This window comes from Vibrio sp. HS-50-1, assembly GCF_024747315.1.
Classification (GTDB): domain Bacteria; phylum Pseudomonadota; class Gammaproteobacteria; order Enterobacterales; family Vibrionaceae; genus Vibrio; species Vibrio diabolicus.
The window spans coordinates 115343-230685 of the sequence record NZ_JAMPZF010000024.1 but is presented as its reverse complement, the minus strand read 5'-3'; the positions used below and the strand labels follow the sequence as shown (position 1 = coordinate 230685).

General features: G+C 45.1%; 100 protein-coding genes, 3 tRNA genes, 1 other RNA gene and 1 pseudogene (2 of these 105 running past the window's edge). 44 read left to right on the top strand and 61 right to left on the bottom strand.

The window, feature by feature from the left end; all coding sequences use genetic code 11:
- Both NDJ01_RS10725 and NDJ01_RS10720 read left to right on the top strand, forming a co-directional pair.
- Nucleotides 1-546, top strand: the end of a protein-coding gene (locus NDJ01_RS10725; protein ID WP_256898884.1) for a methyl-accepting chemotaxis protein. 1446 nt of this gene lie to the left of the window's left edge; 546 of the gene's 1992 nt are visible here — the last part of the coding sequence; the start codon falls outside the window, past its left edge; its stop codon occupies nucleotides 544-546.
- 163 nt (nucleotides 547-709) lie between these two features.
- A complete protein-coding gene (locus NDJ01_RS10720) occupies nucleotides 710-1870 on the top strand; it encodes a DUF1887 family protein (RefSeq protein WP_005390608.1) in 1161 nt (386 codons plus the stop codon).
- A 156-nt stretch (nucleotides 1871-2026) separates the two neighbouring features.
- On the opposite strand, the gene udp is transcribed toward NDJ01_RS10720, so the two are convergent.
- The 7 genes from udp to NDJ01_RS10685 form a co-directional block, all read right to left on the bottom strand.
- Nucleotides 2027-2785: a uridine phosphorylase gene (udp, locus tag NDJ01_RS10715; protein ID WP_012842006.1), complete on the bottom strand. Its 759-nt coding sequence runs from the start codon at nucleotides 2783-2785 to the stop codon at nucleotides 2027-2029.
- A gap of 306 nt (nucleotides 2786-3091) precedes the next feature.
- Nucleotides 3092-5398 carry a zinc/cadmium/mercury/lead-transporting ATPase gene (locus tag NDJ01_RS10710; protein ID WP_258586683.1) on the bottom strand — a complete coding sequence of 769 codons (2307 nt, stop codon included), beginning with the start codon at nucleotides 5396-5398 and terminating at the stop codon, nucleotides 3092-3094.
- A 178-nt stretch (nucleotides 5399-5576) separates the two neighbouring features.
- Nucleotides 5577-5996, bottom strand: a complete 420-nt coding sequence (locus NDJ01_RS10705; protein WP_005390603.1) for a CBS domain-containing protein — start codon at nucleotides 5994-5996, stop codon at nucleotides 5577-5579.
- A 248-nt stretch (nucleotides 5997-6244) separates the two neighbouring features.
- A complete protein-coding gene (locus tag NDJ01_RS10700) occupies nucleotides 6245-6979 on the bottom strand; it encodes an RNA methyltransferase (protein ID WP_114322538.1) in 735 nt (244 codons plus the stop codon).
- 208 nt (nucleotides 6980-7187) lie between these two features.
- Nucleotides 7188-7284: signal recognition particle sRNA small type (gene ffs, locus NDJ01_RS10695), an RNA gene on the bottom strand.
- A 137-nt stretch (nucleotides 7285-7421) separates the two neighbouring features.
- Nucleotides 7422-9425, bottom strand: coding sequence for a GGDEF domain-containing protein (locus NDJ01_RS10690; RefSeq protein ID WP_256898881.1), 2004 nt, complete (start codon nucleotides 9423-9425; stop codon nucleotides 7422-7424).
- Between the two features lie 152 nt (nucleotides 9426-9577).
- Nucleotides 9578-10321 (bottom strand): hypothetical protein, encoded by a 744-nt coding sequence (locus tag NDJ01_RS10685; protein WP_046874702.1) that lies wholly within the window; start codon nucleotides 10319-10321, stop codon nucleotides 9578-9580.
- 257 nt (nucleotides 10322-10578) lie between these two features.
- On the opposite strand from NDJ01_RS10685, the gene NDJ01_RS10680 reads away from it, so the two are divergent.
- Entirely contained in the window at nucleotides 10579-10881 is a 303-nt protein-coding gene (locus NDJ01_RS10680) for a DNA base-flipping protein (protein WP_005390592.1), read from the top strand.
- Between the two features lie 30 nt (nucleotides 10882-10911).
- Here the strand turns inward: NDJ01_RS10680 and NDJ01_RS10675 are convergent, their stop codons facing one another.
- Entirely contained in the window at nucleotides 10912-11346 is a 435-nt protein-coding gene (locus NDJ01_RS10675; RefSeq protein WP_012842007.1) for a YbaY family lipoprotein, read from the bottom strand.
- A gap of 240 nt (nucleotides 11347-11586) precedes the next feature.
- On the opposite strand from NDJ01_RS10675, the gene tesB reads away from it, so the two are divergent.
- Nucleotides 11587-12447, top strand: a complete 861-nt coding sequence (gene tesB / locus NDJ01_RS10670; RefSeq protein WP_005390581.1) for an acyl-CoA thioesterase II — start codon at nucleotides 11587-11589, stop codon at nucleotides 12445-12447.
- A 64-nt stretch (nucleotides 12448-12511) separates the two neighbouring features.
- Here tesB and NDJ01_RS10665 read toward each other — a convergent pair whose 3' ends face one another.
- Nucleotides 12512-15547 carry a cadherin repeat domain-containing protein gene (locus NDJ01_RS10665; RefSeq protein WP_257082210.1) on the bottom strand — a complete coding sequence of 1012 codons (3036 nt, stop codon included), beginning with the start codon at nucleotides 15545-15547 and terminating at the stop codon, nucleotides 12512-12514.
- Nucleotides 15548-16009: 462 nt separating this feature from the next.
- Nucleotides 16010-16474: an Lrp/AsnC family transcriptional regulator gene (locus NDJ01_RS10660; protein ID WP_053807138.1), complete on the bottom strand. Its 465-nt coding sequence runs from the start codon at nucleotides 16472-16474 to the stop codon at nucleotides 16010-16012.
- A gap of 138 nt (nucleotides 16475-16612) precedes the next feature.
- Between NDJ01_RS10660 and NDJ01_RS10655 the strand changes: the two genes are divergently transcribed.
- Nucleotides 16613-17707, top strand: coding sequence for a PLP-dependent cysteine synthase family protein (locus NDJ01_RS10655; RefSeq protein WP_258586682.1), 1095 nt, complete (start codon nucleotides 16613-16615; stop codon nucleotides 17705-17707).
- 64 nt (nucleotides 17708-17771) lie between these two features.
- Here the strand turns inward: NDJ01_RS10655 and NDJ01_RS10650 are convergent, their stop codons facing one another.
- Nucleotides 17772-18089, bottom strand: coding sequence for a DUF1244 domain-containing protein (locus NDJ01_RS10650; protein WP_258586681.1), 318 nt, complete (start codon nucleotides 18087-18089; stop codon nucleotides 17772-17774).
- A gap of 213 nt (nucleotides 18090-18302) precedes the next feature.
- On the opposite strand from NDJ01_RS10650, the gene NDJ01_RS10645 reads away from it, so the two are divergent.
- The gene (locus NDJ01_RS10645; RefSeq protein WP_065645054.1) at nucleotides 18303-18878 is read left to right on the top strand and encodes a porin family protein; all 576 of its coding nucleotides are present in this window, start codon (nucleotides 18303-18305) and stop codon (nucleotides 18876-18878) included.
- A 90-nt stretch (nucleotides 18879-18968) separates the two neighbouring features.
- On the opposite strand, the gene NDJ01_RS10640 is transcribed toward NDJ01_RS10645, so the two are convergent.
- The 3 genes from NDJ01_RS10640 to NDJ01_RS10630 all read right to left on the bottom strand — a co-directional run bounded on the left by NDJ01_RS10640 (nucleotide 18969) and on the right by NDJ01_RS10630 (nucleotide 23611).
- Nucleotides 18969-19166 carry a type II secretion system protein gene (locus NDJ01_RS10640; protein ID WP_005390570.1) on the bottom strand — a complete coding sequence of 66 codons (198 nt, stop codon included), beginning with the start codon at nucleotides 19164-19166 and terminating at the stop codon, nucleotides 18969-18971.
- A 222-nt stretch (nucleotides 19167-19388) separates the two neighbouring features.
- Nucleotides 19389-22502: a multidrug efflux RND transporter permease subunit VmeF gene (gene vmeF / locus NDJ01_RS10635; protein WP_258586680.1), complete on the bottom strand. Its 3114-nt coding sequence runs from the start codon at nucleotides 22500-22502 to the stop codon at nucleotides 19389-19391.
- Complete coding sequence (locus NDJ01_RS10630) at nucleotides 22502-23611, bottom strand: efflux RND transporter periplasmic adaptor subunit (protein ID WP_258586679.1); 1110 nt, start codon at nucleotides 23609-23611, stop codon at nucleotides 22502-22504. Before NDJ01_RS10630 ends, vmeF begins: the two co-directional genes overlap by 1 nt.
- Nucleotides 23612-23895: 284 nt before the next feature.
- Between NDJ01_RS10630 and NDJ01_RS10625 the strand changes: the two genes are divergently transcribed.
- Together NDJ01_RS10625 and NDJ01_RS10620 are read left to right on the top strand one after the other, a co-directional pair.
- Nucleotides 23896-23980, top strand: a tRNA-Tyr gene (locus tag NDJ01_RS10625).
- Between the two features lie 84 nt (nucleotides 23981-24064).
- Nucleotides 24065-24149: transfer RNA gene (locus tag NDJ01_RS10620), tRNA-Tyr, on the top strand.
- Nucleotides 24150-24581: 432 nt separating this feature from the next.
- Here the strand turns inward: NDJ01_RS10620 and NDJ01_RS10615 are convergent.
- Complete coding sequence (locus NDJ01_RS10615) at nucleotides 24582-25454, bottom strand: Tim44 domain-containing protein (RefSeq protein WP_046874203.1); 873 nt, start codon at nucleotides 25452-25454, stop codon at nucleotides 24582-24584.
- Between the two features lie 378 nt (nucleotides 25455-25832).
- Between NDJ01_RS10615 and NDJ01_RS10610 the strand changes: the two genes are divergently transcribed.
- From NDJ01_RS10610 to NDJ01_RS10600, 3 genes are all read left to right on the top strand, one after another.
- Nucleotides 25833-26423 carry a TetR/AcrR family transcriptional regulator gene (locus tag NDJ01_RS10610; RefSeq protein WP_006743255.1) on the top strand — a complete coding sequence of 197 codons (591 nt, stop codon included), beginning with the start codon at nucleotides 25833-25835 and terminating at the stop codon, nucleotides 26421-26423.
- A 13-nt stretch (nucleotides 26424-26436) separates the two neighbouring features.
- Nucleotides 26437-28311, top strand: a complete 1875-nt coding sequence (locus tag NDJ01_RS10605) for an MFS transporter (RefSeq protein WP_046874204.1) — start codon at nucleotides 26437-26439, stop codon at nucleotides 28309-28311.
- A gap of 116 nt (nucleotides 28312-28427) precedes the next feature.
- On the top strand, nucleotides 28428-29363 hold the full coding sequence (locus tag NDJ01_RS10600; protein ID WP_258586678.1) for a YeiH family protein: 936 nt from the start codon (nucleotides 28428-28430) through the stop codon (nucleotides 29361-29363).
- On the opposite strand, the gene NDJ01_RS10595 is transcribed toward NDJ01_RS10600, so the two are convergent.
- From NDJ01_RS10595 to NDJ01_RS10565, 7 genes are all read right to left on the bottom strand, one after another.
- On the bottom strand, nucleotides 29353-29541 hold the full coding sequence (locus NDJ01_RS10595) for a hypothetical protein (protein WP_012842016.1): 189 nt from the start codon (nucleotides 29539-29541) through the stop codon (nucleotides 29353-29355). The two genes, NDJ01_RS10600 and NDJ01_RS10595, sit on opposite strands and share 11 nt — an antisense overlap.
- 100 nt (nucleotides 29542-29641) lie before the next feature.
- On the bottom strand, nucleotides 29642-31069 hold the full coding sequence (menE, locus tag NDJ01_RS10590) for an o-succinylbenzoate--CoA ligase (protein ID WP_258586677.1): 1428 nt from the start codon (nucleotides 31067-31069) through the stop codon (nucleotides 29642-29644).
- Nucleotides 31054-32043 carry an o-succinylbenzoate synthase gene (gene menC / locus NDJ01_RS10585; RefSeq protein WP_258586676.1) on the bottom strand — a complete coding sequence of 330 codons (990 nt, stop codon included), beginning with the start codon at nucleotides 32041-32043 and terminating at the stop codon, nucleotides 31054-31056. The genes menE and menC overlap by 16 nt, the downstream gene beginning before the upstream one ends.
- A gap of 126 nt (nucleotides 32044-32169) precedes the next feature.
- A complete protein-coding gene (gene menB / locus NDJ01_RS10580) occupies nucleotides 32170-33036 on the bottom strand; it encodes a 1,4-dihydroxy-2-naphthoyl-CoA synthase (RefSeq protein WP_012842018.1) in 867 nt (288 codons plus the stop codon).
- The gene (menH, locus tag NDJ01_RS10575) at nucleotides 33029-33856 is read right to left on the bottom strand and encodes a 2-succinyl-6-hydroxy-2,4-cyclohexadiene-1-carboxylate synthase (protein WP_258586675.1); all 828 of its coding nucleotides are present in this window, start codon (nucleotides 33854-33856) and stop codon (nucleotides 33029-33031) included. Before menH ends, menB begins: the two co-directional genes overlap by 8 nt.
- Nucleotides 33843-35561, bottom strand: coding sequence for a 2-succinyl-5-enolpyruvyl-6-hydroxy-3-cyclohexene-1-carboxylic-acid synthase (menD, locus tag NDJ01_RS10570; RefSeq protein WP_258586674.1), 1719 nt, complete (start codon nucleotides 35559-35561; stop codon nucleotides 33843-33845). The genes menH and menD overlap by 14 nt, the downstream gene beginning before the upstream one ends.
- A complete protein-coding gene (locus NDJ01_RS10565; RefSeq protein ID WP_258586673.1) occupies nucleotides 35558-36865 on the bottom strand; it encodes an isochorismate synthase MenF in 1308 nt (435 codons plus the stop codon). Before NDJ01_RS10565 ends, menD begins: the two co-directional genes overlap by 4 nt.
- 217 nt (nucleotides 36866-37082) lie before the next feature.
- Between NDJ01_RS10565 and NDJ01_RS10560 the strand changes: the two genes are divergently transcribed.
- From NDJ01_RS10560 to NDJ01_RS10550, 3 genes are all read left to right on the top strand, one after another.
- Nucleotides 37083-38297 carry a pyridoxal phosphate-dependent aminotransferase gene (locus NDJ01_RS10560; RefSeq protein WP_005390543.1) on the top strand — a complete coding sequence of 405 codons (1215 nt, stop codon included), beginning with the start codon at nucleotides 37083-37085 and terminating at the stop codon, nucleotides 38295-38297.
- 90 nt (nucleotides 38298-38387) lie between these two features.
- On the top strand, nucleotides 38388-38972 hold the full coding sequence (gene yfbR, locus NDJ01_RS10555; RefSeq protein ID WP_258586870.1) for a 5'-deoxynucleotidase: 585 nt from the start codon (nucleotides 38388-38390) through the stop codon (nucleotides 38970-38972).
- Between the two features lie 15 nt (nucleotides 38973-38987).
- The gene (locus NDJ01_RS10550) at nucleotides 38988-40310 is read left to right on the top strand and encodes an anti-phage deoxyguanosine triphosphatase (protein ID WP_258586672.1); all 1323 of its coding nucleotides are present in this window, start codon (nucleotides 38988-38990) and stop codon (nucleotides 40308-40310) included.
- Nucleotides 40311-40316: 6 nt separating this feature from the next.
- Here NDJ01_RS10550 and NDJ01_RS10545 read toward each other — a convergent pair whose 3' ends face one another.
- Nucleotides 40317-40931, bottom strand: coding sequence for a tRNA-uridine aminocarboxypropyltransferase (locus tag NDJ01_RS10545; protein ID WP_145474305.1), 615 nt, complete (start codon nucleotides 40929-40931; stop codon nucleotides 40317-40319).
- Nucleotides 40932-40934: 3 nt separating this feature from the next.
- Between NDJ01_RS10545 and rrtA the strand changes: the two genes are divergently transcribed.
- Nucleotides 40935-41486 (top strand): rhombosortase, encoded by a 552-nt coding sequence (rrtA, locus tag NDJ01_RS10540; RefSeq protein ID WP_047009480.1) that lies wholly within the window; start codon nucleotides 40935-40937, stop codon nucleotides 41484-41486.
- 98 nt (nucleotides 41487-41584) lie between these two features.
- On the opposite strand, the gene NDJ01_RS10535 is transcribed toward rrtA, so the two are convergent.
- The 7 genes from NDJ01_RS10535 to tig all read right to left on the bottom strand — a co-directional run bounded on the left by NDJ01_RS10535 (nucleotide 41585) and on the right by tig (nucleotide 50518).
- Complete coding sequence (locus NDJ01_RS10535) at nucleotides 41585-41869, bottom strand: ComEA family DNA-binding protein (protein ID WP_031780151.1); 285 nt, start codon at nucleotides 41867-41869, stop codon at nucleotides 41585-41587.
- Between the two features lie 252 nt (nucleotides 41870-42121).
- Nucleotides 42122-43981 carry a peptidylprolyl isomerase gene (gene ppiD, locus NDJ01_RS10530; protein WP_258586671.1) on the bottom strand — a complete coding sequence of 620 codons (1860 nt, stop codon included), beginning with the start codon at nucleotides 43979-43981 and terminating at the stop codon, nucleotides 42122-42124.
- Nucleotides 43982-44182: 201 nt separating this feature from the next.
- On the bottom strand, nucleotides 44183-44455 hold the full coding sequence (locus NDJ01_RS10525; protein WP_005382341.1) for an HU family DNA-binding protein: 273 nt from the start codon (nucleotides 44453-44455) through the stop codon (nucleotides 44183-44185).
- 191 nt (nucleotides 44456-44646) lie between these two features.
- Entirely contained in the window at nucleotides 44647-46998 is a 2352-nt protein-coding gene (lon, locus tag NDJ01_RS10520; protein ID WP_005390529.1) for an endopeptidase La, read from the bottom strand.
- A gap of 129 nt (nucleotides 46999-47127) precedes the next feature.
- Nucleotides 47128-48408: an ATP-dependent protease ATP-binding subunit ClpX gene (gene clpX / locus NDJ01_RS10515; protein ID WP_005390528.1), complete on the bottom strand. Its 1281-nt coding sequence runs from the start codon at nucleotides 48406-48408 to the stop codon at nucleotides 47128-47130.
- A gap of 70 nt (nucleotides 48409-48478) precedes the next feature.
- Nucleotides 48479-49105, bottom strand: a complete 627-nt coding sequence (gene clpP, locus NDJ01_RS10510) for an ATP-dependent Clp endopeptidase proteolytic subunit ClpP (protein ID WP_005382347.1) — start codon at nucleotides 49103-49105, stop codon at nucleotides 48479-48481.
- A gap of 105 nt (nucleotides 49106-49210) precedes the next feature.
- Nucleotides 49211-50518, bottom strand: a complete 1308-nt coding sequence (gene tig / locus NDJ01_RS10505; protein WP_047009482.1) for a trigger factor — start codon at nucleotides 50516-50518, stop codon at nucleotides 49211-49213.
- Between the two features lie 526 nt (nucleotides 50519-51044).
- Here tig and NDJ01_RS10495 point away from each other — a divergent pair.
- From NDJ01_RS10495 to NDJ01_RS10485, 3 genes are all read left to right on the top strand, one after another.
- On the top strand, nucleotides 51045-52868 hold the full coding sequence (locus NDJ01_RS10495; RefSeq protein WP_258586670.1) for an ATP-binding protein: 1824 nt from the start codon (nucleotides 51045-51047) through the stop codon (nucleotides 52866-52868).
- A 4-nt stretch (nucleotides 52869-52872) separates the two neighbouring features.
- The gene (locus NDJ01_RS10490; RefSeq protein ID WP_005390512.1) at nucleotides 52873-54210 is read left to right on the top strand and encodes a sigma-54 dependent transcriptional regulator; all 1338 of its coding nucleotides are present in this window, start codon (nucleotides 52873-52875) and stop codon (nucleotides 54208-54210) included.
- 78 nt (nucleotides 54211-54288) lie between these two features.
- Nucleotides 54289-54471 (top strand): hypothetical protein, encoded by a 183-nt coding sequence (locus tag NDJ01_RS10485; RefSeq protein WP_041853050.1) that lies wholly within the window; start codon nucleotides 54289-54291, stop codon nucleotides 54469-54471.
- A 42-nt stretch (nucleotides 54472-54513) separates the two neighbouring features.
- Here the strand turns inward: NDJ01_RS10485 and NDJ01_RS10480 are convergent, their stop codons facing one another.
- The 9 genes from NDJ01_RS10480 to NDJ01_RS10440 all read right to left on the bottom strand — a co-directional run bounded on the left by NDJ01_RS10480 (nucleotide 54514) and on the right by NDJ01_RS10440 (nucleotide 67295).
- The gene (locus NDJ01_RS10480; protein ID WP_047009484.1) at nucleotides 54514-55875 is read right to left on the bottom strand and encodes a TRAP transporter large permease; all 1362 of its coding nucleotides are present in this window, start codon (nucleotides 55873-55875) and stop codon (nucleotides 54514-54516) included.
- A gap of 3 nt (nucleotides 55876-55878) precedes the next feature.
- Complete coding sequence (locus NDJ01_RS10475; protein WP_005390505.1) at nucleotides 55879-56553, bottom strand: TRAP transporter small permease; 675 nt, start codon at nucleotides 56551-56553, stop codon at nucleotides 55879-55881.
- 70 nt (nucleotides 56554-56623) lie between these two features.
- Entirely contained in the window at nucleotides 56624-57622 is a 999-nt protein-coding gene (locus tag NDJ01_RS10470) for a TRAP transporter substrate-binding protein (protein WP_012842023.1), read from the bottom strand.
- A 211-nt stretch (nucleotides 57623-57833) separates the two neighbouring features.
- The gene (locus NDJ01_RS10465; RefSeq protein WP_258586669.1) at nucleotides 57834-59303 is read right to left on the bottom strand and encodes a protein adenylyltransferase SelO; all 1470 of its coding nucleotides are present in this window, start codon (nucleotides 59301-59303) and stop codon (nucleotides 57834-57836) included.
- 176 nt (nucleotides 59304-59479) lie between these two features.
- Nucleotides 59480-60292, bottom strand: coding sequence for a hypothetical protein (locus NDJ01_RS10460; RefSeq protein WP_005390499.1), 813 nt, complete (start codon nucleotides 60290-60292; stop codon nucleotides 59480-59482).
- Nucleotides 60293-60465: 173 nt separating this feature from the next.
- The gene (locus NDJ01_RS10455) at nucleotides 60466-63450 is read right to left on the bottom strand and encodes a M6 family metalloprotease domain-containing protein (protein WP_258586668.1); all 2985 of its coding nucleotides are present in this window, start codon (nucleotides 63448-63450) and stop codon (nucleotides 60466-60468) included.
- 356 nt (nucleotides 63451-63806) lie between these two features.
- Nucleotides 63807-65174, bottom strand: coding sequence for a TrkH family potassium uptake protein (locus NDJ01_RS10450; RefSeq protein ID WP_258586667.1), 1368 nt, complete (start codon nucleotides 65172-65174; stop codon nucleotides 63807-63809).
- Nucleotides 65171-65833 (bottom strand): TrkA family potassium uptake protein, encoded by a 663-nt coding sequence (locus tag NDJ01_RS10445; protein WP_006742864.1) that lies wholly within the window; start codon nucleotides 65831-65833, stop codon nucleotides 65171-65173. The genes NDJ01_RS10450 and NDJ01_RS10445 overlap by 4 nt, the downstream gene beginning before the upstream one ends.
- Before the next feature lie 253 nt (nucleotides 65834-66086).
- On the bottom strand, nucleotides 66087-67295 hold the full coding sequence (locus tag NDJ01_RS10440; RefSeq protein WP_258586666.1) for a DEAD/DEAH box helicase: 1209 nt from the start codon (nucleotides 67293-67295) through the stop codon (nucleotides 66087-66089).
- Between the two features lie 176 nt (nucleotides 67296-67471).
- On the opposite strand from NDJ01_RS10440, the gene NDJ01_RS10435 reads away from it, so the two are divergent.
- Complete coding sequence (locus NDJ01_RS10435; protein ID WP_012842026.1) at nucleotides 67472-68776, top strand: hemolysin family protein; 1305 nt, start codon at nucleotides 67472-67474, stop codon at nucleotides 68774-68776.
- A 9-nt stretch (nucleotides 68777-68785) separates the two neighbouring features.
- Here NDJ01_RS10435 and NDJ01_RS10430 read toward each other — a convergent pair whose 3' ends face one another.
- The 4 genes from NDJ01_RS10430 to NDJ01_RS10415 all read right to left on the bottom strand — a co-directional run bounded on the left by NDJ01_RS10430 (nucleotide 68786) and on the right by NDJ01_RS10415 (nucleotide 72492).
- Entirely contained in the window at nucleotides 68786-69526 is a 741-nt protein-coding gene (locus NDJ01_RS10430; protein ID WP_104971420.1) for a transglycosylase SLT domain-containing protein, read from the bottom strand.
- A gap of 220 nt (nucleotides 69527-69746) precedes the next feature.
- Nucleotides 69747-70991 (bottom strand): NAD(P)/FAD-dependent oxidoreductase, encoded by a 1245-nt coding sequence (locus NDJ01_RS10425; protein WP_258586665.1) that lies wholly within the window; start codon nucleotides 70989-70991, stop codon nucleotides 69747-69749.
- A gap of 7 nt (nucleotides 70992-70998) precedes the next feature.
- A complete protein-coding gene (locus NDJ01_RS10420) occupies nucleotides 70999-72066 on the bottom strand; it encodes a methyltransferase (RefSeq protein ID WP_258586664.1) in 1068 nt (355 codons plus the stop codon).
- A gap of 27 nt (nucleotides 72067-72093) precedes the next feature.
- The gene (locus NDJ01_RS10415; RefSeq protein ID WP_005390458.1) at nucleotides 72094-72492 is read right to left on the bottom strand and encodes a hypothetical protein; all 399 of its coding nucleotides are present in this window, start codon (nucleotides 72490-72492) and stop codon (nucleotides 72094-72096) included.
- A 77-nt stretch (nucleotides 72493-72569) separates the two neighbouring features.
- Between NDJ01_RS10415 and NDJ01_RS10410 the strand changes: the two genes are divergently transcribed.
- Genes NDJ01_RS10410 through NDJ01_RS10330 form a run of 17 tightly spaced genes read left to right on the top strand, consistent with a single transcriptional unit; the run spans nucleotide 72570 to nucleotide 87784 of the window.
- The gene (locus NDJ01_RS10410) at nucleotides 72570-73298 is read left to right on the top strand and encodes a beta-ketoacyl synthase chain length factor (protein ID WP_182019047.1); all 729 of its coding nucleotides are present in this window, start codon (nucleotides 72570-72572) and stop codon (nucleotides 73296-73298) included.
- The gene (locus tag NDJ01_RS10405) at nucleotides 73295-74062 is read left to right on the top strand and encodes a 1-acyl-sn-glycerol-3-phosphate acyltransferase (RefSeq protein WP_047009495.1); all 768 of its coding nucleotides are present in this window, start codon (nucleotides 73295-73297) and stop codon (nucleotides 74060-74062) included. The genes NDJ01_RS10410 and NDJ01_RS10405 overlap by 4 nt, the downstream gene beginning before the upstream one ends.
- Before the next feature lie 13 nt (nucleotides 74063-74075).
- Nucleotides 74076-74336, top strand: a complete 261-nt coding sequence (locus NDJ01_RS10400) for a phosphopantetheine-binding protein (RefSeq protein ID WP_005382278.1) — start codon at nucleotides 74076-74078, stop codon at nucleotides 74334-74336.
- A 15-nt stretch (nucleotides 74337-74351) separates the two neighbouring features.
- The gene (locus tag NDJ01_RS10395; protein ID WP_005382279.1) at nucleotides 74352-74609 is read left to right on the top strand and encodes an acyl carrier protein; all 258 of its coding nucleotides are present in this window, start codon (nucleotides 74352-74354) and stop codon (nucleotides 74607-74609) included.
- Entirely contained in the window at nucleotides 74609-75169 is a 561-nt protein-coding gene (locus NDJ01_RS10390; RefSeq protein WP_228070055.1) for a hypothetical protein, read from the top strand. The genes NDJ01_RS10395 and NDJ01_RS10390 overlap by 1 nt, the downstream gene beginning before the upstream one ends.
- 4 nt (nucleotides 75170-75173) lie before the next feature.
- Complete coding sequence (locus NDJ01_RS10385; protein WP_258586663.1) at nucleotides 75174-76574, top strand: AMP-binding protein; 1401 nt, start codon at nucleotides 75174-75176, stop codon at nucleotides 76572-76574.
- Between the two features lie 10 nt (nucleotides 76575-76584).
- Nucleotides 76585-76953, top strand: coding sequence for a 3-hydroxyacyl-ACP dehydratase (locus NDJ01_RS10380; RefSeq protein WP_025504203.1), 369 nt, complete (start codon nucleotides 76585-76587; stop codon nucleotides 76951-76953).
- Nucleotides 76946-78652: a glycosyltransferase gene (locus NDJ01_RS10375; protein ID WP_258586662.1), complete on the top strand. Its 1707-nt coding sequence runs from the start codon at nucleotides 76946-76948 to the stop codon at nucleotides 78650-78652. The genes NDJ01_RS10380 and NDJ01_RS10375 overlap by 8 nt, the downstream gene beginning before the upstream one ends.
- Complete coding sequence (gene hutH / locus NDJ01_RS10370; protein WP_258586661.1) at nucleotides 78636-80189, top strand: histidine ammonia-lyase; 1554 nt, start codon at nucleotides 78636-78638, stop codon at nucleotides 80187-80189. The genes NDJ01_RS10375 and hutH overlap by 17 nt, the downstream gene beginning before the upstream one ends.
- On the top strand, nucleotides 80189-80635 hold the full coding sequence (locus NDJ01_RS10365; protein WP_005388315.1) for a thioesterase family protein: 447 nt from the start codon (nucleotides 80189-80191) through the stop codon (nucleotides 80633-80635). The genes hutH and NDJ01_RS10365 overlap by 1 nt, the downstream gene beginning before the upstream one ends.
- Nucleotides 80635-81255: an outer membrane lipoprotein carrier protein LolA gene (locus tag NDJ01_RS10360; RefSeq protein ID WP_258586869.1), complete on the top strand. Its 621-nt coding sequence runs from the start codon at nucleotides 80635-80637 to the stop codon at nucleotides 81253-81255. Before NDJ01_RS10365 ends, NDJ01_RS10360 begins: the two co-directional genes overlap by 1 nt.
- Entirely contained in the window at nucleotides 81227-83569 is a 2343-nt protein-coding gene (locus NDJ01_RS10355) for an MMPL family transporter (protein ID WP_258586660.1), read from the top strand. The genes NDJ01_RS10360 and NDJ01_RS10355 overlap by 29 nt, the downstream gene beginning before the upstream one ends.
- Nucleotides 83566-84177: a DUF3261 domain-containing protein gene (locus tag NDJ01_RS10350; protein WP_258586659.1), complete on the top strand. Its 612-nt coding sequence runs from the start codon at nucleotides 83566-83568 to the stop codon at nucleotides 84175-84177. Before NDJ01_RS10355 ends, NDJ01_RS10350 begins: the two co-directional genes overlap by 4 nt.
- Nucleotides 84178-84197: 20 nt before the next feature.
- Nucleotides 84198-85385, top strand: coding sequence for a beta-ketoacyl-[acyl-carrier-protein] synthase family protein (locus tag NDJ01_RS10345; RefSeq protein WP_258586658.1), 1188 nt, complete (start codon nucleotides 84198-84200; stop codon nucleotides 85383-85385).
- Nucleotides 85378-85842 (top strand): hotdog family protein, encoded by a 465-nt coding sequence (locus NDJ01_RS10340; protein WP_017634799.1) that lies wholly within the window; start codon nucleotides 85378-85380, stop codon nucleotides 85840-85842. The genes NDJ01_RS10345 and NDJ01_RS10340 overlap by 8 nt, the downstream gene beginning before the upstream one ends.
- The gene (gene fabG, locus NDJ01_RS10335; RefSeq protein WP_029837311.1) at nucleotides 85839-86564 is read left to right on the top strand and encodes a 3-oxoacyl-ACP reductase FabG; all 726 of its coding nucleotides are present in this window, start codon (nucleotides 85839-85841) and stop codon (nucleotides 86562-86564) included. The genes NDJ01_RS10340 and fabG overlap by 4 nt, the downstream gene beginning before the upstream one ends.
- Entirely contained in the window at nucleotides 86561-87784 is a 1224-nt protein-coding gene (locus tag NDJ01_RS10330) for a beta-ketoacyl-ACP synthase (protein ID WP_025508283.1), read from the top strand. The genes fabG and NDJ01_RS10330 overlap by 4 nt, the downstream gene beginning before the upstream one ends.
- A gap of 95 nt (nucleotides 87785-87879) precedes the next feature.
- Here NDJ01_RS10330 and NDJ01_RS10325 read toward each other — a convergent pair whose 3' ends face one another.
- Both NDJ01_RS10325 and NDJ01_RS10320 read right to left on the bottom strand, forming a co-directional pair.
- The gene (locus NDJ01_RS10325; protein ID WP_258586657.1) at nucleotides 87880-89571 is read right to left on the bottom strand and encodes a class I SAM-dependent methyltransferase; all 1692 of its coding nucleotides are present in this window, start codon (nucleotides 89569-89571) and stop codon (nucleotides 87880-87882) included.
- Nucleotides 89572-89737: 166 nt separating this feature from the next.
- A tRNA-Arg gene (locus NDJ01_RS10320) sits at nucleotides 89738-89814 on the bottom strand.
- Between the two features lie 203 nt (nucleotides 89815-90017).
- On the opposite strand from NDJ01_RS10320, the gene folD reads away from it, so the two are divergent.
- Nucleotides 90018-90878, top strand: coding sequence for a bifunctional methylenetetrahydrofolate dehydrogenase/methenyltetrahydrofolate cyclohydrolase FolD (gene folD, locus NDJ01_RS10315; RefSeq protein WP_005396027.1), 861 nt, complete (start codon nucleotides 90018-90020; stop codon nucleotides 90876-90878).
- A 68-nt stretch (nucleotides 90879-90946) separates the two neighbouring features.
- Here the strand turns inward: folD and NDJ01_RS10310 are convergent, their stop codons facing one another.
- From NDJ01_RS10310 to NDJ01_RS10295, 4 genes are all read right to left on the bottom strand, one after another.
- On the bottom strand, nucleotides 90947-92146 hold the full coding sequence (locus NDJ01_RS10310; protein WP_104971407.1) for a NupC/NupG family nucleoside CNT transporter: 1200 nt from the start codon (nucleotides 92144-92146) through the stop codon (nucleotides 90947-90949).
- A gap of 257 nt (nucleotides 92147-92403) precedes the next feature.
- A complete protein-coding gene (locus tag NDJ01_RS10305; RefSeq protein WP_005396032.1) occupies nucleotides 92404-93348 on the bottom strand; it encodes a LysR family transcriptional regulator in 945 nt (314 codons plus the stop codon).
- A gap of 84 nt (nucleotides 93349-93432) precedes the next feature.
- The gene (locus tag NDJ01_RS10300; protein WP_109168607.1) at nucleotides 93433-94404 is read right to left on the bottom strand and encodes a lytic transglycosylase domain-containing protein; all 972 of its coding nucleotides are present in this window, start codon (nucleotides 94402-94404) and stop codon (nucleotides 93433-93435) included.
- 48 nt (nucleotides 94405-94452) lie between these two features.
- Entirely contained in the window at nucleotides 94453-94734 is a 282-nt protein-coding gene (locus NDJ01_RS10295) for a YcgL domain-containing protein (protein ID WP_005382303.1), read from the bottom strand.
- A gap of 197 nt (nucleotides 94735-94931) precedes the next feature.
- Between NDJ01_RS10295 and minC the strand changes: the two genes are divergently transcribed.
- Genes minC through minE form a run of 3 tightly spaced genes read left to right on the top strand, consistent with a single transcriptional unit; the run spans nucleotide 94932 to nucleotide 96690 of the window.
- Nucleotides 94932-95594 (top strand): septum site-determining protein MinC, encoded by a 663-nt coding sequence (gene minC, locus NDJ01_RS10290; protein ID WP_005382304.1) that lies wholly within the window; start codon nucleotides 94932-94934, stop codon nucleotides 95592-95594.
- Between the two features lie 17 nt (nucleotides 95595-95611).
- Nucleotides 95612-96424: a septum site-determining protein MinD gene (minD, locus tag NDJ01_RS10285; protein WP_005388331.1), complete on the top strand. Its 813-nt coding sequence runs from the start codon at nucleotides 95612-95614 to the stop codon at nucleotides 96422-96424.
- Nucleotides 96425-96426: 2 nt separating this feature from the next.
- Entirely contained in the window at nucleotides 96427-96690 is a 264-nt protein-coding gene (gene minE, locus NDJ01_RS10280; RefSeq protein ID WP_005396037.1) for a cell division topological specificity factor MinE, read from the top strand.
- Nucleotides 96691-96765: 75 nt separating this feature from the next.
- Here the strand turns inward: minE and rnd are convergent, their stop codons facing one another.
- The 7 genes from rnd to NDJ01_RS10245 all read right to left on the bottom strand — a co-directional run bounded on the left by rnd (nucleotide 96766) and on the right by NDJ01_RS10245 (nucleotide 104264).
- Nucleotides 96766-97887: a ribonuclease D gene (gene rnd, locus NDJ01_RS10275; RefSeq protein ID WP_258586656.1), complete on the bottom strand. Its 1122-nt coding sequence runs from the start codon at nucleotides 97885-97887 to the stop codon at nucleotides 96766-96768.
- A gap of 79 nt (nucleotides 97888-97966) precedes the next feature.
- Nucleotides 97967-99658 (bottom strand): long-chain-fatty-acid--CoA ligase FadD, encoded by a 1692-nt coding sequence (fadD, locus tag NDJ01_RS10270; RefSeq protein WP_006743343.1) that lies wholly within the window; start codon nucleotides 99656-99658, stop codon nucleotides 97967-97969.
- 106 nt (nucleotides 99659-99764) lie between these two features.
- Complete coding sequence (locus tag NDJ01_RS10265; RefSeq protein WP_258586655.1) at nucleotides 99765-100619, bottom strand: alpha/beta fold hydrolase; 855 nt, start codon at nucleotides 100617-100619, stop codon at nucleotides 99765-99767.
- Between the two features lie 6 nt (nucleotides 100620-100625).
- The gene (locus tag NDJ01_RS10260) at nucleotides 100626-101183 is read right to left on the bottom strand and encodes a Slp family lipoprotein (RefSeq protein ID WP_145532347.1); all 558 of its coding nucleotides are present in this window, start codon (nucleotides 101181-101183) and stop codon (nucleotides 100626-100628) included.
- 43 nt (nucleotides 101184-101226) lie between these two features.
- Complete coding sequence (locus NDJ01_RS10255) at nucleotides 101227-101532, bottom strand: hypothetical protein (protein ID WP_012842040.1); 306 nt, start codon at nucleotides 101530-101532, stop codon at nucleotides 101227-101229.
- Between the two features lie 60 nt (nucleotides 101533-101592).
- Nucleotides 101593-102294 carry a tRNA (adenosine(37)-N6)-threonylcarbamoyltransferase complex dimerization subunit type 1 TsaB gene (gene tsaB / locus NDJ01_RS10250; protein ID WP_226421909.1) on the bottom strand — a complete coding sequence of 234 codons (702 nt, stop codon included), beginning with the start codon at nucleotides 102292-102294 and terminating at the stop codon, nucleotides 101593-101595.
- Between the two features lie 29 nt (nucleotides 102295-102323).
- Nucleotides 102324-104264 carry an ATP-dependent DNA helicase gene (locus NDJ01_RS10245; RefSeq protein WP_005382210.1) on the bottom strand — a complete coding sequence of 647 codons (1941 nt, stop codon included), beginning with the start codon at nucleotides 104262-104264 and terminating at the stop codon, nucleotides 102324-102326.
- Nucleotides 104265-104482: 218 nt separating this feature from the next.
- On the opposite strand from NDJ01_RS10245, the gene purU reads away from it, so the two are divergent.
- Entirely contained in the window at nucleotides 104483-105316 is an 834-nt protein-coding gene (gene purU, locus NDJ01_RS10240) for a formyltetrahydrofolate deformylase (protein ID WP_258586654.1), read from the top strand.
- A 204-nt stretch (nucleotides 105317-105520) separates the two neighbouring features.
- Nucleotides 105521-107128 (top strand): annotated as a pseudogene (locus NDJ01_RS10235) (trypsin-like serine protease); the annotation flags it as partial.
- A 450-nt stretch (nucleotides 107129-107578) separates the two neighbouring features.
- On the opposite strand, the gene NDJ01_RS10230 reads toward NDJ01_RS10235, so the two are convergent.
- Nucleotides 107579-108175, bottom strand: coding sequence for a VOC family protein (locus NDJ01_RS10230; RefSeq protein WP_145532351.1), 597 nt, complete (start codon nucleotides 108173-108175; stop codon nucleotides 107579-107581).
- A gap of 220 nt (nucleotides 108176-108395) precedes the next feature.
- On the opposite strand from NDJ01_RS10230, the gene argS reads away from it, so the two are divergent.
- On the top strand, nucleotides 108396-110129 hold the full coding sequence (gene argS / locus NDJ01_RS10225; protein ID WP_012842044.1) for an arginine--tRNA ligase: 1734 nt from the start codon (nucleotides 108396-108398) through the stop codon (nucleotides 110127-110129).
- Between the two features lie 126 nt (nucleotides 110130-110255).
- A complete protein-coding gene (locus NDJ01_RS10220; protein ID WP_012842045.1) occupies nucleotides 110256-110684 on the top strand; it encodes an HIT domain-containing protein in 429 nt (142 codons plus the stop codon).
- 93 nt (nucleotides 110685-110777) lie between these two features.
- On the opposite strand, the gene NDJ01_RS10215 is transcribed toward NDJ01_RS10220, so the two are convergent.
- The 4 genes from NDJ01_RS10215 to NDJ01_RS10200 all read right to left on the bottom strand — a co-directional run.
- Nucleotides 110778-111008, bottom strand: coding sequence for a FeoC-like transcriptional regulator (locus NDJ01_RS10215; RefSeq protein WP_005396058.1), 231 nt, complete (start codon nucleotides 111006-111008; stop codon nucleotides 110778-110780).
- Entirely contained in the window at nucleotides 111005-113281 is a 2277-nt protein-coding gene (gene feoB, locus NDJ01_RS10210) for a Fe(2+) transporter permease subunit FeoB (protein WP_258586653.1), read from the bottom strand. Before feoB ends, NDJ01_RS10215 begins: the two co-directional genes overlap by 4 nt.
- The gene (locus NDJ01_RS10205; protein WP_005382190.1) at nucleotides 113281-113508 is read right to left on the bottom strand and encodes a FeoA family protein; all 228 of its coding nucleotides are present in this window, start codon (nucleotides 113506-113508) and stop codon (nucleotides 113281-113283) included. The genes feoB and NDJ01_RS10205 overlap by 1 nt, the downstream gene beginning before the upstream one ends.
- An 828-nt stretch (nucleotides 113509-114336) precedes the next feature.
- A protein-coding gene (locus tag NDJ01_RS10200) for an AraC family transcriptional regulator (RefSeq protein ID WP_258586652.1) crosses the window boundary here: on the bottom strand, nucleotides 114337-115343 show its end. Its footprint extends 2371 nt past the window's final position; only the last 1007 of its 3378 coding nucleotides appear in the window; its start codon lies off the right edge, out of view — the gene reads right to left on this strand; its stop codon occupies nucleotides 114337-114339.

Genomic DNA, 115343 nt, shown 5'->3' with positions numbered 1-115343 from the left:
GTCTCTGAACTGCAAAAAATGAGTGGTCAAATTGGTTCTATCCTCGATGTGATTCGCAACATTGCTGAACAAACTAACCTACTGGCATTGAATGCAGCAATTGAAGCGGCTCGCGCTGGCGAGCAAGGTCGCGGCTTTGCGGTAGTGGCCGATGAGGTGCGTGTGCTTGCATCCAGAACCACTCAGTCCACCACTGAAATTGAATCGATGATCAGTAATCTGCAATCCAGCTCTCAGTCAGCAAATCAAGTAATACAAAGCTGTATGAGCGATATGGAGATGTCTGTTGAGCAAGCATCAAAAGCGAACAGCTCAATGGAAGAGATTCAAGCGCTAATCATCGAAATCAGCCAAATGAGTACGCATATTTCGCAAGCGGCAGCAGAGCAAAGTGAAACCTCAGCAGACATTGCACGCAGTATTGAAGATATCAATAGTATCGCCGATGAAAGCTTCCAAGCTATGTCGAGCATCGCACAGACCAGTGAATCCCTGACTCACTTGGCTCATCAACAGAGTGAATTGGTTCACCGCTTTAAGTTATAAATAATTTATAAATTTGAGCATTAATCAGTGCAATCAACTGTATAAGGGCGACTTTTTGTTAAGTCGCCCTTGTTTTTTATCAGCCATGTCTACATATGATTAATATGGCCAGCTCATCCCCTTGCACATCTCTTTTCGAGCGGCCTCATAAAAAGGAAAATCTATGGCTGTTCATGTTGGTATTATCGACCAAGACCCAGTGAGATTGGTCACTCCTCTATTAGATAATCGTACGCTAAGCACACATATCGTCTTCATCGGAGACAAGAGCCAGTTAGATATATTTGACCGACTGAGTGCCGTTTTAGAGCAACGAGACATTACTTCCGAATTTTTTGAAATCCCATCCGCCGTCAATACTTCGCTGATCAAACAAGCGATTCAAAAACTGGCAAAAGATCTCCATGAACGCGGCGAAGATGTGAAATTGAACGCCAGTTGCGGTCTTCGTCATCGCTTATTGTCTGTGTACGAGGTTTTCCGTACCTATCGCTGGCCAATTTTTGTGGTTGAGCCAAGTAGCGATAAGCTTTGCTGGTTATACCCAGATGGCAAAGAAGATACTCAAGTCGAAGACCACATTACGATTGCTGACTACCTCACCATCTTCGGCGCACGCGGCGAGTTCCACCACGTTGATTTACCTCCTCTTCTTGATAAAAAACTGTATGAACTTGGTGAACGCTGGGCCTCAAATGCGCTTGAGCTTGGTCCAGGCTTAGCGACTCTTAACTACCTTGCAACCACATGCCGCAAAGAGCAAAAACTTGATGTGGAGCTTTCTGAAAAGCAACAAGGCTACCGTGAGCTCAACATGCTGCTTTCGGACTTAGTGGAAGCGCAAATCGCCACTTATGAGAATGGCGTTCTAACGTTTGCAGATGAAGATGCACGCCGCTTTTCAAACGGTGAATGGTTAGAGACTCTGGTACACAGTACGGTCAAGCAAATTCAAGATACGATGCCGACGATTCAAGATCGCTCTTTGAATGTTCAGGTTTATCGCAAACTTGGTGAAAGTGAAGTACGCAATGAGTTGGATGTTGCAACAGTGGTAAACAACAAGCTCCACATCATTGAGTGTAAAACCAAAGGCATGCGAGATGACGGCGATGACACCTTGTACAAGCTAGAGTCCCTCAGAGATCTGCTAGGTGGTTTACAAGCACGTGCAATGCTGGTGAGCTTCCGACCGCTTCGTCACAATGACATTACTCGTGCAGAAGATTTGGGGCTAGCTCTGATTGGCCCTGATGAGCTTAAAGACTTAAGAACGCACCTAACGGCTTGGTTTAAAGACGCAGGTGGCTCGGACGAGATCTAGTATCAGCGATAAAAGCTAGAATTCAAAATGATCAAAAGCAGCGTTACAGGCTGCTTTTTTCATACCTAATTTTTAAGTGTGGGTTTAGATAGGTAGAAAAAAACCAGAGGCGTGCCTCTGGTTTTTCCGTTTGTTTAAAATGCCAATTATCGCGGCTTACAGCATTTTACGCGCTGCTTCTACTACCACCTTAATTGAACGAGCTTCCGTCTCTTTCAGAGTTGAATGATCTGGAATCTCTTTTTGTGTACGGTTGATGATTACACCCGCCACACAACCTGCTTTTAGACCAGAGCTCGCACACATTGTTAGCAATGTTGCAGACTCCATCTCAAAGTTAAGTACGCCCATGTCTTGCCATTCTTGCATAGAACCTTGGAAACGCTTAACAACGCGACCAGAGAACGTGTCGTAGCGCTCTTGACCTGGGTAGAAAGTATCACTTGAAGCCGTCACACCCATGTGAACCGCAGCGCCAGACTCTTCTACTGCCGCTTTCATTGCAGTTGCTACTTCAAAGTCAGCAACTGCTGGGAATTCCATTGGCGCAAAGTGCAGGCTCGCACCGTCAAGGCGAACTGACCCCGTCGTTACGATCATGTCACCTACGTTTACATGCGGTTGAATTGCGCCAGTTGTACCAACACGTAGGAAAGTACGAACACCAAGTTGCGCGAGTTCCTCAACTGCGATAGAGGTAGAAGGGCCACCAATACCTGTAGAACAAACCACAACAGGTTTACCGTCTAATTCGGCACGGTATAGCGTGTATTCACGGTGACTTGCTAGAAATACTGGGTTTTCCATTTGTTCTGCGATTTTTTGAACGCGCGCTGGATCACCAGGAATGATGGCTAGAGTCGCACCATTAAGATCAGCTTCAGTAACACCTAAATGAAATACAGCTTGAGACATAAGTCGCTCCTTATTGTGGCTTATTTTATGAACAATAAGCTCATTAATCAGTTATTGGGTACAAATGCACTGTAGCGAACCTTTCACCAACATAGAGTGATCACAATCACAATGAGAAAATGTAATGAAACTATAATTTCACCCAAAACAAGCAATGATCACACTTTTGGGAGGTTTGGCTCATTTTGTTGCATAGCGATGCGTGATTTCAAAAACAAACTAAAACATATTATTAGATTTCGTCGATACGGTTAAAAAAGCCCGAGACACGAATGCCTCGGGCTTTTTATTAGCTAGTTAGGTAGGTCACTTGGCCTGCTTGGACTCAAAACGGAGCAATCTCAACGCATTTAACGTAACCAGTGCAGTTGCGCCGCTGTCGGCTAATACTGCCACCCATAGACCCGTAATGCCCAGTAAACTTGTCACCAAGAAAACACCTTTCAAACCAAGCGCTAACGCAACATTCTGACGAATATTACTTAACGTCGCACGCGATAGTTCTATCATGGCAGGTAACTCAATCAGACGATTGTGCGTTAATGCCGCGTCGGCCGTTTCCAGAGCAACATCCGTACCGCCTCCCATCGCAATACCGATACTCGAAGCTTTCATCGCTGGCGCATCATTAATACCGTCTCCCACCATTGCAACGGTGTGTTGCTGTGATAGTTTCTCGACGTAATGCACTTTATCTGCTGGTAATAAGCTTGCTTTATAATCCAAGCCTATTCTGGTCGCCATTGCTTCAGCACTTCTCGGGTTGTCACCGGTTAGCATCACCGACGTTATCCCAAGCTCCTTCAACGTAGCGATAGCTTCTTGGGCATCTGGGCGCAATGTATCTTGCCATGCGATCACGCCAATGACCTCGTAATCGTAACGCACAATAACAACCGTTTTACCTTGTTGTTCCAACGTCACCACTCGCTCTTCGGTTTCTTGAGAAAGTGGGAAATCGGCCTTAGAAGGCGTGACTACTTGGACTATTTTCCCATCGACGTAACCTGTGACACCAGAGCCCACTTGCGCGGTTTTATCTAGCGCTTCAGGAATAGTAAGCCCCTGCTGTTGCACTTTATTAACTAAAGAAACCGCGAGAGGATGGCTTGAGCCAACTTCGATTGAGGCTGTCAGGCTAAGTAACTTGTCTTCATCTACATCAAAAGCAAAGACGTCGGTCACCTGCGGCTTACCTTGCGTCAATGTACCGGTTTTATCAAATGCGACGGACTCCACCTTACCAAGCAACTCAAGCGCCGCACCACCTTTGATTAATGCCCCCCGCTTCGCCGCAGCCGCCAAGCCAGAAGTAATCGCTGCAGGCGTTGAAATAACCAACGCACACGGACAGGCGATCAGTAACAGGGCAAGTCCTCGATAAATCCACGTTTCCCATGGTTGAGCAAACAACAGTGGTGGCGTGACGATAACCATCAAGGACACCAACATCATCAGCGGCGTATACCAACGGCTGAACTTATCCAGAAAACGTTCTAATGGTGCCTTACGAGATTCTGCTTCTTCAATCAAATGGAGAATTCGGTCAATCGCATTCTCGCCTTGACGAGAGGTCACCTGTAAACGAACGACTTTATCGACAACCACAGCCCCGGCCATCACTTTGCCACCCGTTTGGTGCTCAACGGGAACGGATTCTCCCGTTAACGCACTTTCGTCAAAACTCGCAAGCGCATCTTGCAACACACCATCCGCTGGCAAACGACCACCGGGGGCAACTTCTATAATATCCCCCGGCTTAAGCTGAGCTGCAGGCACCTCTTTACGCTCACCATCAATAATTAAAATTGAATTTTCTGGGACTAAGTCCATTAGCGCTTGGACACCACTTCGAGCGCGGGATGATGCATATGCTTCTAACTTTTCACCAATAAGGAAAAGCAATAACACCATTGCCGCTTCAGCGGTTTCACCTAAATATAAAGCGCCGAGCGCTGCCACACTCATTAACGTTTCAATCGCAAAAGGCGTACCGCTACGCGCCAACTTGAACGCTTTGAGCGCAATTGGGTATAAACCCAGTAAACAGGTCAACGTGAATAACCAAGTGCTTATTTGAGGGTCGATCTTAGAAATTATTGCCGCGACAACCATCGCACTAGCAATAGAGAGAATTTGAATGTTGTCTTTTACTACCCCACGCCAGCCCTTCGTTGCGGTATTTGGTTTTGGAGCATCGAGTGAAGAAAGCGGAAAACCTGTTTGTTGGGCTGTATGCTCTATCGTAGAGGTCAGCTCGCGATCGTCAAAATCGACAACCAGTTTTTCTGTTGCAAACAAGACTTTTGCTTGGCTAACACCTTCCAAAGACGTAATAGCCTTCTCAAGCTTTTGTGCACATGAAGGGCAATCCATACCTGACACAAGCCACGAGTTTCGAATTGAGGAATCATTCTCCCTTGAGGGCTCTTCTTCCTCACCTGGGTCGGCGCTACAACTCCCTCCGCTGCAACATGAACTTTCAGACACTTCTACGCCAGCTTGAGAAATGTTGAGTGAAGATTTTACTGGTGCGCAGCACGACTCGCTCGCGCCAAGCGGCACCGCAGTTTTGATTTTGCTAGATTGGCAACCTTGATGTTTCGTACACATAATTTATTTTCCTTATTGGTGTAGGCTCTTTGCCTATGACTAAGGATAAACCTTAGAGCTAGCTCCAAGGTCAAGGTGATTTTTTAAAAACTCGTCGATTGAAAATAAAAAAGACGCCGAAGCGTCTTTCCAAATGACTTATTTAAAATCAAGCACCTATGATATTTGATCAAAAAGGTTAAACTGGATGCTTAAAACACTCATTTAAAGTCATCCCGATGGCGCGCAGCACATCTCGCCTAGTGATAACGCCAACCAATTTACCTTTACCGTCAACCACTGGATACATTTTTGGCTTACCAATCTTCATCATGTCAGCCAACTCAATCACTGACATGTCTGGAGAAACAGATAAAACATCGTCATGCATACACTCTTGAACGGTATGCGTATCTTGGCAGTGATAACTCGCTTTCACCAATTTATCTAACAAGTCTTGCTCTGATAAGAATCCAACTACCTTTTCATTCTCATCAATGACGGGCCCACCTAATGTGACGCTTTGCATGACTTTATTCAAAGCAGCCGAAAGTGACATATCTTTAGTGAAGGTCACCGCTTGCAACGTCATGTAATCTTTTACTTTTAATGAATGCATTCTTATCTCCTTAAGGGCATTTTATTGCGGCCTTTAGATAAGTGTCGCCTAATTTCCTGAATTTACTAAATGGAAATGAGTAATTTTATTTATAGGTGCAGCCTATTGATCTGAATCAAAATTAAGTCATCCTCGGCATTCACTGTTGTTTAATTGAGTACAACTTGCAAATGGGCTCACTTTTGACAGGTGGTAAATACAACAAAGCCAGTCAAATTGACTGGCTTCATTATTGGCGCATAGTTACATTAACAATGATGTCGACGCATATTGTCTAAAATAATACCGGTTGCCATTGCGACATTCAGCGACTCAGCACCACCAAATGCCGGAATCGTGATCTTATTTGTCACGAGCTTCGCAGCGTCTTCACGTACGCCGTGGGACTCGCTGCCCATCAACAAAATACCTTCAGCAGCGAATTCCGTTTTATGAACGCTCTCCCCTTCCAGAAACGCGCCATAAACTGGCAAGTTGGCTTCTTCTAAGTAACTTGGCAAATCCACCAGACTCACTTGTACGCGGCCAAAACTGCCCATGGTCGCGCTGATCGTCTTAGGATTATACGGATCAGCACAATCTGTACTCGCAATAATGTGCTTGATGCCATACCAGTCTGCGACACGAATAATCGTTCCTAGATTACCTGGGTCAGATACGCCATCTAGCGCAATCATCAAGCCTTTTGCTTGAGGCACTTTTACACTCGGGATTTCAACCACTGCAATGGCCGCGTTATTGCTCACGAGAGTGCTCGCTTTGGTCAGGTCGTCAAGCGATGCTTCAATGCAATCAAAACTACATAGCGCACTAGCGTTTTGTTCGAGAAATGCCTCGGTTGCGAAGACATGCTTCACCTTTAATGAACTACTTGCCAGCTCTAAAACGTTCTTTTCACCCTGAACTAGGAATAAGCCATGCGCTTTACGCTGTTTCTTTTGACCTAAAGCACGAAGCAGTTTTAATTGGTTTTTTGAAATCATTAAAGTATCCCAGGTGAAAATGGTTATTCGGCGAATGTACTCGAAATAATCTTCACGACAGTTCGGTATCAAGCGCGTGAGATTATAAATTATACCTAAATAACCTCAAGAAACTTGATTCATCAGAAGACTTTGAAGAGCAAACGCAGTAAAAGAGGGTTCAAAAACGAAAAAAGCCCTGCGATATACGCAGGGCTTTTAAAGGGTGGGACCCCAGCCACATCCCGGCACACAAGTCACCCGCTGCGGCTGCTTCCTTCCGGACCTGACCGAGTTCACGAGCTATTGTTGCGAGAGGACCAGAGCCCCATAATTCTTTTCGAGAGGACTTGCCTCAATCGATGGGGCGATTATTCAGTATCAGCCCTCATAATGCAAGAGCAAAAACCTTGAATTTCGTCATTTCATTACCGTTTGGACAAAACTCGATCAATTCATTCCTCTATGATTGAGCCACGTAACGATGAGAAGAAGAATAGCGGCGTGTTGACTGCTTACTTGAATACATATCTTCATCAGCTAAATGCATGGCTTGCTCTAAGCTCATGTGCTGTTCTCTTTTTGCAGAGACACCGATAGAGATACCCACAGACTCTAACTCACTACACAGTTTGCCTTTTACATCAATTCTGCTGAGCTCTTTCATTGCCCTATTTAATTCTGCTTGAGTCGGGTAGCCCAACAAGATGAACTCATCTCCCCCTATCCGGTAACTTTTCCCTGACCATACATAATGAATTTTTAGCGCCAATAATTGCAACACCTCATCACCAGCACGGTGACCGTACGTATCATTGATTCGTTTGAAGTGGTTAATATCCAAGTAAAGTATGGATAGATCTTTGTTTACGCCTTTTCGATGTTTTACTTGCAACGCGCGGCGATTTCTTAACCCCGTTAAATTGTCGGTATTCGATTGACGGTAAAGATAAAGCGAAACGCAAATCGCAAACAACAATACAAAGACAAACACAGCCTGTGTTTGCGTCGCCAGCCGAACCTCATATTCAAGCGCGGTACGCCAATCTGGGCGCAGGTCGTACTGGGCAATGATCTTATCAACTTCCAACATCGCTATCGCTCGACTGAAAAAAGGAGCAAGCATGGCACCTTTCTCGTTCGCCACCAATCCAACAGAAAGTTGTGACTGGTAAAACTCACCAATCGCCGTGTCCTGCTCTATCGGAACCAACTCGCTCAGACGTAAAAAGTGGTTGAGCATCGCGGTATCCATCGGAATGTAATCGACCTCTTCATTCAATAAACCCTGAATGAGTTCTTGTTGGGTACGATAACGTTTCAGCTCTTTTAGCGGTAAAAGTTGCGTCATCATTTGATCGAAAAAGTCGTCCTCAACCACACCAATCCGCTCAGAGATCAACTGTGACACATGAGAGTAAGTGTTCGGCTTGTAACCTAAACGCTTGACCATAACGGATGCTGGTGAGTAATGGGGCTTGGGAAAGTAACTAAATTCATGTCGCTCGCGACTGACCGTTAACGGAGCTAAAATTTCAAAACTCCCCTGCATAAACTCATGATACATGGAACCCCAGCTTTCATTTGGCTCACTAATGATCACGCAGTTTAATGCCAAGATCTCACAGCTTCTCAGGACGACATCTGCCGTCATCCCTTCGATACTGCCGTCTTCGTTGTAAACAACATATGGAAAGATAGATTCGAGCTTGATCCGTATAGGCTCACTAAAATCGAGAGGTAATAAGCGAATAGATTCTCGCAATGCCGCTCGCCTTAATTCAAATTGATACTGGGAGATCTCTTCACGAAGTTGCTTTTGCACTCCTTCCCCATGAATAAACGTAGCGAACGTATCCAACTCTTCGAGATGATGATCTTTTTTACTGATGATCGATACTGGCTTTATCGAAATCTGATCATTCAACATCTTAGCGTCAAAGCCCTCCAGCAGCATCGGCTTAAGCTGATTGATGGCATCAACTACGCCTTCAACAACGCCTGATCTCAGTAACGTTACCGCTTGCTCATGACCTTGATAAGAGACCTGTTTTAGCTCCGGGTAGTATTGTTTAAGTAATTCGGCATAAACCGTATCTTTAGGGACGCCAACTCGTGAAATGTCACTCAGAGTCGAGTCTTTTAATCCAAAAAGGTAGGTATATTCGATATTAGTTGGACGGGAGTAACTAAAGCGTTGAGCACGCTCTTCTGTGTAAGTGATATTAGCAGCAAAGTCCGCTTCTCCATTCGCGACGGAATTTAGAATGGCATCAAAGCTGGAATAGTTCACATATTGAACGGTAAAGCCGAACTCTTTCGATGCAGCATTAAAAAGAACACGGGTGACGACATCATCCGCTTCTGTCGCAACTTTATAATGAGCAATTAAAGGTGATTCAGCTTTTACATTCAAACTCAGTAGGCAACAAGTAAAAAGCAACAGTGTTCGAGCAAAGGTAGTCATGACAAACTTATCTTAAATCAACCACTTATAATGTGGTTATTATTATTGGAAGTTTAGTAAATATGAAATGAAGAACATATACTAATCTTCATTTTGTTCCACAACCAATTCGATAGTCTGCCGCACGTGTCACTTTTTACCTGACGAAATACTCATAATTCTGCCTGTTCATCGCTGCTACGTAAGATATAGTCCGTCATCCAAGCCGTTCCTAACAAACAGATCCAAACAACAAAAACAGGGTTTGGTACATCTGTAGTCGGACTTACCACTAAGGCAGCAAAGCCAACGGTCGGTAATGTCCAGCACAATAGTTTACTCCAACGAATGGAGTGTTTAAGCTTCGCGAGGGTTTCCATTGAAGCCAGCATTCCTGTCACGCTCAGTGCCACAAGAACGGCATATGGCAAGCCAGCAATCCATAATGGGAACAACAACAGCATCGGCCACCAGCTGTGCTTATTGGATGGGGTCCAATGTACAGCAGACCACCACATCGCCATGACAGCGACAGTTTGAACCACTGTAACCCAAGCGGAGCCATCTAGCTTCCCACCTTGTTGCGTGACCATAATACCGACTTGTAGAGTAAGTACGATTAGGCCTGCGGTGAGCAGAACGCCCAACGAACTTCTACGAGAGAACACTACCATTAAAAGTGGGAAAAGGATCAAAATACCAATCGATAGCGCGATTGGCTGCATTGAGAGCGTAGCGCCAAAAGCCATCATTGCGCCCAGCAACACCAAACCAGCAAACCCGCCTTGTGGCAAGATCCACAACGCCGGGATCATGAGTGCAAGAACGGGAATATCTCCCTCGCTCAAACTCATCGCTCGAACGCACACCACTGCGAGTAAAGTCGTAATGAAAAATTGAAGTGTCGATAAAATCATAGCGCCTCCTGGCTTCCCCACCTACTTGGTAACTCAACGGCAAAAACTGGGATTAAAAGTCGTTGAGAGGGTCTAGATTCAAGCTTAGCTTGTGTTTGTTTTATGCTTTTTAACGCTCATTAACATACGGCACGACTGAAGAGAAAATATGATCAACAAAAGTCAATCGCGGGCAATATAAACGTTAAGAACCGTTAGCAATATACAAGTCCGATGGTTTACCATTCCTTAGTAATCCACAATAGACACTTTTGAGTATGGACCAATTTTTAGCGCAAATCTTTGCTGTAATTCACCAAATTCCAAAAGGAAAAGTCTCCACCTACGGGGAAATCGCAAAAATGGCAGGTTACCCGGGCTACGCAAGACATGTTGGTAAGGCGCTTGGTAATTTGCCAGAGGACAGTAAACTCCCGTGGTTTAGAGTGATAAATAGTCAAGGAAAAATATCCTTAAAAGGCAGTAATTTAGAACGACAAACAAAGAAATTAGAAGCCGAAGGAATTGAAGTATCTGAGATTGGAAAAATTTCGCTAAGAAAATACAAATGGCAGCCTTAGGCTGCCATTTTTTGTTCGCTGAGTTTGATATTAACGCGTACCAACTAGACGAATATCCAACTGGTGAGTTTGTGCTTCATCTGTGATTACACCGTTATGCGTATCGCTGATAAAACGCAATTTACCATCCACTTCAATACGCGCACGGACGCTGTAACGATGGTTTGGTTTGATTTCATTGTTATCGTAGTTCAGCTCAAAAGAAAGAGGAACTTGTTTGCCTTCCGTTTCGAATGTCTGCTTTGCTAGTACTTTTGCTGGCGCGTCAGCCAAAGACACATCTTCTAACGCGACGGTAACCACTGCGTTTGGCGGCAGAGCAATACGCTCACGGTAAGCCACTGTACCTGTAATCGTCTTCATTGACGCCTCTGCAGATTCCATTTCTGTATTTTGAGAAGTTTGGCAACCCACTAACGCAGCCCCAAAGAGTAAAGAAGTAACAAGCAGTAGTGTTTTTTTCATATCTTCCTCGAAAAGAGTATTAAACCGGAGCAATTATAGGTGTGGAATATAAAACTGTCTGCTTCCTGTCGGTTTATTTGACAATAGTTTGACTGAGTTAGAATTTATCAAACAATTGATTTTGTTTCATAATCGGAACAATACTATTTCTAAGTTACTCAATAGTTCTTAACTATTGCACTTCACAAGAGTGAGACTGTTGAGGTAAGTTGGAGTGAAAGACAACGGTGAGGAGACACAATGAGTAAACCATTACGAGAATTGCTCAGCCTACTACAACTCGAAAAATTAGAAGAAGGCTTGTTTCGTGGCCAAAGTGAAAACCTAGGTTTGCCTCAAGTGTATGGTGGCCAAGTGATTGGGCAAGCGCTTTCTGCTGCGCGCTACACCGTTGAAGAAACACGCGCGGTGCACTCCTTCCATAGTTATTTTTTGTACCCTGGCGATCCAGAAAAGCCCATCATTTATGATGTAGAAAACCTAAGGGATGGCCGTAGCTTCAGCACCAGACGCGTTAAGGCGATTCAAAATGGACGCCCTATTTTCTACCTAACGGCGTCTTACCATGGCGATCAACCTGGGTTTGATCATCAAAAGGAGATGCCAGACATTCCTGGCCCAGAAAACTTCGCCTCTGAGAGTGAGCTTGCTAGCCATATAGCAGAATTCCTGCCAGAGCGACTACGCAAAACATTTTGTGGTGAAAAGCCAATTGAAACCCGTCCTGTTACGGTCATCAACCCCCTAAAACCCAAAAAAGCAGAGCCTAAACAGTATCTTTGGATTCGTGCCAATGGTGAAATGCCAGAGAACCTGCTTATTCATCAGTACCTGTTGGCCTACGCATCAGATTGGGGATTCCTCGTGACAGCAATGCACCCACATGAAGTGTCATTAATGACGCCAAACTTCCAAGTTGCCACCATTGACCATTCAATCTGGTTCCATCGTCCCTTCAAGATGGATGAGTGGCTTTTGTACGCAATAGAAAGCCCAACGGCGAGTAATACTCGAGGCTTAGTGCGTGGCGAAATTTATAACCAGCAAGGTCATTTGGTAGCGACTGCCGTACAAGAAGGAGTCATGCGCTACACGAAGTAACCCGTGCGCATAAGACGCAAAAAGGAGTGCTCAGCACTCCTTTTTAATGGGTATCAAACGATGATTAATTCGGTTGATACTTCATAGTAATTACCGACCATTCGTAAAGTGATTTCGGGTAACCGTATTCGCCTTTCCCGTAAACGCCATTTGGGTCAGCATAGAATCCACCTTTATCCGTTGCTAAAAATTCACGCACCCCACGACGGTAAGTAATGATTGGTGCAGCCAACTCATACTCTATGTCTTCCAAATTAGAATCATCAATCACTAAGAACCGAGTCATACGGATAGTGCTACCGCTGGTGCAATACCCTGGATCATCATAACCAATTGCATTAAAAGGCTTAAGGTCATCAGCAAATAGCTCTGATGTACATCCATCGAATCGAGCAACATGCACCCACGCTGCCTTTTCTTGTCTTCGGTCATCGCTACCAACTGGCTTAAACATAAATAGCACAACCTTACCTTTACCGTGTTTTTGCAGCTCGTCATCCGTCGGTTCACGTACCGAACGCGAACCCAAGATACCAAATTCACTCTCTTCTAAATTGGCAAACTGTGGGGCACTAAGCGTGCTCACAATGACGGTTTGTTCGCTATTAAGTTGTGTGTATTTATCTGCAACACTCGACTCTGCCAAATCGACACTAACCGTGACTTTTGTTCTTGGTAACGCTTTGTAATCTCGCGATTCACTCTCAGAGATGTCTAGCGCAATAGAATGGTATTGAGAATAATTGGTTAGCGTCAACTCAGCATTCGCATTGTCTAACGTAGCAAGATCTTTGCTCACAGTATCGCCAAATGAGTAAGTGCGAGTACCGACCGTTCTACCGAAATCTAAGTCAATTGCCTTGAAAGGCGTAAACTCAACGGTTTGAAGTTTCGTGGTAAGACCAGGATGATCCGCTTTATTAATGGTGCCGTTAACTAATACGGTTTTAGTTGTGTAGTTACGTGCAGTTAGCGTCACTTCTAATTGGTACTCGCCTGCGTGCAAAATCTTCAAACGCCCCGTCTCAGAAGAGACTAACTCAACCACAGGATCTTTTTGGTTAATAAGACGATAGCTGGCTTTCGCCTCTCCTCCACTCATCACTGGTGAGATAATAGTACCCGCTGAAAAGTCTACCGTTGGATAAGCAATCGATACAGGGTTTGTGCCTTGTTTAATCGTGACCGAGAAACTACTTTCACCCGGATCCACTTTGTCGTCCCCCGCATCCGAAACAATAATTTTTGTGCTACCCGCGTTGAGAATTTGCATGGCACCCGTTTGGCTGTTTAAGGAAACCACATCCGTTGCTGCGTTGTCTTCAAATCGGTAAGTAACTTCCCCAACCGTACCAGAGATTTTCGGCGCAACAAATGTTTGACCAACCTTCCAAACCTCTTCCACATCGGATTGAACTTCAATTCGACTCGGAGCACTCAGAATTGTAACGTCGACTTTTTGATCAGGACCAACGGTGTAATTCGCGCTCTCCTGTCTACGCACCGTTAACGTCGCTTTACCCGCTTTATACACATGGAGACGCCCTTCACTGAAACCACCGACAACATCTGGTGCGGTGTTATCTACAATCTCAATTTGCTCGTTAGCGCTCAAACCAAAATCACGGTGAAGATTAAAACTGTATTTATTGCTGTATACAACGTCATAATCGTGCGTTGCCATCGGTTGACCTTCAGCCTTTGCAACTTTGATGACAACATTAAATTGAATAGGTTGGTAGAACTCCCCACCGTCGTCTTCAAACTTAAGGTGGTATTCACCCGCCGTCTCTACCTCCAAATTGTCATCAGTCATTCGTAAGCCATTAGGTAAGCTGCTAACTAGAGTTACGTTACCTTTTTGCCCTTTAAACGCCAAAGGGATTGAAAGATTTGGTTGATAGGTAAGCGGCATTTCAATGTCGTTCATCACTGGGTGAGGCGCGCGATTGACTTCAACATTAAAGCGAGCTTTGCTTGCAGGATAATTACGCATTTCATGCTCGTAGATTTCAACTTCAGCGGTACCTACACCTTTGATCAGCAATGCTTCACTGCTCACAGATTTAGCAACAACGTCTTCACCACTAATAATTTTCAACTCATAGTCGCCGCGAGCATTCGTCACCTTAGGGAAAATTCGGCCACCTTCCTCATAAGTTTTCACAACGTCCGCTACGCTGATAGCTTCGCGTTGACCTTGTTTTACATCCACAACAAATTGCGCCGTTTGCTGCTTATCTAAAAAGGCATCGCTGTAAGTTGCTGTCGCTTCAACGGTTAGCTGCCCGACATTATGAACAAGGAGCACACCTGACTCCGGGTTGAGTAACTCGGCAACTTTGTTGTCTGGCTCGCTGCGAATGATTTTGTATGTGATGCTTTGCGTTTGAGCTTTATCTAAACGTGCGGGTTCTAACGTCAGCCCTTCTCTATATTCTTCTTCAAGCAAAGCGAATTGAAGTTGCCCGGATGCTACTCCATGAAGCTTCACCGTCGCGCGAACTTGCTTCGGCAGATAAAGCTCGTTACCTGAGTCAGTAATCAGTACCGACGCCTGACCAATTGAGCCTAATGAATATACCGAACCGTTCTCATCAACCCGAATCAAGTTATGACCACTTTCTACTTCATAACTCAGTTCACCTTTTTGGCCACGAACGGTCAGCGCTTTCCCTTCAGATTCGATTGCATTGAAGTTTAGATCACTAACCGAAAGGTCTGTGTTAATACCTCGTTCCACAGTGATAGAAAATCGTGCTTCAGAGGATTCATAAGCAGAACTGTTATCCGTTGCCAGAATTGTTGCCGTTCCTGGACGCAAAATTTGTAGCATTCCAGAGTCATTAATTTTCACAACATTTAGCGGATTAGAGTCAATAACTTGATAAGACACCGAACCATGTACATTGCTCAATTTTGCCGCAGTAACGGTTCCCACGCCCTCAAACTTCAATACCGTGTCTTCAGCTTTTAACTGTGGACGGCTCTGCTTTGTTATCGTAGTTGGTGTCTTTGTATTGTTCGTTTTAGAGTCACCTCCACCACCACAACCAGCGAGTAAAGCCGCGAGAAAAAGCAAATAATATTTTCTGTTCATTTTTAGAAACACTTTGTCACAAATAAGTGCTAGCGATAATAATACGATGTTTTATTAATCACCATATCCATTTTTGAGTACTTTGTTACTTAAGTATTTGCTACTGTATTACGCATAAAAATAAATGTTCAGAAGTGGTGACTAAAATACACAAAACAACACAAAGCAAACGTTTAAATTAAACCAATTAATTAATTTAGTAAGAATGAATATTCAACAAAAATAAAACACGAAAAATAAAGAGAAAAAATTGCGTTATTTTTTCATGCGTTTTGCTGTATGAGCGCTTAATAAAGGATAAAAAAACAAACAGTTAATGCGGAAATAGAAGAGAAAATAAATATCGTTTATATTTATTCCAATCCAGTAAAAAGTAACCTAGTTAGAATAACCCTGCTACCAGTTAACACTTAAAATGCTAACAGGTAGAGTAACCATTAAATAAAATTCGTATAAAGCTATTTAGTTGAGAAGTGGTAACTCAGTCGTATATTTAATGGATTCCATAGCAAATGTTGAAGTCACATTAGACAATCCCTTTACACTATTAACTAAGCGCTTATAAAACTCGTCAAAACACTTCATATCTTTCACCAGCACTTTCATCATGTAGTCGTACTCGCCGGCCATACGATAAAACTCCATCACCTCAGGGAAATCACTCACTGTTGTGACAAAGTGGTGATACCAATCTTCGGAGTGATCGATGGTTTTTAGCTGAACAAAAGCGATAAAAGACAGGTCGAGTTTTTCTGCACTCAGTAACGCCACGCGCTTTTCGATGTAGCCTTCTTCTTCCAACCTTTTCAAACGCTTCCAACATGGCGTCGTTGTCAGATTTACCTGCTCTGCTAACTCATTTAATGACAAGGTGCTGTCGGTTTGTAACAACGCAAGCAGCTGCTTATCGACTCGATCCAAAATCATCCTATAAAACCCACAAAGTGTAGAAAAGTTTTCTATCAAAACATCTATTACCAGCAACTATAGCAAAGTTTTTCTCTCATATTATAGGTAAATTATTCCCATCTAATGCTTATCTATCGATTTCCAAGGAGAGACGCCATGTGTACTGACCACAACTGGATCAACAATGCAGTGCGTAAAATTGAAGCAGACTTTCAACGTTCTGCTGATACTCATTTATTTAAACTCGAACTGCCTTCTCTTGATGGTATCGATATCTACCTAAAAGATGAGAGCACGCATCCAACAGGCTCTCTGAAACACCGATTGGCACGCTCGTTGTTTCTTTATGCGATTTGTAACGGATGGATTGGTCCTGAAACCACAGTGATTGAAGCGTCCTCAGGCAGCACTGCCGTTTCAGAAGCGTATTTTGCTCGCTTGCTTGGCTTACCGTTCATTGCTGTTATGCCGAAAACCACCGCACGTAAAAAGATTGAACAAATTGAGTTTTACGGTGGTAAAGCGCATCTTGTAGAGCGCTCAGATCAGATTTATGACGAGTCTCGACGCTTGGCTCAAGAGTTAAATGGTCACTACATGGATCAGTTTACTTATGCTGAACGTGCGACTGACTGGCGCGGCAACAACAACATTGCGAACTCTATCTTTAGCCAAATGGAACTAGAAGATCACCCAATTCCTAATTGGGTAGTAATGAGCCCAGGAACTGGTGGCACGTCTGCAACCATTGGCCGTTTTATTCGTTACCAAAAATACGACACCAAACTTTGTGTCGTAGACCCTGAAAACTCGGTGTTTTACGACGCTTTCCAGTCAGGTAATCACTCATTAAAAGGTGAGGCCGGCAGCAAAATTGAAGGCATCGGTCGACCACGTGTCGAGCCAAGCTTCATTGCAGGTGTTATTGACGAGATGCGCAAAATTCCAGACGCTGCCAGTGTGGCAACTGCACATTGGGTTTCTCAACTGATTGGGCGTAAAGTCGGTGCATCAACGGGGACTAACCTCTACGGTGTGCTTCAACTGGCCTGCGAAATGAAACAACGCGGTGAAACAGGCTCTATCGTGACACTTTTATGTGACTCTGGTGAGCGTTACTTAGATACGTATTACGACTTAACATGGGTAAAAGAGAACATCGGTGATATTCAACCTTACCTCGCGCAACTTGAAGTCATTCAAGCGAAAGGCTGTGTCGAACCTGCATGTTGCGGTCCAATTACCGCTTAATATGTAAATTCGAATGTAAAAAAACAGCCCGCTGATGTGCGGGCTGTTTTTTTGGAAATGAGTATTACTTTTTCTGACGCGCTTCAAACGCCGCCAGTTGTTCTGGCGTTGCCGCTGGCTGATGATTTTGTTTCCATTCACCGTAAGTCATGCCGTAAACACGTTCGCGAGCGTCATCAATATCTAAATCCACACCGAGATTTTCCACTTCAGCTTTGTACCATTTGCTAAAGCAGTTGCGACAAAAGCCCGCAAGAATCATGAGGTCGATGTTCTGCACGTCTTTATTCGCGTCTAAATGCGCCAATAAACGACGAAATGTCGCCGCGTCTAACTTATCTTGTTCTTCTTGAGTCAGATTTTTATATTTGAATTCAGCCACTTTCCTTTCCTTCTCTCTTATTTGATTGACGTTAGTCACCATACCGAATAGTAAGTTCTCCAGCCTAGGAAGTCTGCTTTAGCGCAACAATTCCCAGTCTAAATGACTACCTTTGCGTAAAAGCTGATATGATAAACGCCATCTATCTTATTGATTAAATTAATATTAACACAACTCATTACAACGGTCTTTTACAAAGGTTATCGTCAAGTTATGAAAAACGCCATTCTATTATTGTCTGCCTTGACCATCAGTGTGCCGACTTTTGCTGCTCAAGAACAAACTCATCAATCTTATTTTTATCTGGGTACTGGTAACGTCGGTTTTGATACGCCCTATTTTGGCTCAGACAGAGACAATGAGTGGTCCACACCACATATCACTGTTGGTTGGGGCTATCATGTCAATCAATATCTTGCGTTTGAAGGTGTGCTTCGCTATTCCCAAAATGAACTTAAGAACGACAAACTGAAAACAGATTTGGATTTGCACTATTACCAAGCGGGTATGTCGGCAGTATTGACCAGTGATAACCTTGGCGACACGCCACTTTCTTTGTTTGGCCGCGTGACCGCGTTAGGGACTCAGGCAGAAATGTACGTTCCAAACGAACAAAAAGTCACAGATGATTCAGGAGCACTATTCAATATCGGTGCTGGTGTCCATTGGGATATGAGCAAAGACATCTGGTTGCGCGCAGAGTACATCTATAATGTCGCAGATATGGGCTTTGAAGATTTTTACGACAGCTACGAAGGTGTACAAGTTAGCTTAGGGAAACGCTTCTAACATTAGGTAGCACCAAGTTACCAGAATTGAAATACAAACAAGCCGAGGTTTTTACCTCGGCTTGTTTTACAATCTACGGTGTGTCATCAGTTACTGAGCGGAGAACTTTTCTGTTGTCTCTTGATTCACATGGCTACTTGGTTGACCGGCATCGAGAGAGTGTAAAATGCCATCTTGACGATCTTTTAGTGCATTCGTTAACGTCGGAAGTGCAGTGGTCGCTAACAACGCCATAACACCCGCAACTAAAACCATTTCTACCATGTAACTACCACGTACTTTTTTCAAGAGAACACCTCAAATAATAATAGGTATATGCTGCTTTCCCGGCATGACACCTAACAAGACCCGACATTCAGTCAATACGATGAGCGAGTCCTGTGCCCCTCGAAGAAGTGGCGAAATAATAAACAAAAATAATCATTAGATCTATAAGTAATCACTCTCAATATAAAAAAACACCGAACAAAAGTTGTTCGGTGTTTTCAATCAAAGCTTTACGTACAGCGGCTAAGGATGAGCAATACGGCCTTTTGTATCGTGGCTGAGTGCTTTGTTCAATTCTGCTTCTACATGACCTGGCGCCTGTGTTTTCGCCGAAATCAATCGATACATAGCCGGGATGACAAATAAGGTCACCAATGTTGCAAATCCCATCCCGAAAAAGATCACGGTACCCACAGCAATACGACTCTCATAACCTGCCCCTGTCGATACAATCAACGGGATGGCACCAGCAAGCGTGGTAAATGCTGTCATCAAGATCGGGCGTAGACGTCGCGCAGCTGCATCAATAACCGCTTTTTCGAATTCAACACCGCGGTCTCGCAACTGGTTGGCAAACTCGACAATCAAAATGCCGTTTTTCGTCACCATGCCGATCAACATGATCATGCCAATCTGGCTGTAAATGTTCATGCCTTGCCCCATCACAACCAAGCCAAGGAAGCCACCAAATACGCCCATCGGTACCGTAAACATCACCACTAACGGGTTCACGAAGCTTTCAAACTGAGCCGCCAACACGAGATACGCCACAAGCAATGCCAACGCAAATACGACAGCAACACTCGCTTGGTTCTCTTTAAAGTCTTTTGACTCGCCAGAATAACTCACCGAGATGTCACCTGGTAAGTTGTCTATCGCTTGTTGATCAAGGTAATTCAGCGCGTCTCCTAATGTGTAGCCTTCTGACAGATTAGCCGTAATAGTGATGGATTTCTGTTTGTTGTAGTGAGATAGACGAATAGAAGCTGCCACTTCTTCAATTTTAGTGACCGCGTCTAACGTCACTAACTGCCCACTATTGGTTCGCAGATAAATCTGGCTTAAATCCGCAGCATTATTAAAGCTGTTTTCATCACCACGAAGATACACATCATACTCTTCGCCACGCTCAACATAAGTCGTCTCACTTTTACCACCAAGCATGATTTCTAGCGTATCAGAGATGTCTTTGACACTGACCCCTAGTTCTGCGGCACGCTGTCTGTCGACCGTAACCAATAGCTCTGGCGTTTTCTCTGAGTAATCGATCTCAGCGCCTTCCATCATTGGCGATTCTTCTGCTTTGTTTTTCAACATTTCAGCCCAGACGAGAAGTTCATCGTAATCAGAGCCACCTAATACAAACTGAACAGGCTCACTCGAACCACCTTGGAAACCAGGCATGAATGGGAACACTCGAATATCAGGTATGCCAGCCAGTGCACCACGCACTTTGTTAAGCGCTTCCTGAGCTGTTACATCTCGCTCGTTCCAGTCTTCTAGAATCATGATAACAAAGCCGGTTTGATCGCCTGCCTGGCCACCAAATGCAGGCGTTTGGATACTAAACGACTTCAGATACCCTTGCCCGAGTAATGGCATCAACCGGTCTTCAACAATGTCCATATTGGCTGACATACGATTGTATGACGTGGCATCAGCCCCGCGTACAAACGCAAACATCACGCCGCGATCTTCTTGAGGGGTCAACTGGGCTGGCACTTGGTTCATCAAGAAGTAACTGCCGCCCAAACACGCCAGAATCACCAGCGGTGCAGCCCAACGTATTTTCAATGCGCCTTTCAATAATGAGCGGTAACCACTCTCCAGTTTACTAAATAGGCGATCGACCACTTGATTAAATCGATTTGGTTTTACATTCGCCTTCAAAATCTGACTACCCAATACAGGAGTTAATGTTAGGGCGATCAAAGACGAGAAAATCACAGACATCGCCAACAAGACAGAAAACTCAGTAAATAGCAGACCTACCATGCCATCCATAAAGGAAATCGGCAGGAATACCATCACCAGCACTAGCGTTGTCGCGATAACGGCAAAACCTACTTCCCGCGTGCCTTTATAGGCCGCAAGTAAAGGTGATTCACCACGTTCTATATGGTGGAAGATGTTTTCAACAACCACAATCGCGTCATCCACTACCAATCCGATAGACAGGATCAACGCCATCAAGGTGATTAAATTGATAGAAAAGCCAAAGTAATAAGCGGCAATGAATGAGGAAATCAGCGATACCGGAACCGTAACAGCTGGGATCAAGGTTGCACGAGCTTGACCAATGAAGATGTACAACACCAAAATAACCAAACCGCCCGTAATAAACAGCGTGCTATATACCTCTTCTATCGAACGCTCGATAAACACCGTCGCATCGTAGTCGATAGCAAGCCGCGTTCCTTCCGGCAAGAACTTCTGGATGTTATCAACTTCAGCTCGAACTAATTTTGCTACTTCTAACGGGTTCGCATCAGACTGAGGAACTACCCCCAAACTAACATTGACGACGCCATCGCTTTTAAAGGTCGAGTTTTCGTTTTCTGCACCGATAAAAACATCAGCGACATCTTTCAAATAGATAGGCGTGTTGTCGCTTGCCCTTTTAATCACGAGGTACTGAAAATCTTCCGGCGTGTTATAGCTGCGCGCTGTCCGTACCGACATGACTGTCGAGTCATTACGAACTTCACCACCCGGACTTTCTAAGTTTTCACTTCGCAGTGCCGATGTAATGTCCGAAGCCGTGACTGAGCGCCCCGCCATCAGCTCTGGCTTAAGCTTCACGTACATCACCTTGTACAAACCACCAGAGAGATCAATGGAGCTCACCCCAGAGATCAAGCTAAAGCGATCCATCAATACACGTTCGGCATAATCCGTCAATTGAGTGCGGTCCATCTCTGCAGAGCTGAGGTTAATATAGAGGGAGGCCTGACCTGAACCGTTATTCTTGTAGACAATTGGATCGTCCGCTTCATCAGGTAGCGAACGTTGAGCGCGAGCCACCGCGTCGCGAACATCACTAACACCCGTATTGAGATCGTAACCTAGCTCAAAAGTGATCGTGATACGCGAACTGCTGTTTCGCGTCGTCGAACTGATCTCATCGATTCCGCTGATACCTGAAAGCTGATCTTCTAATACAGAAGTAATTTGACTCTCGATGATCGTCGCGGAAGCGCCCTCGTAACGCGTACTAATGGAAACGACCGGACTTTCAATGTCCGGCATTTCTCGCACCGCTAGTTTCGTAAAGGATACAAAACCAAATACACACAGCAGCATACTCAATACCAACGCTGCGACTGGGCGTTTTACAGAAACGTCAGAAAGTAACATTAGTTTGCTTCCTTAGCCGCTTCGTCTTGCGTGCTTTGAACACCTTGATTACCCGTTGCGTTAGCTGTTTCTGACTTTCCTGGTGCGACAATTTCCTTAACTTCAACACCATCTCGCATATTAACGATGCCCTGTACAACAATTTTGTCGCCAACTTCAACGCCTGATTCAATAACGACTTCGTTATCGACACGAGCACCGAGAATGACTTCTTGTCGAGTCGCTTTATTGTTGTCATCGATGACGTATACGTAACGCTTGGTGCCAGAGTATTCTAGTGCTTGAACCGGGATAATTGGCGCTTCAATCGCAGGGAAGGCCAATGATGCATTCATTAACATGCCCGGCTTTAAGCGGTTTTCAGGGTTCTCAAACTCAATACGCACACGCAGGTTCAGAGTTTCTGAGCTGATCCGCGTATCAATGCCTGTAACCTGACCAGTAAACGTCTGTTCACCCCATGCACTGGTTTTGGCAATGACTTCCATACCAATAGAAAGTATCGATAAATAGCGCTCCGGTACTTGTAAGTCCAGCTCCATGACGGAAAGGTCATCCAAGGTCAACAGCTCTGTACCCGCGCTAACCATTTTACCGCGACTAAAGTCAATGAAACCAACAGTGCCAGAGAATGGAGCCGTAATATGAAGATCGGCCAAATTTGCTTGAGCAGCGTCCAGCCTTGCTTGTGCGATTTCAACACTTGCTTTTTGTGCGTCGATCTCAGTTTGGGTGATAGCATTTCGCTTAACCAAACGTTGAAACTCTTTTAGCTTACGTTGTTCATCTTTAAGGTACGCCTTTGCCTCAATCAAAGCGGCTTGAGCCTTATCATCATCCAACTTGATTAACAGCTGACCTTGTTGGACATTTTGATTCGCTTTAACAGCGATTTGATTCACTTTGCCGGCGACTTCCGATGCAACAACCACAGACTCCGCCGCTTCTAATTTACCGATAAGCGATAAGGATTGATTGATCTCGTGCGTTTCTACTTGTTCAGTTACGACGGTAACTGCTGAGCCTCGCATAGCTGCGAAAGCTGATGGAGAACTCATTAATATAGAAAGCGTTAAAACAGATAACGATAACGTGGCTTTCATGCTCATGATATTGACTTCTAAACGAATAAACTTATGTCATTAAACTGCTTACATTTTATCAGTAGATACGTGGTTTAACGTCAAGTAGTGTAAATTCAAGTAAAAAGAGCGTTTCTCTTCTGTTCAAAGGACACACAAAACGCTGACTTTCTACCATCTTTGCCCAAAAAGACAGCATTCAACGTAAAAACGCAAGAAAAACGCTTTACAGCCTGAGCGAGTTTGCTATGATTCGCTCCGCACTTGGGAGATGAGTTGGGAAAACATCTTGCTAAGTATAAAAATCCTCTGGAGGGGTTCCCGAGTGGCCAAAGGGAGCAGACTGTAAATCTGCCGGCACTGCCTTCGATGGTTCGAATCCGTCCCCCTCCACCATATTCTTTCTTGTGTTTTTCCTTTAAACATAAGAACAACTTGGAAGCTAGGTTGGGAAACTATCTTTTAAGTATAAAACACCCTGGAGGGGTTCCCGAGTGGCCAAAGGGAGCAGACTGTAAATCTGCCGGCACTGCCTTCGATGGTTCGAATCCGTCCCCCTCCACCATATTGAAAAAGCCAGCTCATTGAGCTGGATTTTTTCGTTTCGGACTCTTGATAAAGTAAAGTAACAAGCCCTTCCTTATTTAACCCAACTTCTTCGCTATTCTACCTCTGTTTGGATCCTACTTTAACAACTGGGCCGAAGCGAATCTCCGATGGCCAAAGTTCGGATCTGGTCGTTGTAATACAAACAATGAACTAGCACTTTGTCCTTGTTTTATCGCAATGACCATAATGTGAATGCTAAAAACATTCAGTAAAACACTTGAGGACTGACTAGCAAAAAGATATTCGGCAGAGTTAAGCGCGAGCCATGATGAAGTCTCCATCTGGCAGGTTTTATAAAAACACCTTTCGTAAATACAAACGACAGATACAAAAAATCCCGCAGGGGGGTGCGGGATTTTTATTAGTGACTAAATTGGTTTAAAGGTGACTAGCCTTGAATACCAACGATTAACCATGGTGCATTAGGCACAGTCAGGTCACGCTCTAGGTGCCAGATATCTTCGATTTCTTCTTCAACACCTTCTACTGTGTCACGGTAACGACCGCTAAACTGCAGGCTAAGCTGTGCTTTATTTGCATCGTAATCGGCACGGACGATCTCTGCATCAACGTACATTACATCAGTATGCTGCTCACCGTCGAGCTTCGCGCGCTCTGCTTTCAGATCTTCAAACAAGCTTGGAGAAACATATTCTTCAATGGTTTCCAGTTGATTGTGATTCCACGCACCTTGCAGGATTCGGTAGTGTTCACGAGAGCCGTTAATAAACGCTGCTTGGTCAAAGCCCGGTGGGTAGTTATGTGGTACGTCCGTTTGAGCGCCGAAACCACCAAAGCCACCATTATTTGTGTTTGGCTGTTGCTCAAAGTTTTGCATGTTTGGTTGCTCAAACTTAGATGCGTTACCACCAAATGCAGGTTGCTGACGATGCTGGTTCATACTGCCCTGCTTCGCACCTAGCATACCGCGCATTAATTTAAAGATGACAAAGGCAATCAAACCAATAATTAGGATATCCATAAATTGGATACCTTCAAAAGCACCGCCAAAGAATGCAGCAAGTAGACCACCAGCAAGAAGTCCGCCTAGCAGACCACCCATTAAGCCTTTTTTACTTGAAGACTTCGCCGTCTGATCTTTGCCTACCGTATTGGTGTTTTGTTGCTGTTGTTTTGGTGCTGGCGCTGTTTTGTAGCTCTTACCGAAAGACTTACTGCCACCAAACTTCTTCGCTTCCGCGATAGGTGTTACAGCAACGGTAAACATCAACAGAGCAACAATAGAAAATAAACGTTTCATCGTTATCCTTAAAGTTAGCTATCTAAGATTGTGCTCTATCAGACGAAACAACGATTGTTTCAAACAGTAGCACGCCAAAGATGATTGTTACGTCATCATACTCTGTATGCCTGTTGATGAAAACAGCTTACAGAAGCTGACATGTATCAGAATATTGCCAAAGATACAGACTGCTCTCGGTTAACTTCGAGATACTTGGTTCGTTTGGAAATGCTTGGAATGAACTCACTGCTACTTAGGGATGTTTTACTTGAATTAGAATCAGTGACACAGCTCAGAATCCTGCACCTTGACGTCACTTGAGTATATTGCCTTGTTGACGGTTAATAGGTAGCTGACTATCATATTGAACGATGTTCAATAAAGCAGTTTGAGAGTATGGCGCGCAGAAACGATCACACCAGAGAAGAGTTAGTGAATTTGACGTTAACAACAGTCAAAAACTTTTTAGATGAGAATTCTTACCACGAACTCAGTCTTCGTAAAATCGCTAACATGATTGGTTACGTGCCAAGCACATTAGTCAACATTTTTGGCAACTATAACCTGTTACTTTTACACGTAGTCGCGCAAACTTTAGACGAACTCTCCCAAGAAGCACTGAAGGCGACCAATAGCAGTAAAGACGCTCATCAAGCTCTATTTGAACTGGCTTATTGCTACCACGATTTCGCTCAAAAGCACCCTTACCGTTGGCAGTTAGTGTTCGAGCACAACATGAATGGTGCAGAACTTCCAGAATGGCATGCCAAACGTATCGACGGGATGACAGGAATGCTGGAGTCACTATTGGCTCAAATCGCACCACATCGTACCGAGTCCGAAGTGATTCAAGCAAGTCGAGTGCTTTGGTCTGGCGTACACGGTATTACTTTACTCAGTGTTGATGATAAATTTTTCTCTAGTGAACCCATTGATGGTAAAGAATTAATCAGTAACCTGCTTTCTAACTACCTCACAAACTGGTAACAAAGGATTATTCATGTCGTCCGACAGACAGCCGTCCTTACTTACGCAAAGAAAGTTCCTACCCTATTTCATCACTCAGTTTTTTGGCGCTTTCAACGACAATATTTTTAAAAACGTTTTGCTGCTGTTTGTCGCCTTCGCGGGATCCAGCGCACTACCTATTTCGAGCAACTTGTTCATCAATTTAGCGGCTGGCTTGTTCATTCTACCGTTCTTTCTATTCTCCGCTTCAGCTGGCGTATTAGCCGATAAATATGAAAAATCATGGTTTATTCGCAAGGTAAAGCTGTTTGAAATCGCCATCATGCTTTTGGGCGCCATTGGTTTTATAACCGAAAGTTATGGTGTGCTTTTGCTGCTACTGTTCTTAATGGGCACACAGTCAGCATTCTTTGGACCGGTTAAATATGCCCTTTTGCCCCAAAAATTAAACGCGAAAGAGTTAGTGCCAGGCAACGCCCTTGTTGAAGCTGGTACCTTTATCGCCATCCTTATTGGTACCCTAGGTGCTGGAATTATCGCCTCAGCAGACAACGCAAAATACCTTGCCGCATTTTGTGTCGTACTCTTTGCATTGTTGGGATATTTGTCGAGCCGATCAATACCCTTTGCAGCCGCCAGCGCACCTAATCTTTCTTTTCGTTGGCAACCGTACAAACAAACTAAACACACGCTATCCATCGCAAAATCAGATCGTGTTGTTTTTCAATGTATTATGGCGATAAGCTGGTTCTGGTTTTTAGGCGCCGCCTATCTAACCCAGTTCCCGAATTTCACCAAGATTTACTTAAATGGCACCGAGAGTGCGGTGTCTTTCTTGCTTGCTCTGTTTTCCATTGGTATCGCGCTAGGGTCGCTACTTTGCAATTGGATCTCGAATCATCGTATCGAAGTCGGTATTGTGCCTATTGGCGCACTTGGCATTACGGTATTTGGGTACTTGATGGCAACCTCCATTCCAAGTGACCTACCTATCTTCCATAACTTTGTAGACTTCTTTAGATATGAGCCTTTTTGGCCATTATTTTTCTACCTATTGATGATTGGTGCTTCGGGTGGGTTATTTATCGTGCCGCTTTACGCATTAATGCAACATAGAGCAAAGGAAACCGAACGTGCACAAGTCATCGCAGGGCTCAACATCTTTAACTCTCTGTTTATGGTCGGCAGCGCTGTCTTAGGTATTGTGTGCCTGAGTGTAATCAAGATGACAATTCCTCAGTTGTTTGCACTGTTAGCCATTTTGAATTTCTTGGTCGCCGCTTACATTTTTTTGCAAATACCGATATTCGTTGTCCGTTTTGTGGTTTGGATGCTAACTCATACTATTTATCGAGTGAAACATAAAAACCTACATAACTTGCCAGAACAAGGCGGTGCGTTGATCGTATGTAATCACGTGAGCTATATGGACGCCTTGTTACTTAGCGCTGTATGCCCAAGGTTGATTCGTTTTGTGATGGAGGAAGATTACGCCAACCTACCTCCACTAAGACGCTTTTTACGCAGAACTGGGGTAATTCCGATTTCAGCGAGTAACAGAAACTCCATCAGGCGTGCATTTAATGATGTAGAAACCGCATTAAGCGAAGGACATATCGTCTGTATTTTCCCAGAGGGGAAATTAACCTCAGACGGTGAAATGAATGAATTCATGCGTGGCATTGATATTATTCTGCGTCGCAGCCCAGTACCTGTCATACCCGTGGCACTCAAAGGCTTATGGGGAAGCTATTTCAGCCGCGCGAAAGGCCGCGCATGTTGTGGCTTACCGACTCGATTTTGGTCAAAGCTAGAAATTGAGGCCGGACAGCCGGTTCCACCAAATGAAGCAACGGCAAAAACGATGTTCGATAGAGTGCATCAACTTAGAGGCGACTGGCGATAAAAATACATTTGAACACATGTTTAGAATAACTGAACATGTGTTCAAATCATTAAGACAAACTGACCACACTCAGTGCGATATACTCGCGCTTTCATTCACAACAGCGAATAAAAACCTTGAATAGAAACTACCTCTTGTTTGGATTGGCGTTACTCTTTTGCTTAACCCCTTTTGTCTCCTCTCCTATTGCCCTAGTTATTGGTTTTCTACTCGCAAGTTTTGGTTTTGTGCCTTCAGAACTGCCCATTGCTTCTTTTACTAAAAAGCTGTTGTCCTACTCGATTATTGGTTTAGGCTTTGGCATCAACTTTGAGCAAGCACTCTCTGTTACATCGGATGGTATCGGTCTGATTATCGCCACGATTACGGGCACACTGATCATAGGCACTATCATTGCCAGAATAATTAAGTTGGAGCGAGCAACCGCATACTTAATCTCGTCAGGTACAGCAATTTGTGGTGGTAGTGCAATTGCCGCGGTGGCACCAGCGATTAAAGCAAAAGACGAACAGATTGGATTAGCACTGGCAACGGTATTTGTCCTAAACTCCATCGCACTATTCGTGTTTCCTGTGGTTGGGCATGCTTTAGGGCTAGATCAACACACATTTGGTACATGGGCCGCGATTGCTATTCATGACACTTCTTCTGTTGTTGGGGCTGCCTCAGCGTACGGTGAAGAAGCACTAACTACAGCAACAACGTTAAAACTCGCACGAGCTTTGTGGATCATCCCTGTTGCACTGATCAGTGCCGTGATCTTTTCGAGAGACCAGAAAGAGAATGGAACGAAAAAGTTAGTTATTCCTTATTTCATTTTTTGGTACTGTGCAGCCATCGCGTTTAGCGACTTCTTCCCTCAATTTGAAATGGTCTATCACGGTATTTTCGTTGGAGCGAAACAAGCTTTGGTGGTGTGTCTGTTCCTGATTGGTTGCAGCATTTCAATTTCGAAGCTGAGGTCTGCTGGCGCTAAGCCACTGTTGTTTGGTGTAACTCTGTGGGTGTTAATTTCAACCACTTCTCTAATTTGGTTATTGTTTAGATATTAGTGGTCTTCTCATCGTGTTGAGATGACGACGGCTCAAGTTTGCTGTTTTTGTATGTAACAACCAATGCGATAGCGATCAAAAAGGCCGTCAGCTCTGCAAGAGAGCGGGCGAGCCCTTCACTGCTTATTGCAATACCAATTTGTAGTGCTACCGCCGTAATTAATACTAGCTTTACCATCCTGAACCTTATGCCTTTTCTCTCTTCGAAGAAGCATAATTATGATTCAGAGTTATAAGGATACGAAATTCCCTTTCTGACTAATACATAGCAAAATTGACTAATGCTGAATTGATGGCAATAGCCACTCCTTCACTGCCTTCCGAGAAACTTTGATCCCACTTTCTAGTAGCACTTGTGGCATTAAATGGTATTCCACTGGCCATTTAAACTTCTCTAATTTGGATTGCAAATGCAGGTCATATTCCGCTTTGCTGCGCAAATCATTGGTCTGAATCACAGCAACAGGGCGATGACCAAATTCCGCATCTTCGACTGGAACCACTATGCTCTGCACCACGCCATAAATTTGGTTCAATGCTGCCTCAATCTCTTCACAATGAATGTTCTCACCACCAGAGATAAATTGATTATCGGCACGGCCGATGACCTTTAACTCGTCACCTTGCCACTCACCGAGATCCTTGCTATCGAACCAGCCTTTCTCATCCAGAAACGGAGTAACATGACCTTGATGAAAATACCCTGCCGCTAATGTTTTACCACCGACAAAAATGCGTTGGTCAACCAACTTTATCTTACGATGATTCAATACATGTCCAGCATTACTGGTACTGTCAATTCTCTTTGCAGTAACGGTAGAGGCTGCTTCCGTCATCCCATAACCTAACCACGCCTCAATCCCTCGTCCTGTTGCTCGCAACGCCAACTCGTGAGCAACGTGGCTGCCGCCCAATAGAACATGCGTCAATGACAAGTGAGCATCATCATCCAATAGCCGTTTGAGCTGCGTTGCAACCAAAGAGGCGTGTGACACGCCCTGAATATCTTCGACAAGTTTTCCTGTACCGATTTTCAATGTCGCTCCGACATATAGCCAACGATATACAATCGCCAATCCAGAGACGTGATAAAGCGGAAGCGACAATAACCAAGAATCTTGCTGAGTGAAAATGAACTCTTGCAGCAAGCCTTCTGCGGATGCAAGGTGTTGTCGATGTGTATGAACCACAGCTTTAGGCTCTCCTGTCGAGCCAGAGGTAAATACCACTGAAGCGAGCCTGTCATGGTGATAGGCATCTTCAATCACCGCATCACGCTCTTGTTGTGAAACTAAGGGCGGTGAAAGCAATGTTGCCTTGAGTTTTTGTATATCATGTTCAGAAAAGGTCGAAGCGCACTCCTGAGCAAACCAGATAAACCGAGTTTGTTCAGGTTTATAAAGGGTCGCAAGTTTACTCTGTAGCGTATCGAGTGGTTGTACCATGGTCAGCGCGGCAAGTGCGCCTAACTGCTTGGAAGCAAGATAAAACAGCAGAGTTTCGACTTGGTTTTTACCTACCAAAGTCAGCACATCTCCCCGCGTTACGCCCAAGTCATTCAAATAGTGAGCGTATTGGTCAATACGTACTGAGAGTTGTTGCCAGTTTAATGTTTCTGTTGGTGTCTTGAGTGCAATAGAAAAAGGGCTCGTTTGAGCCCAATATTTCCACGGTGCCTTCGCAACATTGTCTATGCAGAATGCCACACAATCTCCTGATCTTTAAGAGGAAGAACGGGAAGTTCACACTTAGGCCAGCCTTGCTCTAACTGAGCTTTGAATAGGCCAATCGTATCCAAACCTAGAACTTCATCAGGCAGCTGCCATTGGGCAAAGCGCGCTAATTGCGTTAAACCGAGACTGGATTCAATGCTCGAGCTAATAACCGCTTTCATCCCCAGTGACTTCGCCTTCTCTATCAGTGTAATACAAAAATCCACCGAACCAATGAGTGTGGGTTTGATGATGATCGTTTTCACACCAGTTAGATCTTCAAGACGGAAATCCTCTCGACGAACCGCATCTTGCAACGTTTCATCCCAAGCAATCGCAATACCAGTATTGATAGCAAAAGAGAGACTATCGCCAGGAGAGCGGCACGGCTCTTCCAAAAAGGTAATGCGCTGACGCAGAGACGGAGTAATGTATTTAGCAAACTGTTGCGCTTTTTCTGGTGTCCAAGCGCGGTTTGCATCAAGTCGAAGCGTTAATTGAGGGATAGATTCAAGGAAAAGATTCACAAGCATGCCATCGCGAATTGGCTCATAAAGCCCGACTTTTACTTTCGCGACTTTCTCGCCTTCCATTTCGTTCAGCTTTGGAATGAGCTCGTCTGGGTCACCAGTACACAGCGGCGCTGTTTGATACTTACCTTGTTGGGGTAAGCCACCAGCTAACTCTAACTGTGCCATCGATAAACCAAACGCGACCGATGGATACATGTTGGCGTAATCCACATCCAATCCTGCTACCCAACGCTCCGCTTGTTCTTGTAGCTGAATACCAGCATCTTCGGTGTTCTCTAAACTAAAACCAGGAAGAGGAGCGACTTCTCCAAGCCCTATTTGGTCACCTTCAGAAAGCACAACAACATAACCAACACGTTCTGTTAGCTTATTGTCTCGCAGGATGACACCACTATCCATGGGCAAGCTATAACGATAAATTTTCGCTTCACGCATAATTCGAGTCCTATGTAATGCCGTATATTTGAGCGTTCTGGCGAGCAATCCCACCAGCCTCCCAGAGGGCGAGGCGCTCAGGAAAAATGGAACAGAGGAGCTAAAACACTCCTCTTTTTATACGGATTATGGGTTACGAGGGAATTTGTCGAAGTCTGGGCGACGTTTCTCGTTGAATGCGTTACGACCTTCTTGTCCTTCATCGGTCATGTAGAACATCATCGTTGCGTTACCCGCAAGCTCTTGAAGACCTGCTTGACCATCACAGTCCGCATTCAATGCAGCTTTCAGGCAGCGTAGCGCCATTGGACTATGCTGAAGAACTTCACGACACCAACGAACGGTTTCTTTCTCTAGCTCTTCTAGCGGCACAACCGTGTTGACCAAGCCCATGTCTAACGCTTCTTGCGCGTTATAGAAACGACATAGGAACCAGATTTCGCGAGCTTTCTTCTGGCCTACGATACGAGCCATGTAAGACGCGCCCCAACCACCATCAAATGAACCCACTTTAGGGCCCGTTTGACCAAACTGCGCGTTGTCTGCTGCAATTGTTAGATCACACATCATGTGCAGTACATGACCACCGCCAACAGCCCAACCCGCAACTGAAGCAATAACAGGTTTTGGACAAGTACGGATATCACGTTGGAAATCCAATACATTTAGGTGATGCGTACCTTGGTCATCTTTGTAACCGCCGTAGTCGCCACGAATCTTCTGGTCACCACCAGAACAGAATGCGTCTTCACCTAGACCTGTCAGAATGATCACGCCAACACCAGAGTCGTAACGCGCATCTGCCAACGCATCAATCATCTCTTTTACTGTTTGAGGGCGGAATGCATTACGCACTTGTGGGCGTGCAATGGTAATTTTCGCGATACCATCTTCAGATTTATGGTAGTGAATATCCTCGTATTTCTCGCTGCAATCTTTCCATTGAACCGGAGCGTAAAGTTCTTCTTCAGAAATGCCTACTGTTTTAGCCATGGTGATTCCCATTGTTCTCGTTACTCTCACCAAAGTGAGATTGAATTATTTGCTTAATATGCATCGCAAATTGTTGGGGCTGCTCTTGATGAACGTTATGTCCTGCGCCTTCAACTTGTCGATACGCCAACCCGCTACGTTGTGCCAGTTGGCTAAATTTTTGGTCTTTCGCGCCACACAAGTAATACATCGGTATATTCTGCTTTTTCAGTGTGGGCAACAAATACGCCTGCTTGGCTAACGATGTTGCCATCAGCATGCTCGCGACCGCCGAGCCAAGATTATCACTTCGCTTCGCAATTAATGTTTGTCTTTGCTCATGGTTTAGTGAAGAAAACACCGCTTGCTGATACCAATCGTTCAAAACACGTTCAAGTGGTTCAGTTTTGAAACGCTTTGCCCAGCGAGCATCATTCTCCAATCTCACCTGTTTCTCTGGCTCAGTTTGAAGCCCGAAGTTTCCCCCTTCAACAATTGCGCCCACAATATTGAGATCTGAGAAGCATTGATTGGCAATACCATGCATCGCAATACGACCGCCCATCGAGTAACCAATCAAAATAAGTGGTTGTTGTGATGGAAATAATAAAGATAGTGTGGAATTAAGAAGTTTGCAGCAATCATCGAGATCGCTGCACTTTGTAAACTGACTGCAACCATGACCAGGAAGGTCTATAACGACTCGTTCAAACTGAGTCAGCTCATCCAAACAAGCTTGCCAATCAGCACCACTTCCTAAAAAGCCATGCAAAAACACCAGAGTGGGAAGGTCGCCACTTTGGTGTTTTTCAGTTGAAGAGAGACGCTCAGAGTGAAGCATGCAGGCTCTTATTAAATGCCTTTATCAACTCTGCGGCTTGGCTTGGTGGGGTTTGAACTTCCACCAGCAGTGTGCCTTGACCGCTCGACAGGTGCTCGGCAACCATTGCTTGATACATTTCTAACGTAGTTGGCTTCTCATACTTTAAACCAAACTGTTTGGCTGCATGTTCAAACTGATAACCGTGGGGCATTTGGTAGTACGCAGTGCGATGCTCCTGAGGCACCGGTAACATATCGAAAATTGCGCCACCATCATTGTTTGTGACCACAAGTACCGTCGGCAATTTATTGTGAGAAAACAGCGCTAGTGAATTGAGATCATACAGTGCTGATGTGTCACCAATATACATCAGTAACGGATTACCTCTTGCTCGCTGCACACCTGATGCGGTAGCAAACAAACCGTCAATTCCTGACGCGCCTCGGTTAGTGAACACTTCTACATCATCAAGTTTGCCGTACATATCGACAAGTCGAACAAACAAACTGTTACCCAAAAAGACATCAGCGTTTTTAGTGCGCTCGTTGATGTCTGCTGCCAACGCAATTTCGTCAATGGCAGAAGCTGAATCAGATAGGAAAGCGTCTTCGATACGTTGATGAACTCGCTTAACTCCATTCGCTAACCTATCAGCCCAACCAGCAAATATTGGCTTCTCAAAGCTAATGCGAGAAACCCAAGTTTGAGGAAACTCAACCCAGTGCATTTGCGCCAGATGATTTTGGTTATTACGGTCCATACGCGGCGAGATATACCAGTATTGAACGTCTTTATTTTGTTGATTTCGCGAAACTTGTTTATCAATCCACTGGTTCAAACGTTTGGAGATGATTCGGCTACCAAATTGGATAATAAGTTCACAAGACTCAAGCTCGTTTACGAACTCGAGAAGTTGAAGCCATACATCGTAATGCACCCAATCCGAACTGAGACCACTTTGCGGGTCTGCAAGTACTGGCCATCCCATCTTTTGTGCAAATGCCTGCGCCGACCGCGCTTGTTCAAGCGGTAAGCTGCCAATCACAACCAAGCCTTTTTTATCCGCACAAGACGGAATTTGCGCCTGTGATAAGTGGCTAAAACGCTGGGTATAACTACCACTTCCTTTTCGCCATCCGGCTACCGAGTCTAAGTAGGTTTGATAATCCGCTTTTGCACCGTTGGAATACAAAGGCTCTGGAAATGCACAGTTAATATGAACAGCACTGCCTTGCAGTTGCTGAGTAAACATCACTTCGTCAACAGAGGTCAGCAACCAATTAAGCGATGTTGTTAAAGTTGGGCTTGGTAAATTCAAGCTGGCCGAGACATGATGTGAAAAAATACCCAACTGGTTAATCGCTTGGTTTGCGCCACAGCCAACGAGCTCCACCGGACGATCCGCAGTGAGCAGCACCAGCTTTTCACCAGTAAGCCTAGCCTCCGCAACGGCTGGTAATAAATTCGCCACTGCCGTACCAGAAGTAACGATGATTGCCACTGGCTCTTGAGTAGCTTTCGCTAAACCAAGAGCCATAAAGCCGAGACCACGCTCATCAAAGTGAGTATGAATAGAAAAATTGGACTGTTCTGCCGCCTCTAAAGTTAAAGGAGTAGAACGAGAGCCAGGAGCGATACAAACATGCTTAACGCCAAATCGCTGAAGCTCAATCAATATGGTTTCTGACCAAATTCGATTGAGCACCGCTTGGTCATGATTCATGATGCGACTCCCAACGGAGGGTGATCAGAAATCAGCGTAAGTAACGTCGACATTTTCTTATCAAGTTCCGCCCACTCATGCTCTGCCACAGAGCCTGGCACAATACCTGCGCCCGCAAACAGTTGTACTTGGTCACCGAGCACAAGAGCGCTTCTGATCGCGACACAAAACTCTGCTCGTTCATGGCTTATGTACCCCATTGACCCCGCGTACCAGCCGCGTGCAAAGGGCTCATTATCAAGAATAAACTGCATGGATTCTTGTCGAGGTAAGCCAGCAACCGCCGCCGTCGGCTGAAGCGCCGATAACAACTGAACACCGTTTATGCCCGTCTTTAGGCTCGCGTGAATATTTCGCTTGAGGTGTTGCACTTTTCGTAGCCTAACCAAACTTGCCTCGGCCTCCACTTCAACCGCTTCGGAATGCGGTGATAGGCGATCAATAATGTCATCAACCACATATTGGTTTTCGTTGAGGTTCTTTTCATCTTGGGATAACCAATTCGCCAACTCCATATCGTGAGTGGCATTGTCCCCTCGACCAATCGTGCCTGCTAACGCTTCGGTATGAAGTTCGTGCCCTACGCGAGAATACAAACGTTCTGGCGTAGAGCCCATAAAGCTGTGTTTGCTGTCTAAGCTCAGCATGAAATGGAAGCTATGATGGTTATTTAAGTAACTCGCTTTCAGCAACTGTGCAGCACTTAATGTGTTATCAAGCTGCACGGTAGAGCGACGCGCCAATACTACTTTCTTAAAATCATCATTCTTTATACCAGTCAGAACTTTATGAACTAACTCATTCCATTGAGGCTGACTTGGCATATGAACAATAGAGCGGATGTGAGAAGAAATCGGAGCTAAGGTCACGACCTCACAAACCAGTTTATTCAGTCCTGCTAGGGTTCGCGCTTTGTCTTCTGAAATATTAACAGCAAGAGACCATTGTTGGTCAAAACGAATTAACTCAATTTGAGGCAAAAAGAAGAAAGAAGGCATACAGCGACGATTCTTCTCATGCTGGCCGTCAAAAGAGCGTCCGCCCCAGACTCGTTGCCCTTCACCTAGAATGGTATAAGCAGGGCCTGGCTCAACAAAAGCGTGTAATTGCCCTAGTGCAACGACCTCTTCACGAGTATCGCGGGACTGCCAGTAGAATTTAGGGAAAAGTGGTTGTGCATCAAGCCAATCAATAAATGAGAAATTAGGTTTCTCGCTCAGGGGCTCGACCAGACGTGTTTGATTGCCTTCCGCTTGCTGAACTCGCTCGATAATTCTCTTTACGGCTTGATGGAACTGTGACAAATCAACCTCGTAGTATGTGAGGATAAATGGTAACTGACGGCTACTCTAAGTTTAGACCCAAAGCAAATCAAGGTCGTATGCGATCTTTTGCAAAATCCTGTGATAGCAAACGAGCAAAACTTAACCAGCAAACAGATAATTTACAGATATATATTCTAATAAAAAACAAATTATTGTATTTTAATAAAGAAATTAACGAATTTTTAGGAATTGTACAATGCAAAATATCGGGATGTCGTCAAAACTCGATAATGTCTGCTACGACATTAGGGGTCCTGTACTCAAACATGCTAAGCGCATGGAGGAAGAAGGGCATAAAATCCTAAAGCTAAACATTGGTAACCCTGCCCCATTTGGTTTTGACGCCCCTGATGAGATTTTAGTCGACGTGATTCGTAATCTGCCGACTTCTCAAGGCTATTGTGATTCCAAAGGCATTTACTCTGCTCGTAAAGCCGTGGTCCAACACTATCAACGTAAAGGTATCCGCTCGCTAGATGTCGAAGATGTGTATGTGGGTAACGGCGTGTCTGAGCTGATCGTGATGGCCATGCAAGCGCTATTAAACAATGGCGACGAAATGCTGATCCCAGCACCTGATTACCCGTTGTGGACAGCTTCAGTTGCACTATCAGGCGGTAAGCCGGTTCATTACCTATGTGATGAAGGTGCAGACTGGTACCCTGACCTTGAAGACATCAAAAAGAAAATCACACCGAAGACACGTGGCATTGTTCTGATCAACCCGAACAACCCGACAGGTGCGGTATACAGCCGTGACTTCCTACTTGAAGTGATTGAGATAGCACGCCAGCACAAACTGATCATTTTCGCAGATGAGATCTACGACAAAGTATTGTACGACGGTGCAACACATACCTCAGTCGCAACACTCACTGAAGACGTGCTAGTCATGACATTCAATGGCCTTTCAAAAGCCTACCGTGTTTGCGGTTTCCGTGGTGGCTGGATGTTCCTAACGGGGCCTAAACATCTGGCTCAAGGGTACGTGAATGGCTTGGAGCTGCTTTCATCGATGCGTTTATGTGCAAACGTACCAATGCAACATGCGATTCAAACCGCGTTAGGTGGATACCAAAGTATTAATGAACTGATTTTACCTGGCGGACGCTTATTAGAGCAGCGCAACCGAGCGTATGAACTGATCAATCAGATTCCTGGTGTTTCTTGTGTCAAACCTAAGGGTGCGATGTACCTCTTCCCGAAAATCGACACAAAAATGTACAACATCAAGAACGATCAGCAGATGGTTTTAGATTTCTTAAAACAAGAGAAGGTCTTACTGGTGCAAGGTTCCGGCTTCAACTGGCCGAAACCAGACCATTTCCGCATCGTGACACTGCCGCACGTTGAAGATCTAGAAATCGCCATTGGACGTTTTGAGCGATTCCTATCAACCTACAGCCAGTAATGAATCACTGGTAGTAATTAGTGCTGATCTCTCATATGCTTAGAGGAACTCCTAGTGAGTTCCTTTTTTACACCAGAAACGGAGAAAGCCATGAAAGAAAGCCATTTTTTCGCCCACCTGGCTCGAATGAAGCTGATCCAACGCTGGCCTTTAATGCGGTCCGTCTCACCAGAAAACGTTTCAGAGCATAGCTTACAAGTTGCTTTTGTCGCTCATGCCCTTGCCCTGATTAAAAACAAAAAGTTCGGCGGTAACCTTAATCCAGAACGCATCGCGATTCTTGCCATGTACCATGACTCCAGTGAAGTATTAACGGGTGATCTTCCAACCCCAGTGAAGTATTACAACCCTGAAATTGCCAAAGAATATAAGAAGATAGAATCGGCAGCGGAACAAAAATTACTCTCAATGTTACCGGAAGAGTTCCAAGATGATTTTGCCCCCTACCTTCTTTCCAACTCTGCACACGAAGAGGACGCAAAAATCGTCAAGCAAGCCGACTCCATCTGTGCCTATTTAAAATGTCTCGAAGAACTAAGCGCTGGCAACCATGAGTTCGCTCTGGCAAAAAAACGCTTAGACGTCACTTTGCAAGAACGCAGAACGCCTGAAATGGATTACTTCCTCAATACCTTTGCCCCAAGTTTCGAATTATCGTTAGATGAAATCAGTTAGCTTACGGAGATAATCGTGTCGTTTGAATTACACCCGCAATGGCAAGAGCGCCATGATGATGAGCATAAAATACGTCGTGACGACCATCGAAGCCCGTACCAAAGAGACCGAGCGCGCATTCTTCACTCGGCTGCATTTCGACGCTTACAAGCAAAAACCCAAGTACACGGCAATAGCTTGGAAGACTTTCACCGCAGTCGGTTAACACACTCCTTAGAAGCGTCGCAACTCGGGACCGGTATCGTCGCCCAGTTAAAGAAAAAACAACCAGAGTTCCGTGATCTATTGCCATCAGACAGCTTAATTGATTCATTATGTTTGGCGCACGACATCGGGCATCCTCCATACGGTCATGGGGGAGAAGTCGCTCTAAACTACGTAATGCGCGAACATGGCGGTTTCGAGGGAAACGCCCAAACCTTTCGTATCGTCACTAAGTTAGAGCCTTATACTGAGCATTTCGGAATGAATTTATCACGCCGCACACTGCTTGGTTTGATCAAGTACCCTGCCCTTATTAGTCAAACACGCTCCGTCAAGTTGCCTCAACCAGCCGAGCATCAACGCAAACTAAAAGCCAAAGATTGGAGCCCAGCGAAGGGCATTTATGATTGTGATAAAGACTTATTTGATTGGGTAATTGCGCCGCTTTCTGACAACGACAAGGCATTGCTTAGCTTAATGCGCTCAAAACCAGAATCGGAGTTTGAACACAGTAAAACGCGTTTTAAATCACTCGATTGCTCAATCATGGAGCTAGCGGACGATATCGCCTACGGAGTTCATGATTTAGAAGATGCAATCGTACTTGGTATGGTGACACGTCAGCAATGGCAAGAAGGCGCAGCAAGTCAATTAGCGGACTGTGGCGACCCGTGGTTTGAAGCACATATCGATTCCATCGGACAGATGCTATTTAGTGGTAAGCATCATGAACGGAAAGATGCCATCGGTGGTATGGTTAACGCCCTCCTGACCAGCATTTCAATCAAGGCGGTGGATGAGCCTTTCAATAATCCATTACTGTCTTGGAATGCGTGTTTAGAGCCACAAATGGCACGTGCACTTGACGTACTCAAGCACTTTGTCAGCACCTTCGTTATCCAAGTCCCGCAGGTCCAGATCGTTGAATATAAGGGTCAGCAAATTATTATGGACATTTTTGAAGCGTTAACAGCGGACCCAGAGCGCTTGCTGCCCGTTCATACAAAAGATCTGTGGTGTCAGGCGAAGAGCGAGAGCAATAAGATGAGAGTCATCGCCGATTACATTTCTGCAATGACCGATGGTCATGCGCAAAAGCTTCACCGTCAGCTATTCTCTTCCATCGTTCTTTAGTCACACTCAACCTTTCAAGTAATTCTTTTCAAATACGCCCGGCGGCATCTGGGCGATTTGGAATTCGATCATCTTTTCAAAGGCATGCATAAGCGGTGTAAAGTCTCTCTCGGGTTCAAGCAAACGAAGCGAATGATAACCCGCCTCGACTGTCGATAAGCTATTCTCAGAGGGCGCCTTACGAATGGTGTAATGCCCTTGCAATTGCTTCGGTAATTGCACGGTTGGGAGTGGATGTAAATTGCTAGAAAGCTGCCACATTTTGTACGCTTTTTTCCACGTCCCATCGAGCAAAACCAAACGTATTTTCTTAGATACACTACGGCTCGCTTGATTGATTTCAGAGATGCATCGTGACTGTTCCGATGGGTAAAGAACAAAATGTTGATATGATTCATCCGCCAACAAGTGATTTAAGACATCATCACCAGAAAAGTCCTCTCCTATCAGACAAATACAGTTATCTAAACTCAAATTGAGAATCCGTGCCGTACCAAGCGGACGATGTTCTTCACTCGTGTGCTGAAGAATGATAAGTTCTACCTCGCTTGCCAACGGTACAATCCATTGGCAAATACACGCTTTTTGCGACTTTCCACAACGAGAACAATAACGAGACATAGAGTGAACCTTTATACCTTGCTGAGTATTATCAGCGTGATCTGTTTGATACTTCAATTCGAACCAATGGCAAGCCTAACCGAGTGGCACAGCTACAATATACGCCATGGCGAATGGTGGCGAATCGTAACAGGAAATCTCACACATACCAACTTTGCGCACTTAGGTATGAACCTGGCAGGATTGTGGATCATTACTTTTATTTTTCGTCCAAGCACTCGCAACTTCCTTATCGTTTTCTCACTCTTGTGTGCATTTGTTGGCGCAATGAATTTGTTTACCAATATGTCGGTGTACGTGGGATTATCTGGCGTACTACACGGTCTATTTGGATTCTGGGCACTCAGAGAAGTCTTTGAAAGCAGAAGAAGCAGCCTGTTGTTGGTCGGAGGGCTTATTGCCAAAGTAGCATGGGAGCAGATCTATGGTCCATCCAGCAGCACTGCTGCGCTTATCGGCGCAAACGTTGCTATTGATGCTCATTTATTTGGTGCGTTCGGTGGGTTAACAATGGCTCTAATGGAAAAAGGTTTTCGCCGTCGTTTATTCGGATAAAAAATCCCGAACCACGAAAGAGGGGTTGGTTCGGGAAAGCAGTAATAGGGAAACAGATATTGTTCTGAATTCAGACTCAATATCTGAAATACATCAAGCTACAGTAAAATGCGGTCTTCGTTTTTCTTAACTGTCGCTTCACCAATGCCTTTTACGCTCTTCAAATCTGCTGCCGTTTTAAAAGGGCCATGCTCCTCGCGGTAGTCCACGATACTCTGCGCTTTCTTCTCACCTATACCTTTCAACATGGTCGCTATTTCTTCAGCAGAGGCCGTGTTGATATTTACGGTAATTTCAATTCCTTCATATTTGTCAGTGGCTGAATCCGCAGCCATGCTAAAAGGCGCAAAAACAAATAAGCACAATGTCAAAATCCATTTCATATTGAACATACAATCTCCAAAATAGTAGGCTAAAACCAGTCATCGGGAGCAAGTAAGTACCAAGTTTGTTAAAAGCAACGTGATTATGCATTTAACAAACTTAGATGACCCGATATTCGCAATGACTGGTATCACTTAAACGCGCACTAATTTAAGTAATGCTTATTGATGATTGAAGTTAATAAAGACAAAAATAAAACGGACCGCTTATGCGGTCCGTTTTAGTTAACATGCAAATTACACTAATTGTGCTTAGTTGCTCACAATAAAGTACTCAATGTCAGTGTTTGCGCGCAGTACAGCTAGCACAGAGGATAGGTCTTGCTGAGAAGATGCTCGCTGCATTTGCATCGCAACTTGCTCTTCTAAATCACTATCTAGCTCAGCATTTACAGCATCAAGCTCGATGATAACAATGTTACCTTCAAGATCTTTAGACTGGCCATATACTGGCTTACCATCGACTGGTTTTGCCATCGCGAATACCGTTGTTGCCAACGGAGAACGGCGATCTACTGTCTCTTGTTCACCAAATGCAAGGTTGTTTTCAGTAAGCACATCTGTCTTACCTTCTTTCAATGCAGCAACAACCTGTGTACCAAGTTCCATCGCATCTTGCTCACCCTTAACGCGAGAAAGCTCTGCAATAACCTGATCTTTCACTTCTTCTAGTGGAAGAACCGTCTCATCACGTGCGTCTTCAACACGAACAACAATAATATGTTCAGGTGCAACTTCGATAGCTTCAGAGTTTAAGCCATCTTCTTTTACTTCTGGGCTAAGGATAGCTTGCATTACCGCAGGGTTACGAAGCACTTCAGGTGCGTCAACTTGAGAAATAAAGTCCGTTGTCTTCACTTCTTGGTTAACCGCTTGAGAAGCGTCATACAATGAGTCTGGGTATTCAAACGCTACGCGCTCAAGCTCGCTTTGTAGCTCGTAGAATTGATCAACTGCTTGTTGGTCAACCATTTCTTGTTTTATTTCAGCGGCTACTTCTTCAAATGGCTTCGCCACAGAGTCTTTTAGCTCTTCAAGCTTGATAATATGGTAACCAAAGTCCGACTTTACTAGACCCGACGTATCGCCTGGATTCTTCAACGCGAATGCCGCTTCTTCAAAAGCAGGGTCCATCACATCACGCTCAATCCAACCTAAGTCACCGCCGTTTTCAGCACTGCCAAAATCGTCAGATTTCTCTTGAGCAAGCGTTGCAAAATCTGCTCCCGCATTTAGCTCATCTAAGATAACCTGCGCTTTTGCTTCATCGTCCCCTTCTACAAGAATATGAGCGACACGGCGCTGCTCTTCTGAAGAATATTTGTTTAAGTGCTCATCGTAGTACTTTTTCACCTCAGCCTCAGAAACATTAACTTGTTCCTTTAGCGCTTCAGCAGACAGTTCGATATAAGCGACTTTAACCTGCTCTGGGCGAGTAAAGTTATCAGGGTTTGCTTTGTAGTACTGTTGAATTTCTTCGTCAGTCAATTCAATGTTTTTCGCAAACTCTGCTAAGTCGATTTTAATCGTGCGAATATCACGAGTTTGAGTGAACAGCTTACCTTCTGCCTGTACTTCACCTGGCAGAATAAATTCACTGTTTTGTAGTGCATTCAGCAGTTGTTCACGAACCAATTCACGACGCATGTACTCAGCAAAAGAGTCTGGCGAAAAGCCTGCACGACGCAGAGAAGCTTGATAGATCTCTTGATCGAACTGACCATTAGATTGGAATTGAGGCATGTCTAGAATCATGCTACGAACTTGGGTGTCGCTGATTCGCAGACCTAAAGCTTCTGCTTGTTGGTCAAGCAACACGTCATTGATCATTCGATCTAAAACGGATTTGCGGAAAGATTCAACATATGCAGGGTCAGCCAGCATTTGAGAGAAGTAGTCACCCAACTGAGCTTGCATACGGTTACGCTCATTTTGGTATGCCATCTCGAACTCACCACGAGGAATCTCAGTGTTACCGACTTTCGCTGCAGAGTTGTTGTTACCACTAACGATGTAGCTACCTACACCTGCAAATACGAAAGACAGGATGATAAGCCCAAGGATAATTTTGACCGCGATGCTATTCACGCCTTCGCGTAGTCGATCCATCATAATTTAACTGCTCTCCACAATTGAAGCCTACTGCTTCTATCTAATAGAAATAATGGCGCAATAATATCAGAAAAAGAAATGCGCATCAGTATGATGCGCATAATTTAAGAAAGTTCGGCTCGAAGTTTGTAAATTTTTGTTCGAAACTTATTGTTTGAGCAAAAGTTAAGCAAATGGCCGGTTACAGAATTAACGCTGTGATTAGTTACAAGCGTCTTTCAGTGCTTTACCAGCTTTAAAAGCTGGTACTTTTGCTTCTGCGATTTGGATTTCTTCACCAGTTTTTGGGTTACGACCAGTACGTGCAGCACGAGTACGAACGCTAAATGTACCAAAGCCAACTAGAGCAACTTGATCACCAGACTGAAGAGTACCGCTTACTGCTTCGATGAATGCATCTAGAGCACGACCCGCTGACGCTTTAGAAATGTCTGCATTTTCTGCGATTTGTTCTACTAACTGAGTTTTATTCACTGTAATTTCCCCTTTGTGTCATCTGTGATTATTTTTGTGATGACTTTCGTTCCATTGTTAAGAAAATATGCTCCATCCCTTATTCGTCAAGGGCTGGCAGCTATCGAAACTAACTTAGCGCCCAAAAAAAACGCTGACAAGCCTTTTTAGACTTATCAGCGTAAACTTTTACTTATTTTTGCTGCACATCACTATTTTTGAGACTCAAACTCAACGCCCGTCGGGTCTCGCTCTAGTGCGACTTTCAGTACTTCATCAATCCACTGTACAGGGATGACTTCCAGATCAGCGATAACATTATCAGGAATCTCTTCCAAATCACGTTCGTTGTCTTTTGGAATTAGCACAGTCTTAATGCCGCCACGGTGTGCCGCAAGTAACTTCTCTTTTAGGCCACCGATAGGCAGGACTTCACCACGCAGTGTGATTTCACCCGTCATCGCTACCTCTGCTTTCACAGGGTTACCTGTCAGAGCTGAAACCAAAGCAGTACACATTGCAGTACCCGCACTTGGGCCATCTTTTGGCGTCGCGCCTTCCGGTACGTGCACGTGAATATCTTTCTTCTCGTAGAAGTCAGTATTGATACCCAGTTTTTCTGCACGAGAGCGAACTACTGTCATTGCGGCTTGGATAGACTCTTGCATCACGTCACCAAGAGAGCCCGTTTGCGTCAGCTTACCTTTACCTGGCATAGATTGAGTTTCAATCGTTAGCAGATCACCACCCACTTCTGTCCAAGCTAGACCTGTCACTTGACCAATTCGGTTACTTTCATCCGCTTTACCGTAATCGAAACGTTGAACACCCAAGTACTCTTTTAGGTTGTCCATCGTTACCGTTACTGACTTGATGTCTTTATCCAGCAAGATGTTCTTCACGGCTTTACGGCAGATCTTAGAGATCTCACGTTCTAAGTTACGGACACCCGCTTCACGAGTGTAATAACGGATGATGCCAATAATCGCAGAGTCTTCAATGATGATCTCATCCGGTTTTAGACCATTGCGCTTCACTTGCTTATCAACAAGGTGACGTTTTGCAATGTTCAGCTTCTCGTCTTCGGTGTAACCAGATAAACGAATAACTTCCATACGGTCTAACAATGGACCTGGAATGTTCATCGAGTTCGAGGTTGCAACGAACATAACGTCAGAAAGGTCGTAATCCACTTCTAAGTAGTGATCGTTGAACGAGTTATTCTGTTCAGGATCAAGTACTTCTAGTAGCGCTGATGCCGGATCGCCGCGCATATCTGAAGACATTTTGTCGATTTCGTCCAATAAGAACAATGGGTTCTTCACGCCAACTTTCGACATCTTCTGGATTAATTTACCTGGCAATGAGCCAATGTAAGTACGGCGGTGACCGCGGATTTCTGCTTCATCACGTACACCACCCAGCGCCATACGAACGTACTTACGACCTGTAGCAGAAGCAATTGAACGACCAAGAGACGTTTTACCCACACCTGGAGGACCAACAAGACAAAGGATTGGACCTTTTAACTTATTGATTCGGTTTTGAACCGCCAAGTATTCAAGAATACGCTCTTTTACGCGCTCTAGACCGTAGTGGTCTTCATTAAGAATCTCTTCTGCTTTCGCTAAATTTTTCTTAACTTTTGAGCGTTTAGCCCAAGGCACGCTGACCATCCAATCGATGTAGCTACGAACCACTGTTGCTTCGGCAGACATTGGAGACATCATCTTAAGCTTTTGCAGCTCTTGCTCAGTCTTTTCACGTGCCTCTTGAGGCATTTTTGATTCGTCAATCTTCTTCTGCAGCGTTTCGAACTCGTCTGGTGCGTCTTCCATCTCACCAAGTTCTTTCTGAATCGCTTTCATTTGCTCATTCAGATAGTACTCACGCTGAGATTTTTCCATTTGCTTTTTAACGCGACCACGAATGCGTTTTTCAACTTGCAGCAAATCGATCTCTGATTCCATCTGGCCCATTAGGAATTCCAGACGCTCAGTGACATCAACAATTTCAAGTACTTGCTGCTTATCCACCAGCTTCAACGGCATATGGGCTGCAATAGTATCCGCTAAGCGAGCCGCTTCGTCGATACCGTTGAGTGAGGTGAGAACTTCTGGTGGAATCTTCTTGTTTAGCTTAATAAAGCCTTCAAACTGATTGATCGCACTGCGAACAATCACTTCTTGCTCACGCTCATCCAATTCTGGCGTAACCACAAATTCCGCTTCCGCTAGGAAGAAGTCACTCTCTTTAAAGTGATTGATTTTCGCACGTTGCTGGCCTTCAACCAGTACTTTTACTGTGCCATCCGGAAGCTTCAGTAGCTGGAGAATGGTGGCTACCGTACCTACTTCAAATAGGTCGTCAACCGTAGGCTCATCAGTATCAGCTTGCTTTTGTGCCACAAGAAGAACTTGTTTGTTGGTTTCCATCGCCGTTTCTAAACAGCTAATCGATTTCTCACGACCAACAAACAATGGAATAACCATGTGCGGGTAGACCACTACGTCACGTAGAGGTAGTACCGGGATCTCGATACGCTCGGAACGTTCCAAGTTCATATAATTCTCTCTTCCGCTTTCACGTTTACGTATTACTTATCGATTTATATGGGGGCTAATTGTTTGGATTCAATAAGAGAAATAAAAAAAGGAGGTAATTACTTACCTCCTTTTTCATTACGGCTGAATTTATTCTGCTCCAGCGGCCTGATTGTCTGAGTTGCTATAAATAAGCAATGGCTCTGACTCACCATTGATGACGGACTCATCAATCACGACCTTACTTACGTCTGTCGCAGATGGCAGTTCGTACATGGTTTCCAGTAATACGCCTTCAAGGATCGAGCGTAAACCACGAGCACCTGTCTTACGCTCCATTGCTTTCTTAGCGATAGCGCGCAGCGCATCTTCTCGGAACTCAAGTTCGGCGTTTTCAAGCTCAAACAATGCTGCGTATTGCTTGGTTAATGCGTTCTTCGGTTCACATAGGATCTGAATCAACGCTTCTTCATCAAGCTCAGTCAGGGTTGTTGTCACAGGAAGACGACCAATGAATTCTGGAATGAGTCCGTACTTCACTAGATCCTCAGGCTCAACCTGAGTAAATAACTCACCCACGGTCTTCGATTCGTTTTTAGAACGAACTTCAGCACCGAAGCCAATACCTGTACCTGTTGCAACACGCTGCTCAATCACCTTATCTAGGCCAGCAAATGCACCACCACAGATGAACAGGATCTTCGACGTGTCCACTTGTAGGAATTCTTGCTGAGGGTGCTTACGACCACCTTGAGGTGGAACCGATGCAACCGTACCTTCGATAAGTTTTAGTAGCGCCTGCTGAACACCTTCACCAGATACGTCACGCGTAATAGATGGGTTTTCAGCTTTGCGTGAAATTTTATCAATTTCATCAATGTAAACGATGCCGCGTTCAGCTTTAGCTACATCGTAATCACATTTTTGCAGAAGCTTTTGGATGATGTTTTCAACGTCTTCACCCACATAACCAGCCTCGGTTAGTGTGGTTGCGTCTGCCATTGTAAATGGCACATCCAAGAATCGAGCTAATGTCTCAGCAAGTAGTGTTTTACCGCTACCTGTTGGGCCAATTAGAAGGATGTTACTTTTACCAAGCTCTACACCTTCACTCGTTGTATCACCATTGCGTAAACGCTTGTAGTGGTTATATACCGCAACTGCGAGCACTTTTTTCGCGTAATCTTGCCCGATCACATAGTCATCAAGGTGTTCACGGATCTGTTTTGGCGTTGGTAACGCTTCAGATTCTTTCTTAGGGAGAACATCCTTGATTTCTTCGCGAATAATATCGTTACATAAGTCGACACACTCGTCGCAAATGTACACTGACGGACCTGCGATTAGCTTGCGAACTTCGTGCTGACTTTTGCCGCAGAAAGAACAGTACAGCAATTTACCGCTGCCACTTTCTTTGCTTTTATCTGTCATTCGCTAACCTCTTAGCCTTTACTCTTCATGAATGAGTGTATATCAATTTTTGCCAAAATGCGCTGGCTAATTACTCGCCGCGGTGGCTTAACACTGCATCCACGATACCGTATTCCACAGCCTGCTCTGATGACATGAAGTTATCACGATCAGTATCGCGCTCAATGACTTCAAGAGGTTGGCCAGTATGTTCTGCTAACAACTTGTTTAGCTTCTGCTTAATGGTCAGGATTTCCTGAGCATGGATTTGGATATCAGAAGCTTGACCCTGGAAACCACCCAATGGTTGGTGGATCATTACACGAGAGTTAGGCAGTACGTAACGCTTACCTGGCGCACCACCTGCAAGCAGGAAGGCACCCATTGAACATGCTTGACCCATACATACAGTGCTAACATTTGGCTTAATAAACTGCATGGTATCGTAGATAGACATACCAGCTGTTACGCTGCCGCCTGGCGAGTTGATGTATAGGAAAATATCTTTATCTGGATTTTCAGATTCTAGGAAAAGTAGCTGAGCCACGACAAGGTTTGCCATGTGGTCTTCCACTTGACCCGTTAAAAAAATCACGCGCTCTTTCAGCAGACGTGAGTATATGTCGTAAGAGCGCTCGCCTCGGGAAGTTTGTTCAACCACCATTGGTACTAGCGCGTCCATAATTGGCGACATTGCATTTTTTTCTTGGTAGCTCATATTCTTATGTCCCTAAAATAAATGGCCCGGATGATGACTATCATACGGACCATTGTTAGCAGAATAGTTAACGTTAAGTCAACCTTCTACGCAAGATATTGCTTATTAAGCAGCAGGTTGTTGTTGGTTAAGTAGCTCGTTGAAGCCTACTTCTTTCTCAGAAACCTGTGCTTTAGCGATGATCGCGTCGATTGCTTGCTCTTCTAGAGCTACATTGCGCATGTTGTTCATCATTTCTTCGTTTTGCTCGTAGTAAGCAATAACTTCTGATGGATCTTCGTATGCAGTAGCCATTTCTTCAATTAGAGCTTTAACTTTCTCGTCGTCCGCTTTTAGCTCTTCAGACTTGATTACTTCACCTAGTAGAAGACCAACTACTACGCGACGTTTAGCTTGCTCTTCGAACAACTCACGTGGAAGCTGAGCAGCAGCTTCTGGGTTACCACCGAAGCGTTGTGCAGCTTGTTGACGTAGAACTTGGATTTCTTGCTCGATAAGCGCTGATGGTACGTTGATGTCGTTTTGCTCAACTAGACCGTCAATCGCTTGCTCTTTGATGCGGTTCTTAACAGCTTGCTTAAGCTCGCGTTCCATGTTTTTACGAACTTCAGCTTTAAGTGCTTCAACACCGCCTTCAACAACACCGAACTTAGCAACGAACTCGTCGTTTAGTTCTGGTAGTTCACGAGCTTCAACTTTGTTCACTTTGATTGCGAACTTAGCTGCTTTACCTTTTAGGTTTTCAGCGTGGTAATCTTCTGGGAAAGTCACATCGATGTCGAATTCCATACCTGCAGTTTTACCTGCGATACCGTCTTCGAAACCAGGAATCATGCGACCAGCGCCCATTTCTAGTGGGAAGTTCTCAGCTTTACCGCCCTCGAATTCTTCACCGTCGATAGAACCAACGAAGTCAATGCTTACGCGTTTGCCATCTTCTGCTGCTTCTTCAACTTCAACCCAAGTAGCTTGTTGCTTACGTAGAGTATCGATCATCTCTTCTACGTCTGCGTCTTTAACTTCAGTTAGCGGTTTTTCAACAGTGATGTTTTCTAGGCCTTGAAGCTCAACTTCTGGGTAAACTTCAAAAGTTGCAGTGAAAACTAGGTCTGAACCTTCTTTGTTTTCTACAGGAGCGAAAGTTGGAGCGCCAGCTGGGTTGATTTTCTCTTTAACGATAGCTTCGATGAAGTGGCGTTGCATAACTTCACCAAGAACGTCTTGACGTACTGCTTTGCCGTACATCTTAGCAACCATTTTTAGAGGCACTTTACCCTTACGGAAACCATCGAAACGACGGTTTTTAGCGATGTTGCGTAGTTCAGCTGTTACAGCGTCTTCGATGTTTGCAGCTGGAACAGTAATGTTTAGACGGCGCTCTAGGCCCTCTAGCGTTTCAACAGTAACTTGCATTATATATAAACCTCTAAAGTGGCTCGGTTTTCCGAGCGTATGAGCGAAACTCAGCGGAGCTTACGCTTCATCCTTGTGTAGTGTTCTGTCCGAACACCTAATTTAAATCGAGTATCGATACTGTTTGTCAGTACCGGACTAATCAGTGATATCTTCGATAAAATTACCAAAGGTATCTCCTATTAGCCTCAGGACAGAATTTTTAGACGCGACATTCTAGCGATCTGTCGCAACCCTGTCGAGCCAATAGCCACTATGTGGACATTGTCTGCGCTAAATTCTCGAATGCTGACCCATTTTTTCTTCAAAAATGCGATTCAAACACCGTCTAAGTATCGTCAGCATATCTAGAATGGGGACAATAGCGACTTTTTCAAGAGAATCGACCGGTTTTTTTATCGAAAAGCCTAAAAAGAGATCTTGCTCTTGTTTTACTCCACAGAGTTGAAAACTAAATCCCTAATCCTCCCTACAAACTATTAACATTTTCTTACGTGACCAAAGGAAAGGTTTAAGGAGTGTAAGGATGTCGCAAAAAAACCGGATTCTGCTGACTTTTTTTGCCTTCTATTTCCTTTGCGCAATCATAGGTGGTCATTGGGTTTGGCAGACTAGTTATCAATCATTGCTTGATAAACACCAGTCCCAACTTGAGCAATTTTCTAGTCATATTAAAAACAAACTCGATAAATACGCCCATATCCCTAACCTTCTGGCTAAAGATGACCCTCTCCATCAAGCGTTACTGCATCCAAATAACAGTGCCCAACTGGAACTCACCAATCGGTATTTAGAATCCGTTAATGACGTGATTGAAGCGGCAGATACCTATTTAATCGATCAATGGGGTACAACGATCGCGGCCAGCAACTGGCGTAAAGAGCGATCTTTTATTGGACGAAATTTTGCGTTCCGCCCTTATTTCAAACAAGCAATCGTTGGGGAACGAAGCCAATACTACGCGCTGGGTTCGACTTCGGGTAAGCGTGGCTACTACTATTCTTATCCGATCATATACGCGGGCGGCGTACTTGGTGTGGTCGTGGTTAAGATGGACTTGAGTAAGATAGAAGACAACTGGCAGCAGCCAAATAGTGTGTTCGTCGCGAGCGATCCGCACGGGATTGTTTTCATGAGTAGCCGAAGTGATTGGCTACTCAAAAGCTTACAACCGCTGACTGAGAATGAAAAAAAGCAAGTTTGGGCAAGCCGACAATATCTTGATGAGCCAATTGAAACCCTAGGACTGGTGGGCAATGTGGAGGAAACGCATTCTGAGCTAAAACAAGGTTACCCATATAACAAAGGGACCTTGGTGGTCTCTTCGTTGCCCCTACCAGAGCTCAAGCTGACCATCCGTGTACTATCTCCTAAGCAGTCTATCGTCTGGCTCACAATGGGTTACATTTTTGTACTTACTCTTGCATTCACCGTGTTGTTTTTAATTGGCCAGCTCATCTATCACCGTCAACAACGCCACTTACAACTTGAGAGAATTCAGCAAGAGGCAAATCAAAAACTTGAATATCAAGTCATGGCTCGCACCGCAGAATTGCAAGCAGAAATCGCCCAGAGAATTGAAACGGAACAAACACTTCGCCTAACGCAAGACGAACTCGTTCAAGCTGCGAAACTAGCAGTATTGGGGCAAATGTCAGCCAGTATCAGTCATGAACTGAATAATCCACTTGCGGCCATTCGTAGCTTTGCTGAAAACGGCAAGCTGTTCCTCCAAAAAGAAAAATATGAGCGAGTGGAAGATAATCTAACTCGCATCTCAGCCCTCACTGATCGTATGGCAAACATCAGTCAGCAGCTTCGTTCTTTCGCTAAAAAAACCAGTGGAAACGAGCTGGCTCAATCTCGTTTTTTTCCAGTAATTGCCTCAGTCAAAGAGCTGATGAAACCCGCACTTAAATCTGCACGTGTCACGCTAGAAACGCAGGTACCAGAGCACGATGTTGAAGTTCAGATCAATATCATTCAACTTGAACAAGTGTTGGTTAATTTACTGACCAATGCGATAGAGGCTCTCAAAGAGAAACAAGACAAACAAGACAAACAAGACAAACAAGTACAATTATCCATAGAGCAAGACGAACATGTCGGTTTGGTTTGGATTCATGTAGATGACAATGGTCCAGGGCTTGGAGATTTCTCACTTTCGGACTTATGTGAGCCTTTCCTAACTACCAAACAAAATGGGTTAGGTTTAGGACTCTCTATCTCGCAACAAATCTTAGCCAGTATGAACGGAAGATTATGTGCCCAAAATCGAGAACAAGGCGGAGCTCGATTTTCATTGTGTTTACCTATCGCTCCTAACAACACAGAACAATCAAAAGGATGAGATCATGTGTCAGGTGTTTTTTATTGATGATGAAGCCGATCTTAGACTGGCAATAGAACAAACGTTTGAATTGGCAGATATCGATGCCACATTCTTTCCAGACGCTGAATCTGCCTTACTCGCCATTAAGCAGGGAGCCGAGCCAGGTGTGGTGATTACCGATATTTGCTTACCCGGTATTTCAGGGATGGATTTACTGAATACCCTTGTGCGCAAAGACACCCATCTTCCCGTGATTATGATTACTGGTCATGGCGATATCTCAATGGCGGTTAATGCGTTACACCAAGGAGCGTATGATTTTATCGAAAAGCCATTCCCACCTGAGCACCTAGTTGAAACCGTCAAGCGCGCCATTGAGAAGCGCCAATTAACGGTTGAAAACGAGAAGTTACGCCTGTCTCTCAAGGCAAGTAAAACGCTCGGACCTCGTGTTATCGGAGAAACGTCTAGCATTCAAATGTTACGCGAAACCATTGCTCACATCGCCGATACTGATGCAGATATCTTATTGTTTGGCGAAACTGGTACAGGTAAAGAGTTAATCGCCCGTTCTTTGCATGAGCAAAGCTCTCGACGGAACCAAAACTTTGTCGCAGTAAATTGTGGTGCAGTACCAGAGAATTTGATTGAGAGCGAACTCTACGGGCATGAAAAAGGCGCATTTACTGGCGCAGAAAGCCGCCGTATCGGTAAGTTTGAATTTGCTCAAGGCGGTACACTTTTCTTGGATGAAATCGAGTCAATGCCAATCCAAGCCCAAATCCGTTTACTGAGAGTACTGCAAGAGCGTGTGATTGAGCGTGTCGGCTCGAATGAACTCTTGCCCTTAGATATTCGAGTAATTGCCGCAACCAAAGTCGATTTGAAACGCGCTGCTGAAGAGGGAACCTTTCGCCAAGATCTTTACTATCGACTGAATGTGGTTACCTTAGATCTCCCACCACTGCGTGAACGGAAAGAAGACATCCCTGCCCTCTTCCATCACTTCCTATTGGTAGCGGCTTCACGTTACGGTAAAAGCTCTCCTAGCTTGTCATCCCACGACCTCGCCCAACTGATGAACCATGACTGGCCAGGCAATGTTCGCGAGCTAAGAAATGCAGCAGAGCGTTTCGTGCTATTGGGTAAATTAATTCAGTTAGGAGAATCGACTCCGGTTGCCAAGCCTTCTTCAAGTCTTGCAGAACAAGTAGCAGAGTTCGAGAGAGCTGCCATTGAAGGCGCATTACTGGAAAATAACGGCAGCATTAAACAAACAATGGCGCAACTGAATGTGCCTCGAAAAACTCTGTATGACAAAATGCAACGCTATCAAATAGATAAAGAGCTCTATAAATAAAACGATTCTCAAGGATTGGTATTATATCCAACTTGAATCATAATTTTTAATAATTGATTCATCATGGTTGTTACGGATATGAACGAGAAAGTGAGAATACCGATCATTACAGATACCGTGATGGTAGACGGGCAATATCAAGAAGAGAGACGTTCAGGCGAGGAGCGGCGCAAGAATAAAAAGAAGTGGCGAAGCTACGAGCGGCGAGTCCACCCAGACCCTCGTAGGCCTAGCTACAAACCCATAGACGAAGAGGTGTGAATCATCACACCTCTTTTGTTTTTCTTCAAATATCTGGTGCCATTACTTAGTAATGATTTCTGGCCCCATCAAGGTGGTTGGTAACCAAGTCGACACCCATGGCACGTACGTTACAATAATGAGGAATAGGAACATCACCGCCACCCATGGCAGTGCGGCTTTTACTACATTCATCATCGACATTTTGGCAACACCTGCAGTAACAAACAAGTTAAGCCCAACAGGTGGTGTTATCATACCTATCTCCATATTCACCACCATCATAATACCTAAGTGAATTGGGTCGATCCCCAGTGCTATCGCAATTGGGAACACCAGTGGTGCAACAATGATCAATAAGCCTGATGGCTCCATAAACTGACCACCAATCAACAGCAATACGTTCACCACAATCAAGAAGGTGATTGGTCCTAGACCAGCTGACATCATCGACTCTGTGATCATTTGCGGGATGCGTTCTTCCGTGAGAACGTGCTTCAAAATTAACGCATTGGCAATAATGAAAAGCAGCATGATGGTGAGTTTACCCGCTTCATAAAGCGTGTGTTTGGTGTCTTTATGAACGAAGGTTTGGAAGATTTTAACGAGCGCAGGTTTAGTGTTTTTCTTGTCTGCAAATGGCCCCATGTCTTTGTATACAAAGTTGGCAATAAAGAACGAGTACACAGCAGCAACTGCAGCGGCTTCTGTTGGGGTGAAAATACCGCCATAAATACCACCGAGAATGATCACCACCAGCAACAAGCCCCAGCTTGCATCCTTAGCTGCATCAAACGTCTCTTTCCAACCGACAAATGGTTGTTTTGGCAGGTTCTTAATACGGGCAGCAATATAGATCGCTATCATCAACATGACACCCGCTAGCAAACCGGGAATCACACCACCGAGAAACATGCGTCCAACTGACACATCGGTCGCGGCAGCGTAAACTACCATAACGATAGACGGCGGAATCAAAATCCCTAGCGTACCTGCGTTACAAATTACGCCGGCCGCAAACTCTTTTGAGTAACCGTTTTTGATCATACCTGCGATAACGATGCTACCTATGGCAACAACCGTTGCTGGAGATGAACCTGACAGCGCGGCAAACATCATACAAGCGACAACCGAAGCCATCGCTAAACCACCACGGAACCAGCCTACAATCGCAATCGCGAAACGAATGATCCGTTTCGCTACACCACCTGTCGACATAAAGCTTGAAGCTAAAATGAAGAATGGAATTGCTAGCAGAGTGTAGTGTCCAGCAAATGCATTAAACAACGTTTGAGCAACAGACGCCAAAGACGCATCCGAATGAATCAAAAGGAAAAGAATACTGGAAAGACCAAGAGAAACTGCGATTGGCACGCCGACGAGCATGAAGCCAATCACCATCAAAAATAGAAATAAGATATCCATGGCTTATTGCTCCTTGCTCTTAGAATTGTCTGAGGCCTTTGGAGCCATAAGATCACCGGCATCACTCATCTCTTCTTGAAGCGCCTCTAGCTCTTCTTCTGCTTCATGCCCTGCAATCAGTCGGTCGAGCTTTCCGGTAGCAATTTGCCATGTTGCCTGAGCAAATCTCAGCGTTAGCAACGCCATACCAAGCGGCAAAGCGAAATAAGGAATAAAACGTGGCAGCTTTTCGTAACGCTCTCCCTCGTTTAACCAATCCGCCATAAACTGAAGCATTTCCGGCATTGGAATATCATCCGTTTCATACCACGCTCGGTCTGTGGCGAACGGATACCAGTAGTTCCAAGAGCCAATTAAAAGCAAAATAGAGAAGGCTAAACAGCATATTGCAGCAAATAACGCCAAGGCTTTTCGTTTGCCCTCTGGCACTATGTTGATGATCACATCAACACCAATATGAAAGTGTTTTTTCACACCGTAAGAAGCGCCGACCAACACCATCCATGCGAACATAAAGACGGTGAGCTCAAGCGCCCAAAGAATATTGTCGTTAAAGACATAACGAAAGATGACATTGGCAAAGGTTAACAAGGTCATGGCACCTAGGAAGAAAGCAATCAAAGTCTCTTCAATGGCATCGGTGATTCGTCCAGCCTTGGCAAAAAAAGTCTGTTCCATAATTACATCACGTCGTCTGTAGGGGAAAAGAGCCCCCTCTAATCGAGAGGGCTAAGCGTGCTAGGCGTTATTATTTTTGGTTAGAAGCCAAAGCGGCTTCGATTAGGTCAGAACCAATGTCTTTTTCAAACTTCTTCCATACTGGCTGAAGTGCAGTGACCCATTCTTGGCGCTGTTCTGGCGTTAACGTGCGAACCACACCACCAGCTTCGATGATGTTGTTTTTGTTCGCCAGGTTCACTTTGGTCGACTCAGCATTACGCTGCGCTGTCACCTCTTGGATGATTGTGTTTAGCTGCTCGCGCTGCTCGTCTGGTAAGTTTTTCCAGAAGTCGTTTGACGTCACTACTAGGTAATCCAGAATCCCGTGGTTCGTTTCCGTAATGCCATCTTGAACTTCGAAGAACTTTTTGCCGTAGATGTTTGACCAAGTATTTTCTTGACCATCAATAACCTTAGTTTGCAGGCCACCGTACACTTCTTTGAATGACATTTTTTGCGGGTTTGCGCCTAGCTGTTCAAACTGAGCAACGAGAACGTCAGAAGCTTGAACACGGAACTTAAGCCCTTCAGCATCGGCTGGAGAAATGAGCGGCTTGTTGGCTGACATTTGCTTCATGCCATTATGCCAAAACGCAATACCTTGTAGGCCACGTCGTTTCATTGAGTTTTTCAGCTTTTCACCGGCTTCAGAGTTTTGGAAGCGGTCAACAGCGTCGACATCGTCGAATAAGAAAGGCAGATCGAAAAGGCGGTACTTTTTGGTGAATTTCTCAAACTTAGAAAGAGAAGGTGCAGCGAGTTGAACATCACCATTTAGTAGTGCTTCCAACACCTTATCATCATCGTAAAGCGTTGAGTTCGGAAACACCTGCATACAGACTTTACCGTTCATCTCTTCGTTAACGCGTTTTTCAAGTAACGAAGCCGCAATACCTTTTGGGTGTTTGTCCGCGTTCGTTACATGGCTGAACTTGATGACCGTTTCACCTGGGTCACAATTCGCGGCAGCGTTAAAGCTCGTTACAGCAAGCGCAGAGACAGATAGTAGAGTTAGAGGCTTAAACATTATTATTCTCCTTGTTGAATCACATCCCATCCCGTCCATGAATAACTAGGTATTAGGCGATGGGTACGGATGTTCAACAAAGAGCAATTAATGGACCATGTTAAAATTCATATGCATTTCAATAAATTAACAAAGCCCATTAACATGAACACAGAGTATAACGAGTGAATTCCACCCAAGAAAAAGATTCAAATGGGTGGGAAATGACCCATTATGAAGAACAGCTTATCTCCATTTTCTTCCCCCATTCCGGTGGCAATTTCGCGTAATCATCAAACTCGGGTTGCTCATCAAATGGGCGCTTTAACAGTTCGGCCAATCGGTGTAATTCACTAAAGTCCCCTTCTTCCGCTTTATCAATGGCCAACTGAGCCAAGTAGTTACGCAAGATGTATTTGGGATTGGCTTGACGCATCTGTTCGCAACGCTGTTCGGCTGAAATCAGCTCCCCTAGTTCATCAACCTCTAGCTCACATCGAGCTAAGTACAGATCAAGCCAAGCTCGCGCAGCTTCTCGGTCGAGAAACAAGTCGATTACGGCTTGAGAAGAATCAGTATCAAGATTTGAAAGCGTTCTAAAGAAGCGAGTGTAATCCGTGTTATTTTGGTGAAGGAGCTCAAACATTGCTTCAAATAAACGTCCATCTTCCGCGATCTTGGTTTTTAAACCCAACTTCTCACGCATTAGGCGGCTGAACTGCTGACTCAACCGGACTTCAAATTGGCTCAACGACGCTTCTAAATCTTCTCGCTCAACGAGTGGCGATAGCGCATGCGCGAGTGCTGAGAGGTTCCAAAGCGCAATTCTTGGCTGTTGGTCAAATGCATAACGGCCTTGGTAGTCGGAATGATTACAAATATATCCCGGCTCATAATCATCAAGAAAACCAAACGGGCCGTAATCAAACGTTTGACCAAGGATCGACATATTGTCGGTGTTCATTACCCCATGAGCAAACCCATACGCTTGCCAATAAGCAATCATGTCCGCTGTTTTCTGAACAATTTCACCAAACATTGCAGCGTATGGCTTCTCTGCCGATGCACAATCAGCAAAGTGCCACTCGATCACTTTGTCCGCCAGCAACTTCTGCTCTGCCAATTGATTGGTATAGAAAAAATGCTCGAAATGGCCAAAACGCACGTGGGTCTCCGCCATACGAATCAACATTGCGCCGAATTCTGTTTTCTCGCGATAAACCGGCGTGTCACTGACCATCATGCCAAGAGCACGGGTCGTCGGGATCCCAAGCCCTGCCATGGCTTCACTACATAGATACTCACGAACGGTTGAGCGCAACACCGCCCTGCCGTCCCCCGTTCGCGAGTAGGGGGTTAGCCCCGCGCCTTTAAGGTGAATATCAAACCAAGTGCCATCTTGATGCTCAATTTCCGCCAACAGCAATCCACGTCCATCGCCCAAGTCTGGGTTGTAAACGCCAAACTGATGTCCTGCGTATTTCATCGCCAAAGGACGAAACGGTTCGAATTCGCTTTGCCCAGAAAAAACAGCCAATAGCTCATCGTTTTGCTCTGCTGGTAAACCAAACTGCTGCGCCAACTCACCATTCCAAGCGACCCAACGAGTATTATCCAAGGGTTGCGGCTCGACCAAAGTATAGAAAGCTGACGGTAATTGACTAAAGCGATGGGTGAAACTGACCCGTTGCCAAATGGACATGTGGGGTTCCTTAATAAAAAGAAGTACTGCTGTCAGTATACGTGTGAACGTCACTGTCATTCAGCCATGAAATGGGCATGGGTATTTTGCGTGAATAACGCGAAGGCGGTAGGAAGGTATTAACCCGCTGCATACCACCTCACAAACGGAAGTGGTATGTAAAAGCGATCAAATGATTAAGCGGAAAACTCTTCACCCGTTTTTGGTGGCTCTGATGGTGTATCAAAACGAGCGCGTTCAATATCCACGACCGTTTTATAGCTCAACGATAACAAAGCCAACTGGTACGCACCGAAAATACCATAGGCAACACCCACAAGACTCAGCATGAAGAGGTTAGTAAAGTGACTAAAGATAAGCTGACTGAGCAATCCCGCGCCCAATGGAATTAAGCCCATCAAAATGAATACTTGTTTGTTGTATGGTCTGCTTTGGTTCCACGAACGACGCAAGCTGCGCGGCTGATGATCCATTGCGGTCGCTGGCAACACGAACGACCAGCGCGCCATCACCCAATATCCCGGAATGCTTGCAACCGTTGTGATAAATGCCATGGCGACAAAATCAGGTTCACCACTTTCTGCAATATAGAGAAACGACAACACAAAGATTGGGATACCAATGACGAGCATCATCATCAACCCAAATAATATCCACCAGCCAATGAAACGGAATTCTCTGGCTGACAAGCGAAATACATCCAACGCTGAGTGCATGTAATCGCCAACCAAATAAATTCGGTGTACACGCACAGCCGCCATCGCGGCAACAAGTGGGTATAAAATGATTGTGACGAAATAAAATCCCGCGATGTTTCCTTCTTGAGCGTTCGCTTGATCTTGCCCCGTCATTTCAGGATACATAAACACAAAAATTGAGTGCACGATGATCAATGGAATACAAGCAATGACAATTGCGAGTAGGTTCCTTCTGACCATAACTGCTGCTTCTCGGCATATTGCCGAAACAGAAAAGTCCTCGGTTGACATACAACATCCTTAATTTATAAAAATCTGCCCATAGGGTACCCGCTGAATAGAAAAATCGCTTTAAAAATAATGAGAAACACATCTCATAAGATAATGAGAGGTACTAGGAAGCAAAACGGGTACAAAAATAAGCCACTCAATGTGAGTGGCTTATACGGTAATTCGATATCGTTTTAGACGCGGCGTCGCCAGCCCAATGCAACAAGTAACATCAGAGCCCAATAAGAAACACTGCCACTACCTTCAGAGTTCTTGAATGTCGTTGTTTTCAAAGAAGCGACAACCGTCACGGTCACTTCACCTATTGCGGTAGCACCGTTGCCATCTGAAACCGTATATTGCAGCTTGATGTTATCAACCGCACTATCCGGAGCTTGAAAACGAATTTTGCCATTTTCTACACTCGCACTTCCCACGCCCGTTAGGTTCTGTACGCTTTCTACAACCAGTTTATCGCCATTCACATCCGAATCATTGCCAGCAGCATCAATCACAATGCTTTCACCAACGGCAACGGTCGCCGTATCTGCTAACGTGACTGGCGCTGCGTTTTGCATGGTTAAATTGACGGTAGCACTGGAGGTTTCATTACTTGGATCAGTAACGGTTAGACGGAATGTCAGAACCTCACCCGCTTTTATACCTTGAGGCACTGTAAAGCTTGCCGTAGCACTGGTCGAATTTCCGATAGAAACTGAAGTACCAGCCAATTGCTCCCATCGGTAGTTCAACACATCGCCATCCGCATCTGTGCTGTTTGCCGCCGACAATGTTACTTTCTGTCCAGCAGTAATCTTTTGGCTATCCACATCGATGAGCGCTTTTGGTGCTTCATTACTACCAAGTACTTCGACCTGCACGCTCACAACCGAAGACGAATACACGCCATCCGTAGACAGCAAACGATATTGGAAGCTGTCCAAACCAACGAAGTTAGCTTCAGGTTGGTATTGGTTGCCAGAAATGGTGCCGTGCTCAGGCTTCTGCACAATGTCCACATTGAACTGATATCCTATGGCCATGAAATCATTGTCCATCAAGTTCAGATCGATTGGCGTATTCTTATCGGTTTGCAGTGAGTCAGCTTTCGCTTCAACAATGTTGTTCGCCTCCACATTCAAGAGTGCTGCAAACGGAACATAAGAGAACCCGGCTTGCTCTAAACCAAACGTACCTATCTCATTGTAATTACCAGTCCACATTACAGGCAGGGATGATTTTTCAGTTTTTAGTAAGCGGCCAAAGTCAAAGTTCGATTCAAATTCACCGCCTTCTAATTCCACTACTAACAGGTGCTGACCCGCACTTAATTGGCTCGGTTGAGGGAATAAAATTCGGGATGGCTTTTGGAAGCTACCTTGCTGTAAAAGTTCAGCATTGTTCTGATCCAATATTAATCGGTAGCCCGCGTTACCTGAGAATGGGAATCGCCATACTCGATAAGTCATGTCACTTTGAGCGCTATTGCTTTGCGCGTAAAGTTGAAGACCATCAAGCTTTGTCTCAGCATTCAAATCCAATGATACCGCCAGAGTGTTACTGCCACTTGCGTACACATAACCTTGGTGAAGAGAGTTCAACCATGCCGATTTATTTGGCTCGTTTATATGCTCAAGAGAAAAACTGCCGCCGTTGGTATTGCTGGCAATGTTGGAAATACGAACCCCAGTATCAAACCCGGCGATCGCTCTCAGACCCGGGGTCGATGTATCTGAAATAACATTACCACCATTAGGATACAAATCGCCGGCATCACTGCTTCCATCATGTTCTAACTCACTCAGACCATCGGCCTGCATGATTTGAACCTGCATCGCGCCAACATCGTTAAAGCGATTCTGGACATTAACCGACGTCGCTAGTATGCCTTCTGCCGCCAATGCTCGGTCGTAACCGCTAAAGGTACGGTTTTCCAAATAAACGCGTGGGCCAAACTCTTTCAAGTATGGGTCGAGATACACCAGTTTGACATCGTCGTTGTTCACGGAAATAGGCATCGGGCTTTCATGAGTGATCGTTGGTACTACGAAACCAGCGGCGTGTTTGCTCCACGCACTCATGTTCACTGGCGTGTCTCCTGCGTATGAGTCTCCCGGTTTCTGTGCCCATGAACCACCGCCCATCACGCCCCAAGAACCGATCGAAGCATCACTGTTCCTTGCGTACAAATCCGGCAAGCCAAGCATTAAGTGGCCAAGCTCATGTACGATCACGCCTAACGTCGCTTGATGATCAACTTGGTAGTCAGCAAACACACAATAATCGGCAATTTTTTTGCCATCTAGTGTCACATCGTCGTGAGAGAATTTATGAGGCCAAATAGAAGGACGATCAAGGAATCCGGTTGAACGGTCGCCACCCGCAAAAATAAACATAACTGAGAGTTCTGACGGTTCTACGGTACCATTTTGATTGCTGTCGTAAGCCGAAAGATTAAAGTACGGATCCAGTTTTTGATACGCTTCGGTGAAGACCGCATTCAACTTGGCAGTGCAAGTCTTGTCAGTTGAGCTAGAGTGGCAGTTTGGGTGGTTTTGCGCCACGGTCACATTGATCACACCATCATTTGCGGTACCATAACTCTCAATCGCAGGGACAACTTTGAATTTCCCTTGAGAGTTTTTATCAAAATAATCGACAACGCTTTGACCATCGGTATTAAACACACGTTGTTCGAAGTCATGCACCATTGCTTGGTCATCAAAGGAGACTTGCACAACCAACAGTGGTTGTTGCTTCACCGATGAGCTACTCATCGCCTGATAACCTTGCGCCGAACGCAATAGATTTTGGCGCGCCATCGGGTCAATGGTTTTTAGAGAAGATAACTGCGGCTTAACTTGTAGATCCGGGCGAAACTTCGCCGATTCAGGCGCATCACTCGATTGAGTTTTAGCAACACCCGTCGAGCGTAACGTTGGGATGTCTGACTCGCGCTGAATCTGTGCAAAAAACCAAATGCCATCTTCATGAACCAAGGCATTACCTTGTTTATCTTCAAACCAGTGGAAATCGGCAGTGCCGCGTAAAATTGCCTCACTAGAGGTACCATCGCTCAACGCAATAGTATGCCAAACTGGTGATGGCGGAGTAGTTGCCATGCTCTTACCTGCAAGAAGCGCAGTTAGCATAGTCAAGGCGAGTGTGTTGAACTTCAAAGTACGGCTCCATCTTTTCGATTCGTTTAATTCCAAGCACAGCCAGTACACAGTAACCCATAAACATAGAATGAGGTTAAGTGGCTAACGACTAAGGCTGGTATCAATTCGCTCAGATAACACAATATTATTTAGCATCACGTTACAAAAGCGTCGGATGCCCAAATACTTTTGTAAGTGTGGCTTCCGAGGGTATAAATTGAGTGAATGAATAGTATCGAAACAAAAGGAAGAAGAAATAAACTTCTGCGACTTTGTAGATAAAATTGGGCAACGTACCACATATTTTATAAATGTACGAGCACTGCTATTAATCAGTGCTCGTTATGGTCGGTGGGGTGCAGATAAACACTACTTTACCCTGTAAGAACGGCGTCTTCTGGGTATTTGATTAAGGTAGGTTCAGGGCGGGCCAACATGTAGGCAAGCGTGAGTGGCCCGATACGACCAATGATCATTACCACGATCATAATGTACTTGCCAGTTTCAGAAAGCTCTGCCGTCAAACCAGCGGTAAGTCCTACCGTCGCAAATGCGGAAATGGTTTCAAACATGACCTTATCAAAGCTTGCCTTCTCTGTGAGCATCAATAAAAACATCGCGCTTGTCAGAATGGCGCCGCTCACAACGATAATGGCGAGTGACTTAGTCACGGTTTGCCAGTTTACGGTTCGTTTAAACATAACCACGTGTTTCTTTTGGCGCAAAAAGGTCCACGTAGCCACGAACGCAACGGCAAATGTGGAAACCTTAATACCGCCCCCCGTTGAGGTGGACCCAGCACCAATCAACATCAAAACAATCATGATCAATAAAGCTGGCTGGGTAAACTGCGCCAAGTCGACACTGTTGAATCCGGCCGTTCGAGCACTAGCGGATTGGAAGAAAGCCGCCAACCATTGACCCGTCAAAGGTAACGATTCCATTGTATTTGGGTTACTCCGCTCGAGTAACCAAAACATCACCGTCCCAACGAGGAGCAATATCGGTGTCGCGATAAGCATGATTTTGGTATGAAGATGCAAAAAGTGGAAACCTTTACGCCAGTTCAGCCAGATATCTCCGACAACAGTAAAACCAAGCCCACCAAAAATGAATAACCCGGCCAGGGTAAAGATAACCAGCGGGTCATTCACAAAGCTCATCATGCTGTCCGAAAACAGAGCAAACCCTGCGTTGTTAAACGCAGAAATTGCATGAAATAACGCGTAAAACATGCCGGTTTGCCAGCCCATTTCAGGAACCCAACGAATGGAAAGGAAAATAAACCCAATAGATTCTGCGACAAGCGCAAAAATCACAATCCGCTTCACCAGTCGGTTTAAGTTGACCTGTCGATCTTGCCCTAGCGCTTCTTTCGCTAACGCTTGCTGGCGTAAGCTTAAACGCACACCAAACATATAGAGTAAAACCGCCGACAACGTCATCTGTCCCAACCCACCGATTTGCATTAAAAACATCAGCAAGATTTTTCCGGCTAACGTAAAGTGCTGCCCGGTATCGACAACACCAAGCCCTGTCACACTGATGGCGGATGTTGCGGTAAACAAAGCGTCCGTTATCGAAAGGCCCGTAACAGAAAAAACCGGCAAAGTTAACAGCACGGCAGAAGGCAGCAATACACCGAGAAAACTCAGCAATATAATCCGCGGCTCGTTACCCTTTGCTTTTTCTCGTTTACCATCTGGCGCGTAAAAAACGCCTTTTTGATGAAACTGCGTCATAGTGATTTTAATTTATTTGCTAGCGCATCTTGCGGGCCAACCACAATAATGAGATCGCCAATTTCCAGCTTGGTATTAAGGTCTGGCGCCTTGGTAATCTCTGGCCCCCGTTTAAACCCGAGTACTTGCACACCGTCGACTTTGCACAGTGCGAGGTCACTTAATGTCTTACCCATCCAACGAGATCCAATCACAAACTCCGTCATGGCTAAGCCACTACCTAAAGGGTGGAACTCAAGAACCCGTTTATCGAGCATTTTACGCGCGACACGTATCCCCATGTCACGTTCAGGCATGATAATGTGGTCCGCACCAATCTTTTGCAGGACACGCGCTTGAAATCGATCGTTGGCTTTAACCCATACTGACTTCACTCCCGCTTCTTTGGCGATCAGTGTGGCGAGAATACTGGCGTTAACGTCCGCTCCGATAGCAATCATCACCATGTCGTAATCATCAAGCTTAAGCTCAGCAACCGTCTCTTCGTGAGTACAATTAGCCACAATTGCCTGACTAACAAAACTGGCAGCTTCTTTAACTCTGTCTTCGTTGATATCAACCGCTAAAACTTGAGCTCCTGAATCTTGTAGCTCTTTACACACTGCCAAACCAAATCGGCCAAGACCAATAACGGCGAATTGCTTATCACCTGTTTTCATTTATGCCTCATCTTATGCATTCACTAGCAAGCAAAAAAGTCTGCGCCCATTCCTAACCTTGTGCAAACCTGAGGACAGAGAATTGACAAAAGCTTTACGAAAGCTGACTCACTTTGAGTGTTAAGCGTATGACATAAATTAACTTTTTTCCTCATTACGGCATAAAAGCCAACACTGTCAACCCATGAGTGAAACTCCCTAAAACGCAAAAAGCCGCAACAATGCGGCTTTTGGATCGTAGAGATAAAACAGGCTATTTTGATTCGCGCTTATCGTGCGGTTTACGTTTGTTCTTAGGTACGTAATTTAAAATAGAAATCGGCACTGGCTTTCTTGGTGCAAAGCCGTCAATTTCCACTCGCTCTAGCAAGTGCCCTAAACGGCTCTCGATCATACAAAGGTTTTTAAAATCATCTTTTGAGACTAATGAGATCGCTTCACCTTGTGCGCCAGCACGACCAGTACGACCAATACGGTGTACATATTCATCTGCTGGATACGGTAAGTCGTAGTTAATAACAACGGGCAAGTTATCGATATCAATACCGCGCGCTGCAACACCAGTTGCGACTAGGTACTGGATTTCACCGGCTTTGAACTTTTCTATTAATTCTTGGCGAACACGCTGATTACGGCCACTGTGAAACGCTTCAGCCACAATGCCGCGCTTTTCAAGTTGGCTAACAAGCTTGGCAGCACCGTGTTTGGTTTCAATAAATACCAGTACTTGTGACCAGTCGTTTTCTTTGAGCATGTGACTTAACAGCGACGACTTCATGTCCTTATCGACGGTGGTGATCCACTGTTTGATGTTCGACTTAGATGCACTGTGTTTTGCAATCGTGATCTCTTCAGGATCAATAATCGCGTTTTTCGCCAAATCACGAACAGGGTTAGATAGCGTTGCCGAGAACAGCAGACTTTGAACATGTTCTGGCATGCAATCAACGATCTTATCAATCGCATCGATGAATCCCATGTCCAACATTTTGTCCGCTTCATCAAGCACTAGCATTTCCACTTCATCAAAGTGAATAGCGCGTTGACCGTACAGGTCAATCAAACGTCCCGGCGTACTTACCACAATATCGACACCCTCGATCAAGGCTTGTTTTTGTGGCACATAATCCACACCACCAAACATCGCCATTGAGCGCAGCGGTAAGTTTTTACCATAAGCTTCAATGCTTTGATGAACCTGAAGCGCAAGTTCGCGTGTGGGCGTAAGAATAATAGCGCGAGCGCGTTTTTTACGTTGCGTTTCGCCTTGACTAAGCTTTTCTAAGATTGGTAGAACAAAACTGGCCGTTTTACCTGTCCCCGTTTGTGCTGCAGCAATTAAGTTGCTACCACGCAGTACGATTGGAATGGCTTTTTGTTGGATAGAGGTCGGTTTTTCATAACCTAGCGCTTTTACTGCATCAGTAATAGATGCGCTTAAACCAAGCTTAGAAAATGGCATAGAAACGTCTCAACAGAGGAAATGGGCGCGTAGTGTATCAGAATCCCAGTGAAGTAACAGAAGGATTCATGCGCGTAGAGCCCGATAATAGAGCGCTGCATGATTTACTCGCAACATCACATTTCTTGCGCGTGAATCTAGTTATGCTGCTAACGTGTACATTACTGGGAAACGTTATGGACGTATTACTGCTGGTTGGATTAATCGCACTCAATGGCGCGTTTGCTATGTCAGAGATCGCTCTAGTCGCAGCCAAAAGCGGAAGGCTAAAATTAATTGCAGAACACAACGCCTCTGCCGCTTTAGCGCTCGAACTTAAAAACAATCCGACTCAGTTTCTTTCCACGATCCAAATAGGCATTACCGTCATCGGGCTATTAAGTGGTATTTTTGGTGAAGCAACGCTTTCAGTACCATTCGAAAATTGGTTAGTAACCCAAGGGCTAGAAAGAGAGATAGCCACGGTACTTTCAACGATGAGCGTCGTGCTCATGATCACCTACTTCGCGATTGTGGTGGGAGAACTCGTTCCCAAGCGCTTTGCACAAAACAACGCAGAAACCATCGCTATTATCGTAGCTTATCCGATCCACTGGCTCGCCAAGCTCACCACTCCTTTTGTCTTCTTATTGACGTTTTCAACCGATACTTTTCTCCGATTATTGCGCCAAAACGACAGCAACGGTGAGATTGTTACCGAGGAGGATATTTTTGCTATTGTTAGCGAAGGCTCTGAGTCCGGTGCGATTGAGCCACAAGAGCAATTGATGATTCGCAACTTACTCCACCTTAACGATCGTTTAGCATTATCGTTAATGACACCACGGTGCGATATCCATTACCTAGATGCCAACCAACCTATTGATGTCATCCTTACTGACCTTCGCCAAACCCAACACTCCGTATGGCCAGTCTGTAAGGGTAGTTTGGACAATATTATTGGTACCATTTCATCCAAAGTCCTGCTCGATGAATATGACGAATTGTCTATCAGTAAACTGGCTAAACAGCTCAAGCGTCCGCGTTTTGTACCCGAGTCCATGAAAGGGTTACCTCTCCTTAACTACATGCAACAAACCAGTGCGGAAATGGTCTTTATTGTCGATGAGTATGGTGATGTACAAGGCCTAGTAACCCTTTACGACTTGTTAAAGTCAATTGCTGGAGAACTGGGCATGGCTCCACAGCAAGTGTGGGCCAAGCAACAAAAAGATGGCAGCTGGTTGATGGACGCGTTGATCCCGCTCAATGAGCTCAAGAATAAACTCGAACTGAGCAGCATAGAAGGCGAAGAGCGAGAAGGCTTTCAAACATTAAATGGGCTTTTGACATGGCTTTATGGTCGAGTCCCAAATGTTGGGGAGCACATTCACTACCAAGGTTGGCGATTTGACATACTCCTCGTTAAAAAACATCGCATTATGCAAGTCAGAGTCACCAAAGACACCGATACACCAACCAACAATAGCGAAGTTGAATAAAACACGGCCCTATCCCATCAAATTGGGCTGTAAACCTTTCTCTAGTTTTTTCCGTACTTTATAGGAAACATCATTAAGCGTGATTTTTCCTGTATTGTGACGATCGATACCCGCATTTTGTCGGTATGCAATCGAGCCTTGCTTGAACAAAACGAAAGAAGACGGTTTGCCAATCGCAGCAGGATAGAGAATTGCCATATACGTATCTTCCAGACTATTAATTTTATGGCGATATGGCCAGTAATAGGCTTTTACATAGTCAAGTTGCTCGACCGCGCTCATCCTCGCAAGAGTTTTCGTACTCACTCCTAATGACTCAGCGGTAGAGGGCATAAATTGAATTAACCCTGTCGCCCCACTTCCTGAACCATTTTTGATGCTTGGACTGAAGGTTTCAGCGGTTTCAAATGCCATGCAGGCCATCAGATGATTAGGGTTGATCTCCAGCTCTTCACTAATACGAATGACTTTGCATTTGAACTCTGGAGAAACTTTGCCTCCCCACGCCACCGCGTTATCGGGATCAACAACCGAAGAGACCGTTGGCGCGTCGTGTTCTTTGACAATTCGAGAAAGTAAAGGAAGTGTTTGGCGTAGTCGATGGTTCGAACTCACCAAGCGAATTGATTTGGCAAGAAACTTATCTTTTTTTTGGTGCAGTTTTTGGAACTTTACTAATTTATACAGTTGCTTATAAACCGTTTTCACAACGAAGCCGGATTTAGGGAACACTCCCAAAATGTAATCCATTTCCTACACGTTTAATATAAATATCAGCAACAATGAGTATGTATGTGATCATAATCACTATAAATTTTCTCAAATTCGATACACCTCGAAACAAGTGGTCAAGATGTCTCCAGTAAGCTCGAAGTACAAATAAAAAGGTATTGTCGAGAATAAAAAAGGTCTTACCAATTTCTCGGTAAGACCTAGGTTTACGCATCCTCAGCTAAGAGAATTTATACTCTTACAGTTCCGCTTCTCGAACCAGCTCAGCGAGCGTCGACAAACGTTGTTCGCTTTGTTTTACGTAAGGGTTGTTTGTATCCCAAGCGTACCCAGCCAAAATCGCGCTAATCATCTGCTTAATACGTGGATTCGGGTTTTGATAGAAGATCACATCTTGCAATGTGCCGCTGTACCACCCCTCCACATAAGTGCGGAATGTGTTCACCCCCACCATCAAGCGTTCCGAATACTCTTCTTGCCAATCAACCACTTCACCATTTAATTGACGAACCACGCAATCGGCCGCAAATTCCGCCGACTTCATGGCAATGGTGACGCCAGATGAAAACACAGGATCAAGAAACTCGCCGGCATTACCAAGCAGTGCGTAGTTTTCTGTCGCTAAGCGTTTGACGTTCGCTGAATAGCCACCCAACTCTCCTGTTGGATTTGGGTACTTCGCGTTTCGCAACACAGAAGCCAACCCCGGCTCTTCATTCGCCAACTGCTGCAAAGCTGCAAGCTTATCCTCTGGGTATCGCTCAAAAAACTCAGGCTCACCCACCACACCAAACGAACACGTACCATTCGAGAATGGAATCAGCCAGTACCACACATCGTGATTTTCAGGATGTACGGAAATCAGAATTTTATTGCGATCGTACTCTGGCTCTTGTGGAGAGATACGATCTTCAATATGAGTAAATATCGCTTTTCTTGGAGGAAGACAAGAAGGCTCTTCAAGATCCAACAAGCGTGGCAAAACACGGCCAAAACCACTCGCATCCAAAACAAAATCAGCTTCGATTTGATAGGTCTGTTTATCCGGCCCAACAACTTCTAAGCGCGATTTTTTGCCTTCAAACGCCAAGCTAACTAGCTCATGTTGATAACGAATATCGACGCCCTGCTCTGCGGCACTGTCGGCGAGCACTTTATCAAAACTGGCACGTTGCACCTGAAACGTCGTACCCGGCCCTGGGGTATATTTGTCCGTAAAATCGAACTGGGTGTAAACACCATTGCGACGAAATGCAGCGCCATCTTTATATTGGAAGCCAAACTGCTTTACCGCATTGGTCATTCCGGCTTGCTCGACAACCTCCATACATGCAGGAAGCAGGCTTTCTCCGATAGAGAAACGTGGAAAGGTGGCTTTTTCTATGACAACGACATCTATGCCACGCGATTTTAATAACGCAGAAACGGTGGAGCCAGATGGGCCCGCTCCTACGACGACAACTTGCTTGAGCTCTGTTTTCATTCTGAATTTAGTTTGCTTGTAGTTTTAATAAGGTGTGACCAAGGCCAATGTTGTCGGTTCTTTCGGCGACAGATAAACCTGCCGCTTCGACAATTTCTAAGAAATCATCACTGCGATAAAAACGACTATTGCCGTTGGCTAAACAGGTAAAGTAGAGAGAGGTTGCATTAAGACTATAGGAAGCACCCGCGTATTTTTGGGCATCCCAAAATAGCTCCAATACGTAAATAGTATCTCCCTTCGTTAACTGGGCTTTGACTTTTTTAAGGATATTTAGGATCTCAATTGGTGAAAAGCAATCCAAGAACTGGCTCATCCACCATACGTCAGCATGCTCAGGCAATGTTTGTGCTTTATCAAGCATGTTGGCAGGGTATGGACGTACACGCTCGGCGAACTGGTTTTCTGAGACATTTGACATCGCCACTTCTAATTGCTGCGGCAAATCGACAATGGTAACTTCAACATCAGGATCATGATTACAACACTGAATAGCCCATTTCCCGGTATTTCCGCCAATATCCACGAGGTGCTTTGGCTTGCTTGCAAACACTTCTTTAAGCAGTAATGGAAACGAGCGATCCGAATAGAAGTGATCGAACTTAAACCAACTCTGTTTGGCTTGGTCTGGCAGCGTCGACAGACCTTGATAAATCGTCTCCCAATTGCCCAACTCTTTCAAACCTGAAGGCTTACCTTCTTGAATCGCTTCCGTCAGATGCATCATCGCGGCGTAACAGACATCAGCCGTAAAATCCATGTTTGCGTTCGTCATACCATCGTGAAGAAGGTAAAAACCAAGGTTCGCAAGCGAATAGTTAGGTCTTTCCCATAAAACAATATGTGCGCTAATCGCCATATCCAACAATACTTTGACACCATATTCTGACACGCCCGTTTTCTCGGCAATGTCCGTGGCACTCATGCCTTGTGAACCGGCGCTGTCTAGCGCGGCTAAAATACCTAAATCTCGGAGCGTTCTGGCGGTCTGGAACACGATTGGTGCAAAAGATAACTTCTGAGCTTCTGTTTTTGCTTCAAAAGCATTAAAAGGGTCATTATTTTGATTTAACACGGAAAAACCTAACTGCAATTAATATTTTTATTGTTTAGACTGAGAGCCTAACAATGCAATAGCTCGTTGAATATCAACATTCAAGTTGTTTATCCAACGATTGTAATTGCGATGGATTTTGCCATCACTGGCTTTTAGATTTACTGAGTTGAGATAAATAATTGAGTAATATTTGTTGTTATATGGAATTTTTACTTCTGCAAAGTGTTTACGAACGTGAATTTTTGCAATAAGAACACCTGGGCTTACTTCTTCAATCGTCCAACCTCGGTTGGTTGCCGATTGCACAATGGCCATTTTTACTTGTTTATTTTGAAGATCATAAGCAACTGGAGTATCCTCCACATTCATTACAGGTTGTACTCGTCCACAACCGACAAGAAGCAAAGTTAATAATAACGAGACATACAGCTTAAAACGCGACATGATAATTTCCTTTTTTATTATGACTTTGGGTAAAGCCCAATTTGTATCGAGCTGTAAAATAAACAATTTAACCCAATATGCCAAACTCGAAGATCAACATTTCGTTCAATATTGATGCGTGGACAGCGAATTCATTCGGTTTATCCGAATCCAATGAATGGAAACAATGGGCAACAGAGATAACATGGCCAGAAGATGGCAAAATCAATGTTGCAGATATTCCTGCGATGATGCGCAGAAGAATGAGTCCACTTAGCAAACTGGCAGTGCAAACGGCAATCGAATTGCTTAATCAACATCAGGTTGATTACCTCGTATTTTCGAGTCGTCATGGCGAATTGCATCGCAGTGTTGCGTTAGTTAAAGATATTATTAACGGAGAAGAAGCGTCTCCGATGGCTTTTTCTCAGTCCGTGCATAATACCGCCGCAGGGCTTGCCACTATTGCAACCAAACAACCCATCCCCCTAACTTCGATCGCTGCGGCAGAAAACACATTCCAAAGTGCAATATTAGAAGCATGGCTGTTTTTATCTGATAATCCTGATAAAAAAGTCCTGCTTGTTGATTTTGATGAGCCTATGCCTGACTCTTATTTAGAATATGAAAACCAACAATACCAAGGGTTTGGACTCGGCTTGATACTTTCTCATGGAGATGGCTTCACGGTGCAAAGCGGCATCAGTGCAAAATGCTCAAACCACCCGTTGCCACAAGGCTTAGCGTTTTTGCAACACTACTTGTCAGATGAAAATCAGTGGACTATTCACGCTCCGCAACAAATTTGGGAATGGCAAAAGCAATGAGTCGCTTAAATCAGTATTGGCGTGTGCTAGCAACCGGCTTTTGTTTTTCAGTATTTGGGTTAGGTGGTTTAACACTGAGCTTCATTGTTATTCCGACCATTCGTATTTTCGTTTCGGATCAAACCGAACGTGAATATAAAGTTCAAGGTGCGATTCGATATTCATTCAACACCTTTTGTAAATTGATGAAGTTAAGTGGAGCAATCGATTACGAAATTATTGGTGCCGATATTCTTCAACAAGATCGTAATTGTTTAATTGTTGCCAACCATCCTAGTTTAATCGATTACGTTCTCATTGCTTCACAATTAAATCGCTGCGACTGTTTAGTAAAATCGGCAATATGGTCGAATCCTTTTATGAAGCACATCGTAAAAGCAGCCGGATATATTCCCAATGAAGCGCCGGATGATTTATTAGCACTTTGTGATGAACGATTTAACAAAGGCAACGTGTTGCTTATATTTCCTGAAGGGACAAGAACAACACCTGGTGTAGAACCAAAATTACAACGCGGCGCAGCACAAATTGCGGTAAGAACAGAACGAGATTTAAGGGTTGTCCATATTACGGTAACGCCAAGTTTCCTCACAAAAGAGAAAAAATGGTATCAAGTACCGGCAACAAAGCCTTTTTTCAGGGTTGAAGTTAAGGATAAAGTTGAGATTGACCCTTTTATAAAGCAAACTACGTCGCCGACAATAGCGGCGCGACGCTTACAACAGCACCTAGCTGAAAACATTTTTCCAGAAAACTTTTATTAATAAGCAGGTCCCAGTGGAACAGTTACACAACGACATTAAGCAACTTATTATTGATGCTTTAAACCTTGAAGATTTAACCGTAGATGATATTGAAACGGATGCACCACTTTTTGGTGATGGACTTGGCTTAGATTCTATCGATGCACTTGAGCTTGGACTCGCAATTAAAAAACAATACAACATCGTTATTGATGCCGACGACTCAAACACGCGCGAACACTTTGCTTCTGTAGCAAACCTAGCGAAATACGTTTCTTCTCAAACTAATGAATAAGTTGTAGGTATATTCATGACTGATGTAAATAAAGATCAAGTATTTGAACAAGTTAAAGATGCGCTTGTTGAGCTGTTCGAAATTGACGCAGCCGACATTCAGTCAGATGCGCACTTATACCAAGATCTCGACCTTGATAGCATTGACGCCGTTGATTTGGTCGTACACCTACAGAATGTCACTGGCAAAAAAATCAAGCCAGCAGAGTTTAGTGCTGTAAGAACCGTTGACGATGTGGTTAATGCCGTCACTGAGTTATTGAAGGAAAGTTAATGCGCCAATTGCTGACTGGTCTGTCTGCAATTGTACTGTTTGCCTACCCCTTCGCTGTCTATTTCGGTATAGATAAATTTGGCTTGAACTTAGTCGGGGGCTTGTTAATTGCTGCGTTACTTTTGCGTGTTTTCGTCGCAAATAAGACCCCACTAAAAGAGTTTAAATTCTTGGCGCTCGCTACGGGCGCTGTTGGCATTGTTCTAATTACACTTGGCATGGTGTTTAAACAACACGGGTGGCTTCAGTTTTACCCTGTAGTTGTCAATGTATGTATGCTGTGTGTCTTTGGACTGAGCTTAAAACAGCCGCAATCGATCATAGAGAGGCTTGCTCGCTTGCAAGAGCCCGACCTTCCAGCTAGTGGCGTGGCTTACACTCGCAAAGTGACGATGGTTTGGTGCGTTTTTTTTACGCTCAATGCTGCCGTTGCGCTCTATACCTGTTTCCTACCAGTAAAAATATGGACGCTTTATAACGGCCTCATCAGCTACTTACTTGCTGGTGGCTTGTTCGCTGGAGAATGGATCGTGCGTCAATTTGTTCGAAAGGAACACTAATCGTATGAATACAACGTATTCGAGCTTTACCTCCCTAGCGACCTTGTTCGTCGCAGAGAGGTCTGAGCAATCCCCTGTCTCTTACGATCGCGACATAGTTATCACTTGGGGTGATTTCCAGCAGCACGTCGCAACACTTGCTCAGAAGTTAGAAACCCAGCCAATGCAAAACATTGCGTTGTGTTTTGGCAACAGCTACCTGTTTGCCGTTGGCTTTTTTGCTTGTTGCCACGCAGGAAAATCCATTGTATTGCCTGGTAATTACCAACCAGAAGCACTCAAAGAACTCAGTGAGCACTACGATTTATTGCTGCACGATGCCGATGTCTCTGTTCCAGAACAGGTGAGTTCACTCCTAGTAAAAGCTCAATCATTGCTAGACATCACCTTGATTCACGAGCAACAGGTAGACCAACCTTATGTTTGGCGTGAATTGAATCTGGCACAAATACCAGTGACGCTATTCACTTCTGGTTCAAGCGGCAAACCAAAAGCCATTGCAAAAACGCTGAAACAGCTCGATATCGAAGTGTCTATTCTAGACAACCTATGGGGCGACACGGTTGCCAACACACGCGTTGAAAGCACCGTCTCTCATCAACACATATACGGCTTGCTGTTCCGCGTATTGTGGCCTTTGTGCTCTGCACGTCCATTTTCAGCACACAACCTTGAGTTCCCAGAGCAAATTGTCCATCACGCCGATGCTGACACCACGCTAGTAAGCAGCCCTGCGTTACTAAAACGACTCAGTGAAGAGCATAATCCGGTTGCGATTCGGTGCGTATTTTCTTCTGGTGGCCCCTTGCCAAACCAAGCCGCGCAACACAGCCAGCTGTTGTTTGGATCACTTCCTATTGAAGTTTTTGGCAGTACAGAAACCGGCGGCATCGCTTACCGTCAGCAGCACGTAGCCAGCACTCCTTGGACGTTATTCCCTGGTGTTGAAGCCGAGCTTAACCATGAAAATTGTTTAAAGCTCCGCTCGCCACACATTGATGAAAACACTTGGTACCAAACTGCGGATGAATGCTATTTCCATGATAGTATTTCTTTTGAATTGCGTGGACGCACTGACCGAATCGTCAAAGTCGAAGAAAAGCGTATTTCCCTTGTCGAAGTGGAAAAACGTTTAGAGCAACTGCCGTGGGTTCAAGAAAGCGTGGTGATCCCAATGGAAGAATCTGGTCGCCTCACGTTAGTCTCGATCATCGTACTTAACGATAAAGGCGGTGATGTGCTTAATGAACTCGGTAAAGGCAAGTTTTGGCTTGAGCTTCGCAAGGCTCTGCGTAATTGGCTAGAGCCGATCGCTATCCCGAGAAAATTCAGAGTGGTCGACGAAATTCCATTGAACAGCCAAGGCAAACGCCAAGTTGCTGAAATTGAAAAACTATTCCAATAAAGCTAGTAACATGGAAAAAAGAAAACCAACTATTCAGAATATTGAAGTGAGCGACCACACCGCGGAGCTATCGCTGCGTGTGGATGCTGACATCTTAGATTTCCAAGGTCATTTCAGTCACTTCCCTCTTTTACCAGGCGTCACTCAAATTGATTGGGCGCTGTTCTACGCCGTTCAACATTTGAATACTCCCAAGGTATTTAAAGGAATGGAAGTCATCAAATTTCAAGAGCCGATTCTGCCAAACGCCGACGTTTGCCTCTCACTCTCTTGGGACAATGAGCGTGAGAAATTGACCTTTAAGTACACATCGAAAAGCGGTGAAACCTTGGTGACTCACTCTTCAGGCAAAATGAAACTGGGTGAGTCACGTGAGTGATTACCGTCCCTGCTTTTTAATTCCTTGCTACAACCACGGCAGCACAATTGCAGACGTGGTGGCGTCGTTATCCTCTTTCGCTTTGCCAGTGCTGGTCGTGGACGACGGCAGCAATGAAGACACCAAACAAGCGCTTTCAGCGTTGAGTGAGCAAGGGCTGATAAAACTGATTAGTTTGAGTGAAAACCAAGGCAAAGGTGGCGCGGTGATGGCTGGCCTACATCAAGCTCACCAGCTTGGTTTTACGCACACCATTCAAGTCGACGCAGACGGTCAACACGACCTAGAAGCACTACCCAAATTGCTCAGCGCCAGCGAAACAAAACCAGATAACCTGATTTCTGGCCAACCGATATACGACGAGAGCGTACCTAAATCCCGTTTGTATGGTCGCTACGCTACGCACGTGTGGGTGTGGATAGAAACCTTGTCACTGTCTATCAAAGACAGCATGTGCGGTTTTCGCGCCTACCCAGTGGCGAAAACGGTCGCCGTGTTGAACAAGTACAACATCGGCAAACGCATGGATTTTGATATCGAAATTCTGGTGCGAATGTACTGGGAAGGCGTCGATATTGATTTTGTTCCAACTCGCGTGATCTACCCTGAAGGTGGCATTTCCCACTTCGACGCATTGTGGGATAACGTCAAGATAAGCTGGATGCACACTCGCCTATTTTTTGGCATGTTGCCGCGCATCCCTTCGCTACTCGCCAGAAAGCGCCGTAACACAGATGACAGCAATGCCCACTGGTCTAAACGAAAAGAACAAGGCACAATTTTAGGCATCAAAACCTTACTCGCGGTTTACCGCTTGTTCGGCAGAAAAGCGTTCGACCTGATTTTGAAGTTAGTCATGCGCTACTACCACTTCACGGGTAAATCTGCCCGCGAAGCGTCTGAGATTTACCTGAACAACTTACAGCACTACGCAGCGCAGCAGAACATCGCACTGCCAAAACAGTTGGACAGCTATCATCATCTGCTTTCTTTTGGGCGTACCATGCTCGACAAACTGGCAGCATGGCAAGGTGACTTTAACGTCGATAACCTAACCATTCACGGCCAGTATCATTTCGAAGAGATGGCGCAGAAAAAACAAGGCGTGCTCATTTTAGGCTCGCACCTTGGCAATATCGAACTCTGCCGCGCGCTTGGTCGTCGACACTCTCATGTCAAAATCAATGCCTTGGTATTTACCCAACACGCTGAACAATTTAATGCGGTAATGAAGGCGGTAAACCCAAATTCGGAACTGAATCTGATTCAAGTCAGCTCAATGGGACCAGACACCGCAATTCTACTTCAACAAAAAATCGAGCAAGGCGAGTGGGTGGTGATCGTTGGCGATCGCACTTCCACCAGCAAAGAAAATCGTGTCGTTTGGGCAGATTTTCTTGGTAAACCTGCACCATTCCCGCAAGGCCCATTCATGCTAGCCTCGGTATTAAAAGCGCCGGTTTACCTACTCTTCGGCCTACGCGACGACGAAGCAAACACTCCGCATTTTAATGTGTACTTTGAACACTTTAGTGACCAAATCACGCTACCGCGCAAGGAGCGTCAGCAGGCACTAGAACACGTTGTTCAACAGTACGCACACAGATTAGAACACCACACACTGCAAGCGCCGTTACAGTGGTACAACTTTTTTAACTTCTGGACTTTAAGTAATCAGCCACATGACAAACAACAATAATCACAACATCACTTTTGGTGCCCAATCTTTAACCATCGAAGATGTCGTTGCCATTGCTCAAGGTGCAAAGGCAAACATGAACACCTCGCCAGAATTTACCGCGAAAATTGATCGTGGCGTGGCGTTTCTGGAACGATTACTGAAAGAAGAAGGCGTTATTTACGGCGTGACTACGGGTTACGGCGATTCATGTACTGTGGCGATTCCACCCGCTCTTGTGGATGAACTTCCGTTGCACCTTACGCGCTTCCATGGCTGTGGCTTAGGTCAAATCCTTTCTCATGAGCAAGCTCGCGCGGTGTTGGCGACACGTTTATGTTCATTGTCGCAAGGCGTATCTGGCGTGTCTCACGATCTGTTGAACCAAATCGTTACGCTTATCAACCACGACATTGCGCCGCGTATTCCACAAGAAGGCTCGGTGGGCGCAAGCGGCGATTTGACGCCTCTGTCTTACCTAGCGGCGACCTTAATTGGCGAGCGTGAAGTGCTTTACAAAGGTGATGTGCGACCAACACAAGAAGTGTTTGCAGAGCTGGGCATAGAGCCAATTCGCCTAAAACCAAAAGAAGGTTTGGCGTTAATGAACGGTACATCCGTGATGACTGCCCTCGCCTGTCTTGCCTACAAACGCGCAGAATACCTAGCGCAGCTTTGCACCAAGATTACCGCGATGGTCTCTGTGGGTATGCAAGGTAATGACTTCCACTTTGATGAAGCGTTGTTTGCGGTAAAACCTCACCCTGGTCAACAGCAAGTTGCGGCTTGGCTGCGTGATGATCTCAATGCTGAACGTCCGCCACGCAATAGCGACCGACTGCAAGATCGCTACTCGCTGCGTTGCGCGCCACACGTAATTGGCATGATGCAAGACTCCCTGCCTTGGCTACGTCAATTGATTGAGAATGAACTAAATAGTGCCAACGACAATCCAATTATCGATGGCGACAACGAGCGCGTTCTGCACGGCGGTCACTTCTACGGTGGTCATATCGCAATGGCGATGGATACGTTGAAAGTGAACATTGCCAACTTGGCTGATTTGCTGGACCGTCAGATGGCGCAACTGATGGATTACAAGTTCAATAACGGCCTGCCGTTTAACTTAACCGGTGCAGAAGGCGAGCGTAAACCGATCAACCACGGCTTTAAAGCGGTTCAGATTGGTATCTCAGCGTGGACGGCAGAAGCGTTGAAAAACACCATGCCAGCGAGCGTTTTTTCTCGCTCAACCGAATGTCACAACCAAGACAAAGTGAGCATGGGCACCATTGCGGCTCGTGATTGCTTACGCGTACTTGAGTTAACAGAGCAAGTTGCTGCGGCTTCACTGCTGGCAAGCGTTCAAGCGGTTGAGATTCGTCGCCGTCATAACGAATTGGACGAACACCACATGAGTCAGAGTTTGCGAGTCATTCGTGACGCCGTACTGAGCGAGTTTGAATTTGTGATTGAAGATCGCCCATTAGAACAAGATTTGCGTCATTTCATTGAACGCATTCAGCAACGTCATTGGCCACTCTACGCGGAGGTATAATGCAAGAGCAGGTTCTCTACCCATTAGAAGCGGAGGTGACTATGGTCACCTCATTCCAAGATGCTGACCCGATGGGCGTGATTTATCACGGCAACTTCTTTCGGTATTTTGAAGAAGCGCGTCGTGTGCTGATGGAGAAGATTCAATACAGCTATCGCGATATGCAAGACTCTGGGTATATGTGGCCGATCATCGACACGCGCGTTAAATACGTCAAGGCGATTCCGTTTAATCACACCATTCGTATTACCGCGCAACTCACTGAGTGGGAAAACCGCTTGCGTGTGGATTACGTGATTTACGACGCCGAAACGAATCAACGTATGTGCAAAGCGCATACAACGCAAGTCGCCGTATCCATTGAAAAGCAAGAGATGTGCTTTGTTTCTCCAGCAGTTTTTTTAGATAAAGTAGAGCAATGGCACAACCATGGGAGTCTGAACTAATGCAAAAGTGGTTACTCTCTTTTTTGTTGATATTTTCTGTTCCAGCACTGGCCACACCGACAGCAAACGTAACGGATTTGGCGTCGCTTCAACAGCAGTTGTCTCAGCATGAAATCGTACGCGGAGATTTTACGCAGCAGCGTCATCTGGAAATGTTCAGTCAACCTCTAACCTCTAAAGGTCAGTTCACACTGAGCAAAACACATGGCTTGTTGTGGCAACAAACAGAACCTTTCGCAGTCAATTTGGTATTGACGGAAAACAAACTTCGTCAGACTTTTGCCGACCAAGCACCGAAAACGATCTCTGCACAAGAAAACCCAATGGCGTTCTACTTTAGCCACGTGTTTTTATCCGTGTTCCACGGGGATACTTCTGCACTGCAAGAACAATTCACACTCGATTTTTCAGTTGAGAACAATCAATGGCAGCTCGTTTTAGTGCCCAAACAGTCGCCATTAAATGCGGTGTTTCAATCCATTACTCTTTCCGGTAAAACGCACATTGATCGCCTAACCCTACAAGAGCTGCGTGGCGATAAGACCGAAATCACGTTTACGAACCAGACCTCTCTACCTCAGGAACTCACGGATGCCGAAGTCGCTCAATTCCGTTTCTAAACTCAGTCTCGGCACTCACACCTTTGCTCTGGTTTGGCTCAATCTCGTTGTTTTAGCGGGCGCGTTGCTACTCAAACAATGGGTTTGGAGTGCAGAGTCTCCGATTGAGACCAACATTTTAAAACTGCTGCCTAAGAACCAACAAAACCCGGTGGCTGAGCAAGCCTTTGAGTCGGTCTCGGCAAGTATGAGCGACAAAGTCATTTTCGTGATCACAGCGCCGGACAAAAACGCCCTTTTTGCAGCGGCTGCAGAGTTTGATAAGGAGTTACGCCAAAGTAATCATTTTCGCGATGTGGTGGGAAAAATCTCACCTCAAGAGCAGCAAGCTTGGGCGAGTTACTACTTTAAGCACCGCTTCCAATTGCTGACGCCTGAACAACGAGAGCGTTTAAGCCAAAATCCAGAACAGCAAGTTCAGCATGTGATTCAGTCTCTGTACAACCCGTTTTCCGGAGTGACCGGGCAAGAGTTACAAAATGACCCTTTCTTGCTATTTCGTGATTATTTAAGCCAAGTTACCCAGCAATCTTCCTCTTTCCGATTGGATAACGGCTATCTATCCGTCGAAAAAGACGGTGCTCAATACTTGCTTATTACTGCCGAACTAAAAGACTCACCTTATAGCCTAACTGGACAGCTTGCAGTCCCTGATATTCAAGCACTAGAACAAAACGTCGCGCAGAAATATGGCGCTGAAGTCGCACATACTGGCGTTCTATTTTACGCCGACTTTGGTACGCAAAGTGCAAAATCGGAGATCAGCACCATCGGTGTATTCTCTCTGCTCGGTATCATTGCATTGTTCGTGTTGGTCTTTCGTAGTGTGATGCCACTGTCTCTCGCACTGCTTTCCATCACCATTGGTTTGCTCGTTGCGTTGTCCGTTACGACGTGGATTTTTGGAAAAGTCCATCTGTTCAGCTTAGTGTTTGGCGCAAGTTTAATCGGCGTGTCTATCGACTACGCATTCCACTACCTAACGGAACGTCTTGCGGCGGGAAATGAATGGGATAGCGAGCAAGGGTTAAAGCATATTTTCATAGCGATCACACTGGGCTTAATCACCAGTTTGATCGGCTATTTGGGCATGTTGGTGGCACCGTTTCCTGGTTTGCAGCAGCTTGCGCTGTTTTCATCCATTGGTCTGATTGCCGCTTACATCACCGTGGTGGCTTGGTATCCGATACTGGCTCGTAACCCATCGCGATCCATTTCGAACTTACCAGGACAATCATTGTTGGCGAAATGGCTAACGCTTTGGAATCAACCTCGAATTAAAGTCGGATTGCCGATGTTATGTGTGGTTGTGAGTGGCTTTTTCTTGCTGCAATTGAACTACGATGACGACATTCGTCTGCTGCAAACGATGCCGAACGATCTCAAGCAGCAAGAAACCTTGATTACGACGCTTAGTGGCATGCAATCTTCGCAGCAAATGTTGGTCATTACCGCCGACGATGACGAAAACCTAATGAAAAAGCTGGAGTCTTTGACGCCAACTTTAGAAGCGTGGAAAACGGACAGCACCATCGAAAGCTACCAGAGTCTGAGTCGCTACTTGAGCTCAGTGGAACGTCAGCAACAAGACTATCAATTGATTCGCGATCTTTACGCGACACAATCCAGCCCACTTGCTTCCGGGCTGAGCTTAAGTAAAAAGCCTAAAATGGACGCCGACTTTATCCCTGTCACGGTTGAGCAGTACTTGCAAAACCCGGTATCAGCACCTGTACGTTTTCTTCATTTGGGTAAGATCAAAGGAAAATCGGCAACGGTTGTGGTGTTAAACCAATTGCAAGACTCCGCTGTTGTTAAGGCATTTGCCAAATCACAGTCTGATGTTGTCTACCTAAACAAAGCTGAAGAAATATCCACCCTATTTGGTGAATACCGAATCAAAATCATGGAGCTATTGGCAGCCGCCAGTGCTGTGATCTTTCTGGTATTAATCAAGCGGTACGGTCTGCAACACAGTTGCCGAGTTTTACTGCCATCATTGATTGCTTGCGCCTGCGGTCTTGCAACTGCTGTCGCGATGGGAACAACATTAAACCTGTTCAACTTGCTTGGCTTGGTGCTCATTCTTGGTATAGGGATCGATTACACTCTGTTCTTTGCCGAGAAAGCCCGCAGTGTGAGCACACTATTGGCGATCACCCTTTCGGCAATCACCACTGTGCTGTCATTTGGGTTGCTGTCACTCAGCCAAACTCACGCGATTCACAGTTTCGGCATTACGGTGTTAAGTGGTATTTTTGTCGCTTGGCTACTCTCTCCGATTGCGATTAAAACAGAGGAAACGACGTCATGATTTTTAACCATGCTTTTCGCTGCGCGACGTTAATCGCACTGAGTCTATTTTTAAGTGCATGCAGCTTGGTACCTCACCAATCGACGCCTCAAGTCGATGTTGCTGAGAACACCCAAGTTAACCTACCGACTCCAGCCAGCTTAAGTTACCAGCTGGCTGCCAGCCAATTGATTACGGCCTCTTGGGTAATTGATGGCAAACCCACATCTGAGCAACTTCCGGTGCAACTGCAAGTGACTAGCAACGAAGTGGTACTGGCAGGCTTCTCATCCTGGGGGACGCGAGTGCTCTCACTGTCTTACGATGGAGAACAAATTCAAACCGAAGTGCTCAACGGTTTACAAGGTTCGCTACCGCAGCCAGAACAGGTATTATTTAACCTGATGATCACGCTCTGGCCGAGTTCCGCTTGGGAAGGCTCGTTAAATGAGGTAAGGTGGCGAATTATTGATAAAAATAATTCTCGCGCCATCTTTGATAGCGACGGTGAAAAGATCATTGAGATTCAATACAGCTCTTCGAACAAGTTAGAGGGTGAGATTGATTTTCATCACCTCAAACATCAGTTTTCAATTTCTATTCAAACACTGCAACATCAGATTAATTAAGAACAATTTAGAATAACAATATGCCTATTCGCTCTTCTCAACCTTTGTATATTCAGGCCTGTGGCTTTCACTCTGCCATGGGACAAGATGACGCGCTCATCCACCAGTGTTTATCGGGAGCGAAGCCATCCAACATGGTGGTTGACCAAGATATTTTAAATTCAGGCCGCCAAACCGTAATCGGTCGAATTGCACAGACGTTACCGCAATTACCGACCGCACTCAGCCAGTTTGATACGAGAAACAACCGCCTCGCACTTTCGGCTTTGCAGCAAATCGAAAGCGACGTGCGTGAAGCCATTGCTAAATATGGTCGTGACCGTATCGCAGTCGTGATCGGCACCAGCACGTCTGGCATTTCAGATGGCGAAATCGCATTTGGCGAAAAGCTGGCAAATGGTGAGTTTCCTGCCGACTACCATTACACCAAACAAGAACTTGGCAACTGCAGCGATTTTATTGCCGCCTACTTTGATTTGAGCGGCCCACATTACTCAGTTTCAACCGCCTGTTCTTCTAGTGGTCGTGTCTTTTTAACCGCGCAACGCCTGATTCGCTCTGGCATTGTTGATGCGGTCATTGTGGGTGGTGTGGATACCATTTGTCGCCTCACACTAAACGGCTTTAACGGTTTAGAAGCTCTATCCGATACCCTTTGTAAGCCGTTTGACCAACATCGCAACGGCATCAATATCGGCGAAGCCGTAGCATTAATGTTGCTAAGCAAAACACCTGCGCCCGTTGCTCTTCTCGGAGCTGGCGACAGCTCAGACGCACACCATATTTCCGCACCACATCCAGAAGGGTTAGGCGCAGAAGAAGCGATGAAAAAAGCGTTGGCCAATGCAGGACTTACAGCGCAAGACATTGGTTACATCAACGCGCATGGCACAGCAACGCCGTTAAACGATGCGATGGAAAGCAAAGCCATTCATCGCTGCTTTGGTGACTCCGTTCCCGTAAGCTCGACAAAGCCACTTACCGGACACACATTAGGCGCAGCAAGTGCAACGGAAGCCGCGATCGCTTGGCATATTCTCAAGTACAACCTTGATTTGCCAATACAACACTGCGAAACCAAGGCAGACGATATCCATATATCGTTAGTTGAGACGCCAACCAAACTGGGTAACAAAGCGATTCTCAGCAACTCTTTTGCTTTTGGTGGCAATAATATTAGTCTTATTTTTGGTTACGCTCATGACTAAACTTCCTCCCATCGAACAACTTTTGCCACACGACAAACCAATGATCTTGGTCGATCGTGCTTTGGATGTTCAACAAGATACGATTCACTGCCAGGTTGATATCGCAGAACACAACCCGTTCTTCGACTCGGCATCTCAAACTGTGCCAGCTTACGTTGGCATTGAGTTTATGGCGCAATCTGTCGCGGCGTGGTCTGGTTACCACGCATTAATGAAAGAACAAGCGCCACCGATTGGCTTTTTACTTGGTAGCCGTCGATACACGTCTGAATGCGATACGTTTTCTCGCGGACAGGTGCTCGATGTGTATGCTGAAAAAGTTATGGAAGATAACGGTATGGCGGTTTTTTCAGCCCGTATTGAGCTACAAGGAACTGTTGTAGCGACTTGCCAATTGAACGTTTACGTTCCATCAGAAGAAAAATTACAAGAAATGAAAATCAGGAGTCAACAATGACCCGACAAGTCCTCGTTACAGGTGCCAGCAAAGGCATCGGTAAAGCCATTGCCGTTCAATTAGCCAAAGATGGTTTCCAAATCATTGTCCATTACATGGGCGATCAACAAGGCGCGCAAGACACCCTAAACACCATCGAACAGCATGGTGGTAGCGGTCGCCTTATCCAATTCGACATCAGTGACCGTGCAGATTGTCGTGAGAAGCTCGAAGCCGATATCGCCGAACACGGCGCTTACTATGGCGTCGTAAACAACGCTGGCATCACAAAAGATACCGCTTTCCCTGCGATGACCGAAGAAGAATGGGATGGCGTGATTCATACCAACCTAGATAGCTTTTACAATGTTCTTCACCCTTGTGTTATGCCAATGGTGCAAAAACGCAAAGGCGGCCGAATTGTTACGCTTGCATCAGTCTCTGGCCTGATGGGTAACCGCGGTCAAACTAACTACAGCGCAGCGAAAGCGGGCGTAATTGGTGCAACAAAATCACTCGCACTTGAACTGGCAAAACGCAAAATCACCGTCAACTGTGTTGCTCCGGGGCTTATCGACACAGGCATGGTAGACGAACACGTAAAAGAACACGCGATGCCGCAAATTCCTTTGCGCCGCATGGGAGAGCCAGAAGAAGTCGCTGGTTTAGTCAGTTACCTTATGTCTGACATCGCAGGCTATGTAACTCGCCAAGTCATTTCGGTAAACGGAGGCCTAGTATGAGCCGTCGAGTTGTTGTAACCGGAATGTCGGGCGTGACTGCGTTTGGTAACGATTGGCAATCTGTCGAGCCAAAACTGCGTGACTGCCAGAACGCGACGCAATACATGCCTTCTTACGAACAGTATGATGGTTTGAACACCAAGCTCGCGGCACCAATTTTAGATTTTGAACTGCCAAAGCACTACAAGCGCAAACAAGTACGTGGCATGGGGCGTGTTTCCAAATTAGCGACCGTCGCAACAGAAAACGCACTAAGCCAAGCAGGTTTGATTGGTAACGACGTACTCACCAATGGCCAAACGGGTATCGCATACGGCTCATCAACAGGCAGTACTGACGCAATCGGCGCATTTGGTGTCATGCTGAATGAGAAAACCACTAAAGCGATCACCGCAACGACTTACGTGCAGATGATGCCACATACCACGGCGGTGAACGTTGGTCTATTTTTCGGTTTGAAAGGCCGAGTGATCCCAACCAGTAGTGCATGTACCTCCGGCAGCCAAGCAATCGGCTATGCCTACGAAGCGATCAAACACGGCTACCAAACGGTCATGGTTGCTGGTGGCGCTGAAGAATTGTGCCCAACGGAATCCGCGGTCTTCGATACCCTTTTTGCCACCAGTCTGAAGAATGAAGACCCGAAAAGCACACCAAGACCTTATGACTCCGATCGCGATGGTTTGGTGATTGGTGAAGGTGCGGGAACGCTGGTTCTGGAAGAGTACGAACACGCCGTCGCTCGTGGCGCGAAAATCTATGCAGAAATCATCGGTTTTGCCAGCAACTGTGATGCCGCACACGTCACTCAACCACAGATGGAAACCATGCAAATCTGTATGGAAATGGCTTTGCAAAACGCGGGCATTCCTGCTGAGAAGATCGACTATGTATCTGCTCACGGCACTGCCACCGACCGCGGTGATATTGCAGAAAGCAACGCAACAGCGAATGCTCTAGGCAAAGTGCCAATCAGTTCACTCAAGAGCTACTTTGGCCACACACTAGGCGCGTGTGGCGCAATTGAAGCGTGGCTAGGTTTAGAAATGATGCACACGGGTTGGTTCAACCCAACGCTCAACCTAGAAAACCTTGACGAGCAATGTGGCGATTTAGACTACATTGCCGGACAAGGCCGAGAGCTGGACGTGAAATATTTGATGAGTAACAACTTCGCCTTTGGCGGCATCAACACCTCCATCATCTTTAAAAAGATGTAATGCCCTTAGTAAATGCAAAAGCGCTGGTTAGCCAGCGCTTTTTTGTTAGTTACCAATCAAACTTCATTTATCACGAGGTAATAGCAAACGAGATATTACCATTCCGCGATACACAGGCGACTTTTAACACCACGAATTTGTAATCCCATCGCTTCAAAGACATGCTCAAAATCTTGGCAAGATGCTGGCACATTAGGCAACGACATTGAAGCCTCGGTAAAAAATGTCCGACTCAAACTATCCGTCTCTCCCCAAGCTAGCTGCCACCAATCCAAAATTCGCGGCTTAGATGCGTTTAATCGATAGCTAGCAGGAATACGATCACGTTTGTTCAGGTTTTCAGCCTTAGAAGTTGGTAGCAAGTTCCACTTATCATTGTTAGGCCAATAAGCAAAAGGCAAACAGTGATCAACGTGATACTCATTTCGTAATTTGCTTCCACTCCATACACTGACAATGTCGCAATGGCTGAGCTTCAACTGTTCAATTCTCTTTCGCACCACTCGCGTATCATGGTCTTTATCAATCCAGACCAAACAATCGTGATACGTTTGCAGTGGAATATCCCGCTCTTGATTAGACCGAAATCGTTGCATTTCCATAATCCACTGGTTGACCACCAGCGGCTCAATCCAAGAGTTATACAATCGAAAACAATCCCAAAGGCTTTCATCCAACACAAACAGCCCATAACTTTCGAGGAATTCGCTATCCACAACAATTGAACTTTTTAGCTTCTTAGCTGAACGAATCATTTCAAAGTAAGGGTTTGATTTATCGCCCTGATAGGTAAAGGTGACGGGGCCATCTTTTATGGTTTTTAAGCTGTCTTTTATTGCTTTATCCAGCGCAACTGCATCTTCACCAAAAAATGTCGCGCCTATAGCAAGATCATCAGGACTTAAATGGGAAAGTCTGCCCCAACCATCGGGCTTTATAAAACCTAGCCCTTTAGACGAGTTCGAGCTTTGCTGGATGTTCTCTTTATCGATTAAACGCTTAAATTGACGAATCCAATATAAGCCAACTAATCCTAATGGGATGGCAACTTTACCTTCGCTGCGATCAACCACTGCACCAGAATGAGCATCTGCAATTCGTAGTAAAGTACGCAGTAGTGCGAGTTTATAGGTAGCCGATTTGGAATCATTGACGATAATGTGACGAACCTTATTCAGATCACCAGAACCATCATCAGGCAAAGACATCACTACCGTTTGCCAGGATACACCCGTTCGCTTTAACTGATCATCATCGAGAGATACGTTTCTCACCATTAAAGCGCTATTCTTTGCAAACTTTTCGAGCTCTTCAACCGATACGGGATAAGCTTTACGACCGTCAGAAAAGTCACCGTGACGAAGGCTAATCACCAATCGACCATTGGGCGCTAGCAAATTCGCAAGTTTGCGAAATGCGCGTTCACGGTGCGTAGGCGCAAGATGCATCCATACCGCACTGACAAGAATTAAATCGAAGCGAAAGCCAAGATTAATGACTTTCTCAAGCTTAGGTAACCCATCTTCAAGCCAAGTAACTGAATCACCACAGTAAGACTTACCAAATCTCAGAAGCGCTTGAGCAGGTTCAATCGCAATAACTTCACATCCATGTTCAGCCATCCATTTAGCGTCTCGACCAGAGCCAGCCCCAACATCTAAGACGCGATCTCTGGCTTGAGGCCAGAAAGCTCTCCAGCTCGCGTGGACATCCTCAAACTTGAGCGAAGTGTATTGCTCCGCTAAACAATCTGCGTGTTGTTCATAAAATCTAGACGTGGCAGGCATAAAGATAAACAGGAAAGCAACTAATATGAACTCATGTTAATTGCTAGAGATTGCAATAGCTATAATCTCAGTCAAAAGTTGTAGGTGACGTAGCGATTAATATCGAATGTTCTAAAACGACAAAGCCCCGACAACTCAAAGAGTTATCGGGGCTTTTTAGAATAAATGGCACGCCCTATTGGATTCGAACCAATGACCACATCCTTAGAAGGGACGTGCTCTATCCAGCTGAGCTAAGGGCGCGCTACAGGGACAGGATTATACGAGTTCAAACGGGTAAATCAACGTGTTTTCATAACATTCTGATCTGAATGCCTAAAAAAAGTCCATCAAAACGCTTAATGTTCAAAAACACCACAAAGCAAACGTTTGCGTATGGATGTTAATAAGAAATTCTGCGACAATGCGCCGCAGATAATTTGCCTTCTTAATTTATAAGGAAAGTCATGACTGCTCAAAATATAGACGGAACTCTCATTTCCCAAACTGTTCGATCCGAAGTGGCAGCACGTGTTAAAGCTCGTGTTGAAGCTGGGCTACGTGCCCCTGGTTTAGCAGTGGTTCTAGTTGGTGAAGATCCTGCTTCTCAGGTTTATGTCGGTAGCAAACGCCGCGCATGTGAAGAAGTTGGGTTTGTTTCTAAGTCTTTTGACCTTCCTGCGTCTAGCTCAGAAGAAGAGTTACTAGCGCTGATTGATGAATTAAACAACGATGATGAAATTGACGGCATTCTAGTGCAATTACCCCTTCCTGCGGGCATCGACACAACACATGTTTTAGAGCGCATTCACCCAGAGAAAGACGTGGATGGCTTCCACCCTTACAACGTTGGTCGTCTTGCACAACGTATTCCAAAGCTTCGCTCTTGCACGCCAAAGGGCATCATTACCCTACTAGACCGTTACAACATAGAGCTTCGTGGCAAACATGCTGTTGTGGTTGGTGCATCAAACATTGTTGGTCGTCCAATGACACTTGAACTGCTGCTTGCGGGCTGCACGACAACAACATGTCACCGTTTTACCAAAGACCTAGAGAGTCATGTGCGTCAAGCTGACGTTGTCGTGGTTGCGGTTGGTAAGCCAAACTTCATCCCTGGAGAGTGGATTAAGAAAGGTGCAGTGGTTATCGATGTCGGCATTAACCGTCTTGATTCAGGCAAGCTAGTTGGCGACGTGGAATACGATAAAGCACGTGAAAGTGCGAGCTTTATTACTCCTGTCCCTGGTGGTGTTGGCCCAATGACCGTCGCAAGTTTAATTGAGAACACTATGCTCGCTTGCGAACAGTTCCACACGGACAAATAACGTAAAACTTCAGATACGAAAAAGGCTCCGCAAGGAGCCTTTTTGCTAATTGTTGATATCTATTTCAATTACAGACTTAAAATCACGCCCGCAATAGAAGCGCTCATTAAGTTCGCCATGACACCAGCGATAATCGCACGGAAGCCATGCTTAGAAACAAATGCACGCTTTTCTGGTACCAATGAGCCCAACCCACCAATCAGCATCGCCATGCTTGAGATGTTTGCAAAGCCACACAACGCAAACGTCACGATTGCTTGTGAGTGTTCACTAAGTTGAGACTTCACTTCTGCAAGCTGGATGAAAGCGACGAACTCATTCACCACAATCTTGTTACCAATCAGCGAGCCTGCTGTGGTTGCTTCTTGCCATGGTATACCCAACAACCAAGCGACTGGCGCAAATACAAAACCTAGGATGAGCTCAAAACTTAATGGTGTCCCAATAAGATCACCTATCCAGCCTAGCATGCCGTTTAACATTGCAATGACACTGATGAACGCCAATAGCGTACCACCTACCGATACAGCAATGCGTACACCAGCCATGGCACCATCGGCTAATGCTTCTACTACGTTGGTTGCACGTGGAATTTCAACTTGGCTAATGTCGATATCTGCTGCTTTATCCGTATCTTCTGGCATTAAAATTTTTGCCATCAGCAAGCCCGCAGGTGCCGACATAAATGCAGCAGCAATAAGATAGTTAAGGTCGACGCCCAGTGATGCGTAACCGACCAACGTTCCACCAGCAACTGATGCCAAACCACCTGTCATAACTGCAAAGAACTGCGAGTCAGTCATGTGTTTTAGGTAAGGCTTCACCATCAAAGGCGCTTCAATGGTACCAACAAAGATATTCGCCGTAGCAGACAAAGACTCCGCACGACCGATACCCAGCAGCTTTTGAATACCGCCACCGATAAAGTTGATGATTTTTGGCATCACACCAATGTGATAAAGACCTGAGATAAGAGAGGAAAAGAAAACGATGATACCCAGAACATTGATCGCAAAGGTGAAGCCCCCTGTCGCCAAATTACCGAATAAAAACGCAATGCCCTCTTGACCATAGTTGATCAAATTCGACACTACGCTGCTCACTGAATTCAGCGCATCTCGTCCTGCTGGTACATATAAAACCAACAACGCAAACAGTACCTGCAAAGCAAACGCAAACGACACTGTTCTCAGCTTTATATTTTTTCTATTTGTAGAAAGTAGCCATGCTACGAATAGTATGGCTACGATACCAATAATTGAGTTCATAAAATGAATCCGACAGAAGGGGGATATGGAAGGCACCGGATTGTATAGTGGACTCAAAATGCTGCAAGTTGAGGATGTTAACAGTGTGAAAAGTTTAAGCGCCCAATAATTGACCTTAATTATAAGACATTGAATTATATGAATATAAACGTTTGCCTATTTTTATTATTTCTATATAGAAAAGATGTTTCTAGTTCTGGAAAAATTTTTGTGAAGTGAATCACCTTATGTGTCGTTCAATAACGTCATTGATCCTGTTATTTAGGAATAGATATGTAAGGCGCTAGACGTTGATCCCAATGACACGGGTTACCGATCTTCTGTTTGATGAAGTTAATCACTGCGGATATTTTTTTGGGCATATGTTGGCGGCTTGGATACACCGCATAAAACGGCATCGACTGGCTTGCTTTCCAGTCCGGTAACAATTGTATTAACTTACCCGTCCTAAATTCATCACCCAGTAAGTAAGTGGCAAGGTAGGCAATACCCCAACCTGCAATAGCGGCATCCCGAACGGCTTCTGCCAGATCCACTGAATAGTTGCCCGAAACTTTTACGTTCAACTCCTGCTGATCTTTAGTAAACGCCCACCCCGTATAGTCACGCTCCCAGCTTCTGTATATAAGACAGTTATGAGAAGACAAATCATCCGGCTCTGTTGGCGTATCATGTTTCAATAAGTAATCTGGTGATGCCGCTACAACAAACTGGCAATCCGTCAAACGCTGCGCAATGTAGCCTTCAGGTAAATGCTCGTTGTTGGTTACCCATAAATCGAGCCCTTCGGCTAACATATCGACCTTATAGTCAAACAGATGTACTTCCACTTGAAGTTGAGGATACAGTTCGCGTAACTCTTGAATCGCTGGGATAATGTGTAAGGTACCAAATGATTGCGACAATCCAAGACGTACCAAACCTGCCACTTCATCCCGCTGGGTTTCCATCTCTAATGTGGCGCTGCTCACCGCTTGTACCACTTGCTCACAGTGATGAAAAAAGGTTTTTCCTGCCTCAGTCGGCGTAAAGCTTCGCGTAGTGCGTTGAACAAGCTTGATACCAAGAGACGCTTCTAGCTGACTCAACTGCTTACTCACATGAGACACCGACACGCCTAAGCTCTTTGCAGCAGCCGTGAAACTTTTATGTTTAAGAAGAGCGGAGAAGATCACCATTTGTGCAGCACGTTCAGATAACACGCTTTACCTCGATTTGATTATAGGAAAAACAAAGGACTCCGAAGAGCCCTCATACTGGATGCCAAGTGATTATTTGATAACAGCTCAGTATTTAATTCGGTCAGCCAAGTGACTCACGGCGAGTGCGAAGTAGTAAGAGCGGTTCCACTTCATCAGTACGTTGTAGTTATTGTAAACCAGATACGTACGACCATTTTCGTCGTCCGGCATGATCAACCATGCTTTGATGTCTTCATCCAGTTTTGGCAACGGACTACCATCGTATTTTGTGATGCCAAGTTTGCTCCACTCCTGAAGGTATTTACCTTTTTCAGCCGTGCGCCCTTCTAAGCTACGATCAATGCCTTTAGGGACTTTCACTTGGCGACCCCAAGTGTATTTGTCATCCCAGCCGGACTTGCTCAAATAGTTAGCAGTTGATGCAAATACGTCGGCTTCAGATTGCCAAATGTCTTTTTTACCATCCCCGTTGCCGTCAGCGGCAAAACGAAGAAAAGAGCTTGGCATAAACTGACATTGCCCCATCGCACCAGCCCATGACCCCTTAAAGTTTTCTAGTTCAATATGGCCTTGATCGAGGATCTGCAATGCCGACATGGTCTCTTTACGGAAAAACTCTTCACGACGACCTTCAAATGCCATTGTCGACAAGGCGTCAATCACTTTGAAGTTACCCGTAAATTTACCAAAGTTACTTTCTACACCCCACAACGCTACGATAAAGCGAGGCTGCACACCGTACTCATCGCCTATACGCTTTAGCTCGGTGTAATGCTCTTTATAGAGTTGTTTGGCTTGCTTGACCTTCCATTCAGGCACCGCGCGAGGAATGTATTCATCCAACGTCAGTTTCTTCTCTGGTTGGTTTCGGTCCGCTTTTACTGCTCGAGGCTTGTACTCAACATTCGCAAAAGCAGCACTAATGACCTGCTCTGAGATACCTTTATCACGCGCTTCAGCACGCAGTTTATTCAAGTATTCATCGAAACCCTCGCTACTTGCAAAAGCCGAGGTACACACACCAACGCTAAGCATGGTAGCCAGTATTTTTTTCATATTGCCCTCCTTGAGCAAGGCAGAAATCCCAGATGAAAAACGATGACGTTATTCGCCTTTCTGCTGGGCTTTTTGTTCTTTGTACTTTTCTAGTAGGTTCTCCGGCGGAGGCGGAACCTGCAAAAAGAAGCCATCATTTTGCAATGAAGCCTTCACTTTTTCGATATCAACTTGTGCCAATTTACGGCCATCAAGTTTAATCGTCATAACAGCGATAGGCTTACCGAACATCTGCATTAAGGTGTCAGGAACCTGTGAAAAATCATCCTTTTTCGGAATATAGAGATAAGTACCTTCTTTTTTCGAGCTTTTATAAATAGAACAAAGCATGACACGCCTTTTATGCTGATTTAGCCGCGTTGAGTGCGGATTAGGTTGAAAACGTCAAATTCTCGCAAACTTAATAGCAAATTTGAGATTAATTCACCTATTTGCCCACGAGAGAACTTGCTGCGTCAAAGGATGAAATATAACATGACAGACCTAGTTTAAGGCAACGCTCTTTCAATAAAGGCAAGAAGTCCACGATGACCCATTCACCAGACCTTAAAGGTAGCAGTTTTACATTGTCAGTTTTACACCTTTCTGACAATGAGATCGCAAAGACTGTCGAATTTTTGCAAGAAAAAGTTTCTCAAGCACCTTCTTTTTTTGCATCCGCGCCTTTGGTAATCAATATAGCAAAAGTACAAGGCGACATTGATTTCCCTAAGCTTAAACAAGGCATCTCAGATGCTGGTTTTATTCCGGTCGGTGTAACGGGCTGTAAAGACAAGCGTGTACAAAATCTTGCTTCCGAAGCTGGCTTCGCCATTATGTCGGCAAGCAAATCACCAAGCCAGGCGCCAGCCAAAATGGCACCAACGAAAGTAGTTCGCACGCCTGTTCGATCAGGACAACAGATCTACGCGAAAGATGGTGATTTGGTGGTGTTAGCGCACGTAAGTGCTGGTGCTGAAGTCATCGCTGACGGCTCTATTCATATCCATGGCACACTTCGAGGCCGTGCGATTGCAGGCGCAAGTGGTCAGCAGGAAGCGCGTATTATTTGCCACGATTTACAAGCAGAACTGGTATCCATTGCGGGTGACTACTGGTTAAGCGATCAAATTGAAAGCGAGTACTGGCAAAAGAAAGTAATGATCAGTAAAGCCGATGAATCATTACATTTAGAAGTTCTCGCGATTTAATCTAAAAAGGAAAAAAAATGGCACGCATTATTGTAGTAACGTCTGGTAAAGGTGGCGTTGGTAAAACCACTTCAAGCGCAGCCATCGCCTCTGGTCTAGCTCTGAAGGGAAAAAAGACCGCGGTGATCGATTTTGATATCGGTTTGCGTAACCTCGACCTAATCATGGGCTGTGAGCGCCGTGTCGTGTATGACTTTGTAAACGTCATTAACGGCGAAGCGACATTAAACCAAGCGCTGATCAAAGATAAGCGCACGGACAACCTATTCATTCTTCCTGCTTCTCAAACTCGTGATAAAGACGCACTGACAAAAGATGGTGTTCAGCGCGTATTCGGCGAACTTGATGAAATGGGCTTTGATTTCATTATTTGTGATTCACCAGCAGGTATCGAGCAAGGCGCATTAATGGCCTTGTACTACGCCGATGAAGCCATTGTCACAACGAACCCAGAAGTCTCTTCTGTGCGTGACTCTGACCGCATTCTCGGTATTTTAGATTCTAAGTCCCTGCGCGCAGAACAAGGGCTAGAGCCAGTAAAACAGCACCTGCTACTGACTCGCTACAACCCATCTCGCGTCACTCAAGGCGAAATGCTAAGCGTTGAAGACGTAGAGGAGATCTTACATATTCCACTACTGGGAGTGATTCCAGAAAGCCAAGCCGTGCTTAACGCGTCAAACAAAGGTGTACCGGTTACTTTTGACGATAACACCGATGCGGGCATGGCTTATTCTGACACCGTTGATCGCTTATTAGGCAATCAGGTTGAATTTCGTTTCCTTACTGAGGAGAAGAAAGGACTCTTTAAACGACTCTTTGGAGGCTAGACATGTCATTATTAGAATTTTTCCGCCCACAGAAGAAAACTTCTGCGAATCTAGCTAAAGAGCGTTTGCAAATCATTGTTGCTGAGCGCCGCAGCCAAAATGATCCTGCGCCTTCTTACTTGCCTCAATTGAAAGAAGACATCCTGAAAGTGATCAGTAAGTACGTGGCAATTGATCCAAATATGGTTGACTTAACATTTGAGCACAAAGACGACGATATCTCAGTTCTTGAGCTCAATGTGAAGCTACCAGACGACGAGAAGTAAACCACTTTTCCTCGCGAGATCGAATGCTCAGATTTGAATGAAAAAGGTTGGCACCGAGGCCAACCTTTTAATCTTTTATAACTTTAATGCTTTGTTCATCTTGTCGCCGAGCAGTTCCAAGCGCCAGCCCTGCATCAAGTCAGGCAACACTTCTGGATCGCGATCTTTTTTCCACACCCAACTGATCAGCTGATTAATCTGCTTTTTAGAAGCAAGGAACTCCGTCGCTAAGCCAGACTTCTGCGACGCCGATTTCACTATGTCTTTCATATTTTTGAAGACTTGTTTGTAACCTGGATAATCCATTAAGCGTTCAATTTTCGCTGGATACTCTTCAGAAGGTGTTTGCTTCGCTTGTTTAACAATCGCGGCAATCTTCGCGCCATGGCGGTTAATCGCTCGGATATCAATATCTTCCGCTTCCATCTTCTTAAAGTTCGTTAAGCCAAGACGAGCGACTGTTAATAGGTCACCTTCTTTGAAGATAAAGTTCAGCGCTAAATCTCGTTTGATTGCTTCACGATAACGCCACGTCGCCAATGGCTTTAAAATCGCCAGTTCAGAAGGTTTTAACTGCCAAGCACCTTTAATATCAAGGTAGGCATTCTCCTCATTAGTGACGCGAATGCGTTTTGAAACCAACAAATCACTTTCTTGTTGTACGGCTTCCCACCAACCTGCTTGCGTCACCTTATCGAGCAGCTTTTCGTATAACGGTAACAAGTAATGAACATCTGCGGCAGCATAATCTAATTGCTTTTGTGTCAACGGTCGAGCCATCCAGTCAGTACGTGATTCACTTTTGTCTAGCTCAACACCTAAATATTCTTCCACCAGCGTTGCAAAGCCTGTTGATAGACCGTGGCCAAGAAAGGCCGCCATCAACTGAGTATCTACCATAGGGAACGGCGTACAACCAAATGCATTTTGGAAAACTTCTAAATCTTCACCACATGCGTGCAGCACTTTTAACACGGAAGTATCTTTTAATAGCGCTACGAACGGCGTCATATCCGTTAATTCGGTCGGATCAATCAGCGAGAGGCGATTACCATCGAAAAGCTGAATCAGACCTAACTGCGGGTAGAAAGTGCGAATACGGACGAATTCGGTATCCAACATCACTACATCTGCCTCTCGGGCGTGAATGCAAACTTCTTCTAGGTCTTTGTTTTTGTTAATAATTTGATAATTCACATACTTCTCGCTATAAAAAATGCCAGCAAAACGCTGGCATTCTATCATTTTTTAAATCTTTCGACTCGACGAAATCGGCTTATGCGCTTTTCTTCGCAAGTTCAGCGTCGTTCTCTTCACGCAGAACACGACGCAAGATCTTACCGACATTGGTTTTAGGGAGGTCTTCACGGAACTCAACCAACTTAGGCACTTTGTAGCCAGTTAAGTGCTGACGACAATGCGTAATCACTTCATCTTTGGTCAAGCTCGGGTCGCGTTTCACGACATAGATCTTCACTAATTCACCAGAGACTTCGTGCGGTTGACCAATAGCAGCCACTTCAAGGACTTTGCCGTGTAGCGCTACAACGTCTTCGATTTCGTTCGGGTAAACATTAAAGCCCGATACCAAGATCATGTCTTTCTTACGGTCAACGATGTGCAAGAAGCCTTCGTCATCGAACTTAACAATGTCGCCCGTTGATAGCCAACCGTCTTCGTTGATCGTATCTTTCGTTGCTTCAGGTCGTTGCCAGTAGCCTTGCATAACCTGAGGACCACGAACTTGAAGTTCACCAGTTTCAGTGTTCGGAAGCGCATTGCCTTCTTCGTCCACAATGCGAACTTCCGTTGATGGCACAGGCAGGCCAATCGATCCATTGTATTCAACAAGGTCATGCGGGTATGCCGCAACCAATGGAGAACACTCGGTTAGGCCGTAACCTTCTAGTAGGTAACAACCCGTGGTCTTCTGCCATCTTTCTGCCACTGAGCGCTGCACTGCCATGCCGCCGCCAACGGCTAAACGTAGGTTACTGAAATCCAACTCGTGGAAGTCTTCGTTGTTGATCAAAGCATTAAATAAGGTGTTCACGCCCGTGATCGCAGTAAACGGATGCTTTTGTAGCTCTTTTACGAATCCTGGAATATCTCGAGGGTTGGTAATAAGTAGGTTACGGCCACCCATTTCGACAAACAGCAGACAGTTTACGGTAAGAGCAAATACGTGATACAGCGGTAACGCTGTCACGACTAATTCGCGCCCCGGAGATAAAACCGGCCCGTACGCTCCTTTTGCCTGTAGAACGTTCGCAATCATGTTACGGTGAGTCAGAATCGCACCTTTCGCGACGCCTGTCGTACCGCCCGTGTATTGCAGGAATGCAATGTCATCCCCAGACATAAACGGTTTAACGTATTGTAGACGACGACCTTTACGTAGAGCCTGACGCATTGAGATTGCACCAGGTAAATCGTACTTAGGCACCATGCCCTTAACGTACTTCACGACAAAATCGACAATCGTACCTTTCGCTCGTGGCAGCATTTGACCAAGGCTGGTTAACACCACGTGTTTAACTGGTGTTTTATCGACGATTTGTTCTAGCGTGTTCGCAAAGTTAGATACAATCACAATCGTCGTCGCACCAGAGTCATTCAATTGGTGTTCAAGTTCACGAGGAGTGTAAAGTGGGTTAACGTTTACGGCGATACAACCTGCACGCAAAATACCAAACAACGCCACTGGGTATTGCAGTAGGTTTGGCATCATCAGAGCAACACGGTCACCCTTTTGCAGTTTTAACTCGTTTTGCAGATACGCTGCGAATGCGCGACTACGCTCTTCCAATTTACGGAAGGTCATAACCGAGCCCATGTTCATGAATGCTGGTTGGTCTGCATATTTTTGTACAGACTGCTCAAACATTTCTACCAAAGACTCATATTGCTCTGGATTAATGGTTTCAGGTACGTCACTTGGATAACGTGAAAGCCATGGTTTATCCACGATGTTACTCCTCGTTTATAACTGGCTAAAAAATAGCGTCCTTTTTATTTTGAAAGCTATTACAGCACAGCGAACGTGCTTGAGCACGCAACTCTCAAACACTTGTTTAAATTTTGTTAACTACACCAAGAATTCGCGTTGCGACCTCGAGTATTTGCTCTAAATGACAGTGATGACCACCCTTGACAGAAACCACTTGCGGCGGGTTCTCTCCCCAATCAGCTTGGTTAGATGGTAAATTCTGAAATCCTTGATCGCCTAATACGATCAAATGAGGACAACGTATTTGGCTGGTAATCGAGTTAGCATGCGCTTGCGCCATTCGGTAAAGCGACGCACATTTTAACTTGGCATCATGCCGCCAATACCATTTATCTCCTCGCTGCTCTGTTCCACGCTCGACTATCGGCAGAAGCTGCTCAGCGGTTAATTGGTTGGCTTGCATGCGTAATTTTAACGCCAGATCGAAGGAGGTAATGCTTCGCTCTGGCTTGTTGTGCTGTCTTACTCGACTTAAAACGCCATCGCGAAGACGAGGCAAACTGTTAGCATGATCTTCAGTAAGAGGACCTGCTCCCTCAATTTGCACAAGAGCTTCGACCTGCTCTGGAAACGCAGCACTATAGCAACTTGCGATTAAAGCACCAAGTGAATGCCCTACTAATATCAGTCTGTTTGGTGATAATTCGTCCAAAAACTGATACAAATCGGCAATATAGTCGTGAAAGGGGTAATAATTATCGTGAGATTTATGACTCGATAAACCGTGACCAAAATGGTCGATAGCAAGGAGGTGTAAGTGCGGATTAAGTTGGTTCAACTGCTCCATGAGCGCTTTAAAGCTGCCCGCATTATCTAACCATCCATGAAGAAAAACGACTGACAAGTCAGCCGTTTTTTCGTTCCCTATCTCTAGGGCTGCCATTTTGCCGGCAGGAAGCTCGAATTGACGCTCATGCATCGCAGATTATTTGACCTGTTTTATCACTTTACCGTCTTGTGGGAAATCATTACGCCACATGCGGCAGTTAATCGAGTAACATGGGTAAAAGTAGGTTGGCGAATCATACATGCGTACACGTTCTTCAATTTTCCACAAACGGTAGCCTTGCCCCTTAATGATCGGGAATACGTATTCGTGCTCACCAATCTTTCCTTCTTCTTCTCCGGCGCCTGTACCTACAACCGTCAACAAGCGACCTTCACTAAAGGCAACAGGCTCTAAATAACCATCAAAATAGGTGACAAAACGTCCCGTAGGCTCTTCATCAATATCAGGTTTACCAGACTTACTGATTGGAAGATTTACAATCTCTAGACGCGTTTTATCTTTAAAGTTATCCACTTTAGCGATGATTCCACCAAGGCGAACATCTTCACTCACTTGCCCCTGAGACTCAGCAAAAGCTTTATAGTCTGTAACGACCAATTCTGTGCTTGCATTTAGCTCCTCTGGCAACGAGCTACACGCAGACAAACCAACCGTAGCAAATAATGCGAGAAAAAACCGTCCAAAAACCTTCATAAACCACCTTTCATATTAGTAATCCCTGTTTGGGGGAAAGTACTCACACGTAAATATCGACACCAAGTAACTGAGCCAGTTCCTCTTTTTTAGCTCGATTCATGACATCCATGTACTGCTCCATCGCTTTACGTGCACTCCCTTCGGGAAGGTCATATTGCACTTGAGCTCGGTGAATTTGGGACTCATCCACGTGTTTTATGGAGTGCGCCACAGCGTTAGCAACCTTTGAAGGCTGACCTACAGGCTGCTTTGTTTGTGATTTATCTACCTGCTTCTTTTTGCTGACTTTATTAGTGCGATTTGCACCGGGAATCAAAGAAGGAGGCAAGCCATTAATCGACGCCATAGCACTCCATAAAAATACAGGGCAAACGCCCTGCTTTTTGTCAGGTTAATGAAAAACGGACTATTCGCGGCCAGGAAGTTTTTTCCATGTCACATTATCGCGTAGATAAACTGGGCTAGAATCTTCTACCGGCACAGTATTACCCTTTTTAAATTCTTGTTCAGCAAGAATCACGATGTCTTGTGAATCAGGGTACAGAACGTCACCATGCGTCAAATTAAACGGTAGGTCTGCTAATACTTCTTGGTAGGCATCCCAACCCGTACCTGCTGTCGTCCACGTTTTGTCGTCTGCTTGTGCTTCTTCGACTAGGCGTGCTGGTGGAATTACGCACTCTGCATCCATACCTGCCCACTCACCGTTTGCTTGGCGAGTGTAACGTGCCCAGTAAACTTCACCCATACGTGCATCAATGGCCACAGCGACATCGGTCACACCATGTAAGCGATAGCTACCTTGAGCCATTGCAGCCAGCGTTGAAACGCCGATCATAGGCAAGTCAGCGCCGAACGCCAAACCTTGTGCGATACCAATACCGATACGAACGCCAGTAAAGCTACCTGGACCACGCCCAAACGCTAACGCATCTAGCTCTTGTAGAGTCAGGCCGGCTTCTTTGAGTACTTCATCAACCATTGGCAGTACTTTCTTGGTGTGATCGCGTGGTGCAACCGCGCTACGTGAAATCACTTGATCATTAGCCAACAACGCAACTGAACAGTTTTCAGTCGCTGTATCGATAGCAAGAATTTTTGCGCTCATTTAACTCTCTACAACTCTCATTTATTGGGTTATGCCTCAGCACTTGCGTCTGTGACAGATTGTTCTGCTTTCAGGAATGCTTTGATTCCATCTAAGTCTCGCGTTCTTGGGATAGGTGGTAGGCTTCCGAGGAAAATACCACCGTAGTCTCGCGTGACGAGGCGATTATCACAAATGATCAACGCACCGTGATCCTTCTGATCTCGAATTAATCGCCCTACACCCTGCTTTAACGTAATCACTGCATCCGGGATTTGTACTTCAGCAAATGGTTCACCGCCACGTAATCGACAATCCTCGATACGGGCTTTGAGTAACGGATCGTCAGGGGCGGTAAACGGTAATTTGTCGATAATAACACAGCTCAGCGCATCACCTCTAACATCAATCCCTTCCCAGAAAGCGCCTGTCGCCACGAGTAAAGCGTTACCCAGTTCCATAAACTCCGCCAAGGTTTTCTGCTTACTCATCTCCCCTTGCATTAACACAGGCAGCTCAAGTACTTCTCGGAACTTCTCACCTAGTTCACGCATCATGCTGTGCGAGGTACATAAAAAGAAGCAGCGACCATCATTTTCTTCAATCACCGGAGCAAGCATTCGGACTAACTTATCCGCTAAGCCGTTACTGTTTGGCTCTGGCAAATACCTTGGCACACAAAGGCGCGCTTGTTTTTGATAATCAAAGGGGGACGGCAGAGAAAATTGCTTTGTAGGCTTGAGGCCAAGGCGCTCAGTAAAGTGCTTGAAGTCGCCCGATACGGCTAGGGTTGCTGACGTGAAAATCCACGCGCCTTGTTTAATCTCTATTTGCTCATGGAACTTGTCCGCGACAGAAAGAGGCGTAATGTGCAGAGCGAAATGACGAGGCGAGGTATCGTACCAGTATGAGTAACCGGTAATATCGACATCACAGACGCGGTCGATGCGGCCTTTGATCAAATTGGCTCGTTCAAAGGCGGTATCCAGTAATTGACTGCGCCCTAAAGCTATTTTGAGTACATCAATCGCCAATTCGAGGCTGTCAGTTAAGCGCAATAATTCTCGCTTAATAGAACCTGATTGCAACGCCTCACGCCAGTTGCCACGAAAGCCTGGCTCACCCAATACAATCCGCATGTCCATTGCGCTTTGCATGAGTTTGTCGCCCACTTTTTGCAATTGACGCATATCTTTGGCTTCGGTGCGGTAGGCTATTTCAATGTCTTTGGCAAGATCGTGAATTTGGCGGCTTGAAACTGACTGGCCGAAATATTCGCTCGCAATATCTGGCAACTGATGAGCTTCATCAAAAATAAACACATCGGCTTCTGGAATCAGTTCACCAAATCCTGTTTCTTTGATCGCTAAATCAGCAAGAAACAAGTGATGGTTCACTACAACAATGTCGGAATCCATGGCTCGCTTACGCGCTTTCAATACAAAGCAATCGGTGTAGCTCGGACACTCTTTACCTAAACAGTTATCATTGGTTGAGGTGATGGTCGGAATGATCATGCTGTCTTCTGGCAGATCATCACAATCCCCAAGGTCACCTGTTTTGGTTTCTGATGACCAAGCACGCACTTTAACCAGTTGAGTTAATAACGTCGGGTCAGATTCATTAGTGTGGCTTTCGACCATTTGGCGGCTCAAACGATCCAAACACAGATAATTAGAACGCCCTTTTAATAACGCCACTTGGCCATAAAAACCAAGCGCATTGACCATGAGCGGTAAGTCACGATGGTACAACTGCTCTTGCAAGTTTTTCGAGCCTGTACTGATGATCACTTTTTTACCGCTCAACAGCGCAGGGACTAGGTATGCGAAGGTCTTACCGGTTCCGGTTCCTGCCTCCACCACCAACTGGGTTTGATCTTTGATCGCACTGCTGACGGCTTCCGCCATATCGATTTGTGGCTGACGAGCTTGAAAGCCCGGAATGGCCTTACCTAACGCGCCATCAGAGGAAAAAGTTTTTGCGATCATGCTTGGTATTGAGTTTGAAAAATTATCGAGAGTATATCAGAGGAATAGGAGTGACATCAGCCCACAATCTGGCCAGCTTGCGGCGACGCACGGATATTTTGTTGAAACCAACGTAAGAATAGATTATTTATGGTGAAACATGGCAGTACAGTTACACCCGCCTGGGAATAATAACAAATTCGTACGCTAAAATATTAATGCATGGAAGTACCTGATTTATGGAAAAGAAAACACTGTTGACCCACTGTTCTGACGCCCCGGGTCTCATCTCGAAAATCACTAACATCTGTTACAAGCACCAACTCAACATCGTTCACAATAACGAATTTGTTGATAATACCAGTGGCCACTTTTTCATGAGAACGGAGCTGGAGGGATACTTCAACGATCAAACGTTTCTTGCCGACTTGGACCAAGCCCTCCCGCAAGGTGCTAAGCGTAAATTGGTTGGCTCTCGCCGTAAGCGCATCGTCATTCTCGTCACAAAAGAAGCGCATTGTTTAGGCGATATTCTGATGAAAACCTACGATGGAAGCCTAGATGTTGAGATCGCCGCTGTGGTGGGGAATTACGACAAACTTCAAACTCTCACCGAGCGCTTCGACATTCCTTACCACCACGTGACCCATGAAAACCTTAGCCGTGAAGAACACGAGCAGAAGATGCTAGAAGTGATCGACCAATACGATGCTAATTTTTTGGTGTTAGCTAAATACATGCGCGTATTGACGCCTACATTTGTTGAGAAATACCACCACAAAATCATTAATATTCATCACAGCTTCTTACCTGCTTTTATTGGCGCGAAGCCATATCAACAAGCTTACGATCGCGGTGTGAAAATCATCGGTGCAACGGCACACTTCGTGACCAATGATTTAGATGAAGGGCCGATCATCAAGCAAGACGTAATTCCTGTCGACCATACATTCAATGCCCAAGATATGGCACAAGCGGGACGCGATGTAGAAAAGAATGTGTTGAGCAAAGCGTTGAATAAAGTCATTAACGACCACGTCTTTGTTTATGGAAATAAAACAGTGATCCTGTAATCCCTCCGCACTAGTTACAACGAGAATGAAACCCGTCCAACTTGGCGGGTTTCATCTTTTCAGGGATATCCCCCCGACTCTAACCATCAAAATTAAACCGATATATTATAATTTTTCATTTCACTACAACTATTTACTGAGAGAATGATTCCGTTTATCATTTGGTCCCCTTATAATAAACCACGTTAATATTACGGAATTAAAATGAAAAAAACGTTAGTGGCTTTTCTGATTGGGCTGACTTTGCCAGCAACCACAATCGCAGATACTCTTAAGCCTGTTCAGAATGATGTATCCACTCGCATTATTGGCGGCGAGCCAGCTAATACTTCCGACTGGAAGTTTATTGCTTCACTGGTCCGTAAAGGACAGCCAACATCTATTGGTCACTTCTGTGGCGGTAGTTTCCTTGGTGGAAAATACGTATTAACTGCTGCGCACTGTGTGGAAGGTCTTAATGCGGACGATATTGATATCGCTCTTGGTCTTTATGATCAAAACAACGAGTCTCACGCGCAGCGCATCGCGGTTAACAATATCTACTCGCATACTGCATATAACAGTAATACAACGAACAATGACATCGCTCTTATCGAATTAGAACGTAATGTCGATAGCGCGACTATCGATTTGGCAACGCCAGAGCTTTTGGATAGTGTACGCGTAGGAGATAAGTTGCACGTGGCTGGATGGGGAAATACGTCCACGACAGACCGAGTATATCCAACCGTTTTACAACATGTTGATTTGGAATACGTAGATCGAGCTACTTGCCAAAACCTATCGGGAAATTACTCTAATGTATCAGATGACGGTATTTGCGCCGGATACTATTGGGGAGGAAAAGATAGCTGCCAAGGAGATAGCGGCGGTCCGCTCATCGTTGACGATAACGGCATCAACAAATTACTAGGCGTGGTCAGTTGGGGGGATGGATGTGCTCAACCAAACGCTTATGGCGTTTATGCAAACGTCGCTCATTTTCAGCACAATGGCTGGATAGATAGTCATCGCAATACCATCAGCTTCACTCAGTATCGAGATCTTCATTTCGTTGAGCGAAAAGCGCAGCAAGAGACCTTTACTATTCGTAATGACGATACTACCCCGTTCAACTTTTACGGAGGCATAATATCAAGCGGGATCACTGTCAATGAAAGCACTTGTACTGGTACCTTAAAACCTTCTCAAAGCTGCCAAGTTACCGTGGGCTACCAACCTAGCTATTCGGAGTCGGTAGAAACGCTAGAGCTCTTTACCGATCATCCGAAGCTGTCCAAACTTACAACAACTTTTAAGTATAGAGGTGTAGATAAAGCGAACAGCTCAGTGCGTAATGCCGTTCCGCTAGCAGACGTCAATGTTTATACCAGTGAATACGCTTGGACGGCTGAAAATGGTGAACTTCAATCTGCAGATATGGGAACTTATGCTGGGGTATCTGAGCTAGTTTTGACCGATCTTCCGAAGGGCAAACTTACAATGGATCTAAAAGTAATGTCCGATGGCTTTGATCACTTTGCCATCTTAGTTAATGGTCAATTTAACCATATCACCAACCAACGCCTCGATTATGAAGAGCTCCAGATCGATCTTCACAAAACATCTAATACAATAACGTTTGCATACCTCAAAACCCCGCGTTCGAGTGGCATTTACAGCGCGCAAGCGTATATTCGCAATATCAAGATGTCAGTTAGTTCAGATAACACTAGCGAGAGCAGCGTAACCAAAACATCGAGTTCAGGCGGCAGCTTCTCAATTAGCCTATTAATGTTGCTAGCTGCAGGTCCTTTCCTACGTCGAAAAAAGGATAACAAGATGCAATATATACTCAAAACAATGCTGCTTGGTTTGAGCTCAATCAGCTTAGTCGCTTGCTCGGCAAATACAGAAATGCAGCAAGGTCAAGAGTCAGAACACCAAGCAATCATGGTAGAAGCGTACCAAGCTAGCGATAGTCAAATTTCATTTATCGCCGAGTCTAATGGCTGCAGTAAGAACGATGACTTTAGCTTAAAAATAGAGCAAAACTCTTCAACGGAAGCCCTACTCACAATCGTCAGGAACAAAGTGGATCATTGTAAACGAATGCCGTTTCCAAAGACTTTCACACTAACTCTAGATGAAGAGTTGAAAGGCAAAAAACTTTCCATTACCAACCCAAAAAGCAAGTCACCGGCTAAATAGTGATTCGCTTACGAAAGGGAGCCTCGGCTCCCTTTTTGCCTCTCGCAACTCAGCAATTCTCACTCTAGCGTTTTACGCCTGCTCAGACTCCACAATACGCTTAAGTGAATGCGGGTGCAGCTTGATACAAATGCCTTGGTACTTAAACGCCACGGTTGGGTTGTTCAAGCGTTCGCCTTCCCCTTTCGGGCTCGACAATTTGATCTTCACACCCAGTTCTTTTAACTCATCAAAACGCGCGCCAAACGCTGGGTAAGTGTGTTTCAAATCAGCAAGAAACTCATCTGCGGTTTCGGCGTGAGACGGAATCACAAACTCCACATGTTCCCAGCTTTCAGTTGGGTAGATTTTGCCTTCCGCAGGATATGGCAGCTCCAGACACTCAATCTTCCAGCCACGGCTTTCCAACGCTTTGTCGAATTCGATAACGATGATTGGGCGACCGTTTATTTTCGCTTGTGAAACCACCTTACCGTATTGATTCCATGCTTCATGCGCGGCTTTCGCTGTTTCAGTATCATTAATACGTAGCGCAATATGGTCAGCTTGAGCAAAGCTCAGATCCAGTTTTAACAGGGTTGCAAGCTCTTCAATCTTCGCCATAAATGCGTCCAGATCTTGGATCATCAATTCAGGCGTTAGGCGCTTTTCAACTAGTTGAGTCGTCATTGTGGCTCTCTTATGGGGCGATTTATCTCATTACTTTGAGCGCAATAGTAAACGCAAACTAAGCCACATTTCCATTCAATCGAAAAAGTAAAAATTTCGCCTATTCATCTCTGTATGAAAAGCAATAAAGTTGTTATGATTAGCCCCATTTTTGTGAACTCTAACAGAGCTCGGCGTACATTTTGCCGAGTTCTTTGTCCTTGAATTGAAGGAAACGCGTGTGAATATCCAAGCACTTATTAATGACAAAGTATCTCAGGCTCTAGAAGCCGCTGGCGCACCTGCAGGCAGTCCTGCAGCCGTTCGCCAATCAGCAAAGCCACAATTTGGTGATTACCAAGCAAACGGCGTAATGGGCGTTGCTAAAAAACTGGGTACTAACCCTCGAGAATTTGCACAGAAAGTACTGGATGTTCTAGACCTAGATGGTATTGCGAGCAAAACAGAAATCGCTGGCCCTGGTTTCATCAACATTTTCCTAAGCGAAGAGTTCCTTGCGAAACAAGCCGACGCGGCGCTAGCAGACGAACGTCTTGGCGTAGCTAAAGAAGAAGCACAAACCATCGTCGCTGATTACTCTGCACCAAACGTAGCAAAAGAAATGCACGTTGGTCACCTACGTTCAACCATCATCGGTGATGCGGTAGTACGTACGCTTGAGTTCCTAGGTCACAAAGTGATCCGCGCGAACCACATCGGCGACTGGGGTACTCAGTTTGGCATGCTTATCGCAAACCTTGAGCGTGTACAACAAGAGTCTGGCGAAGTTTCTATGGAACTTGCGGACCTCGAAGGCTTCTACCGTGAGTCGAAAAAGCTGTACGATGAAGATGAAGAGTTCGCAGTAAAGGCGCGAAACTACGTGGTAAAACTGCAAAGCGGTGACGAGTACTGTGCAGAAATGTGGAAAAAACTCGTTGATGTAACCATGATCCAAAACCAGCGCAACTACGACCGTCTAAACGTGTCACTGACTCGTGACGACGTAATGGGCGAAAGCATGTACAACGACATGCTTCCTAAGATCGTTGCAGACCTAAAAGAACAAGGTCTTGCCGTTGAAGATGATGGCGCGCAAGTTGTATTCCTAGATGAATACAAGAACAAAGATGGCGAACCAATGGGCGTTATCGTTCAAAAACGCGATGGTGGTTTCCTATACACAACAACAGATATCGCATGTGCAAAATATCGTTATGAAGAGCTAAGCGCAGACCGTGTGCTTTACTTCATCGACTCACGTCAACACCAGCACCTAATGCAAGCTTGGACGATTGTTCGTAAAGCGGGCTACGTGCCTGAGTCTGTATCTCTTGAGCACCACGCGTTCGGCATGATGCTGGGTAAAGACGGAAAGCCATTCAAGACTCGTGCGGGTGGTACCGTTCGTTTGGCAGATCTTCTGGATGAAGCAGAAGTTCGCGCAGCACAGCTGATCGAATCTAAAAACCCTGAACTAGATGCAGAAGAAAAAGAGAAGATCTCTAAAACAGTTGCAATGGCAGCGGTTAAATACTCTGACTTATCTAAACACCGTACGACTGACTACGTGTTCGATTGGGACAACATGTTAGCGTTTGAAGGTAACACAGCACCATACATGCAATATGCATACACTCGCGTAGCTTCAATTTTCGCTAAAGCTGGTGTTGCTATGGATGCTCTCCAAGGTGACATCAAAATCACTGATGAGAAAGAGAAAGCACTTATTGCTAAACTTATGCAGTTCGAAGAAGCGGTGCAATCTGTTGCTCGCGAAGGCCAACCACACATCATGTGTAGCTACCTATTCGAACTAGCAGGTCAGTTCTCTAGCTTCTACGAAGCGTGCCCTATCCTAGTTGCTGAAGACGAAGCAGTGAAACAAAGCCGTCTGAAACTAGCTGCGCTAACAGCGAAGACCATCAAGCAAGGTCTGTCTCTACTGGGTATCGATACTCTAGAGCGTATGTAATCCGCTTTTACGTAGTTAGCTTAAGTAGCACAAGCTAAATGATGACAAAGGTTGACGTGAAAGCGCCAACCTTTTGTTTTATCTGTCGTATACTAATTCAAACTAAAAATTAATCGGACAGCAATAATGAGTTTTGAACTTCATCCTCAATTGGCAAAAGACACTTCGGTGATTGGTCACTTCCCACTTTGCGTCGCGCTTCTTCATAAAGATAATGCTGTGCCATGGGTTATCTTGGTGCCTAAACGCGAAAATTTGAAAGAGCTACACCACTTGCCAATGCAAGAGCAACAACAGTTTTTGCTCGAATCTCAAGCGGTAAGCCAAGCACTCGAAGCGACATTCCGCCCAGACAAGTTAAACCTTGGCGCCCTAGGTAACATGGTGCCACAGCTGCACATTCACCATATTGCGCGCTTTAAAGACGATATGGCATGGCCGGGACCAGTTTGGGGTAACACCAAAGGTGAGTTTCGTACTGACGAAGAACAAGAAGAGATTCTTAACCGAATTCGTAATGTGCTGTCGTTAAGCTCTATCTTCCGTAAAGCGTAACCGTTATATAACTTTTAATTCAGGTAGAAAGTAAAAAGCCGCATCATTGCTGATGCGGCTTTGTTGTTTGTGCGCGATGGTTCATTGTTCCTACTACATGGTTACGGTAAGTGACAAACCATCGTGCTTTGTGACTGCATAGCGTATTCGCGTTATATGATGAGCTTTATTTGTATCTACCAAGCGAGAAATGCGACCTTTGTTAATCCATACACTTAACATGGCGTCTGCACCGTCTTCACTCATTCCGAACTGTTTTGCTAGCTCAGATTGGGAAACCGTTCCTTTTTCGGCAATATATTGATAAAGCTCTTTTAAAATCATACGACTTGCGCCTCTAATGCACCGTTTTGTTTCTTACCAACTTGTTTGAACACACGGTATGTGCCAAAGAAGATAGCTACGATCACAGCCATCCAAATACCACTTGTTACTGGGCTATCTGCGAAATGCATAAGCTGATGATAGAAAGTCGCACTCAAGTACGCGAGCCCCATTGTCCATACCGCTATAAAGCGCGCAAAGTTATTGCCGAATTCTCGAACATAGGCACCCATCGCAGCCACACAAGGAGTGTAAAGTAAGATAAAAATTAGGTACGCAAAAGCAGCATGACCAGAAACAAATTTCTCTTTTATGTTACCAAAGATCGATTCATCAATTTCTTGCTCCTCTGCGACTGCATGAGAATCCGCTAAATCACCGACGTCAATTCCCAGCGGATCAGAATAGCTCAGCCCTGATAGGTTTTCAGGAATGCTCATCACCGCTTGTTCTAGGCTACCCATAAGATCAAATTCTGCATCCTCTCCATCGGTTGGCGTAGTATATAAGCTGTTCAATGTGCCCACGACTGCCTCTTTCGCGAAGATACCAGTAATAATACCAACCGTTGCTGGCCAGTTATCCTCTTGAATACCAATTGGTGCAAACACTGGCGTCACAACCTGAGCGGCTTTTGATAGAACCGATTTATCACTGTCTTCATTACCGAATGTACCGTCAGTTCCTAGCGAGTTGAGGAAGCTCAAGATAGCAACAACCACTACGATGGTTTTACCTGCACCCAATACAAAACGCTTAAGTTTTTGCCAAGTTTTGATCACGACGTTCTGCAACGTTGGAAGCTCATAGTCAGGCATTTCCATCACCAAGCTATCACTGCTGCCAGGATACAGCGTGTGCTTGAGGAACAAACCGGTAAACACCGCGGCGACAATACCAAGTAGGTAAAGTGCAAACACAATGTTTTGACCAGAGCCTGGGAAGAAAGCGGCAGCAAATAAAGCGTACACAGGTAAGCGAGCACCACATGACATAAACGGTGCCATCGACGCAGCCAACTTGCGCTCACGCTCTTGGTCTAGCGTGCGCGTTGCCATGATTGACGGAACGTTACAGCCAAAACCAAGAACCAAAGGGACAAACGCTTTACCCGGCAAGCCGATTTTCTGCATCACTTTATCAAGCACAAACGCAGCACGTGCCATGTAACCCGAGCTCTCAAGCACAGCAAGGAATAAGTACAAACACGCTATGACCGGGATAAAGGTCGCAACTGTTTGAATACCGCCGCCTAAACCATCAGCAATCACCGTAACTAGCCATACGGGGAGGTGACCATCTAATAAGTGGTGTCCACCATCAACCAGCAATGCGCCTACACCAATGTCAAAAAAGTCGATAAATGCACTACCGATGTTAATCGAGAACATAAACATCAAGTACATAACAACAAAGAAGAATGGGATCCCAATCCACTTGTTCAAAATAAACTGGTCGAGTTTTTCAGTCACACTACGGCTTAATTTGCCTTCGCTTCGGCGAACTTTTTTACACTGTTCATGCAGGTATGTGTACTTGGTATCCGCGACATGCAAATCGATATCCAAGTCTAAAGTCGCAGTGACTTCCAATACTTTGCTTCTATCAATATCGGAAAGGCTATTGAGAACCATCGTGTCTTTTTCAAGCGCACGAATCGCTAATGCACGATGGGCGACGGTTTGATCGTTAAAAAGTGCGGAAACAGTTTGAATCGCCAACTCCATCTTTTCACCGTAATGCAAAGATAACTCTTTAAGCGCGACCCCTTGAACAATGGACTTATGAAGTTTTTCTTTAAACTCTGCAACTTGAGTTTTATTGGTTGCAGATAAACTTACTACAGGACAACCTAACGTTTTCTCAAGCTCTGAAACGTTAATCATTTGACGTTCACGTTTTAGCGCATCCATTTTGTTGAGAACAACAATCATAGGACGGCCAAGTTCGCGAAGTTGTAACGTCATATATAAGCTGCGCTCTAAACTCGTGGCATCAACCACGTTGATAATGAGGTCGGCAGGATGAGTTAGAACCGCACGCGATGCAATGGATTCGTCAATACTATTGCTATCATTACCACTGTCTAACGAGTAAATACCAGGAAGGTCAGTGAGCAAAAACTCGTCACCCGCATGTTTGAATTGTCCCGTTTTCTTTTCAACGGTGACGCCTGCCCAGTTACCAACTTGCTGTTTTGCGCCAGTCAAACCATTAAATAGCGTCGTTTTACCACTATTAGGATTACCTACGGTAAGCACTTGATATTGCATTACACTCGCTCCACTTCAATTTTCTGAGCAATGGTTTCTCGCAAGGCGACAGACACACCACGGACTTCGACTTGTAAAGGATCGCCCATTGGAGCACGTCGAATCACTTTGACTTCTGTATTGGGAAGCAGCCCCATTACCATGAGTTTCTTTCTGATATCTGATGAAAGACCATCTAACAATCGAATCGTCACCGTATCGCCAGGATTAATCTCTGATAACTTCATAGTGGCCCTTAAGAGTATTGCTAATGAGAAATATTATTATTTAATAAGTTTAGGCTGCCAATATTACTCTCCTATAACCCTTCAATCCTTGTGTAAAATCAAAGATTTCATAAATGTTTTCATGCTTTCAAACGTCAACTCCGTAAATTTCCTCTCGTTATTTACGTCAAAATTAACAATTAAAAATCACGGCCAATGAAATAAAAATGTCACAAATAGATGGCAAAGACAAAAAATTCAATACAAAACAACAAGTTAAATAACATTTAAAACTTTGTCGTTTTTCTCATATCAACATGGCGTTATTTTTATAAGAAAAATAAGTAACCTCTCGTATAGTTACTCCATCGAGAGGGCAACCTCTCAAATGAATTCCAGAGGTGGCATGGCAACATGTCACTCCGGCAGCAAGCGAAGGTGTCATTGACACCCGTGGTATAGTCCCCCCGGCTATACCACGATATTTTTTTTCATCTCTCTCTAAACTCTTTATCTTATCCACCTTTTCAGCACAGTTCTGTTTTCACGAATTTCGCATACCCCCACTACTCAAATGAACCAACGCACTCTAGATACAAAAATACAACCATTCATCTATTTGTCGCCGTAGGTAAATCCTTACTCTTAAGCCATGTATGGTTATAGCTAAGAGCAGCGCTACTAACAGATAGAGCGTGACCGTGCTTACGTATTGAGAATGGATTTGTAGGCTCGATGTGATGAAGAAGCAATGAGAATCACTGCATTGGTAGCTCTAGCAATAGTAGAGCACTATAAGCAGCTCCCCAGTCTTTTGAATATTCACTAGGGAGTGTGTAATGAGTTTTTTTAGTTGGTTTCTTGGCTTTCTTGAGTCAAAGCAAACTTGGAAGGAGGCAAACCAAAATGCAATTTAAACTTTTGGCTAAAGTAAGAAGGATCATTAAAGCCGCAGTTAAACGCTACTTCGCTGATTTTCTCGCCCGCTAATAACTGCTCACACGCCGTTTCTAAACGAACTTCGGTTACATAATCTTTTAACGTTCTTGACGAGGCTGATTTAAAGCGCCTCTGTAAAGAGCGTTCTGACATGAACAGCATTTTAGCCGCTAAAGCAGTACCAAATTCAGGGTCATGGTAGTGCTCAGCCACCAGCTGATAGACTTTTTGCAACCATTCTTTCTCTGGGGTCACTTTATCTTCGACGATAGGTTCAGACTCAAATTCTTGCAGAGATTCATCCACATAACTCATCTCCTTCGCAGTTGGCCATGTAATTTCGATTTTATTTTGAGCGTCGGAAGTAAACACCGCCAAGTATCCTCCACTCGTTGTCACTAACTGGGCAAGATGATCAATACTCAATTCAGAGTGGTTCATATTAGATGGACGCCCGGTCGTCACTTTATTAGGCAGTTGCGTCCCATAATCAAGAAAACTCAATGAAACAATATCATTGCCCTCTTCTAGCATGATTCTCACCGTTTGGCCTCGGAAAGAACGCTTGATGATATTGGCAAAAATGCTGTTGAAGATAACATCAAGGTTAAAGCTTTCCAGAGCAATTCGACTTGTTTTTCTCTCATCTTCAAGCTCCACCATAATCCCAGCCTTCGCAAAATCATCTTGCCATACATCAACCACCGATTGAGTTATCTGACTCAAATTGTAATTGTGACTGCCGCCGCTAGCTTCACCAGGAACACTTTTTAACTCATTTAATTGCCATGTCGTTTTCGCCAGATGATCTTCCGTAGCTGCATCCAAAGGTATGGGTAATTTTGCCGCTATAAAATCGACACTGGACTTAATAGATTGCGCCACGTGATCAACCAGCAGGTTTCTGACTTGAATCT

Excerpts from the sequence above, each read along its gene's own strand:
- NDJ01_RS10720 (WP_005390608.1), top strand. The coding sequence starts at position 710 with ATGGCTGTTCATGTTGGTATTATCGACCAAGACCCAGTGAGATTGGTC.
- udp (WP_012842006.1), bottom strand. The coding sequence starts at position 2,785 with ATGTCTCAAGCTGTATTTCATTTAGGTGTTACTGAAGCTGATCTTAAT.
- NDJ01_RS10710 (WP_258586683.1), bottom strand. The coding sequence starts at position 5,398 with ATGTGTACGAAACATCAAGGTTGCCAATCTAGCAAAATCAAAACTGCG.
- NDJ01_RS10705 (WP_005390603.1), bottom strand. The coding sequence starts at position 5,996 with ATGCATTCATTAAAAGTAAAAGATTACATGACGTTGCAAGCGGTGACC.
- NDJ01_RS10700 (WP_114322538.1), bottom strand. The coding sequence starts at position 6,979 with ATGATTTCAAAAAACCAATTAAAACTGCTTCGTGCTTTAGGTCAAAAG.
- NDJ01_RS10690 (WP_256898881.1), bottom strand. The coding sequence starts at position 9,425 with ATGACTACCTTTGCTCGAACACTGTTGCTTTTTACTTGTTGCCTACTG.
- NDJ01_RS10685 (WP_046874702.1), bottom strand. The coding sequence starts at position 10,321 with ATGATTTTATCGACACTTCAATTTTTCATTACGACTTTACTCGCAGTG.
- NDJ01_RS10680 (WP_005390592.1), top strand. The coding sequence starts at position 10,579 with ATGGACCAATTTTTAGCGCAAATCTTTGCTGTAATTCACCAAATTCCA.
- NDJ01_RS10675 (WP_012842007.1), bottom strand. The coding sequence starts at position 11,346 with ATGAAAAAAACACTACTGCTTGTTACTTCTTTACTCTTTGGGGCTGCG.
- tesB (WP_005390581.1), top strand. The coding sequence starts at position 11,587 with ATGAGTAAACCATTACGAGAATTGCTCAGCCTACTACAACTCGAAAAA.
- NDJ01_RS10665 (WP_257082210.1), bottom strand. The coding sequence starts at position 15,547 with ATGAACAGAAAATATTATTTGCTTTTTCTCGCGGCTTTACTCGCTGGT.
- NDJ01_RS10660 (WP_053807138.1), bottom strand. The coding sequence starts at position 16,474 with ATGATTTTGGATCGAGTCGATAAGCAGCTGCTTGCGTTGTTACAAACC.
- NDJ01_RS10655 (WP_258586682.1), top strand. The coding sequence starts at position 16,613 with ATGTGTACTGACCACAACTGGATCAACAATGCAGTGCGTAAAATTGAA.
- NDJ01_RS10645 (WP_065645054.1), top strand. The coding sequence starts at position 18,303 with ATGAAAAACGCCATTCTATTATTGTCTGCCTTGACCATCAGTGTGCCG.
- vmeF (WP_258586680.1), bottom strand. The coding sequence starts at position 22,502 with ATGTTACTTTCTGACGTTTCTGTAAAACGCCCAGTCGCAGCGTTGGTA.
- NDJ01_RS10630 (WP_258586679.1), bottom strand. The coding sequence starts at position 23,611 with ATGAGCATGAAAGCCACGTTATCGTTATCTGTTTTAACGCTTTCTATA.
- NDJ01_RS10615 (WP_046874203.1), bottom strand. The coding sequence starts at position 25,454 with ATGAAACGTTTATTTTCTATTGTTGCTCTGTTGATGTTTACCGTTGCT.
- NDJ01_RS10610 (WP_006743255.1), top strand. The coding sequence starts at position 25,833 with ATGGCGCGCAGAAACGATCACACCAGAGAAGAGTTAGTGAATTTGACG.
- NDJ01_RS10605 (WP_046874204.1), top strand. The coding sequence starts at position 26,437 with ATGTCGTCCGACAGACAGCCGTCCTTACTTACGCAAAGAAAGTTCCTA.
- NDJ01_RS10595 (WP_012842016.1), bottom strand. The coding sequence starts at position 29,541 with ATGGTAAAGCTAGTATTAATTACGGCGGTAGCACTACAAATTGGTATT.
- menC (WP_258586676.1), bottom strand. The coding sequence starts at position 32,043 with ATGCGTGAAGCGAAAATTTATCGTTATAGCTTGCCCATGGATAGTGGT.
- menB (WP_012842018.1), bottom strand. The coding sequence starts at position 33,036 with ATGGCTAAAACAGTAGGCATTTCTGAAGAAGAACTTTACGCTCCGGTT.
- menH (WP_258586675.1), bottom strand. The coding sequence starts at position 33,856 with ATGCTTCACTCTGAGCGTCTCTCTTCAACTGAAAAACACCAAAGTGGC.
- menD (WP_258586674.1), bottom strand. The coding sequence starts at position 35,561 with ATGAATCATGACCAAGCGGTGCTCAATCGAATTTGGTCAGAAACCATA.
- NDJ01_RS10560 (WP_005390543.1), top strand. The coding sequence starts at position 37,083 with ATGCAAAATATCGGGATGTCGTCAAAACTCGATAATGTCTGCTACGAC.
- yfbR (WP_258586870.1), top strand. The coding sequence starts at position 38,388 with ATGAAAGAAAGCCATTTTTTCGCCCACCTGGCTCGAATGAAGCTGATC.
- NDJ01_RS10545 (WP_145474305.1), bottom strand. The coding sequence starts at position 40,931 with ATGTCTCGTTATTGTTCTCGTTGTGGAAAGTCGCAAAAAGCGTGTATT.
- NDJ01_RS10535 (WP_031780151.1), bottom strand. The coding sequence starts at position 41,869 with ATGAAATGGATTTTGACATTGTGCTTATTTGTTTTTGCGCCTTTTAGC.
- ppiD (WP_258586671.1), bottom strand. The coding sequence starts at position 43,981 with ATGATGGATCGACTACGCGAAGGCGTGAATAGCATCGCGGTCAAAATT.
- lon (WP_005390529.1), bottom strand. The coding sequence starts at position 46,998 with ATGAACTTGGAACGTTCCGAGCGTATCGAGATCCCGGTACTACCTCTA.
- clpX (WP_005390528.1), bottom strand. The coding sequence starts at position 48,408 with ATGACAGATAAAAGCAAAGAAAGTGGCAGCGGTAAATTGCTGTACTGT.
- clpP (WP_005382347.1), bottom strand. The coding sequence starts at position 49,105 with ATGAGCTACCAAGAAAAAAATGCAATGTCGCCAATTATGGACGCGCTA.
- tig (WP_047009482.1), bottom strand. The coding sequence starts at position 50,518 with ATGCAAGTTACTGTTGAAACGCTAGAGGGCCTAGAGCGCCGTCTAAAC.
- NDJ01_RS10495 (WP_258586670.1), top strand. The coding sequence starts at position 51,045 with ATGTCGCAAAAAAACCGGATTCTGCTGACTTTTTTTGCCTTCTATTTC.
- NDJ01_RS10490 (WP_005390512.1), top strand. The coding sequence starts at position 52,873 with ATGTGTCAGGTGTTTTTTATTGATGATGAAGCCGATCTTAGACTGGCA.
- NDJ01_RS10485 (WP_041853050.1), top strand. The coding sequence starts at position 54,289 with ATGAACGAGAAAGTGAGAATACCGATCATTACAGATACCGTGATGGTA.
- NDJ01_RS10480 (WP_047009484.1), bottom strand. The coding sequence starts at position 55,875 with ATGGATATCTTATTTCTATTTTTGATGGTGATTGGCTTCATGCTCGTC.
- NDJ01_RS10475 (WP_005390505.1), bottom strand. The coding sequence starts at position 56,553 with ATGGAACAGACTTTTTTTGCCAAGGCTGGACGAATCACCGATGCCATT.
- NDJ01_RS10470 (WP_012842023.1), bottom strand. The coding sequence starts at position 57,622 with ATGTTTAAGCCTCTAACTCTACTATCTGTCTCTGCGCTTGCTGTAACG.
- NDJ01_RS10465 (WP_258586669.1), bottom strand. The coding sequence starts at position 59,303 with ATGTCCATTTGGCAACGGGTCAGTTTCACCCATCGCTTTAGTCAATTA.
- NDJ01_RS10460 (WP_005390499.1), bottom strand. The coding sequence starts at position 60,292 with ATGTCAACCGAGGACTTTTCTGTTTCGGCAATATGCCGAGAAGCAGCA.
- NDJ01_RS10450 (WP_258586667.1), bottom strand. The coding sequence starts at position 65,174 with ATGACGCAGTTTCATCAAAAAGGCGTTTTTTACGCGCCAGATGGTAAA.
- NDJ01_RS10445 (WP_006742864.1), bottom strand. The coding sequence starts at position 65,833 with ATGAAAACAGGTGATAAGCAATTCGCCGTTATTGGTCTTGGCCGATTT.
- NDJ01_RS10440 (WP_258586666.1), bottom strand. The coding sequence starts at position 67,295 with ATGCCATTTTCTAAGCTTGGTTTAAGCGCATCTATTACTGATGCAGTA.
- NDJ01_RS10435 (WP_012842026.1), top strand. The coding sequence starts at position 67,472 with ATGGACGTATTACTGCTGGTTGGATTAATCGCACTCAATGGCGCGTTT.
- NDJ01_RS10430 (WP_104971420.1), bottom strand. The coding sequence starts at position 69,526 with ATGGATTACATTTTGGGAGTGTTCCCTAAATCCGGCTTCGTTGTGAAA.
- NDJ01_RS10425 (WP_258586665.1), bottom strand. The coding sequence starts at position 70,991 with ATGAAAACAGAGCTCAAGCAAGTTGTCGTCGTAGGAGCGGGCCCATCT.
- NDJ01_RS10415 (WP_005390458.1), bottom strand. The coding sequence starts at position 72,492 with ATGTCGCGTTTTAAGCTGTATGTCTCGTTATTATTAACTTTGCTTCTT.
- NDJ01_RS10410 (WP_182019047.1), top strand. The coding sequence starts at position 72,570 with ATGCCAAACTCGAAGATCAACATTTCGTTCAATATTGATGCGTGGACA.
- NDJ01_RS10405 (WP_047009495.1), top strand. The coding sequence starts at position 73,295 with ATGAGTCGCTTAAATCAGTATTGGCGTGTGCTAGCAACCGGCTTTTGT.
- NDJ01_RS10395 (WP_005382279.1), top strand. The coding sequence starts at position 74,352 with ATGACTGATGTAAATAAAGATCAAGTATTTGAACAAGTTAAAGATGCG.
- NDJ01_RS10390 (WP_228070055.1), top strand. The coding sequence starts at position 74,609 with ATGCGCCAATTGCTGACTGGTCTGTCTGCAATTGTACTGTTTGCCTAC.
- NDJ01_RS10385 (WP_258586663.1), top strand. The coding sequence starts at position 75,174 with ATGAATACAACGTATTCGAGCTTTACCTCCCTAGCGACCTTGTTCGTC.
- NDJ01_RS10380 (WP_025504203.1), top strand. The coding sequence starts at position 76,585 with ATGGAAAAAAGAAAACCAACTATTCAGAATATTGAAGTGAGCGACCAC.
- hutH (WP_258586661.1), top strand. The coding sequence starts at position 78,636 with ATGACAAACAACAATAATCACAACATCACTTTTGGTGCCCAATCTTTA.
- NDJ01_RS10365 (WP_005388315.1), top strand. The coding sequence starts at position 80,189 with ATGCAAGAGCAGGTTCTCTACCCATTAGAAGCGGAGGTGACTATGGTC.
- NDJ01_RS10360 (WP_258586869.1), top strand. The coding sequence starts at position 80,635 with ATGCAAAAGTGGTTACTCTCTTTTTTGTTGATATTTTCTGTTCCAGCA.
- NDJ01_RS10355 (WP_258586660.1), top strand. The coding sequence starts at position 81,227 with ATGCCGAAGTCGCTCAATTCCGTTTCTAAACTCAGTCTCGGCACTCAC.
- NDJ01_RS10350 (WP_258586659.1), top strand. The coding sequence starts at position 83,566 with ATGATTTTTAACCATGCTTTTCGCTGCGCGACGTTAATCGCACTGAGT.
- NDJ01_RS10345 (WP_258586658.1), top strand. The coding sequence starts at position 84,198 with ATGCCTATTCGCTCTTCTCAACCTTTGTATATTCAGGCCTGTGGCTTT.
- NDJ01_RS10340 (WP_017634799.1), top strand. The coding sequence starts at position 85,378 with ATGACTAAACTTCCTCCCATCGAACAACTTTTGCCACACGACAAACCA.
- fabG (WP_029837311.1), top strand. The coding sequence starts at position 85,839 with ATGACCCGACAAGTCCTCGTTACAGGTGCCAGCAAAGGCATCGGTAAA.
- NDJ01_RS10330 (WP_025508283.1), top strand. The coding sequence starts at position 86,561 with ATGAGCCGTCGAGTTGTTGTAACCGGAATGTCGGGCGTGACTGCGTTT.
- NDJ01_RS10325 (WP_258586657.1), bottom strand. The coding sequence starts at position 89,571 with ATGCCTGCCACGTCTAGATTTTATGAACAACACGCAGATTGTTTAGCG.
- folD (WP_005396027.1), top strand. The coding sequence starts at position 90,018 with ATGACTGCTCAAAATATAGACGGAACTCTCATTTCCCAAACTGTTCGA.
- NDJ01_RS10310 (WP_104971407.1), bottom strand. The coding sequence starts at position 92,146 with ATGAACTCAATTATTGGTATCGTAGCCATACTATTCGTAGCATGGCTA.
- NDJ01_RS10300 (WP_109168607.1), bottom strand. The coding sequence starts at position 94,404 with ATGAAAAAAATACTGGCTACCATGCTTAGCGTTGGTGTGTGTACCTCG.
- NDJ01_RS10295 (WP_005382303.1), bottom strand. The coding sequence starts at position 94,734 with ATGCTTTGTTCTATTTATAAAAGCTCGAAAAAAGAAGGTACTTATCTC.
- minC (WP_005382304.1), top strand. The coding sequence starts at position 94,932 with ATGACCCATTCACCAGACCTTAAAGGTAGCAGTTTTACATTGTCAGTT.
- minD (WP_005388331.1), top strand. The coding sequence starts at position 95,612 with ATGGCACGCATTATTGTAGTAACGTCTGGTAAAGGTGGCGTTGGTAAA.
- minE (WP_005396037.1), top strand. The coding sequence starts at position 96,427 with ATGTCATTATTAGAATTTTTCCGCCCACAGAAGAAAACTTCTGCGAAT.
- NDJ01_RS10265 (WP_258586655.1), bottom strand. The coding sequence starts at position 100,619 with ATGCATGAGCGTCAATTCGAGCTTCCTGCCGGCAAAATGGCAGCCCTA.
- NDJ01_RS10260 (WP_145532347.1), bottom strand. The coding sequence starts at position 101,183 with ATGAAGGTTTTTGGACGGTTTTTTCTCGCATTATTTGCTACGGTTGGT.
- NDJ01_RS10255 (WP_012842040.1), bottom strand. The coding sequence starts at position 101,532 with ATGGCGTCGATTAATGGCTTGCCTCCTTCTTTGATTCCCGGTGCAAAT.
- tsaB (WP_226421909.1), bottom strand. The coding sequence starts at position 102,294 with ATGAGCGCAAAAATTCTTGCTATCGATACAGCGACTGAAAACTGTTCA.
- NDJ01_RS10245 (WP_005382210.1), bottom strand. The coding sequence starts at position 104,264 with ATGATCGCAAAAACTTTTTCCTCTGATGGCGCGTTAGGTAAGGCCATT.
- purU (WP_258586654.1), top strand. The coding sequence starts at position 104,483 with ATGGAAAAGAAAACACTGTTGACCCACTGTTCTGACGCCCCGGGTCTC.
- NDJ01_RS10230 (WP_145532351.1), bottom strand. The coding sequence starts at position 108,175 with ATGACGACTCAACTAGTTGAAAAGCGCCTAACGCCTGAATTGATGATC.
- NDJ01_RS10220 (WP_012842045.1), top strand. The coding sequence starts at position 110,256 with ATGAGTTTTGAACTTCATCCTCAATTGGCAAAAGACACTTCGGTGATT.
- NDJ01_RS10215 (WP_005396058.1), bottom strand. The coding sequence starts at position 111,008 with ATGATTTTAAAAGAGCTTTATCAATATATTGCCGAAAAAGGAACGGTT.
- feoB (WP_258586653.1), bottom strand. The coding sequence starts at position 113,281 with ATGCAATATCAAGTGCTTACCGTAGGTAATCCTAATAGTGGTAAAACG.
- NDJ01_RS10205 (WP_005382190.1), bottom strand. The coding sequence starts at position 113,508 with ATGAAGTTATCAGAGATTAATCCTGGCGATACGGTGACGATTCGATTG.